Source organism: Streptomyces sp. NPDC002403, from assembly GCF_053593015.1.
In genome coordinates this window covers 1-91,416 of the sequence record NZ_JBSFBQ010000034.1, presented here as the reverse complement: position 1 = coordinate 91,416, position 91,416 = coordinate 1, and the positions used below count along the sequence as shown (strand labels likewise).

The window sequence follows — 91,416 nt, the reverse complement described above, 5'->3', positions numbered from 1 at the left end:
CTACCGCATCGAACTCGGCGAAATCCAGAACACCCTCACCCAGCACCCCGCCATCCACGAAGCCATCACCCTCACCCGCGAAGACACCCCCGGCGCCAAACGCCTCATCGCCTACCACCTCCCCCCCCCCCCCCCTCCCCTTTGTGTGTGGTTGCGGGCCTACCCCCAACCCCCCCTGTCCGGCGCCCCCGGCGCCCCACACCCCACCCCGGCCGGGGCCGGGCCCCCGGCCCCCCCACCGCTCCGTCGTCTCAGAACTTGTTGCGCGGGGTGATGCCCAGCGACATGCCGGACAGGCCGCGCTGACGGCCGCCCAGCTTGTCCGCGATGGTGCGCAGCGCCTTGCCGGCCGGGGAGTCCGGGTCGGACAGGACGACCGGCTTGCCCTCGTCGCCGCCCTCGCGCAGCCGTACGTCGATCGGGATGGAGCCGAGCACCGGCACCTCCGCGCCGGTCGTCCTCGTCAGGCCCTCGGCGACCTTCCGGCCACCGCCGGTGCCGAACACATCGACCATCTCGTCGCAGTGCGGGCAGGGCATGCCCGACATGTTCTCGACGACGCCGACGATCTTCTGGTGGGTCTGCACGGCGATCGAACCGGCCCGCTCGGCGACCTCGGCCGCCGCCTGCTGCGGGGTGGTGACGACCAGGATCTCGGCGTTCGGCACCAGCTGTGCCACCGAGATCGCGATGTCGCCGGTGCCCGGCGGCAGGTCGAGCAGGAGGACGTCGAGGTCGCCCCAGTACACATCGGCGAGGAACTGCTGGAGCGCGCGGTGGAGCATCGGCCCGCGCCACACCACCGGGGCGTTGCCAGGGGTGAACATGCCGATGGAGATGACCTTCACGCCGTGCGAGGACGGCGGCATGATCATGTTCTCGACCTGGGTCGGCTTGCCGTCCGCGCCGAGCATCCGCGGCACGCTGTGCCCGTAGATGTCCGCGTCCACGACACCGACCTTGAGGCCGTCGGCGGCCATCGCGGCCGCGAGGTTGACCGTCACGGACGACTTGCCGACGCCGCCCTTGCCCGACGCGACCGCGTAGACCCGGGTCAGCGAGCCGGGCTTGGCGAACGGCACCTCGCGCTCCGCCGTGCCGCCGCGCAGCGAGGAGGCGAGCTCCTTGCGCTGTTCGTCGCTCATCACGTCGAGCGTGACGTCGACCCGCGAGACGCCCTCTACACGGGCGACCGCGTCCGTGACGTTCTTGGTGATCGTCTCGCGCATGGGGCAGCCTGAGACCGTGAGATAGACCGTGACAGCGACCGCACCGTCAGCGCCGATCTCGACCGATTTCACCATGCCGAGTTCGGTGATCGGGCGGTGGATCTCCGGGTCGTTCACTGTCGCCAGTGCCTCAAGCACCGCGTCTTCCGTAGCCATACCTCGATAGTACGGGTGCGCCTCCCGTTGCTACGCGTGAGTAGCACCGTCAGCGGTCTTCGTCACTCTCGGCCGGGAGCAGGGGCTGCCGGTCGTCGAGGTCCTTCACGAGGTCCTCCAGTTCGGAGCGGATCCAGTCGCGGGTGGCGACCTCGCCGAGCCCCATCCGCAGCGAGGCGATCTCCCGCGTGAGGTACTCGGTGTCCGCGATGGAGCGCTCGTTCTGCTTGCGGTCCTGCTCGTGGGTGACCCGGTCGCGGTCGTCCTGCCGGTTCTGCGCGAGCAGGATCAGCGGAGCCGCGTACGAGGCCTGGAGCGACAGCATCAGCGTCAGGAAGATGAACGGGTACGGGTCGAACCGCAGGTCCGCGGGCGCGAAGACGTTCCACAGCAACCAGACGATGATGACCAGCGTCATCCAGACGATGAACCGTCCGGTGCCCAGGAAGCGGGCGATCCGCTCGGAGAGCCGGCCGAAGGCCTCGGGGTCGTAGTCGGGCAGCATCCGCCGCCGCGGGTCCTTCGGCTGGTCCAGCCGGGCGCGGGGCGGACGCGCGATGCCCGAGGCCCCCGCCGGCGCCGTCTTCGAGCGTTCCTCAGCGGCCACGGGCGACCTCCTCCTCGCCGTGGAAGTCCGTCTCCCGCCAGTCCTCGGGCAGCAGGTGGTCGAGGACGTCGTCGACCGTCACCGCGCCGAGCAGCGAGCCGCTCTCGTCCACCACGGGCACCGAGACCAGGTTGTAGGCGGCCAGATAGCTGGTCACGGCCGGCAGCGGGGTGTCCGGGGCGAGCGGGACGAGATCGCTGTCGACGATCGAGCTGACCAGCGCGTACGGCGGATCCCGCAGCAGCCGCTGGAAGTGCACGGTGCCCAGGTACTTGCCGGTCGGTGTCTCGTCGGGCGACCGGCACACGTACACCTGGGCGGCCAGCGCCGGGGAGAGGTCCGCCTGCCGGACCCGGGCGAGCGCGTCGGCGACCGTCGCGTCCGGCCGCAGGATGATCGGCTCGGTGGTCATCAGCCCGCCCGCGGTCCGCTCCTCGTACGACATGAGGCGCCGCACATCGGCCGCGTCGTCCGGCCGCATCAGCGCCAGCAGCCGCTCCTTGTCCTCCTCGGGCAGCTCGGACAGCAGGTCGGCCGCGTCGTCCGGGTCCATCGCCTCCAGGACATCGGCGGCGCGCTCCTCCTGGAGCTTGCCGATGATCTCCACCTGGTCGTCCTCGGGCAGCTCCTCCAGGACGTCGGCGAGCCGGTCGTCGTCGAGCGCGGCGGCGACCTCGGCCCGCCGCTTCGGCGAGAGGTGGTGCAGTGCGTTGGCCACATCGGTCGGGCGCAGCCGTTCGAACGTGGCGACCAAGGTCTCGGCGCCCTGCCCGACCTCCTCCAGCGAGAACCCGCTGACCGCCGACCACTCGACCGTCAGCGTCTCGCCCTTGCGGCGCAGCGCCCCGCCCTTGCCCTTGCGCACGAAGTACTTGTCGATCTCCCAGTCGCGGCGGGCCGGGAGCTGCTGGACGGAGACATCGAGGACGGTGACCTCCTCGCCGGTCTCCACGAGGCGGACCCGGCGGTCGAGGAACTCGCCGAGCACCAGGCGCTCGGTGGGCCGCTGTTCGAAGCGCCGCATGTTGACCACGCCGGTCGTGACGACCTGGCCGGACTCGATCCCGGTGACCCGGGTCATCGGGAGGAAGATCCGGCGGCGGCTGAGTACCTCGACGACGAGCCCGAGCAGCCGGGGCGGCCTGCCGCCGACCCGGAGCATCGCGACCAGATCGCGGACGCGGCCCACCTGGTCGCCGTTGGGGTCGAAGACCGGTACGCCGGCGAGATGGGAGACGAACACCCGGGGGGCGCCTGCCGCCATCCTGCGCCTCCTTCTTCCGTGTACGACTTCTCCGACTGGTCCGTTTGGCAGTCAATCAACCGTTATGACGGGATCAGGCTAGCCCGTACCGCTCCGGGTTGCCCCGGTGGAGCCGTCCGTACGGCTCCCTGCCGGAAGGCGTGAACGGCACAGGTACGCTGCCGTCTGCCACCCCCGCGATGCAGATGAGAGGCAGTGCGCCCGTGACCTCTTCCGTTCCGCCCGTCCGGGCCCGACGCCGGACCGCCCTCGCCGCCCTGCTCTGCGCGGGCCTGGCCGCAGCCCTCACGGCGTGCGGCGAGGACCCGGACGAGGGGACCAACGGCGTCGGCAAGCTGAACGCCATGGAGATCGAGAAGAAGGCACAGCGTGCGGCGGACGCCGCCGACACGGTGCGCCTCGCCGGGACGCTGGTCAGCAAGGGCGGCACGTACAAGCTCAACATGCGGCTGAACGAGAAGGGCGGCACCGGCTCCGTCGTCTCGAAGGACAGCACCTTCGAGCTGCTGCGGATCGACGACGAGCTCTATCTGAAGGCGGACTCCGGGTTCTGGAGCCACGAGGAGGAGCCCGGCGCGGACGGCGGGGCGGGCGGCGCTGCCGCGGACAAACTCCAGAACAAGTACGTGAAGGTGCCCCAGGACGACCCCACGTACAAGCAGCTGCGCGGCTTCACGGACAAGAAGACCCTGCTCGACGGGATGCTGACGCTGCACGGCACCCTGAACAAGGGGGACCGGCAGACGGTCGGCGAGACCCGGACCGTCCAGATCACGGGCGGCAAGGGCGAGGGCGGCACTCTCGACGTCTCGCTGGAGGGCACGGCGTACCCGCTGCGATTCGCGCGCGGCGGCGGCGGCGGGACCGTCACCCTGTCGGACTGGGGCAAGGACTTCGACCTGGAGGCCCCGACGCGCGGGGACACGGTCGACTACGGGAAGCAGCTGCCCAAGACGTCGTCCTGACCGCGGACCGCGTCGCCCCGGTCAGCTCTTGCGCCCCTGCTTGGAGCGTCCGAGCAGGCGCGGCAGCGCCGCGGGCACCGGCCCGCGCGTGGTCGCGGGCGTCGGCAGCGGCGCCGCGGCCAGGGAGCCGTCCGGCAGCCGGGTACGGAACTCGCCGGGCGTCAGCCGCAGCACCCGGCACTCGCGCGCCCAGCGCTCCGTCATCCGCTCGGCGTCCGGTGCGTTCAGCCGCTTGCCCTTGAGCTCGGCCACCGCGGCCTCCCACTGCTCGGAGTGCGGGGCGAGTTCCGTCACGGCGGCCGTCCAGGCGACCAGCCGGCCGCCCTTGTCCTTGCTGCGCACGGTCACCTCGGCGGCGGACCCGTCGGTGAGCCCGGCCGGGAGCGGCTGCTCGCCGGGGCCGTCCCCGACGAGATGCGCCGCACCCTCGTGCCATACGTGCCACAGCGCCCGCGCGGGCCCGGTGCCCCGCACCCAGATGAGGCCCGACTTCTTGGTGGCCTCCTCGACGAGGGCCCGGCCCAGCGGCACGTCAGCGGCAGCAGCAGTCATGCCCCGAACTCTATGGGACCGGCCGGGGGCGGTGCTTCAGAGCCAGCCGTTGCGCTTGAGGGTGCGGTGGATGGAGAAGCAGACCACCCCGATGACGCCCAGCACCATCGGATAGCCGTACCGCCAGCGCAGCTCCGGCATGTGGTCGAAGTTCATGCCGTAGACGCCGCAGATCATCGTCGGTACGGCGACGATGGCCGCCCAGGACGTGATCTTGCGCATGTCCTCGTTCTGCGCGACGGTCGCCTGGGCCAGGTTGGCCTGGAGGATCGAGTTCAGCAGTTCGTCGAAGCCGACGACCTCCTCGTGCACCCGTGCCAGGTGGTCGGCGACGTCCCGGAAGTACTTCTGGATGTCGGGGTCGATCAGCCGCATGGGCCGCTCGCTCAGCAGCTGCATCGGCCGCAGCAGCGGAGCCACCGCCCGCTTGAACTCCAGCACCTCGCGCTTCAGTTGGTAGATCCGGCCCGCTTCCGAGCCGCGCGAGCTGCCCTTGGCCGGGGTGGAGAAGACCTCGATCTCCACCTCGTCGATGTCGTCCTGGACGGCGCCGGCCACCGCGATGTAGCCGTCGACGACATGGTCGGCGATGGAGTGCAGGACCGCGGAGGGGCCCTTGGCGAGCAGCTCGGGGTCGTCCTGCAGCCGGTGCCGCAGCGCGCGCAGCGAGCCGTGGCCGCCGTGCCGCACGGTGATGACGAAGTCCCGGCCGGTGAAGCACATCACCTCGCCGGTCTCGACCACCTCGCTGGTGGCGGTGAGCTCGGTGTGCTCGACGTAGTGGATGGTCTTGAAGACGGTGAACAGCGTGTCGTCGTACCGCTCCAGCTTCGGCCGCTGGTGGGCGTGGACGGCGTCCTCGACGGCGAGCGGGTGCAGCCCGAACTCCCGGGCGATACCGGCGAATTCCTCCTCGGTCGGCTCGTGCAGGCCGATCCAGGCGAAGCCGCCCTCCTCGCGCACCTGGAGCATCGCCTCGTGCGGCGTGCGGCAGGTTCCGCTCTCCAGGCGCCGTCCGTCGCGGTAGACCGCGCAGTCGACGACCGCGCTGGAGGCGGAGGGGTCACGGGTGGTGTCGTAACTGTTGTGCAGGGCGTTGCTCTTGCGCAGGGACGGGCGCACGGCGGCGCGCAGGTCACGGATCATCGACATGGCTGGCTCCTTCACGGAGGGCCGTCGTCGGGCACGTGGAACAGCCCGGAATGAGGACGTGTGCTCACGTCCGCAAAGCGGGCGGCACCGCGGCGGCGCGATGACGGCGTTCGCTACAGACAGGCAAAAAAGGAGTGCTCTTCCGTCGTGCGCAAAGCCGTGGGCCTCGACCGGGAGGCTTCAGATCACCTGGAAAGGCGGAGTGCGGAAGAGCGGTTGGTACTGCACGATCGACTTCGATCCATTGCAGCCCCACCTCCTCCAGCCGGTCCCCCTTGAGGGATGACGTGTCGTCGGGGCTGAGAGCGACGCTTCTGCGTGCTGCCCCGACCAGCGGCCAAGACTATCAGCCGACTGACGGCCAATCCCTTACTTTGCCCGTTCCATACGCGACCTATGCTCGCTGGATGGGAGAAATTCTTGCTCTGGTCGAGGCCCGGCTGCTGACGGCCCTCGGTGAACCGGACGCGCGCGCGGCAGTGACGTTTCTCGGTACGGACCGGATCGAGGTGCTGCGCTTCGCCGACGGCGACGTGGTGCGCTACGCCACGCTCGGTATGTCGGCACAGCCGATGGCCGACCCGACCGCGGCCCTGGTGGACCCGGTGAAGGGCCCGCGTGCCGAACTGGTCCTCTCGGTTCGCGCCGGACGCGCCGACACCGACAAGGTGCTGCGCCCGCTCGCCGTGCTCGCCGCCTCCCCGCAGGTCGAGGGCGTGATCGTGGCGCCGGGTGCCTCGCTGGACGTCGGCGAACCGCTCTGGCCCGGGGCGCCGTTCAGCTCCGTGCTGGTCGCCGAGCCCGGGGGACTGGTGGAGGACCTGGAACTGGACGCGCCGATGGATCCGGTGCGGTTCCTGCCGTTGCTGCCGATGACGCACAACGAGGCCGCGTGGAAGCGGGTCAGGGGCGCGCAGGAGATCCAGGAGCGGTGGCTCTCGCACGGTACGGACCTGCGTGATCCGCTGCGCGGCTCCGTACCCCTGGACTGAGCCGTACGCCGGAGCGATCCGGCCGGGCATGCGGAAGCCCCGCCGCGCGGCCAGGAGGGAGAGCCGCGGGCGGGGCGGTGCGGGGGCGGGCGGAGGGGTCAGTCGGCGAAGACCGTGACGCCGTCCTCGGCGGCGTGCTTCGGCTCCAGCTCCACCGCCTCGTGGGTCAGCGCCGCACGCCGGATCCAGACGACGACCGCACCGGCCACGGCGGTGGCGGCCGCGACCACGAACGGGATGTGGATGTTGCTCCACTCCTCGATCTTCGGGGCGAGGTACGGGGCGGCGGCCGCGGCGAACCAGCGGACGAAGTTGTAGCCCGCGCTCGCCACCGGGCGCGGCGCGTCCGACACACCGAGCGCCAGCTCGGTGTAGACGGTGTTGTTCATGCCGATGAAGGCGCCGGAGACGATCGTGCAGACGATGGCGGCGGTGTGGTTGCCGTATCCCAGGATCAGCAGGTCGACGGCGAGCAGCACCAGCGAGGCGCCGAGCACCTTCAGCGAGCCGAAGCGCTCCTGGAGCCGCGGGGCGACGAGCACCGAGAAGACCGCGAGCAGCAGACCCCAGGCGAAGAACACCGCGCCCGACTTGTACGGCGTCATGTTCAGCACGAACGGGGTGAACGCCAGGATCGTGAAGAACGCGTAGTTGTAGAAGAACGCCGAGGCGGCGACCGAGGCCAGACCGCCGTGGCCGAGTGCCTTGACCGGGTCGAGCAGCGAGGTCTTCCGGGCGGGCCTGGGCTGTTCCTTCAGGAACGCGGTGATGCAGATGAAGCCGATCGCCATCAGCGCGGCCGTGCCGAAGAAGGGGTAGCGCCAGCTGGCGTCACCGAGCAGGGCGCCGACCAGGGGCCCGCACGCCATGCCGAGGCCGAGCGCCGACTCGTAGAGCAGGATCGCCGCGGAGCTGCCGCCGGCCGCGGCGCCGACGATCACGGCCAGCGCGGTCGACACGAAGAGCGCGTTGCCGAGTCCCCAGCCGGCCCGGAATCCGACGAGTTCGCCGACGGACGACGAGGTGCCGGAGAGCGCGGCGAAGACGACGACGAGCGCGAGGCCGGCCAGGAGCGTCTTGCGGCCACCGATCCGGCTGGACACGAAGCCGGTGACGAGCATCGCCACGGCGGTGATCAGGAAGTACGAGGTGAAGAGCAGGGACACCTGGCTCGGCGTCGCCTCCAGGCCCTTGGCGATGGACGGCAGAATCGGGTCCACCAGGCCGATTCCCATGAACGCGACAACAGAGGCGCCCGCCGTGGCCCAGACGGCCTTCGGCTGGCGCAGGATGCTGCCCGCGCCCTGATCGAACGGATCCTCTCCCTGCATGGGTCTTCTCGCTCTCCACTAGATCGTTGCGATATGCATAGAATAAGTTAGAGAAGCTAATGAGTGCAAGTTACATCTATCTCTGCAGGTGGGGGCCCCGCTGCGGACGGGTGATCTTGCTTGACGCGGCGACGGTCCTGGAGGACCGTTGGTCGCTATGAGGGGCGAACCCAGTTGCCCGAAGTGCGGAGGCCGGGTCAGAGCGCCCGGTCTGTTCGCCGACACCTGGCAGTGCGAGGTGCACGGCAGCGTGCAGCCGCTGCAGCCGGTGGTTCCGCCCAGCGTCGAAGCGCTGGGGGTGGTGGTGCGCCGGGCCGAGGTCCCGGTCTGGATGCCCTGGCCGTTGCCGGTCGGCTGGCTGTTCACCGGAGTGGCGAGCGCGGGCGACGACCGCAGCGGTGGCCGGGCCACCGCGGTCGCCTGTTCCGGCCCCGCTCCCGTCGGCGGCATCGGTGAGCTGCTGCTCGTCACCGAGGAACTCGGCGTCGGACTCGGCGCGCGCTACGCCGGGGTCGAAGGCCCCGACCCCGGCCCCTACCTGGACGTCGACGGTCCGCCGGACGTCAAGATGCTCGCCGCCGGCCGCCCCACCCCGCTGTGGAACGTCAAGGGCGTCCCCGAGGACCGGGCGGTCTTCGCGGGCGAGGCGCGCGGACTCTGGCTCTGGGCGATCGTCTGGCCTCAGCAGTCCGGACTGCTGATGTACGACGAGCTGGTGCTCGCCGATCTGCGCGAGGCCGGCGGCGAGATGGACCTCGTACCGTGCGGGGCGCTCACCCCGCGCCTGCTCGCCTGAGCCCGGAGCCGGCGGCACCCGGCCGGGCGCCGTTCGAATGCCGGTTATCCTGAGACGTCCCCTTTTCCGGCCCCGAGCACTGGAGTACGCGTCGTGCGCATCGACCTGCACACCCACTCCACCGCTTCGGACGGCACGGACACCCCCGCCGAGCTGGTGCGCAACGCCGCCGCCGCGGGCCTGGACGTCGTCGCGCTCACCGACCACGACACCGTGCGCGGTCACGCCGAGGCGGTCGCCGCCCTTCCCGAGGGGCTCACCCTCGTCACCGGCGCCGAGCTCTCCTGCCGGATCGACGGCGTGGGTCTGCACCTGCTGGCGTACCTCTTCGATCCCGACGAGCCCGAGCTGGCCCGCGAGCGCGAACTCGTGCGCGACGACCGGGTGCCGCGCGCCCGGACCATGGTGCGCAAGCTCCAGGACCTCGGGGTGCCCGTCGAGTGGGAGCGGGTCGCGAGGATCGCCGGGGACGGATCGGTCGGCAGGCCGCACGTCGCCACCGCGCTCGTCGAACTCGGCGTCGTCGAGACCGTCTCCGACGCCTTCACGCCCGAATGGCTCGCGGACGGCGGACGCGCCTACGCCGAGAAGCACGAACTCGACCCCTTCGACGCGATCCGGCTGGTCAAGGCCGCCGGCGGCGTCACGGTCTTCGCCCACCCGGCCGCCGTCAAGCGCGGCGAGGTGGTGCCCGAGTCCTCGATCGCGCGGCTCGCCGCCGCCGGCCTCGACGGCATCGAGGTCGACCACATGGACCACGACGAGCCGGCCAGGGCCAGGCTGCGCGGGCTCGCCCGCGACCTGGGGCTGCTGACCACCGGGTCCAGCGACTACCACGGCAGCCGCAAGACCGTCGGGCTCGGCGAGTACACCACCGACCCCGAGATCTACGGCGAGATCACCCGGCGCGCCACGGGAGCCTTCCCGGTGCCGGGAGCCGGCGGACCCCGCCCCGCGTAACGACGCATGCGAAGGGGCCGGACCGCGGCCCCGTACGCGTACCGCCCCTTCCACCCCCACGTTCCACTTCCGCGCACCCGGCCGCAGGGCCGCCGTCATGGCTTCGGGGTGCGCCCCTTCAGGCCGTTCCTCTCTTCTCGCAAGGCTCACTGTGTTCGACGTCGCTGTCTTCGGATCCCTTTTTCTCACGCTTTTTGTGATTATGGATCCCCCCGGGATCACCCCGATCTTCCTCGCGCTCACCGCGGGCCGCCCCGCCAGGATGCAGCGCAGGATGGCGCTCCAGGCGGTCGCCGTCGCTTTCGGTGTGATCGCCGTCTTCGGTCTGCTCGGCCAGCAGATCCTCGACTACCTGCATGTCTCCGTACCCGCCCTGATGATCGCGGGCGGACTGCTCCTGCTGCTGATCGCGCTCGACCTGCTGACCGGCAAGACCGACGAGCCGACCCAGACCAAGGACGTCAATGTGGCGCTCGTGCCGCTGGGCATGCCCCTGCTCGCCGGGCCCGGTGCGATCGTCTCGGTCATCCTGGCGGTGCAGCACGCCGACACCGTGGCCAGTCAGATCTCGGTCTGGTCGGCGATCCTCGCCATGCACATCGTGCTCTGGCTGACCATGCGTTACTCGTTGCTGATCATCCGGGTCATCAAGGACGGCGGTGTCGTCCTGGTGACCAGGCTGGCCGGAATGATGCTGTCCGCCATCGCCGTACAGCAGATCATCAACGGCGTCACCCAGGTCATCCAGAACTCCTGACGGCCCCTCCCGGCACCACAGCGCCCCCGTACGGACCTTCCGTACGGGGGCGCTTCGTCTTTGTGCGTCGTCGTGCGTTACGAAGCCGAGGTCTCGGCCGGGCGGATGTAGATGCGCTGGCCCATGGCTGCGGCCTGCTGCACGATCCGGTTGACGGAGGCGGCGTCCACGACGGTGCTGTCCACGGCGGTACCGTCGACATCGTCGAGTCGCATGATCTCGAAGCGCATAAGGCTTCCCTTCGTCTGATCCTCCTGCTGGAGAACTACATGGGAGGACGGATGATCCGTCCGCAAGGATGAGAGCACCGGACACCACTGTCCCGCGCTCCACGAGGGGTACAACGACTTGCCTCGGGCAAACATTCCCTACGCTAAGGAAATTTTTTGGATGTCTAAGTATCAGCAGGTCACCGAGCACGACCGGTCGACGAGGTCCACGACGAGGCCCGAATGAACGAGGCAGAGATCCGCGAGCGCCTGGACCGCACCAACGAGCTGCTCCAGCGCATGCTCGCCGAGGTGTCGAAGACCCCCTCGACCCACGCGATCTTCGTGGACGCGGGCTATGTGTACGCCGCAGCCGGACTGCTCGTCACCGGCACCGAGGACCGCCGCTCCTTCGACCTCGACGCGGAAGGGCTGATCGAGGCCTTCATCGACAAGGCCCGGACGATCTTCGCGGACAGCAGACTGCTGCGCGTGTACTGGTACGACGGAGCCAGGCGGCGCATCCACACCGCCGAGCAGCAGTCCATCGCCGAACTCCCCGACGTCAAGGTCAGACTCGGCAACCTCAACGCCAACAACCAACAGAAGGGCGTCGACTCACTCATCCGTACCGACCTCGAATCGCTCGCCCGGCACCGCGCCATCAGCGACGCCGCACTGGTCGGTGGCGACGAGGACCTGGTCTCCGCGGTGGAGGCGGCGCAGGGGTACGGGGCCCGGGTGCACCTGTGGGGCATCGAGGCGGGGGAGGGGCGCAACCAGGCCGAACCGCTGCTCTGGGAGGTCGACAGCCAGCGCACCTTCGACCTGGACTTCTGCCGCCCCTACGTCACCAGACGCCCCGTCACCACCTACGAGGACGACAGCCCCGCGCCCGCGCGCGAGGACGTCCGCTTCGTCGGCGCGCAGATCGCCGCCGCCTGGCTGGCCGCCCGGGGCCGCGAGTCCCTCGCCGACCTGCTGCCCGGACACCCCTACCTGCCGGGCTCGGTCGACCAGGACCTGCTGGTCGAGGCCGAACGGCTGCTCCAGCACTCGCTGCGCGGCCACGCGCATCTGCGACGGGCGCTGCGCGACGGCTTCTGGCAGCACCTCCAGTCGCAGTACTGAGCCCTCCCGGCCGTCGCCTACAGGCTGTCCCAGAACGCGGCGATCGCTGCCGCGGTCTGCTCCGGGCGGTCCGTGTTGGGCGAGTGCTCGGCGCCCGCGATCCGGGTGCGGTGCGCGCCGAGGCGCCGCGCCATCGTGTCGAGCAGCGGCACCGGCCAGGTGTCGTCGCGCTCGCCGGAGAGCACATGGACCGGCAGCCGTACGGCGGCGAGTTCGGCCACCCGGTCCGGCTCGGTCACCAGCTGGCGGCCGGTGGCGATCAGCTGCGCGGGCCGGTGGCGCAGCCAGCGGCGGCGCAGGGCCTCGCCGTCCGTCGCCGCCTCCTCCGGCGGGTCGAGGGCGCGCATCGCCTCCCACACCTCGGCCATGCTCAGCGTCGCGAGCGCGTCGCTGAGCACCTTCACCTTGAGCTGCTGGGCCTCGACGACCTCGGCGGGCCCGGAGGACATCAGCGTCAGCGAACGGAACGGCGAGGCGTCGAGCAGCACGGCGGCGCGGGCGATCTGCCCGCCGAGCGAGTGCCCCAGAAGATGCACGGTGCCTTCGCCGCCCGCTTCGAGGGCGGCCGCCTGGGCGAGCACGTCGAGGGCCAACTCGCCCTGTGCATAGCTCTCCTGACGGTCCGTCCCGTCGGTCTCGTACTGTCCGCGGCCGTCCACGGCGACGATCCGGTACCCGGCGACCGAGAGCGGTTCGAACAGCGCCATGAAGTCCTCCTTGCTGCCCATGTACCCGGGCAGCAGGAGGGCGGTGCCGTGCACGGCACCGGACGGCGAGGCGTCCAGCACGGCGAAGTCGCCGCGCGGCGTGCGCAGCTGACGGGCGTGGGCGCAGGGGGGCGGGGTGAAGGTGTGCGGCCGGCTCATGGGACGAGGTTATGCCGTGGCGGGCCGGACGGGCAGAAGCGAGGTGCCGGAACGCCGGACGGGCCCGAGGATGTCCTCGGGCCCGTCCGGCGGATCAGGCTTTCTGAGCGGCGACCGCTCAGCCCTCGGTCTTCGCGGCGGCCGCACGCGGTGCCCGGCGCCTGCGCGGCTTCGCCTCGCCCTCGGCGGCCGGGACCTCGGCCACGGCCTCCGTCTTCGGCTTGGCGGCCGCACGGGTGCGGCGGCGCGGCTTGGTCTCCGGGACGGGCTCGGAGATCGGGGCGATCTGGAAGTCGACCTCGTCCTCGGCCGGCTTGACGACGCGGGGGCGGCGACGCGGCTTGGTCACCGTCCTCGTCTCGGCCACCGGCTCGGAGATCGGCGCGATCTGGAAGTCGACCTCGTCCTCGGCCGGCTTGACCACGCGGGCGCGGCGGCGGCGCGGCTTGGTCTCGGCCACGGGCGCGTCCTCGACCGCGGTCCTGGCGGCCTTCGGTGCCACCTCGACCTCGACCACGGCCTCCACCGCGTTCATCACCGCCTCGGCCGCGGCGTCCGCGGCTCCGACCCGGGTGCGGCGACGGCGACGCGGCGTACGCGGCTCCGACGGGGCGTCGGCGTCCTCGGCCGCCGGGGCCGGCACGGCGGCGGTGGCGGGCGCCTCCTGGACGGCGGAGCCGCCCCGGGTGCGGCGACGCTGACGCGGCGTACGCGGCGCGCGCTCCTCGCGGACGGCCGGCGCCGGGGCGGACTTGCGGCCGCGGCCGCCCGTCTCGCCGAGGTCCTCGATCTCCTCGGCCCGCAGACCCGCACGGGTCCGCTCGGCCCGCGGCAGGACACCCTTGGTGCCGGCCGGGATGTCGAGCTCCTCGAAGAGGTGCGGCGAGGTGGAGTAGGTCTCGACCGGGTCGTTGAACTTCAGGTCGAGAGCCTTGTTGATCAGCTGCCAGCGCGGGATGTCGTCCCAGTCGACCAGCGTGATCGCGATGCCCTTGGCGCCCGCGCGGCCGGTTCGGCCGATGCGGTGGAGGTAGGTCTTCTCGTCCTCCGGCGACTGGTAGTTGATGACGTGGGTCACACCCTCGACATCGATACCGCGGGCCGCGACGTCGGTGCAGACGAGCACGTCCACCTTGCCGTTGCGGAAGGCGCGCAGCGCCTGCTCGCGGGCGCCCTGGCCGAGGTCGCCGTGGACCGCGCCGGAAGCGAAGCCGCGCTTCTCCAGCTGCTCGGCGATGTCGGCCGCCGTGCGCTTGGTGCGGCAGAAGATCATCGCGAGTCCGCGGCCGTTGGCCTGCAGGATGCGGGAGACCATCTCCGGCTTGTCCATCGAGTGGGCCCGGTAGACGTGCTGCGAGATGTTCGCGACGGTCGCGCCCTCGCCGTCGGGCGAGGTGGCGCGGATGTGCGTCGGCTGCGACATGTAGCGGCGCGCGAGACCGATGACGGCGCCCGGCATGGTCGCCGAGAACAGCATCGTCTGCCGCTTCGCCGGAAGCATCGTGATGATCCTCTCGACGTCGGGCAGGAAGCCCAGGTCGAGCATCTCGTCGGCCTCGTCGAGCACCAGCGCACGGACGTGCGAGAGGTCGAGCTTGCGCTGTCCGGCCAGGTCGAGCAGTCGGCCCGGGGTGCCGACGATCACGTCGACGCCCTTCTTCAGGGCCTCGACCTGCGGCTCGTACGCCCGGCCGCCGTAGATCGCGAGAACGCGGACGTTGCGCACCTTGCCGGCGGTGAGCAGGTCGTTGGTGACCTGCTGGCAGAGCTCACGGGTGGGGACGACGACGAGCGCCTGCGGCGCCTCGGTCAGCTCCTCGGGCTTCGCCCGGCCCGCCTCGACGTCCGCGGGGACGGTGACGCGCTCCAGCAGCGGCAGACCGAAACCGAGGGTCTTGCCGGTGCCGGTCTTGGCCTGGCCGATGACATCGGAGCCGGAGAGCGCGACGGGGAGCGTCATCTCCTGGATGGGGAACGGGGACACAATGCCGACGGCTTCAAGGGCCTCGGCCGTCTCGGGAAGAATCCCGAGTTCACGAAACGTAGTCAGGGTGCTGCCTCTTCTGTGAGACGCGGCCCGAGGCGAACGCTGGGGGTCGTACCGTGCCGGGGTTGGTCATCCGGCCGTGGATGGGCCGGGTGGCGCGGGACCACTGCCGTCGCTCGAGCGCTCGTGCCGCTGAGGGGGCCCCTCATCTGCGGTCGTACGTGTCGTACGCCCCGCGTGGAGGGCTGTCGGGTCGGAGCCGATCGGGCCACCGACCGGGCATCCTCATTCGTTTTCACCATTTTCACGCCACCGGTACATCCAAAATACTCAGTAGGCGCAATACCACTGTACCCCGGATTCGCGCATGTGTGTTGGGCGAATTCATCGGAACGGTGTGATGTCACTGACCGGCCAGGCCCTTCCGTCCCCCGCCGGGCGGGCTATTCTGCGCTCCATGGAGACGCCTGACAACGCCACTGAAACCCCTGAACCCACCGGAATCGCCGCCCAGGACTGGGCCACCGCGTCGGTGGAGCCGCAGTACCGGGCAGCGGTCGTGGACCTGCTGGGAGCACTCGCGTACGGGGAGCTGGCAGCTTTCGAGCGGCTCGCCGAGGACGCCAAACTCGCGCCGACGCTCGCGGACAAGGCGGAGCTGGCAAAGATGGCCTCCGCCGAATTCCATCACTTCGAGCGGCTCACCGACCGGCTGACCGCGATCGAGGTGGAGCCGACCGGTGCGATGGAGCCTTTCGCGAAGGCGCTCGACGACTTCCACCGCCAGACCGCGCCGTCGGACTGGCTGGAGGGCCTGGTCAAGGCATACGTCGGCGACTCGATCGCCAGTGACTTCTACCGCGAGGTCGCGGTCCGGCTCGACTCGGACACCCGCTCGCTGGTCCTCGCCGTGCTTGACGACACCGGGCACGGGAACTTCGCCGTGGAGAAGGTGCGCGCCGCGATCGAGGCCGACCCGCGCGTCGGCGGCCGGCTCGCGCTGTGGGCCCGCCGGCTGATGGGCGAGGCGCTCTCCCAGGCACAGCGCGTGGTGGCCGACCGCGACGCGCTGTCGACGATGCTCGTCGGCGGTGTGGCGGACGGCTTCGACCTGGCGGAGGTCGGGCGGATGTTCTCGCGGATCACCGAGGCGCACACCAAGCGCATGGCCGCGCTGGGACTGGCCGCGTAGCGGGCTCACCGGGGCCGGTCCGCCGGGCCGGCCTCAGGCCGCCGCTGATCGGCTCAGCGGACGGCTCCGGGGGCGCACCAGCAGCGAGAGCGTCACGGACCCGATCAGGGCCGCGCCGACCAGCGTGGCCACGACATGGCCCGGACCCAGCACCGAGTGCATGAGAAAGGCGCCGAACAGGGCTCCCAGGGCGCCGGTGGTGAAGACGGCACGGCGGGACGGGAGCCGGTGCGGCAGGGAGCGGAGAGCCGCCCAGGCGAGGACGAGTCCGAGCACGACGGAGCCGAGTGGTTCCAGGATCACAGAAGATCACCTCGCGAGTTGCGGGGCGGGTAGGGCCTGACCTGAATCGGTCATGAGCGGTACTACCCGCCGGTCGCGGAATGCAACCCTCCTCGGCACAGGGTTCGCACCGGAATCACCAGGAACGGCTACGGGCAGCGGCCCGGTGGAAAGTCCCACCGGGCCGCTGCCACGGTCACTGCTCGGAGCGTGCTGCCTACAGCGCGCCGAACCCCACACGACGCGTGCTGGGCTCGCCGATCTCCACGTAAGCGATCCGGTCGGCCGGCACCAGGACCTTGCGGCCCTTGTCGTCCGTGAGGCTGAGCAGCTGCGCCTTACCGCTGAGAGCCTCCGCGACGGTGCTCTCGACCTCTTCGGCGGAAAGCCCGCTCTCCAGAACGATCTCCCGGGGCGTGTGCTGCACCCCGATCTTGACCTCCACGGCTATGTCCCTCCGACGGTCAGTCCCTGCGCGGTGAGCCGCGCCGTACGCAGCACACATTAGCCCGCTGAGGGGTGCCGCCAGTGGTCGGCGGGCAACGCCCGCAGCGAACACGGACGGCGACCGCGCCGGATGGACCGGTCAGTGCTGATCGATGCCGTGCAGCGGGAAGCCCGCGATACCCCGCCAGGCCAGCGAGGTGAGCAGCTGGACCGCCGTGTCCCGCGGAATCGCGGACCGGCTGGAGAGCCAGTAGCGGGCGACCACCTGGGAGACACCGCCCAGGCCGACCGCGAGCAGCATGGACTCGTCCTTGGACAGTCCCGTGTCACCGGCGATGACGTCGGAGATCGCCTCCGCGCACTGCAGCGAAACCCGGTCGACACGCTCGCGCACCGCGGGCTCGTTGGTCAGGTCGGACTCGAAGACCAGCCGGAAGGCGCCGCCCTCGTCCTCGACGTACGCGAAGTACGCGTCCATCGTCGCGGCGACCCGGAGCTTGTTGTCGGTGGTCGAGGCCAGGGCCGTGCGGACCGCCTGGAGAAGCGACTCGCAGTGTTGGTCGAGAAGGGCCAGGTAGAGCTCCAGCTTTCCCGGGAAGTGCTGGTAGAGCACCGGCTTGCTGACCCCGGCCCGCTCGGCGATGTCGTCCATCGCGGCGGAGTGGTAGCCCTGCGCCACGAAGACTTCCTGCGCGGCGCCCAGCAACTGATTGCGTCGGGCGCGGCGAGGCAGGCGAGTGCCCCGCGGGCGCGCCGCCTCGGTCTGCTCGATGGCTGTCACGCCGCCTCCCAAATTTGTGATCGGACACAGCCTTTCCGTGCACGCTGCGCCGTACAGCCATCGTACTTTTGGGTAACCCGGGTGCGCGCGGCGCGGACGCAGAATTTCATGGACCGGACGGCTGCGGTAGCCACAGGTTGCTCGGCCGCCGGGACAAAGCAGTTTGTATCAGCGGTAATCGTCCTCATCCTGTGTCACGACGCGGGCCTGTTCCGCCGCGTCGGCCTCGTTGGCGCTGTCCCGGTCGATGTCCGTGAGCGGTTCGTCGTGCTCCTGCTGGAGATCGGCCCGCTGCTCGGCGGCGTCCGCCCGGGGCGTCTCCTCGTCCGGTTCGTCCGGCTGGATGTCCTCGAAGGTCTCCGGGTCGCTGGGGTCGACCGTCATGGTGACTCCCTTCCTTGCTTCGAGCGTAGGAGCTGCGCCCGCGGGCCGCTACGCGGTCTGTGACGGCGAACACATGAATCGAGGTGTGATCGTCTCGTAACATTGCCGCATGTCTTCGACCGAGCTGCCGGGAGTCCGTGCCGTCGCCGCCGCGGTGTCCCCGGCGGTCGGCGCCGTCCGGGTCGCGGAGGGGGAGGAGCTCCGCTCCGTCGCGCTGCCCGGGCTGACGCTGAGCGTCCGCTCCCGGCCGCCGGAGCGGACCGGGCTGCCGCCCGCTCTCTATGTGCACGGGCTCGGCGGCTCCTCGCAGAACTGGTCGGCGCTGATGCCGCTGCTTCAGGACGTGGTGGACGGCGAGGCGGTCGACCTGCCCGGCTTCGGCGACTCGCCGCCGCCGGACGACGGGAACTACTCGGTCACCGGGCACGCCCGCGCCGTGATCCGGTTCCTCGACGCCGAGGAGCGCGGGCCGGTGCACCTGTTCGGCAATTCGCTCGGCGGGGCCGTGGCCACCCGGGTCGCCGCGGTCCGCCCCGATCTGGTGCGCACCCTCACCCTCGTCTCGCCCGCGCTCCCCGAGATCCGGGTGCAGCGCTCGGCCGTGCCGACGGGGCTGCTCGCCGTGCCCGGAGTCGCGGGCCTGTTCGCCCGGATGACCAGGGACTGGTCCGCGGAGGACCGCACCCGCGGCGTGATGGCACTCTGTTACGGCGATCCGGGACGCGTCTCCGAGGCGGGCTTCCGTGAAGCGGTGGCCGAAACCGAGCGCCGGATGGGTCTGCCGTACTTCTGGGACGCGATGACGCGCTCGGCACGTGGCATTGTCGACGCGTACACGCTCGGCGGGCAGCACGGACTGTGGCGCCAGGCCGAGCGGGTGCTCGCACCGACCCAGCTCGTGTACGGCGGACGGGACCAGCTCGTCTCGTACCGGATGGCGCGCAAGGCGTCCGCGGCCTTCCGCGATTCACGGCTGCTGACCCTGCCCGACGCGGGGCACGTGGCGATGATGGAGTACCCGGAGGCGGTCGCCCAGGCCTTCCGGGAACTGCTCGACGAACGCGGCGGGAGCTGATCCGGGGCGTGGGACGACATAGTCGAAAGGGCCCCAAACCCTCGGGGCCCGAGATCGAGACCGCCACCGCGGACGCGGGCGGCGATCGCGCGGGCGCCCGGCCGGGCCCCGGCACCGGGCGGCGCCGCAGGCAGGCGGACGAACCGGCCGGATCCGACGGGCACACCTCCTTCCAGCAGGCCGGACACGTCCGCGGCGGCCACCCCGAACAGCACGAACCCGGCGGCGGCTGGGGAACGGGCCCGCAGCCGCGCCACCGGACGGCCCAGCCGCAGGCGGCGCCCCGGCAGCAGCAGCCCGGTACCCGGCCGCTGATACCGGGGCCGCGGCGCGAGTTCGTCGAGGCCTTCGACGCGCCGCCCGCACCGTCCGCACCGTCCGCGCCGCGCGGGCCCTCCGTCCCGTCGGCCCGCCCCGCCGACCCGCACGCCCCGGCCGACGGGCCGGACGAGCAGCCGTCCGGTGGCAGCGGCGACGGCCCTGCGCCGGGCAAGGACGGCAAGGGTGCCAGGGGCCGCACCTTCACCGGGATCGCGGCCGCCGCGGTGACCACGGTCCTCGCGGTGGTGGTGGCCGGGCAGGTCGCCCAGGACAACAGCGGCGGGAGCACCGCCGCGCAGCCCTCGGGCGTCGATCACCGGGGCCCCGACGGCGCCTCCCGCTCGGACGACCGCCCGACCCCCGAGCCGGTGCGGGCCGAGCCGCTCTCGTACGCCCAGAAGATGGCCAAGGCCTATCCGCTCGCCCCGAAGCTGAAGGCGTCCGGAAAGTTCGAGACGATTCCGGGGACGGCGAAGGCCCCGGGCCGCGGGCACAAGTACCGCTACCGGATCGATGTGGAGAAGGGGCTCGGTCTCGACACCGCGCTCTTCGCCAGGGCCGTCCAGGAGACGCTCAACGACGACCGCAGCTGGGCGCACGACGGGGCGATGACGTTCGAGCGGGTCTCCGCCGACGACCCCGATTTCGTGATCACCCTGGCCAGCCCCGGGACCACCGGCGATTGGTGCGCGAAGTCGGGTCTGGACACGACGGTGGACAACGTCAGCTGCGACTCCGCGGCGACCGAGCGCGTGATGATCAACGCCTACCGCTGGGCCCAGGGCTCGTCGACCTTCGGACCGGACAAACTCTTCGCCTACCGCCAGATGCTGATCAACCATGAGGTCGGTCACCGGCTGGGTCACAACCATGTGAGCTGCGGCACGCGCGGGGCCCTCGCCCCGGTGATGCAGCAGCAGACCAAGTCCCTGAACATCGACGGAATCAAGTGCAAACCCAACGCCTGGGTGTATCCGCCCAGTTGAGTCGGAACGGGGCGGGCCCACGGGTGTGACGGGCCCGCCCCTTCGGCATGCCGGACCCCGTGGCCGTTCGCGGAACCGGCGTATGCATGCCCACAGCGCGTCCACATAGTGAGATGGCCGTCTCAATTCGCGTTGACATCCCCTGGGCGGTGATCCATATTTCTCGGCATGTCACACGGCCCCGTCCTCCCCGATCGCGCAGTCATAGAGCTGGCGCTCATCGGTGTGACCGGGCACAGTGTCGCCGACATCGACTGTTGCTGACGCCTGCCCGAGCGCGCGTCCGCCCGCGGTCCGAGCCCTGAGGGGCCGGGGCCGCCACGCACGACCGCCGCGCCGGGCGTCTTCCGTCCGCAGGCGCGGCAGTCCGGTGTTTCCGGTCGACCTCTCCCACCGTCGACCGGCTGTGTGCACTCGCTCTCGTCGCTGCCCGCGCGGAAATGCTTCCGTCCCTTTTCCCCAGGCAGTACATCCGAGAGGTCATCTTCCGATGCGTCAACCGTCCGTCATATCGCGCCGCGTGGCAGCGGCCACCGCAGTACTCGTCGTGGCAGCGGGTGCCGCGGCCTGCGGGCCCGAGGACAACAAGGGCGGCGACAGCGGCTCCGGCGCGGCGGGCAAGCCGGCGAAGGGCGGCACGCTCACCGTCCTCAACAGCAAGCCGCAGGAGGACTTCGACCCCGCGCGGCTCTACACCTCCGGCGGCGGCAACGTCCCGTCCCTGGTCTTCCGCACGCTCACCACCCGCAACCGGGAGAACGGCGCCGCCGGCGCGAAGGTCGTCCCCGACCTCGCGACCGACCTGGGCACGCCCAGCAAGAACGCCACCGTGTGGACGTACACCCTCAAGGACGGCCTGAAGTACGAGGACGGCACCGCGATCACCAGTGCCGACATCAAGTACGGCATCGAGCGCTCCTTCGCCGCCGAACTCTCCGGCGGTGCGCCCTACCTGCGCGACTGGCTGATCGGCGGCGCGGACTACCAGGGCCCGTACAAGGACAAGAAGGGCCTCGACTCGATCGAGACGCCCGACGCGAAGACGATCGTCTTCCACCTCGACAAGCCGGAGGGCGAGTTCCCCTTCCTGGCCACGCAGACCCAGACCACCCCGGTGCCCGAGGCCAAGGACACCGGCACCAAGTACGAGGAGCACCCGGTCTCCTCGGGCCCGTACAGGGTCGTCAAGAACGAGGGTGACGGCGAGCGCCTGATCCTGGAGCGCAACCCGCACTGGTCGGCGGCGACCGACGAGGAGCGCAAGGCCTACCCCGACCGGATCGATGTGCGCTCCGGACTCGACTCCGCCGTCATCAACCAGCGGCTGTCCGCGTCGCAGGGCGCCGACGCCGCAGCCGTCACCACCGACACCAACCTGGGCCCGGCCGAGCTCGCCAAGGTCACCGGCGACAAGAAGCTCGCCGCCCGCGTCGGCACCGGACACTTCGGCTACACCAACTACATCGCCTTCAACCCGAAGGTGAAGCCGTTCGACAACCCGAAGGTGCGGCAGGCGATCTCGTACGCCGTCGACCGTTCCTCCGTGGTCAACGCGGCCGGCGGCTCCTCGCTCGCCGAGCCCGCCACCACCTTCCTGCCCGACCAGGCGGCCTTCGGCTACACGCCGTACGACCACTTCCCGGCCGGGAAGAACGGCGACCCGGCCAAGGCCAGGGAACTGCTGAAGGAGGCCGGCTACCCCAAGGGGCTGACCGTCACCCTCACGCACTCCAACGACAAGGACTTCGCCACCAGCCCGGAGATCGCCACCGCGCTCCAGGAGGCGCTGAAGAAGGCCGGAATCACCGTCAAGCTCCAGGGGCTGGAGTCCAACGACTACTCCGACACGGTCTACAACGTGAAGAGCGAGCCCGGCTTCTTCCTCGGTGGCTGGGGCGCCGACTGGCCGTCCGGCGGCCCGTTCTTCGCGCCGATCTTCGACGGGCGCCAGATCGTCAGGTCCGGCTACAACTTCAACTCCGGCCAGCTGAACGACCCCGCGGTCAACAAGGAGATCGACGAGATCAACAAGCTGACCGACCTGGACGCCGCGGCGAAGCGCTGGGGCGCGCTCGACAAGAAGGTCGGTGAGCAGGCACTGACCGTGCCGCTGTTCCACCCGGTCTACAAGCGCCTGTACGGCGAGGCCGTCAAGAACGTCGTGATCAGCGACTGGACCGGCGTGCTCGACATCTCGCAGGTCGCGGTCAAGTAGCCATGGCAGAAGCAATTCCGGCCGAGGAGGCGGGGGCCGTCCTGGCCCCCGCCTCCGGGGCCAGTCCGTTCTGGCGACGGCTGCGCGCCCGGCGCGCGGCCCTCGTGGCGGCGGCGATCGTCGCCCTGCTGGTCCTGGCCGCGCTCGCCGCACCGCTGCTCGCGGGCATCGAGGGCCAGGACCCCACCACGTACCACCCCGATCTCGTCGACTCCGCCACCGGCGGGGTGCCGGTCGGATCCTTCGGCGGGATCGGCGCCGAGCACTGGCTCGGCGTCGAACCGCTCACCGGGCGCGACCTGTTCGCCCGCGTCGTCTACGGGGCACGGGTCTCGCTCGGCGTCGCGCTGGCCGCCACCCTGCTCCAGGTGATCGTCGGCGTCTCCATCGGGCTCGCGGCCGGGCTCGGCAACCGCTTCGTCGACCAGGCGCTCAGCCGGGTCACCGACGTCGTGGTCGCGCTGCCCGTCATGGTGATCGCGCTCGGCGCGCTCGCCGTCGTACCCACGAGCTTCCCCCGCCCGGTCCTGATCGCCGTGATCATCGGCCTGGTCGGCTGGTCCGGGACCTCGAAGATCGTGCGTGCCCAGACGCTCTCGCTGAAATCGCGCGACCACGTCGCCGCCGCCCGGCTCAGCGGCTGGAGCTCCTGGCAGATCGCCAGGCGCGAACTGCTGCCCGCGCTGGCCGCGCCCGTCATCACCTACGCGGTGCTGCTCTTCCCGTCGAACATCGTCGTCGAGGCGGCCCTGTCCTTCCTCGGCGTGGGCATCAAGCCGCCCACGCCGTCCTGGGGACAGATGCTCAGCGACGCCGACACCTGGTACCAGGCGGCGCCCACCTATCTGCTGATCCCCGCGCTGCTGCTCTTCGTCACCGTGCTGGCGCTGACCGTCCTCGGCGAGGGCGTACGCACCGCGCTCGACCCGCGGGCCGAGTCCCGGCTGCGGATCGGCACCGGCCGGAAGAAGGAGGCCGACGCGTGAAGTGGTTCCTGCTCAGACGCCTCGGCGGGGCGGTCTTCGTGCTGCTCGCCCTCAGCGTCGTCGTCTACGCGGCCTTCTACGTCGCCCCCGGCAACGTCGCGCAGATCGCCTGCGGTCCGCGCTGCTCGCCCGCACAGGTGGCGCAGGTCAGCGAACAGCTGCACCTGGGCGACCCGTTGTACCTGCAGTACGCGCACTTCCTCCAGGGGCTCTTCACCGGCCGCGACTACTCGACCGGAACCGGGGTGCTGCACTGCCAGGCGCCCTGCCTGGGGCTCTCGTACCAGAGCGACCAGCAGGTCACCGAGCTGATCCTGGCCAAGCTCCCGGCCACCGCCTCGCTCGCCCTCGGCGCCTTCGTGCTGTGGATGCTGCTCGGGGTCGGCACCGGGCTGCTCTCGGTGTGGCGGCGCGGCCGGCTCACCGAGCGCGTCCTCACCTGGATCACCCTGGCGGGCATGGCGACACCGGTCTTCGTCATCGGTCTGCTGCTGATCATCGTCCTGGTCACGGCGCTCCAGATCCTGCCGTTCCCGGACTACGTACCGCTCACCGAGGACCCGGAGCAGTGGGCCTGGAACCTGCTGCTGCCCTGGATCTCGCTGGCGCTGGTGTCGGCGGCGCCGTACGCCCGGATGACCCGGGCCTCGATGCTGGAGACCCTGGCCGAGGACCATGTGCGCACCTTCAGGGCGTACGGGGTCGGCGAACGGGCGCTCGTGGGACGGCACGCGCTGCGCGGTGCGCTGGCGCCGGTGATCGCGCTCGGCGCACTGGACATCGGCTCGATGTTCGGCGGCGCCGTCCTCACCGAATCGCTCTTCGGGATTCCGGGGGTGGGCCGTGAACTCGTCGACGCCGTGAAGCACGTGGACCTTCCGGTGGTCGTCGGCCTGGTGCTCGTCACCGGATTCTTCGTCGTCCTCGCCAACGCCGTCGCCGACATCCTCCAGGCGATGGCCGACCGACGGGTGGTGCTGGCATGAGCCTGGTCGAAGTCTCGGATCTCTCGGTCTCGTTCGGCGAGGTACGGGCGGTGGACGGGCTGTCGTTCTCGCTGGAGGCCGGCGGCGCGCTCGGGGTGGTCGGCGAGTCCGGCTCCGGCAAGAGCGCCTCGGCGTACGCACTGCTCGGACTGCACCGGGGGACCGGTGCGAAGGTCGGCGGCGCGATCCGGGTCGCCGGGGTGGACGTGACGGCCGCGGACGACGCGGAACTCCGCGCCCTGCGCGGTGCGAAGGCCGCCATGGTCTTCCAGGACCCGCTGTCCTCGCTGGACCCGTACTACGCGGTGGGCGACCAGATCGCCGAGGTGTACCGGGTCCACAACCGGGCCTCCCGACGGGCGGCGCGGGCGCGGGCGGTGGAGGTGCTGGACCGGGTCGGGATCCCCGACGCGGTACGGCGCTCCCGGTCCAGGCCGCACGAGTTCTCCGGCGGGATGCGGCAGCGGGCGCTGATCGCGATGGCCCTGGCCTGCGAGCCCCAGCTGCTCATCGCCGACGAGCCGACGACCGCCCTGGACGTCACCGTCCAGGCTCAGATCCTGGACCTGCTGCACGATCTGCGCCGTGAGACGGGCATGGGGCTGCTGCTGGTCACGCACGACGTGGGCGTGGCGGCGGAGTCGGTCGACGAGGTGCTGGTCATGCAGTCGGGACGGGCGGTGGAACGGGGGCCGGTGGGCGAGGTGCTCGTGGCCCCGCGCGAGCCGTACACGAAGGCACTGCTGGCGGCGGTGCCCCGGGTGACGCAGTCGCGGACCTCCTCGGGCGCGAAGCCGATGGACGACACGGGCGCCCCGCTCGTCGAAGCCGTCGACGTCCGGCAGGTGTTCGGCCGGGGGAAGAGTGCGACGGCCGCCGTCGACGGGGTCTCCCTCACCGTGCGACGCGGCGAGACCCTCGGCATCGTCGGGGAGAGCGGCAGCGGCAAGACCACCCTCGGGCGGATGCTCGTGGGACTGCTGGAACCCACCTCGGGCCGGCTCACCCGTGACGCCCGGGTCCAGATGGTCTTCCAGGACCCGGTCTCCTCGCTCAACCCGCGCCGCTCGATCGGTGAGTCGGTCGCCGATCCGCTGCGAGCCTCCGGTCAGCGCGACGAGGCCGCGATCAGGGCACGGGTGCGGGATCTGCTGACCCGGGTCGGGCTCGCCCCGGAGAGCTACGACCGCTATCCGCACGAGTTCAGCGGCGGACAGCGCCAGCGCGTCGGGATCGCCCGCGCGCTGGCCGCCGAGCCGGAGCTGATCGTCTGCGACGAGGCCGTCTCCGCGCTCGATGTGACGACCCAGGCCCAGGTGACCGCCCTGCTCGCGGAGCTCCAGCGGGAACTGGGGCTCGCCCTGGTCTTCATCGCTCACGACCTCGCCGTCGTACGGCAGGTCAGCGACCGGGTCGCCGTCATGCGGCAGGGCCGGATCGTCGAGGAGGGCGAGGTGGACGAGGTGTACGGGAACCCCCGGGACCCGTACACCAAGCAGCTCCTGGCGGCCGTTCCCGCACTCGACCCGGCGCTGGCGACGGTGCGCCGCGCGGCCCGCAAGGAACTGGCCGCCGCCTGACCCTGCGTGGTCGGCCGCACCCATAGCGCGACAGAACGCCGTCGGAGCGGGAAAGTTACGACGGTTCACCCCTTTCGGTGGTGCGACGGACAACCGTCCGTCGCGCCACCGGCGTATCCGCTTACGGTCGTCCCGCTGTGAGCCGCCATTGCAACGGCGGCCGCCCACAAGGGAGATCGGGGGTGTGCTCGTGCGGATCGGACTCCTCACCGACGGTGGTTACCCGTATGCGACCGGTGAGTCCGGACTCTGGTGCGACCGTCTGGTGCGCGGGCTCGCGCAGCACGAGTTCGATCTCTTCGCGCTCAGCCGCTGCGCCGACCAGGAGGCGCGGGGCCGGCTCCCGGTGCAGGTCGGCCGGGTGCGGACGGCGCCGCTGTGGACGGCCGACGAGGACGTCCCGGGCGCCGGGGCCCCCAAGGGGCTGATGGCCCGGATGCTGACGGGAGGGGGCACCCGTTCGTACGGGCGGCGCGAACAGTGGCGCTTCGCGGCGCACTTCTCGGCTCTCGCGGCCTCGGTCTGCGCGGCGGGCGCGGGGAGCGGTGAGGGCGCGGGCGAACCGGGCGGCGAAGGGCGTACGTCCGTCGCGGACGCGCAGTTCACGGACGGCCTGTACGGACTCGCCGAACTGGCCCGCGAGCACGGCGGCCTCACCGCGGCCCTCCGCTCCGAGACCGCCGTGCGGCTGCTCGAAGCGGCCTGCCGCGCCCCGGGCGCCGGGCGTACCGTCCGGAGCGCCACGGTCCCCGACCTCCTCGCCTTCGCCCGGGAGCTCGACCGGGTGCTCCGCCCGCTCTCGCTCGACTGGTACGACGAGGAGGGCCTCGGCGCGGTCGATCTCTGTCATGCGACGTCCGGCGGGCCGGCCGCTCTGCCGGGACTGCTGGCCAAACGCTTCTTCGGGGTGCCGCTGCTGGTCACCGAGCACGGCGCGCAGCTGCGGGCCCACTACCTCGCGGCGACCGGCGCCCCGCTGAACGCGCCGGTGCGCGCCCTGCTCGCCCACTTCCACGGGCGGCTCGCCACCGAGGTGTACCGGCAGGCCGCGATCGTCTCCTCCGGCAACACCCATGTCCGCCGCTGGCAGGAAAGGTGCGGCGCCGAACGCGGCAAGCTGCGCACCGTCCACCCCGGCATGGAGTCCGGCCGCTTCACGGCGCTGGGGGAGAGCGGCGACAGCGGCCCCGACGACACCCTGGTCTGGGTCGGCCGGATCGAGCCGGCCAAGGACCTGATCGGACTGCTGCACGCCTTCGCGGAGGTACGGAAGGCCGAGCCGGACACCCGGCTGAGGATCATCGGGGCCCCGGGCCCCGAAGGCGCCACGTATCTCGCGCACTGCCGGGCCCTCGCCGCCCAGCTCTTCCCCGACGAGGCCACGGACGCCCATGCCGTCGGCGACAACCCGGTCTCCTTCGAGGAGATCGGCGGGGCCGAGGTGGCCGATCTGCCGGACGCCTACGCGGCGGGCGGGGTCGTCGTCCTGTCCAGCGTGGTCGAGGGCTTTCCGGCCGGGCTCGTCGAGGCGATGTTCTGCGGCCGGGCCACGGTGTCGACGGATGTCGGCGCGGTCGTCGAGGTCATCGGCGGCACCGGGCTCGTGGTGCCCCCGCGCAATCCCAGGGCGCTGGCCGACGCCTGTCTCGCGCTGCTGCGGGACCCCGAGCGACGCGCACGGCTCGGAGCGGCGGCGCGCGCCCGCGCGCTCGAACTCTTCACCGTCGAACAGAACCTCGCGGCATTTCGCGGCATCTACCTGGAACTGATCTCGCACGCCCCGGTGCGCAGGGAGGCCGAAGAGGTGGACGCCGACGGCGGACCGCGCCCGTTCGCCACCCCGCCGGAGGCGCACGTCCTCGGCCCGTGGACGGCCTCGGGTCCCGCCCCGGCGGCCACGGCCGACCGCAGACCCAGCTGGGCCGCCGGGCCCCGGGCCGTCTGCGCGGGAGCGCGGGGAGCGGGTGGCGGCGATGCGTGAACAGGGGCACGAGACGGCCGGGCCGGGGCGGGGCGGGCCGGGGCGGTCCGGGACGGCCGGCGGCGATCACGGAGGAATCACCATGGGCGGCCCGACCGAGGTGTCCGACGCACCCGCCACCCCGACGACCGGCGGAAGCTGGGACCCCCGCTCCCGGGCCCTGGTCTCCGAGACCCCCGGAACAAGCGAGCCCACCGGAACAAGCGAGCCCCCCGGAGCACACGCGACCTCCGGGACACATGAGACCTCCGGGGTGCATGAGCCCTCCGGGACGGACGGACAGTCAGGGACGGACGGACAGTCCGGGACGCACGAGCCGGCCGAGTCCGCCCCGGCCGCCGCGGCTTCCGAGCCCTCCCGCGCCCCCGAGATCGCGCGCCCCGCCGCGGCGCGCCGGCCCAGTGCCGCGCGCCGGGGCCCCGCCGACCCCGTGAAATCGCTGATGCACCGGCACCGCGAGCTGTGCGAGCGGGCCGTCGATCCGCTGGAGGTCGCCGCCGGGCTCGAAGCGCATGGCGTCACCGACCGCACCGCCGCCCGCTACCGGCACCGGGACGTCTTCTCGCTCGCCGAGGAGCTCTTCGCCCGGGTGCCCGGTGCGGCGGCGGACTCCGCGACAGGGCCCGACGCGCCGGAGCGTGACATCGCGACCCGCGCCGCCTGGTCGCTCCGCGCGCTGGTGCCGGGCGCCGCCTGCATCGCGACCGCCGGGGCACTCGGGCTCACCGAGGGAGCGCTCGACGGCCGGGCACGGATCGCGATCGCCCTCGCCGGAGGGCTTCTCGCGCTCATCGGGCTCGTGGTCGGCCTGCGCAGCGGCCCCCTGCACGCCGAAGGCCGCTCACCGGGCGCGGCCAAGGTCTACGGCTGCTGGCTCCTCGGCTACGTCCTGTACGGCGAACCGCTGCTCGACCAGGTGCTCAGCGGCGGCCCCGAAGGCCCCTGGGCGATCACCCCCGCACCGCTGCTGGGCCTGGCCCTCTCGCTCGCCCCGGCCACCTGGTGCGCCCACCTCTTCTCCGTACACGCCCATCGCAGACTCAACGGCAGCCGCGCACTGGAGGAGTTCGCCGCGGGGGTGCGCCCCCTGCTCCTCGGGGCCGTGGCGCTCTATTCGTGCGCCCTCGCCGGACTGCTGTACCTCGCGCATCTGGGGTACGGGAAGGGCGGAGCGTTCGTGGGGGCGGCCGCGCTCGGGGTGCTGCTCCTGCTCGCCCGGCTGCTGACCGTGCACGGGTTCCCCGGACTCGCCGCCGGAGGGCTGGCCGTCGCCTGCGCGGTCGAGGCCCTGGCACCCGCGCTGGTCCTGACCGGGCGGCTGCCCGGTCTGCACTTCCTCGCCCGCCCCGTGGACGCCCTCGTCATGGTGTCCGGCACCGGATCCGTACCCGCCCTCGCCTGCGGTGCCTCCGCCCTGGGACTGCTGGTGGCCGCCACCGTCGTCCTCTCCAGGGCATCCGCCCACACAACCGCCCGGCCGGGCGATGAAGGTCCGGCCGCCGCGTAACCACCACAGCCGTACTACTGCCATCGCACGCCCCGCGGAGCCGACGCCGCGGGTCATTGCCCGCAACTGCATCTCACTTCCTCAAGGAGACACCGGACATGACCCCCCAATCCCCTTCACCGGCAGCTCGCCGTCGGCGCCGAGGGGGCGCGCGATGAGGGTGCTGCTGCTCGGAGCCAACGGATTCCTCGGCCGGTTCGTGGCCGACCGCCTGCTCGCCGACCCCGCCGTGCACCTCACGGCGCTCGGCCGCGGCGACGACGCCGACGTACGGTTCGACCTCGCCAGCGGCAGCCCCGGCGCGCTGACCCGCTTCCTGGACGCCGTCCACCCCGGAGTCGTCGTCAACTGCGCGGGCGCCACCCGCGGCGGGGCCCGCGATCTCACCCGCCACAACACCGTCGCCGTCGCCACGGTCTGCGAGGCGATGCGGCGCAGCGGCTGCACGGCCCGGCTCGTCCAGGTCGGCTGCTCCTCGGAGTACGGGCCCTCGCAGCCCGGATCCTCCACCGCCGAGGACGCGATCCCGCGCCCCGGCGGCCCGTACGGCGTCAGCAAGCTCGCCGCCACCGAACTCGTCCTCGGCTCCGGCCTCGACGCGGTCGTGCTGCGGGTCTTCTCCCCGGTCGGCCCGGGCACCCCGGCCGGTTCCCCGCTCGGCAGGCTCGCCGAGGCGATGCGCCGGGCCATGCAGTCCGGCGACGGCGAACTGAAGCTCAGCGGCCTGGGCGTGCAGCGCGACTTCGTGGACGTACGCGACGTCGCGCGCGCCGTGCACGCCGCCTCGCTCTCCGCGGCCCAGGGCGTCGTCAACATCGGCACCGGGCGCGCCGTGCGGCTCCGGGACGCGGCCGCCGTCCTCGCCAGGGTCGCCGGATACGCGGGCGCGCTCCACGAGCTCGACGCGCCCCCGCCCCGGCTGCCCATCGGTGCCCCGCGCACCTCGACCGAGTCGGTCATCGAGCACCTCTCGGCGACCCCGTCCCCCTACCCGGACGGCTGCGGCGCCTGGCAGCAGGCCGACGTCCGCACCGCCCGGGACCGGCTCGGCTGGCGCCCCCGGATCAATCTGGAGGAGTCCCTCGCCGACATCTGGATGGAGGCGGCATGCCGTATCTGACCAGCATCGGCACGGCCCGCCGGACCAGCGGCGCCGAGCAGTTCGGCTTCGGCGTACCCGGCTGCGCGCACCCGCTGCTCGCACCGGCCGAATGGGCCGAGCTGGCCCGCCCCGGCACCCCGCTGCACTGGGCCGTCCTGAACATCGACAACGGCCCCGGCGCCCGGCCCGATCCGCACTGCCTCGAAGCCGCGGGCCGGCTCCGCAACGCGCGCGAGAGGGCCCTGCACGGCGACGATCCGCAGGACTCGGTACGGGCGGCGGGCGGGCGGCTGCTCGGCCATCTCGACCTGGCCTTCGGCAGCCGGTCCTTCGGGGAACTGATCGCCGACGCGCAGGCGTTCCTCGACTGGTACCGCGTCGACGGCTTCTATCTCGGCCGCTGCCCGGCCGAGCGGTCCCACCTCCCGGCGGTGCGCCGGCTCACCAGCACCCTCGCGACGCTCCTCGACCACGGCGACCGCCCGTACGGGGAGGGGAGCGGGCCGCTGGTGCTGGGCCTGGGCACCCACCCGTACCCCGGCTACGCCGAGGCCGCCGACCAGTTGGTCACCTTCAACGGGCCATGGACCGACTACCGCTGGTCGCAGGTGGCGGAGTGGACCGCTTCCTATCCGCCGGAGCGGTTCGCGCACTTCGTCCACGGCGTTCCGCGCACCCATCTCGACGAGGCCATGCGCATCGCCCGCTGGCAGGGCGCGGGCACGATCTTCTTCACGGACCGAGACGGCCAACACGGACAAACGGACCCATTCGCGGCGCTGCCCAGTTACTGGGACGAAATCGTCTCGCGGATCGGACCTGGTATCTCGGAATGAGAGGGGGCGTGGCAGTGTTACCGGAAGAACAACCGTACGTAGATGAAGTACGTAGAAACCGACCACCTGCATTGTTGAGGTTCCTGTGTCGCTGCCACCCCTGGTCGAGCCAGCTGCTGAGCTCACCGTCGACGAGGTCCGCAGGTACTCCCGCCACCTGATCATCCCGGATGTCGGGATGGACGGACAGAAGCGGCTGAAGAACGCGAAGGTGCTCTGTGTCGGTGCCGGCGGCCTCGGCTCGCCGGCCCTGATGTACCTGGCCGCGGCCGGTGTCGGCACGCTCGGCATCGTGGAATTCGACGAGGTCGACGAGTCGAACCTGCAACGCCAGATCATCCACAGCCAGGCCGACATCGGGCGCTCCAAGGCCGAGTCCGCCAAGGACTCGGTGCTGGGCATCAACCCGTACGTGAACGTGGTCCTTCACGAGGAGCGGCTCGAAGCCGACAACGTGATGGACATCTTCGCCCAGTACGACCTGATCGTGGACGGCACGGACAACTTCGCCACCCGCTATCTGGTCAACGACGCCGCCGTACTGCTGAACAAGCCGTACATCTGGGGCTCCATCTACCGGTTCGACGGTCAGGCGTCCGTCTTCTGGTCCGAGCACGGCCCCTGCTACCGCTGCCTCTACCCGGAGCCGCCCCCGCCGGGCATGGTCCCCTCCTGCGCCGAGGGCGGCGTGCTCGGGGTGCTCTGCGCGTCGATCGGTTCCATCCAGGTCAACGAGGCCATCAAGCTGCTCGCCGGCATCGGTGACCCGCTGGTCGGGCGGCTGATGATCTACGACGCCCTGGAGATGCAGTACCGCCAGGTCAAGATCCGCAAGGACCCCGACTGCGCGGTCTGCGGCGAGAACCCCACCGTCACCGAACTCATCGACTACGAGGCCTTCTGCGGCGTCGTGTCCGAGGAGGCCCAGGAGGCGGCGCTCGGCTCCACGATCACTCCCAAGCAGCTCAAGGAGTGGATCGACGCGGACGAGAAGATCGAGATCATCGACGTCCGTGAGCCGAACGAGTTCGAGATCGTCTCGATCCCGGGCGCGAAGCTGATCCCGAAGAACGAGTTCCTGATGGGCAACGCCCTCCAGGACCTCCCGCAGGACAAGCGCATCGTCCTGCACTGCAAGACGGGCGTCCGCAGCGCCGAGGTCCTCGCGGTCCTCAAGTCCGCGGGCTTCGCCGACGCGGTCCACGTGGGCGGCGGCGTGATCGGCTGGGTCAACCAGATCGAGCCCGAGAAGCCGGTGTACTGAGACATCCTTCGACACGGGGAAGGGGCCGGTCCGCACGGACCGGCCCCTTCCCCGTGTCCCGGGGCGCCCTACGAGCAGGTCTTGCCGTCGTCGGGGACCATCCCGTCGAGGAAGTACGCGTCCACGGTCGACGTCACGCAGGTGTTCCCGCCGTACGCGCCGTGTCCCTCGCCCTTGTTGGTGAGCAGGATGCCCACGCCCCTGCCCAGCTCGTCCGCCATCTTCCGGGCACCCTCGTACGGCGTCGCCGGGTCACCGGTCGTGCCCACGACCAGCACCGGACCGGCGCCCGGAGCGCTCGCCTCCGGGTGGTCGTGCTCACCCGGCACCGGCCACTGCGAGCACCAGCCCGCCGTGTCCCACGCCAGGAACGGGCCGAACACCGGGGACAGCTTCCGGAACTCCGGCAGCAGTGCCCTGGCCTCGTCCGCCGTCGGCCGGAGCTTGCTGTCCGCGCAGGAGATGGCGCGCTGCGAGTGGTTCTGGGTGTCGTAGTGCCCCTTCTCGTCACGGCCGTTGTACGAGTCGGCCAGCTGGAGCAGCATGGTGCCGGTGCCGCTCTTCTCGGCCTCGTCCAGCGCCTGCGTCAGGAACGGCCAGTTGCTCTTGGAGTAGAGCGGCGTGACGATGCCGGTGATGGCCAGCGACTCGTTGAGCTCGCGGCCCGAACGGGTCGGCAGCGGCTTCCTGTCGATCCGCTCCAGCAGCTTCGCGATCCGCTGCGTGCCCGCCTTCGGGTCCTGACCGCGGTCCTTGAGGTAGTTCTCCAGCGCCCGCTGGAAGCCGGTCGCCTGGTTGCGGGCGTGCCCGATGGTGTCCGCGGTCGGGTCGACGACGGCGTCCAGCACGGTCCGTCCCACGTTCGCCGGGAAGAGATGCGCGTAGGTGCCGCCGAGCTCGGTGCCGTACGAGATGCCGAAGTAGGTGAGCTTCTTGTCGCCGAGCACCTCGCGGATCAGGTCCATGTCCCGGGCGGCGTTCGTCGTACCGACGTACGGCAGGACCTTGCCGGAGCGGCGCTCGCAGCCGGCGCCGAAGTCGGCGCCGTCCTTCAGGAACGCCCTCTCCTCGGCCGCCGTGTCCGGGGTCATGTCGACCTTCCGGTAGGCGGTCTCCTGCTCCTTGTCGGTGCGGCAGCTCACCCCTTCGCTGCCCGCGACCCCGCGCGGGTCGAAGCCCACCAGGTCGTAGCGGGAGTTGAGGTTGGCGTACGAGCCCGCGGCACGGGGCAGTATCGAGACCCCCGAACCGCCGGGGCCGCCGAAGTCGAACAGCATCGAGCCGAGGCGCCGGCCGGTGTTCAAGGCCTTCTTGCGGATCAGCGCGATCCCGATCGTCTCGCCGTCCGGCTTCGCGTAGTCCAGCGGTACCCGGACCGTCGCGCAACGCCACGCGGAGCCGGGCGCGCTCTCGCCCGCGCGGGCCTCGCAGCCCTTCCAGTCCGGCCGCTGGGAGGTGAGGGCCGCGGGCAGCCGGGGTGTGCCCGGTTGCTTGCTTGGCGCGGTGGACGGCCCGTCGGCCGAGGACGCGGTATCGCGGTCCGCCCGGTCGTCCGGCTTGTCGTCCGTACCTCCGCCGCAGCCCGCGAGCAGCCCCGTCAGCAGAAGTGCGGCGCCGGCCAGAGCCCCGGCGCGTGCGTGTGCGACCACGTGTGCGTCCTCCCGATGTGCCTGTACTCAACGATGTACAGAAAGTCCGCCCATGCTAGGGGGTGCCCACGGACGACGCGCCGCTACTTGCAGACGGTTCCGGGCGCCGGGACCTTGCCGTCCAGCAGGTAGCCGCCCACGGCCTTCTGCACGCAGGCGTTGCCGCTGTTGTACGCGCCGTGCCCCTGGCCCTCGTACGTCATCATCATGCCGACCCCCTGGCCCAGCGCGTCGGCCATCGCCCTGGCGCCCTCGTACGGCGTCGCCGGGTCGCCGGTGTTGCCGACGACGAGGATGGGGGCCGCGCCCGGGGCGCTGACGTCCGGGTTCTTCCAGGCACCCGGCACCGGCCAGCCGGTGCAGCTGATCAGGGACCAGCCCAGATAGTCACCGAAGATCTTCGAGGCGGACCGGAACTCGGGGAGCTTGGCCTCGGTCTGGTCCGCGGTGAACCGCTGCTTGGAGTCGACGCAGTTGATGGCGGCGTTGGCGGCCATCGAGTTGTCGTACTGGCCGTTGTCGGAACGGCCGTTCAGCGAGTCGGCGAGGGCGAGGAGCAGCGCGCCGCTACCGCCGTCGGCCTCGTCGACGCCCTCCTCCAGCAGCGGCCAGGTCTGCCGGGAGTAGAGGGCTGCCGCGATACCGGTGATCGCCAGTGTCTGCGTCAGCCGGCGCGGGCCGATCCCCTCGACCGGCTGCTTCTCCAGCCTGTCGAGCAGACCGGAGATGCCCTGCTCGACCTCCTTCGAGTTGGTACCGGGAAGCTTGCAGGCCTCGCCCCGTTCGGCGCAGTCCTTGGTGAAGTTGTCCAGCGCGAGCTGGAAGCCCTTGGTCTGGCCGAGCGAGGCCTGCTCGGAGTCCTGCGTCGGGTCGACCACCGCGTCCAGCACCGACCTGCCGACATTCTTCGGGAACAGATGGGCGTAGACGCCGCCCAGTTCGGTGCCGTACGAGATGCCGAAGTAGTACAGCTTCTTGTCGCCGAGCACCTGGCGCATCAGATCCATGTCACGGGCGGCGTCGGTGGTGCCGACATAGGGGAGCTGCCTGCCGGAGTTCTTCTCGCAGGCCGCCGCGAAGGCCTTGGTGCTCTCGACGAGGGTGTTCACCTCCGCGGGGGTGTTCGGGGTGCCGTCGATCTCGCTGCGGGCGTCGAGCTGTTTGTCGGTCTCGCACTTCACACCGTCGCTGAGGCCCACGCCGCGGGGGTCGAAGCTGACCAGGTCGTAGCCGGCGCGGAGTTTGTCGTAGTCGGGGCCGAAGGCGGGCAGGGTCGCGACACCGGAGGCGCCGGGGCCGCCGAAGTTGAAGATGAGGGAGCCGATCCGCTTGTCCGGGTTCTTGGCCCTGGCCCGGATCAGTGCCAGCCGGATCGTCTCGCCCTCGGGCTTCGCGTAGTCGAGCGGCGCCCGCATGAACGAACACTCCCAGGGGGTGCCGCCGGGCAGCGGGGACGGCGCCTTTCCTTCGCCCTGTGCCGGGGCCGGGGCGGGGCAGGGCTTCCACGTCAGCTCCTGGGAGGAGAGGTCGCCGGAGGTGCCGCCCTCGGCGACGTTCGCCGCGAGAGGTGAGCTCTGCGGCCCGTCCGGGCCTTCCCCGTCGCCGCTCCGCGAGCAGGCGGTGATGGGCAGGAGCAAGGTGACGGCGGCGGTCAGGGCGGCGGCACGCAGAGCGGGGGAGGTCCTCATGGGCCCATGGTGCGGCGGGAAACCGGTCGCTGCACGGGACACCGGTCCAAGCGGGTGGCGGGCCGCCGCGCCGTCGCCCGACTGGACTCGCGGGCGGCCCCGCGCGGTGGCTGAGAGGGCGTCAGAGCTCGCCCTTGCGGGTCAGGTGGTTGAAGCAGAGCCAGCCGGGAAGCACCGGCAGCCACAGAGTCAGCAGACGGAACAGCAGTACGGCGGGTGCCGCGACCTCCTTCGGCAGGCCGACCGCGATCAGGCCGAGCGTCAGCGCGCCCTCGACCGCGCCCATTCCGCCCGGTGTGGGCGCCGCCGACCCCAGCGCGTTGCCCGCCAGGAAGACCACCGCGATGCTGGCGTAGCTGAGATGCGGCACGTCCGGACCGCTGAACGCGCGGACCGAGGCGTCCAGGCACATCACGAACATGCCGGTCAGCAGCAGCATCCCGCCGATGCCGGTCAGCAGCTTCTGCGGCCGCTGCACCACGTCGAGCATGCGCGGCACGACCCCGGCGAACAGCGAGCGCACCCGCGTCACCACGAACTTCCGCAGGAACGGGACCGCCGTCACCACCAGCACCAGCACGGCGACCGTCAGCAGTCCGGCGATCACCGTCCTGGACGGGGTGAGCGAGGACGGTGTCTTCTCGGTGCCGGTCAGATAGCCGAAGGCCGCCAGCAGCAGGATGTGGCAGCCGAGACCGAACAGCTGCGAGGCGCCGACGCTCGCCACGGCGAGCCCCGGACGGACCCCGGCCCGTTGCAGGAAGCGGGTGTTCAGCGCCACACCGCCGACCGCGGCCGGGGCGACGATCTTCACGAAGGACCCGGCGACCTGCGCCAGTACCGTCTTGCCGAACGGCACCCGCTCCGGCACGAAGCCCAGCAGGCTCATCGCCGCCGCCACGTAGCTGAGCGCGGAGAAGGCGACCGCGGCCGCCACCCAGCCCCACTCCGCCTGTTCGACGACCGCGCCGAAATCGGCCTGGGTGACCTGCGAGATGAGGAAGTACGCGGCGATCGCACCGGCGATGCAGCTGAGCAGGGTGCGGGCCTTGATGCGTTCGAGACGCACCGGTTCGACCGGTGCCTGCGGCCGGATCAGCAGCACCTGCTGCCGCATCTGGGAGAGCAGGTCCTCCTCACGGGCCCCGTCCAGGGCGTCGTCCAGGGCGCGCTTCTCGGCCTGCTTCTGGTTGCGCAGCGCCTTGCGGTCGGCCTTGCGGTCGCCGGCGGCCGCCCCGTGCTCGTGCGCCCTGGCCCGCTTGGCCGCGTCCGACGCCTCCAGCACCGCCTCGCGCTCCCGCTGCGAGCGCTCCCGGGCGAGCCGGCGCAGCGCCGCCCGGGTGGAGCGGCTCAGCGCGATCGGCTGGAGCAGCGGCAGACAGTCCGCGACCGCGTCGGGGCCGAGCACCTCCAGCGCACCGGCGACGGCACGCTCGGCGCCCACCCGCAGACCCGTCGTGGTCAGCAGCTGGGCGACGTCCATCCGCAGGACCAGATCACCGGCCGCGATCTCGCCGCCGCGCAGATCGGTGACGAACACCTTGCCGGAACGATCCACCAGGATGGCGTCGCCGGTGAGCCTGCGGTGCGCGATCCGCCGGGACTGGAGCGCCTTCACCTGACGCCACGAGCCGCGCAGCAGCTCGTCGGTGATCTCCGAGTCCTCCAGCGCGTCCAGCGAACGGCCGCCGATGTGCTCGTACACCAGCATCACGGCGTCGGGACCGAGCTCGGACGTGGCGATCAGCTTGGGCGCGTTGGCCCCGGCGGCGATCGCCGCGTAGGCGAGCAGCGCCTCCTGCTCCAGGGCCTGGCGCAGCGACTGGATGGAGCGGCGCTGGGTGATGCCGCGCAGGGTGAGCCTGCGCCACACCCGGTAGAAGAAGCCCTGGGCCTGCTGCTCGCGGTCGACGACCGTGACGTCGAGGGGCGGCCCGTCCTCCAGGGAGACCAGATAGCGGCGCCCCCGGTCGCTCTGGTCGCCCGAGTCCGGGGCGTCGTCGGCGCGCATCGCGCTGACCGGGTGGAAGCCGACATGGCGCAGACCGGCCATCAGGTGCTGACCGGTCGGCCGTACGTTCGGCGAGCCGACCGCGTACAGCGTGCCGTACGCGACGGTCCAGCCGATCAGCACGGTGAGGATGATCGAGAACGGGGTCGTGTAGCCGCCGACCAGCATGGCGAACGCGTCGAGCAGCAGCACCACCCACAGCACGACCCGCCAGCGCGGCCGTCTCGCCATGCCGACCGCCGTCATATAGGCGATCACCGGCGCGAGATAGCCGTGCACGGGATCGGTGAGCGCGTCACCGGGCTGCGGCTGGGTCAGGGCGTCCTGGATGGTGCCGGGCGCGGACTTGGCCACCCACAGGTCGGCGGCGAGCGTGACGCCGTGGGCCAGTACGGCGGCCAGCACCCCGTCGGCGATCCGCAGACCGTCGCGTTTGATCAGCCGCTCGATCGCGAAGGCGACCGGGACGAGCAGCACGGCGATGCTGGAGACCAGGCCCGCCATCTTGATCAGGATGTCGGGGGCCTGACCGGTGCCCTTGTTGATGTCCTGTTCGAGACCGGTGGTCGTGCCGTGGGCGAACGCGGCGATCGAGAACAGGACGACGATCGCCAGGACCCCGATGAGGAGCCGCATGAGGTCGGAGGGACGGTGCACCCGGGCGGGCAGCAGCGGCTCGTCCCCCGAGACGCGTTCTGCCTGCTCCTCCGCGGCGGTCGAGAGCGTCGAGCCGGCCAGATGTCCGGGGACCTCTTCCTGCCCGGCTCCGGGCTCTGCGGCGGGTGCGCGGGACGCGTCCGGCTGCGGCTCGGCGTCAGGGGCGTCCGCCGCCTTCGGTGGCTGCACGCCCTGCTCCTTCGTCGCCTCTGATTGGTCTTCGTGTTCTCGTATCACCGGTCACCGCCCGCACGATGGTGGCACGGCCCGGCGGCACGGCGGGGCATCAGGGTGCACCGCACGGACACGGGAAGCGCAAGATACGCCCCTCCGCCCCCGCCCGCAGGCCCTGTGACCGGACGCACACGGACCGGGCCGGGATGTCGGTGGCGTACGGCAGGATGGGGCGGATGAGCCAACACCGCACGAGCGGCGACGGGACGAGTGACGACCGCACGAGCCACGCACTGCCGGAGTACGCGGAGCGTGTGCTCGACGTCGCCGAGCTGATCCCGCCCGGCCGCGTGATGACGTACGGCGATGTCGCCGAGTGGCTGGGCGAGGGCGGTCCGCGCCAGGTCGGCCGGGTCATGTCGCTGTACGGGGCCGCGGTGCCGTGGTGGCGCGTGGTGCGCGCCGACGGGGCGCTGCTCCCGGGCCACGAGCTGCGGGCACTGGACCACTACCGCGCGGAGGGCACCCCGCTGCGCGGGGCGTCGCGCGCCGCGGAGGGCCACGTGCCGCGCCTCGACATGAAGCGGGCGCGGTGGGACGGCGTCACCGCGGACGGGGGCGCGGACCGGGACGAGGGCGGAGGTGCTCACAACTGACAGCTTCCGCCATCCGGCGGCACAGCGGGCGGCGCCGGGGCCGTACGACGTACCCGACTTACGGGAAGTGGCCCAGGACGCACGGGAAGTGACCAGGAGTGCACGGAAAGTGACCGGCGAACAGGTCTGTGGCATGTGACGCGACAGGACCGCGGCCGCGCGGAGTGACGGAAACCACGGCCGGGTGCGGGACCGGGCACGCGAGGGCGTCCGCGCACCGGAACGTGACGAGGCACGCAGCGCTCCCGTCCCGCACCGCGCTCCCGCTGGCGTAGCTTCGTTAGTTCGCGGCGCGCACCGCACCCTCATCATCAGTACACCCACCAGGACCGGCGATCCACGTGAGCTCCTCCTCCTTCACCCGGCACAGCCCGCACCGTCAGGCACGGCAGCGGGCCGCGGGCGCGTACCGTCTGGTGCGCACCCCGCCGGGCTCCGTGGACCCTCCTCTCCTGGACGCGGCGCAGCGCGCGGTGGTTGATCACCCCGGCGGCCCGCTCCTGGTGCTCGCCGGACCCGGCACCGGCAAGACGACCACGCTCGTCGAGGCGGTCGCCGCACGCATCGCACGGGGCGGCGACCCGGCCCGCGTCCTGGTGCTCACCTTCAGCCGCAAGGCCGCCGTGGAGCTGCGCGACCGGATGGCCGCCCGCCTCGGCGCCGCCCGCGGCCCGCAGGCCACCACCTTCCACTCCTTCTGCTACGCGCTGGTCCGCGCCCACCAGGACGCCGACCTGTTCGCCGAACCGGTGCGGCTGCTCTCCGGACCGGAGCAGGACGTCACCGTCCGCGAGCTGCTCGCTGGCCAGCTCGAACTGGAGCGGGACGGCTTCTCGCACATCCGGTGGCCCGACGAGCTGCGGGCCTGCCTGACCACACGTGGCTTCGCCGACGAGGTGCGCGCGGTGCTGGCCCGCAGCCGTGAGCTGGGCCTGGGGCCGGACGCGCTGGCCGCCTTCGCCGGCCGCACCGGCCGGCCGGACTGGGGCGCCGCCGCCGAGTTCCTCGCCGAGTACCTGGACGTGCTGGACGCGCAGGGGGTGCTGGACTACGCGGAGCTGGTGCACCGGGCGGTGCTGCTCGCGGAGCGCCCCGAGGTGTCGGCACTGCTGGCGGGGCAGTACGACGCGGTGTTCGTCGACGAGTACCAGGACACGGACCCGGCGCAGGTGCGGCTGCTGCACGCGCTGGCCGGCAACCGGGGGAGCGCCCCGGGCGCCGGGGGCGGCCGGGACCTGATCGCCTTCGGTGACCCGGACCAGTCGATCTACGCGTTCCGGGGCGCCGATGTGAACGGCATCCTCGACTTCCCGGAGACGTTCCGGCGGGCGGACGGCGCCCCGGCCCCGGTCGGCGTGCTCACCACCTCGCGGCGCTCCGGCGGACGGCTGCTGGACGCCACTCGGCTGCTCACCCGCCGGATGCCGCTGACCCGGCTGCCCTCGGCGAAGGTCCGCGCCCACCGGGAGCTCACCGCGGTCCGCGAGGGCGGCGGCGTGGAGGCGTACACCTACCCGACCGCGTCCACCGAGCTGGAGAACATCGCCGATCTGCTGCGCCGGGCGCATCTGGAGGACGGCGTCCCCTGGAACGAGATGGCGGTGCTGGTACGGGCCGGGGGCCGCACGATCCCCTCCCTGCGCCGGGCCCTGACGTCGGCGGGCGTCCCCCTGGAGGTCGACGGGGACGACCTCCCCCTGCGCCACGAACCGGCGGTGGCCCCGCTGCTGACCGCCCTGCGCGCGGTCGCCACGGCAGCCCTGCGCGGGAGTGCGCCGGGCGCGGAGAAGCCGGCGGAAGCGGCGGAGGAGGTGGCAGCGGAGACGGGCACGGGCACGGACGCTTCGGCAGCGGACGAGGACATGGGCACGGGCGCGGGGGCTTCCGCAGCGGACGGGGACGCCGACATGGGCGCGGGGACTTCCGTAGCCGACGAGGGCGCGGAGACGTCCTCCTGGCTGGACACCGAGACCGCCCTGACCCTGCTCGCCTCCCCCCTCGGTTCCATGGACGCGGCCGACCTGCGCCGCCTCGGCCGGGCCCTGCGCGACGAGGAGCGGGCCGCCGGGAACCGCGTACCGGCCCCCTCCGGCGAGCTGCTGGCCCGAGCGCTCGCCGAGCCCGAGCGGCTCGTGGCGCACGATCCGGCGTACGCCCGCGGCGCCCAGCGCCTCGGCGCACTCCTGCGCAAGGCCCGCGAGCTCCTCGAAGGCGGCGGCACCGCGGAGGAGGCCCTGTGGGCCCTGTGGTCCGGCACCCCCTGGCCGGGCCGACTGGAGCGCGCCGCACTGCGCGGCGGCGCGGGCGGCCGCAACGCCGACCGCGACCTCGACGCCGTGTGCGCCCTCTTCGACACCGCGGCCCGCGCCGAGGAACGCACCGGCGGGCGCGGCGCGCTCAACTTCCTGGAGGAGGTCGACGCCCAGGACATCGCCGCCGACACCCTCTCCAGGCGCGTGGTGCGCCCCGACGCCGTACGGCTGATGACCGCCCACCGCTCCAAGGGCCTGGAGTGGCACCTCGTCGTCGTCGCGGGGGTGCAGGAGGGGCTCTGGCCGGACCTGCGCCGCCGCGGCTCGCTGCTGGAGGCGGACCGGATCGGCCACGACGGCCTGGCCGAACCGCTCACCCCCGGCGCCCTCCTCGCCGAGGAGCGCCGGCTCTTCTACGTCGCGGCGACCCGCGCCCGCGAACGGCTCGTCGTCACCGCGGTGAAGGCGCCCGCCGACGACGGCGACCAGCCCTCCCGCTTCCTCACCGAACTGGGTGCCGAGCCGCGCGACGTCACCGGCCGGCCGCGCCGCCCCCTCGCCGTCGCCGCGCTGGTCGCCGAACTCCGCGCCACCACCGTCGACCCCGAAGCCTCCGACGCCCTGCGGGAGGAGGCCGCCCGCCGCCTCGCCCGGCTCGCCGCGCTCACCGACGACGAGGGCCAGCCGCTCGTACCCGCCGCCCACCCCTACCGCTGGTGGGGCCTGTACGAACCGACCCGCTCCGCCGTCCCGCTCCGCGACCGGGACCAGCCCGTGACCCTCTCCGGCAGCGCGCTCGACCAGCTCGCCAACACCTGCGCGCTCCAGTGGTTCCTCGGCCGCGAGGTGAAGGCGGACGCCCCGGCGACCGCGGCCCAGGGCTTCGGCAACGTCGTCCACGTACTCGCCGACGAGGTGGCTTCCGGACGTACCCCCGCCGATCTCGCCGTCCTGATGGAGCGGCTGGACTCGGTCTGGGACGGGCTCGTCTTCGACGCCCCCTGGAAGTCCCGGCAGGAGAAGGAGCAGGCGCGGGCCGCCCTCGAACGCTTTCTGCGCTGGCACGTCATGGACCGGGCCGGCCGCACCCCCGTCACGAGCGAGCACGACTTCGACGTGACGCTGGAGGCGGGGGAGTACGAGGTACGCATCCGCGGCTCCATGGACCGCGTCGAACAGGACGCCGAGGGCCGGGCCTATGTCGTCGACTTCAAGACCGGCAAGCAGTCCCCGACCAAGGACGAGGTGGCCCGCCACCCCCAGCTCGCCGTGTACCAGCTGGCCGTCCGGGAGGGCGCGGTCGACGAGGTCTTCGACGGCCGCCGCCCCGAGCCCGGCGGCGCCGAACTCGTACAGCTGCGCCAGGCCGCCGCCAAGAAGGAGGGCGGCGAAGCCCATCCCAAGGTGCAGGCGCAGGAACCCCTCGCCGGTGAATGGGTCCCCGAGCTGCTGGCCACCGCCGCGGGCCGGGTCCTGGACGAGCGCTTCACCCCCACGACCGGCCAGCACTGCACGCACTGCGCCTTCCGGGCCTCGTGCAGCGCCCGGCCGGAGGGCCGCCACGTCCTGGAGTGAGCGGGGCCGGACGTCCGGTGGGCCGCACGTTGTCGGTGCGTCCGGTTAGCCTCTCTGGGGTGTCCTCACGTATCACCGATCCCGAGCAGCTCAAGGAGCTCCTCGGGATCCCGTTCACCCCGGAGCAGACGGCCTGCATCACCGCGCCGCCCGCCCCGCAGGTGATCGTGGCCGGGGCCGGGTCCGGGAAGACCACGGTGATGGCGGCCCGCGTGGTGTGGCTGGTGGGCACCGGCCAGGTCGCCCCCGAGCAGGTCCTCGGGCTCACCTTCACCAACAAGGCGGCCGGTGAGCTCGCCGAGCGCGTCCGCAAGGCGCTGATCGCGGCCGGAGTCACCGATCCGGACGCCATCGACCCGGACAACCCCCCGGGCGAGCCCAGCATCTCCACGTACCACGCGTTCGCGGGCCGGCTCCTCACCGAGCACGGGCTGCGCATCGGACTCGAACCCACCACCCGCCTCCTCGCCGACGCCACCCGCTACCAGCTCGCCGCCCGCGTACTGCGCGAGGCCCCCGGCCCCTACCCGGCCCTGACCAGGTCCTTCCCCACCCTCGTCAGCGATCTGCTGGCCCTGGACGCCGAGCTCGCCGAACACCTCGTACGCCCCGAGCAGCTCGCCGAGCACGACACGGAGCTGCTCCGCACCCTGGAGACCGCCAGGCTCAGCAACGCCGAGCTGCGCAGGATCCCCGAGACGGCCGAGGCCCGCGGCGAACTGCTCCAGCTGACCCGGCGCTACCGCGAGGCCAAGAAGAGCCGGGACCTCCTCGACTTCGGCGACCAGATCGCCCTCTCCGCCGAGCTGGCCCTCACCCGTCCCGAGGTCGGCACGATCCTGCGCGAGGAGTTCCGGGTCGTGCTGCTCGACGAGTACCAGGACACCTCCGTCGCCCAGCGCCTGCTGCTCTCCGCCCTCTTCGGCAACGGTCCCGGCGGGACGACCGGGCACGCCGTCACCGCCGTCGGCGACCCCTGCCAGGCGATCTACGGCTGGCGCGGCGCGTCCGTCGCCAACCTCGACGACTTCCCGCTGCACTTCCCGTACGCCGACGGCACCCCCGCCACCCGCTACTCCCTCAGCGAGAACCGCCGCAGCGGCGGCCGGCTCCTGCACCTCGCCAACGGCCTCGCCGCACCGCTGCGCGCCATGCACGAAGGCGTCGAGGCACTGCGCCCCGCCCCCGGCGCCGAGCGCGACGGCATCGTCCGCTGCGCGCTGCTGCGCACCCATGGAGAGGAGATCGACTGGCTCGCCGACTCGATCGCCCATCTGGTGCGGACCGGCAAGGCACCCGGCGAGATCGCCGTCCTGTGCCGCACCGCGGGCGACTTCCCGGAGATCCAGGCCGCGCTGGTGGCCCGCGACATCCCGGTCGAGGTCGTCGGCCTGTCCGGGCTGCTGCATCTGCCCGAGGTCGCCGACCTCGTCGCGGTCTGCGAGGTGCTCCAGGACCCCGGCGCCAATGCCTCGCTGGTCCGGCTGCTCACCGGCCCCCGCTGGCGGATCGGCCCCCGAGACCTGGCCCTGCTCGGCCGCCGCGCCCGGTTCCTCGTCCACCGCGCGGCCCACGGCGACGACGACCACGACCCCGACCGCCGTCTCGCCGAGGCCGTCGAGGGCATCGACCCGGCCGAGGTGATCTCGCTCGCCGACGCGCTGGACACCTTCCTCGAATCGGGTGGCGAGCAGGACGACGGGCTGCCGTTCTCCACCGAGGCCCGCATCCGCTTCGCCCGCCTCGCCGCCGAGCTGCGCGACCTGCGCCGCTCGCTGGCCGACCCGCTGATGGACGTGCTGCACCGGGTCCTGGCCACCACCGGCCTGGAGGTCGAGCTCTCCGCGTCGCCACAGGCCCTGGCCGCCCGCCGCCGCGAGACCCTCGCCAACTTCCTCGACGTCGCGGCCCGCTTCGCCGCCGTCGAGGGCGAGGCCACCCTCCTCGCCTTCCTCGGCTTCCTGCGCACCGCCGTCCAGTACGAGAAGGGCCTGGACAACGCCCTGCCCGGCGGCGAGAACACCGTCAAGGTCCTCACCGCCCACAAGTCCAAGGGCCTGGAGTGGGATGTCGTCGCCGTGCCCGGCCTGGTCACCGGCCAGTTCCCCAGCGGCCAGTCCCGCGACACCTGGACCGCCCAGTCCAAGGTCCTCCCGCACGCCCTGCGCGGGGACAGGGCGACCCTCCCCGACGTGCACTCCTGGGACGCCAAGGGGCTCAAGGCGTTCAAGGAGGAGATGAAGGAGCACCAGCACACCGAGGAGCTCCGCCTGGGATACGTCACCTTCACCAGACCTCGCACCCTGCTGCTCGGCTCCGGCCACTGGTGGGGCCCGGCCCAGAAGAAGCCTCGCGGCCCCTCCGGCTTCCTGTACGCGCTGTACGAGCACTGCGCGGCCGGGCACGGCGAGATCGAGGTCTGGGCCGACGAACCGGCCGAGGACGAGGAGAACCCGGCGCTCGACACGGAGACCGCCGACCACGCGTGGCCGCTTCCGCTGGACGACACCGCGCTGACCCGCCGCCGGGCCGCCGCGGACACGGTCATGGCCCACCTGGAGGCCCTCGCCATGACGGGGGGTGTACCGGACGCGTACGGGGCCCTGCCCGGCGAGGCCCCGGATCCGGGCGACGGCGCGTACGACGACGCCCCGTTTCCCGACGACGAGGCGTATGCCGATGAGGCGTTCCCCGACGGCGCCGACGACTGGGACGCGCTGTCCACGGAGCCCCCTCCGGCGCCCGCTCCCGCGCCGCATGTCCCCGCGGCCCGTACCCCCGAGCCCGCCGCGGAGCACCGCCTCACCCCCGAGGAGACCCGCACCCTCGCCTCCTGGGACCGCGACCTCGACGCCCTCACCGGCGAGCTGCGCCGCGCCCGCGCCACCGTGCGCGATGTCCTCGTACCCGCCACGCTCTCCGCCACCCAGCTGCTGCGCCTCGCCGACGACCCCGAAGGCTTCGCCCAGGAGCTGGCCCGCCCGATGCCGCGTCCCCCGCAGCCGGCGGCCCGCCGGGGCACCCGCTTCCACGCCTGGGTGGAGTCCCGCTTCGAGGAGCTGCCGCTGCCCATGCTCGGCCCCGACGAGCTGCCCGGCGGTGACGAGAACGACGCCGAGATCGCCGACGAGCGCGACCTCGCCGCGCTCAAGGAGGCCTTCGAGCGCACCCCGTACGCCCGCCGCACCCCGTACCGGGTCGAGACGCCGTTCCAGATCACCCTGGCCGGCCGGGTGATCAGGGGCCGCATCGACGCGGTGTACCGCACCGGGGACACGTACGAGATCGTCGACTGGAAGACCACCCGCACCAACACCGCCGACCCCCTCCAGCTCGCGGTCTACCGACTGGCCTGGGCGGAACTGCACGACCTGCCGCTCACCGACGTCACCGCCACGTTCCTGTACGTGCGCACCGGCGAGACCGTCCACCCCACCCGCCTCCCGGGCCGGGCGGAACTGGAGCGGATCCTGCTGGACGAGCCACCGCCCGACGGCTAGGGCCTCTCGTTCGGATCATGCCGGGCCCGCTCCCCGATCCGGCCCGATCCAAGCGGAAGACCCTGGTCCCTGTCGATCAGCGGCCGGTCGCGGGCGGTCGTGAACAGCCGCTGCTGCGCGGCGAGCTTCTCGCGACGGGCGGCGGTGGCGCGGGGCTCCGGGGAGGGCCCCGCACCGCTGGCGGGAAGACCCCGGCGGGCGAGGCACTAGGCTCAAGGCCATGAGCGACACCCCGGACAGCGCCGTCCGTACGTACACCGAGCAGCACCGCACAGCCTTCCTGGACGACCTCGCCGCCTGGCTGCGCATCCCGTCCGTATCCGCCCAGCCGGATCACGACGGGGACGTACGGCGCAGCGCCGAGTGGCTGTCCGCCAAGCTCGAGGAGACCGGCTTCCCGGTCACCGAGATCTGGGAGACGCCCGGCGCCCCCGCGGTCTTCGCCCACTGGCCGTCCGACGACCCGGACGCCCCGACCGTCCTCGTCTACGGCCACCACGACGTGCAGCCCGCCGCCCGCGAGGACGGCTGGGACACCGACCCGTTCGAGCCGGTGATCCGCGACGGCCGCATGTACGGGCGGGGCGCCGCCGACGACAAGGGGCAGGTGTTCTTCCACACACTCGGCGTCCGGGCCCACCTCGCCGCCACCGGCCGCACCGCCCCCGCCGTCAACCTCAAGCTCCTGATCGAGGGTGAGGAGGAGTCCGGCTCGCCGAACTTCCGCGCCCTGGCCGAGGAGCGGGCCGACCGGCTCGCCGCCGACGCCGTGATCGTCTCCGACACCGGCATGTGGGACGAGTCGACCCCCACGGTCTGCACCGGCATGCGCGGCCTCGCCGAGTGCGAGATCGAGCTGTACGGCCCCGAGCAGGACATCCACTCCGGTTCCTTCGGCGGCGCGGTCCCCAACCCGGCCACCGCCGTCGCCCGGCTCGTCGCCGCGCTCCACGACGCGGACGGCCGGGTAGCGATCCCCGGCTTCTACGACGGTGTCGCCGAACTCACCGACACCGAGCGCGCCCTCTTCGCCGAGCTGCCCTTCGACGAGGCCACCTGGCTGCGCACCGCCAAGTCCCGCGCGGCATCGGGCGAGGCCGGATACTCCACGCTGGAACGCGTCTGGGCCCGCCCCACCGCCGAGGTCAACGGCATCGGCGGCGGCTACCAGGGCGCCGGAAGCAAGACGATCATCCCGTCCTCCGCCCTGGTGAAGATCAGCTTCCGGCTGGTCGCGGGGCAGGACCCCGACCACGTCCAGCAGGTGGTCCGGGCCTGGGCCGAGGCACAGGTCCCGGCCGGTGTCGGGCACCGCATCACCTTCGCCCCGGCCACCCGCCCCTGCCTGACCCCGCTGGACCACCCCGCCCTGCAGGCCGTCGCCCGCGCCATGGGACGGGCCTTCGGCAAGAAGATCCTCTTCACCCGCGAAGGGGGCTCGGGACCCGCCGCCGACCTCCAGGACGTGCTGGGCGCGCCCGTCCTCTTCCTGGGCATCTCCGTACCGTCCGACGGCTGGCACGCCCCCGACGAGAAGGTCGAGCTGGACCTTCTGTTCAAGGGCGTGGAGACGACCGCGCACCTCTGGGGCGAGCTGGCCGCCGCACTCCGCTGAATCCTCTGAACACCCGATCCATCCCGGGGGAGTAGGAAGCACCTGTGAGCACCTTCGACAACGCCACCGCAGACCGGCCCATCGGTCTCACCGCGCCCAGCGGCATCGACCGCGCCGCGCACCACCGCCTCGACGAGGCATGGCTGTCCGCCGCGTGGAGCCACCCGACCACCCGTGTGTTCGTCGTCTCCGGCGGCCAGGTGCTGATCGACGACACCGCCGACGGCGGTACGGAGATCGTCATGACCCCGGCCTTCGAGGCCCCGGTCACCGAGACCCACCGCTACTTCCTCGGCACCGACGAGGACGGCGTCAGCTACTTCGCGCTCCAGAAGGACTCCCTGCCCGGCCGCATGGACCAGCCGGCCCGTCCCGCCGGCCTGCGCGAGGCCGGTCTGCTGCTCGGCCCGCGCGACGCGGGCCTGATGGTGCACGCGGTGGCCCTGGAGAACTGGCAGCGCCTGCACCGCTTCTGCTCCCGCTGCGGCGAGCGCACGGTCATCGCGGCGGCCGGTCACATCCGCCGCTGCCCGGCCTGCGGCGCCGAGCACTACCCGCGCACCGACCCCGCGGTGATCATGCTGGTGACCGACGACCAGGACCGCGCCCTGCTGGGCCGCCAGGTGCACTGGCCCGAGGGCCGCTTCTCGACGCTCGCGGGCTTCGTCGAGCCGGGGGAGTCGATCGAGCAGTCCGTGGTGCGCGAGGTGTTCGAGGAGGCGGGGGTCACGGTCGGCGAGGTCGAGTACGTCGCCAGCCAGCCCTGGCCGTTCCCGTCGAGCCTGATGCTCGGCTTCATGGCCCGGGCCACCTCGTCCGAGATCAATGTGGACGGCGAGGAGATCGAGGAGGCCCGCTGGTTCTCCCGCGAGGACCTGAAGGCCGCCTTCGAGTCGGGCGAGATCCTGCCCCCGTACGGCATCTCGATCGCGGCGCGTCTGATCGAGCTCTGGTACGGCAAGCCGCTCCCGAAGCCGGGCACCGTCGGCTGACCCCGGGCCGGTACGTGTAGGCCCCCTCCGGTCGAGCACCGGAGGGGGCCTACACGTATGGCTGGAGAGGCGGGATCAGGCGGCGAGCGCCTGCTTCACCTGCGCCAGGGACGGGTTCGTCATGACGGCTTCGACGCCCGTGGAGCCGACCACCAGGACGGTGGGAACGGTCTGGTTGCCCCCGTTGGCCTTCTCGACGAAGGCCGCGGACTGCGGGTCCTGCTCGATGTTGATCTCGTTGTACGCGATGCCCTCGCGGTCCATCTGGCTCTTGAGCCGACGGCAGTAGCCGCACCACGTGGTGCTGTACATCGTCACAGTGCCCGACATGTCTTCGCGCTCCTTGGTCTCGTCAGTCTTCTCAGACTCGTCTGTCGTATCCGTCTCATCCGTCACCCGGAGAAGCTGGACCGTGCGTCACCGCACGGAAAGGGAACGTACGCGAGGCAACCACCATTCCCGCAGCCGGGCCGGGGCGGCCGGGGCGATGGCGGGATCAGCCGGGCGCACGGGTCCGTGATCGGCCGGGCCGTATGAGCGGGATCAGCCGGGCCGTATTAGTACGACGGATGCGCTTCGCCTGTGGACAACTTCCGCGCCCGCCTCTTTCGACCTGGCAGCATGGCGGGGTGACAGCAGCAACGCATTCCTCCCTTTTCCCGCAGGTCCCCGAGTCGGCCGACGCCGTGCTCGACGGCCTGGACCCCGAGCAGCGCGAGGTCGCCACGGCCCTGCATGGCCCGGTGTGTGTGCTGGCCGGAGCCGGTACGGGCAAGACGCGTGCGATCACCCATCGCATCGCGTACGGGGTGCGCGCCGGGATACTCCAGCCCACGAGTGTGCTCGCCGTCACGTTCACCAACCGGGCCGCCGGCGAGATGCGCGGACGGCTGCGCCAGCTCGGAGCCGGAGGCGTCCAGGCACGGACGTTCCACTCCGCCGCCCTGCGCCAGCTCCAGTACTTCTGGCCGAAAGCGGTCGGCGGTGACCTGCCCCGGCTGCTGGAACGCAAGGTCCAGCTGGTCGCCGAGGCCGCCGCCCGCTGCCGCATCCGGCTCGACCGCAACGAGCTGCGGGACGTCACCGGCGAGATCGAGTGGTCCAAGGTCACCCAGACCGTGCCCGCCGACTACCCGGCCGTGGTCGCGAAGACCCAGCGCGACGCCCCGCGCGACCCGGCCGAGATCTCCCAGATCTACGCGACGTACGAGGAGCTGAAGCGCGACCGCTCGGTGATCGACTTCGAGGACGTGCTGCTGCTCACCGTCGCCATCCTCCAGGACCGCCACGACATCGCCGACCACGTCCGCCGCCAGTACCAGCACTTCGTCGTCGACGAGTACCAGGACGTGAGCCCGCTCCAGCAGCGGCTGCTCGACCTCTGGCTCGGCGACCGGGACACCCTGTGCGTCGTCGGCGACGCGAGCCAGACGATCTACTCCTTCACCGGAGCCACCCCCGACCACCTGCTGAACTTCCGCACCCGCCACCCCAACGCGACGGTGGTCAAGCTGGTCCGGGACTACCGCTCCACCCCCCAGGTCGTCCATCTGGCCAACGGACTGCTCGGCCAGGCCCGCGGCCGCGCCGCCGAGCACCGGCTCGAACTGGTCTCGCAGCGCGAGCCCGGCCCCGAGCCCGTCTACGCCGAGTACGCCGACGAGCCCTCGGAGGCCGAGGGCACCGCCCGCCGGATCCGCGATCTGATCGCCGCCGGGGTACCGGCCGGCGAGATCGCCGTGCTCTACCGGATCAACTCGCAGTCCGAGGTCTACGAGCAGGCCCTGGCCGACGCGGGCGTGCCGTACCAGCTGCGTGGCGCGGAGCGCTTCTTCGAGCGGGCGGAGGTGCGGGAGGCAGGAGTCGCCCTGCGAGGCGCCGCCCGCGCCGGGGGCAACGACTCCCTGCTCGACGACGCGGAGGGGCTGCCCGCGGAGGTGCGCGCGGTGCTCTCCACCAAGGGGTGGACCTCGGAGCCGCCCGCGGGCTCCGGGGCGGTGCGCGACCGCTGGGAATCCCTGGCCGCCCTGGTGCGGCTCGCCGAGGACTTCGAACGGGCCAGGCCGGGCGCGACGCTCTCCGACCTGGTGGCGGAGCTCGACGAGCGGGCCGCCGCCCAGCACGCCCCCACGGTCCAGGGCGTCACCCTCGCCTCGCTCCACTCGGCGAAGGGCCTGGAGTGGGACGCCGTGTTCCTGGTCGGCCTGACCGAGGGCATGATGCCGATCACCTACGCCAAGACCGACGAGCAGATCGAGGAGGAGCGCCGTCTGCTGTATGTCGGTGTCACCCGGGCCCGCCTCCACCTCTCGCTGTCGTGGTCGCTCTCCCGCTCGCCCGGCGGCCGCGCCGGTCGGCGCCCCAGCCGCTTCCTCAGCGGGCTGCGCCCGGGCTCGGCGCCGGTCGGCGCACGCGGCGCGGGCGGTGGCGGCGGGATCGAGCGTGGCCCGGAGCCGGTCGCCAAGCGCGGACGCCGGGGCCCTGCCCGGTGCCGGGTCTGCGGCAAGACCCTCACCGACGCCGGCGAGATGAAGCTGATGCGCTGCGAGGACTGCCCCTCCGACATGGACGAGGCGCTGTACGAGCGGCTGCGCGACTGGCGGGCGGTCAGGGCGAAGGAGATCGGTCAGCCCGCCTACTGCGTGTTCACGGACAAGACGCTGATGGCGATCGCCGAGGCCGCACCGGGCAGCGCGGGCGAACTGGCGGTGATCTCCGGGGTCGGCGCGCGGAAGCTGGGCCGGTTCGGGACTGCGGTTCTGGCCATTTGTGCAGGTGAGACGGTGGAAGAGGTGCTCCGTGAGGCTGCTGACGAAGTGTGAGAAAAACTCGTCGAAAAAATAGTTTGCGCCTGCCCCAGTCATCACCATAGGTTCTTAACCACGGGAACAGCGACTTCTCTGAAGCCCTGGCCCTGTGCTGTACTTATCCGAATACGTAGGACCGGCCCGCCGGTCCGCCCGAGACGCCGAGAGGAGGCGATTGAAGTGATCAGCATCATCGAGACCAACAAAATGACCGATCTTTCGGTCGTCTCCGCCTGCTCGCTCGGCCTCTCCTGCTCTTCCGAGTCCTCGCTCCGTGGCACCGGTCTGTCCGGCATCTCCGTCGCCGGCCCGCTGTCTTCGGCGAGCCTCCCCGTGCGGGAGCGCAATGAGCGACCGGCTCAGGCACCGGCAGCAGCAGTAGCGAAGGGACAGGCCCAGGCCTATGCCTTTGCGGCCGTCGGTGCGGGAGCGGAATCCGGCGCCAAGAAGCAGACGATGCAGCACCACACGATGTGGGCCTTCCGTGGGCCTGAACCCTGGAGTGATCCAGCCTGATCCACCATCAGGCCGGCGCCTTCAGGGCCGCGGAACCCCACTCGGGATCCGCGGCCCTTTTGTTTTGTCCCAACGGACGAGACAGCACGAAGGAGCCTCGGGACAAGCAACACCCGGTACCAGCCGCCACCCGGCCAACAGGCCGGAACGACCAGACGAGGACACCACCCACCGTGCAACTCGAAGCGCACGCCCCGTCCGTACCGCCTTCCGACACGATCCCGCCGCCCGGCCTCACGGAGGACTCCACCTTGATCCCCCTCACCGCGCTCACCGCGCTCGACGACGCCATCGAGAACCTCGGCGTGCCCGTCCCGTGCCGCTCCTACGACCCGGAGGTCTTCTTCGCGGAGTCGCCCGCAGACGTCGAGTACGCCAAGTCCCTCTGCCGCACCTGCCCGCTCGTCGAGGCCTGCCTCGCCGGCGCCAAGGAGCGTCGCGAGCCGTGGGGCGTCTGGGGCGGTGAGCTCTTCATCCAGGGCGTCGTCGTCGCTCGCAAGCGGCCGCGTGGCCGTCCGCGCAAGAACCCGGTCGCGGCGTGATCGCCGGACTGGGGGTCGCGGCCCCCAAACCCATGAAGCGCATCGGCACCATCGACCGTCCCCACACCCACGATCCCCGAAATCAGGCAGAAATGTCCGTCCCCACCAACGAGCCCGTCGGCTCCGCAACACCGAACGTCACGATCATCGGCGCGAACGACTCGCGTCAGAACAGGACCCGCGAGATGCAACTCATCCCAGAAGCCTTGGCTCGTGCTCATATGCACGACCGCATGAGGGAGGCCGACACGCAACGGCAGGCCGTACGCCTGGCCAACGCGCGCCGGATGCAGCGCCGGGCCGAGCGCGCCTCGATGCGCGCCCGCCGAGCGCTGGCCATGGCGGTCATGCACTAGTCAGGCCGAACACCAGCAGCACCCGCTGCCGGGCAGCCGCTCTGCCCGGCAGCGATCAGTACCCATAGTCAGTACCCCTTCCGCGGGGCCGGCCCGAACGGGCCGGCCCCGCGGTCGTGCTGTGCGGTGATGCTTCGTGGCGGCATTGTGTGGTGCCGCGCGGCCCGGCGGAGACGGAGTTATCGTCACGAGGTGGACGAGGAGACACAGCGCCGGATTCAGCAACCCGCGCAGAGCGACGCCGCGGTCGTCACCTGCGCCCTGTGCGGTACCTCCGCCGACGGTGAGGCCGCACCGCCGACCTGGATCTGCTCCGTGGAGAACGGCAGACACCAGTACTTCTGCGAGGAGTGCGCCCGCACCCACATCAGGGCGATCGAGAGCCGCCTCGACTCCGCCTGGTGGTGACCGCGGCGGTGCACCGCCGGGCAGGGCGGGAACGCCGTCGGCCGTGACGCCCCGGCCTATGCCCCGGCGGGCGCGTCGCCCGCCAACTCCTTCACCACCGCGCCCTGCTCGTCCTCCGGCAGAAATCCCGGCAGCCAGGATTCGAGCTCGTCGCGCAGCCGCACCGTCGCACCCAGCTGGCACAGCACCCCGATCGTGCTCAGCGTCACCCGGTGTATCAGCAGATACGCGGGCGGCAGATTCAGCTGCTTGCCGAGCTGGTGGGCGGGGGAGCGGGGATCCGCGATCCGTGCCGCCTGATTGCGCATCCAGCTCCGGGTGAAGGTGAACTCCTCCACCTGCGCCGGTTCGATGATCGGCAGGAGGTAGTCGAGCACCGCATCCGGGTCGAGGTCGATCGAGTCCTTGACGAACCCCTCCTCGCGCAGCAGCTCGTACACCGCATCCGCCTCGCCCGCCAGCGTCAGCCGCAGGGAGTCCCCGATGGTCTGCGGCAGACCGCCCGGCAGCCGGTCCACCGTCCCGAAGTCCAGCACTCCGAGCCGCCACCGCCCGGCGTCGCCGGCCTCCTCGACGGGCGGCAGCAGCCGGAAGTTGCCCGGATGCGGGTCCGCGTGCAGCAGACCGGTGCGCGCGGGCCCCGAGAAGAGGAACCGCGCCAGCAACTGGCCGGCCCGGTCCCGCTGCTCCGGCGTGCCCTCCGCGATCACCTCGGCCAGCGGAACACCGTCCATCCACTCCGTCACCAGCACCTGGTCGGACTGGTGCACCACACCGGGGATCACCACATCCGGGTCGTCCGCGAACTCCTCGGCGTGATCCCGCTGCGACCGGGCCTCCTGCTCGTAGTCCAGCTCCTCCGAGACCCGGTCGCGCAGTTCCGTGATGAGCGGTTTGATGTCCATTCCGGGAACCAACGGGCCGAGCAGGCGGGCGAATCTGCTGAGCTGGGTCAGATCGGAGAGCAGCGCCTGACCGGCACCCGGATACTGCACCTTCACCGCGACGATCCGCCCGTCGTGCCACACCGCCCGGTGCACCTGACCGATGGAGGCTGCGGCCGACGGCCTGTCCTCGAATTCGAGGAACAACTCCCGCCAGTCCTCGCCGAGCCGCTCCTCCAGCACCGCGTGAACGGTGTCGCTGGGCATGGGGGGCGCGGCTTCCTGAAGTTTGGTGAGCGCCGCCCGGTACGGTCCGGCGACCTCCTCGGGCAGCGCGGACTCGAAGACGGACAGAGCCTGACCGAGCTTCATCGCCCCGCCCTTCAACTCGCCCAGGACCTTGAACAGCTGGTCCGCGGTGCGCTGCTGCACCTCCCGGGCGACCAACTCCGCCGATCTCCCGCCGATCCGCTTGCCCAGACCCCACGTCGCCCGGCCTGCGAAGCCCAGAGGCAGGGCGGCCAGCTTGGCGGTACGGGTGACCGCTTTCCGGGGTAGATCAGACATGAGCCCCTCCAAATCCCAGACTGCCGTACCGCGTGCGGCGGTTACCCGGCCATTGTGTCCTGCCTCGTGCCGGCCCCGGAGGAGCGCTCCCTCCCAGTCTGCCCAGCCGCTCCGCAAGAACATTCGAGGTGCGGTCCCATTGGCTCGGACCGCCAGTCCAACAGCGGCAGTGCGGCCTCCCAACGGGTCCCGGTGCTCGCGGGCAGTTCCCCGTCCAGGAAGGACAGGGCGTGGGCGGCCGCCAGCCCTGCCACCGCCGTCGCCAGCCCCAGGTCACAGGCCTGCACGGCAGTCCGCCGCCCGGACCGCCACTGGGACAGCATCCTCGTCCAGTCCTCGTCCCGGTCGGCACGCTCCAGGGCCAGGCACCCGGCGCAGGCCGTACCCCCGGGCAGGACCAGCGGCCCGACGATTCCCGTCGCCTCCATCACTCCGGCGTAGAGGTGGGGGGTCCCCGAGGCGACCCACGGTTCGGCCGACCGCGGGTCGGGGGCGTACACCGACAAGCCGTCGCGAGGGGCCACCACGATCAGCGACAGTCCCGGCTCGCCGGCGCCCGGAGAGCCCGCCGTCTCCGCCGCCCGGGGAGCCGCGCCCGCGGCCGATCTGCGCACCAACTGCCGGGCGGCGGTGTCCCTGCGCTCGCCGACGGCCGTCGGCGGAAGGCCGCCGGGCGAGACGTCCCACGGCTCGGTGTGCCCACCGTCCAGAACTTCCACCCGGCCCACCCCGGACCCGGACAGCACCGCCGCGACAGCCGCGCCGACCCGGCCGGCGCCCCGCACCTGGACCCGCATCGCCCGACGCGCCGCCAGCCGCCGCATCCCCCCGCCCGGTTCGGGATGGACGACGGAGAGCGACGCCAGGTCGGGGCGGTGCCGGTCCAGGGCACCGGGCCGGTTCCGCAACGCATCGGTTTCCGGTCCGCCGGCCCTGATGTCGTCGATCAGTCCCGCGTCCGCCAATCGGCTCACCAGGGTGTTCACTTGATGATCCGACAGGTCCAGCGTGCGGGCCTCCTCGCGCAGCAGTGGCAGGCCGCGTGTTCCGTCGAGCAGTTCCAGAAAACTGCCCGTGGCGATATCCAGCGGGCCGAACTTCACCGCATGGGCGTGAGTCGCCCCGAATTGCACGGTGCCTCCGCTGCGCCACGCGCGGCGCAGTGCGGGCTTCAACATCGGATGCACGGCTACCCCCGGTCTGTGTTCCTTGATCACTGCGTGCGGGCCGCGGCCCTGATCTCCGCGCGACCCGTTGTCAGAATGCAGCCGGGCGCCGAAGCGTGCAGAAAGTTATCCACAGGCATGGGTATTAGTCGTTCAAATGGTGCATGCCGTGGAGTGGATCGGGTGTGAACCCTCCCGGAGGCGGGACTTCCCGCGCTGATACCGGGTAACGTCGTGGCGTGCCCGCCGACCCGTCACCCGGATTCGCCGGGGAGACCCCCGTGCGCAGCGCCGGAACCCAGCAGCGCGGCGCGGTGGACCGTCCGCCCCGCGCCCCGGCGACGAGCGCGGTCGAGGTCCGCCGGAGCAACCGCCGCAGCAGAACGGTCTCCGCGTACCGGGAGGGCGACCGCACCATCGTGCTCATCCCGGCCCGGATGTCGGAGGCCGAGGAGCGGCGCTGGGTCGGCGTGATGCTCGACAAGCTCGCGGCACAGGAGAGCAAACGCGTCCTGGGCGACAGCGAACTCGCCGCGCGGGCCGAACGGTTGTCCGCCCAGTACTTCGGGGGCCGGGCCCGGCCGGCGTCGGTGCGATGGGTGACCAACCAGAACACCCGATGGGGATCCTGCACCCCGGCGGAGGGCAGCATCCGTCTGTCGCACAGGCTGCAGGGCATGCCCGAGTACGTCGTCGACTACGTACTGGTCCATGAGCTGGCGCACCTGCTCGTGCCCGGTCACGGTCCTCGCTTCTGGCGGCTGCTGGAGGCGTATCCCCGTACCGAGCGGGCCCGCGGATACCTGGAGGGCGTGGTGGCGGCCGACCGGCTGCCCCAGCTGCCCGCCGCCCGCGGTGAGTGACGTCCGCAGATTCTGTACCGGGTGTGTACCGACTTAGCTCGATGTCGGCGTTTGCGGTTAGCCTGACGCGACGCATTCACATTCGGGATGGGGGACGGTCGTTACGCATGGCCAGGGAATTCCAACGCGGCCACAAGGCCAAGATCAGTGATCTCACGGCGGGGACGGATCTGTACGTAGGCGTGCAGATCGCCGGTCCGGGACTGACCTTCGACATCAGCTGCTTCGGCCTCGACGCCAATGAGCAGCTCTCCGACGACCGGTATTTCATCTTCTTCAATCAGCCTAAATCGCCCGAGGAGTCCATTCAGCTTCTCGGCGCCCAGGCCGGCGACACCGAGTCGTTCCGCGTCACCCTGGACCGCATTCCGGCGAACATCCACAAGCTGTCCTTCACCGCGACGGTCGACGGCGTCGGGCAGATGTCCCAGATCGGTCCCGGATACATCAGGATCGTCGCAGGCGGCGAGGAAGTCGTCAGGTACGCCTTCAACGGTTCGGAGTTCACCACCGAACGTGCGGTGATGCTGGGCGACTTCTATCTGAAGGACGTCTGGCGGTTCGCCGCGGTCGGCCAGGGCTTCGACGGCGGCCTCGAAGCGCTGCTGAAGAACTTCGGCGGCGAGGTCGCCGAGGAGGAGCCCGCCGCACCCCAGCCGCAGGCCGCGGCCCCGTCGTTCGCCCCTCCCGCCGGCGCGCCCGCGCCCGCCCCGTCCTTCGGGGCCCCGGCCGCACCGCAGGCGCCTCAGGCCCCGCAGCCCGCCCCGTCCTTCGGCGCTCCGGCCGCCCCCGCCCCCGCCCCGGCCCCCACGCCGCAGCAGCAGCTGCACGCCGCGCCGACGATGGCCGCGCCGCTGGCGCCCCACGGCGGCATGGTGCCGCCGCCCGCCCCCGCCCCGGCCCCGTACGGACAGCCGGGCCAGCCGCCTCAGCCGCAGTTCGGCCAGGTCCCCGGCCAGGCGCCCCCGCCCGCCCCGTACGGCCAGCAGCCGCCCGGCCCGTACGGTCAGCAGACCCCGGCCCCCTACGGTCAGCAGCCTCCCGGCATGCAGCCGCCCGGTGTGCCCCAGGGCGTACCGCAGAGTGTGCCGCAGGCCGGTGCCGGTCTCCAGGCGGCGCTCCAGCCGTACAAGGAGACGGCCACCGGTCAGCGCTGGACCCCGCAGAACCAGCAGCTCATGCGGGTCGACCTCACCATGGGCGGCACGTCCGTGCTCGCCCGCCAGGGCAGCATGGTGATGTACCAGGGCAAGGTCGACTTCGGCTACAAGGGCGCCGGTTTCGCCGGCCGCATCGTCGGCAACGCCACCGGCCAGGAGATGCAGCTGATGCGCTGCAGCGGCCGCGGACAGGTCTTCCTCGCCGAGGACGGCTCACATCTGCACGCCATCGAGTTGCAGGGCGACGGCATCTGCGTCTCCGCGGAGAACGTCCTCGCCTTCGACGAGTCGTTGCAGTACGAGGTCCGCAGGATCGAGGGCCACGGCATCCCCGGCGGCGCCCTGTTCACCATGCAGTTCCAGGGCACCGGCACGGTCGTAGTCAAGACCCACGGCGTCCCCGTCGTCCTGCCCGTCACGCCGACCACCTTCGCCGACTGCAACGCCGTCGTCGCCTGGTCGGCCGCGTCCCAGGTGATCATCTCCAGCCAGGTCCGGCTGCGCCGCAACGCTTACCCGGGACACAGCGGGGAGACCGTGAACCTCCAGTTCCGGGGAGCCCCCGGCAACTTCATCGTCGTCCAGCCCTACGAGGTCTGAGGGAGCCCGTCATGAACCAGCAGCTCGCGGGCTACGCCCCGACCCCCGTCACGGCCCGTATGGAGAACCACGGCCGCACGATGCTCAAGGTCGCCATGGCCACCGGCCAGGACCTCTACGCACGTACCGGCTCGATGGTCGCGTACGAGGGCTTCATCCAGTACGAACCCAACCCGCCCGCCGTCCGGCAGATCGCCTCCCAGTGGATCACCGGCGAGGGCACACCGATCATGAAGTGCTCCGGCGACGGACTGCTCTACCTCGCCGACTACGGCGCCGATGTGGTCGTCATCAACCTCAACAACGACTCCCTCTCGGTCAACGGCACCAACGTCCTCGCCTTCGACGGTCATCTCACCTGGGGCGTGGAGCGGGTCAAGGGCCTCGCCAAGTTCGCGGGCCAGGGCCTGTGGAACGTCTGCATCTCGGGCACCGGCTGGGTCGCCATCACCTCGCGCGGCACACCGATCGTCGTCGACTGCGGACGCGGCGAGGACGAGACGTACGTCGACCCGGACGCGCTCGTGGCCTGGTCCCCGAACCTCAAGGTGAAGGGCAAGCGCAGCTTCAAGGCGTCCTCGCTCATCGGGCGGGGCAGCGGCGAGGCCTACCAGATGGCTTTCTCCGGCCAGGGCATCGTCGTCGTGCAGCCGAGCGAGGACAGTACGGACCGCCTGCGGGTCCGGAACTGACGGGGAGGAGAGACACACCATGCAGAGTCAGCTTTTCAGCTACACGGAACAGCAGTCCCAGGACCGGTACACCGTTCAGAACCCGCAGCTCCTGCGGGTCTCGCTGACCGGCCACGACGACGTCCTCGCCCGCAAGGGCGCCATGGTCGCGTACCAGGGCCTGATGGAGTTCGACGGCGAGTACCAGTCGCACGGGCAGCGCAGCGCCCGCGCGCACACCGGCGAGGGCCTCGAACTGATGCGCTGCTCCGGGCAGGGCACCGTCTTCTTCGCCAATCTGGCGCAGTACATCCATGTCGTGGACGTCGACCACGACGGCATCACCGTGGACAGCGCCTACGTCCTGGCGCTGGACTCCTCGCTGCACACCGAGGTCATCGCGGTGGACAGCCAGTACGGCATCTCGGGCACCGGGAAGTACCAGCTCAACATCTCCGGCACCGGCAAGGTCGCCCTGATGACCTCGGGCCAGCCGCTGATGATGCAGGTGACACCGGACAAGTACGTCAACGCCGACGCCGACGCGATCGTCGCCTGGTCCAGCTCGCTGCGGGTGCAGATGCAGGCCCAGACGCACTCCTCGGGCGTCTGGCGGCGGCGCGGGAACACCGGCGAGGGCTGGGAGCTCAGCTTCCTGGGCCAGGGCTTCGCCCTGGTCCAGCCGAGCGAGGTACTGCCCCCGCAGAACCACGACATCGGCCAGGGCGTCCGGGCCCAGTACGGCATGGGCCAGCACGGCGCCCACGGCCAGAACCAGAACAACTCCTGGAACTGAGCCACGGCGCACCAGTACGCAGAACATGGGTGAGGGGCGGTCTCCGCGGAGACCGCCCCTCACCCATGGCGCTCCTCTACCGGAGCTCCTCCAGCGCGGCGCGGGCGCGCTCCGTGAGCCGTACGACCGATGTATCGGCCACCGAGGCGACCTCGTCGTACGCGAACCAGCGCAGGTCCAGCGACTCGTCGCTGATCTGCTCCGTCGCACCCGAGGGCGCCAGTGCCACGTACTGCACATCCAGATGCCAGTGGCAGGGCGCGGGGATCGTGTGGCGGTCCAGCGTCACCGGGCCGCCCGCGAGCAGGGTCAGGCCGGTGACGCCGGACTCCTCGGTCGCTTCCCGCAGCGCCGCGGCGGCGAGCGAGGCATCCTGCGGCTCGCAGTGCCCGCCCATCTGCAGCCACATCCGCAGCTTGCGGTGGAGGGTGAGCAGGACCCGGCCGCGCTCGGGGTCGACGACCAGCGCGCTGGCCGTCAGGTGGCCCGCTTCGCAGGCCTTCCACATGCCGTCGGGATGCCGGGCCAGATGGTCGAGATAGACCTGCCGCAGCTCGTCCTGGCCCGGGTCCGCCGGGTTCTCGTACCCCTTCAGTACGAGAACGGCTTCGTCGTGAAGGCTCACCGGTCGGTGTCGCCCTTGCCGTCGTCCTCGCGGCCCCCGGCCTCCCCGGTGCCGGGCGAGTCCTTGCCGTCCGCCTCCGCGGCGGGCTTCTGCGGGCCCTTGGCCGCCTCGCCGAGCATCTTGTCCAGCTCGGAGAAGTCCAGCTGCTCGTGGTGCACGAAGCCGTCCGGATCGTCCAGGTCGTGGGCCGTCGGCAGCATGTCGGGGTGCTCCCACAGGGCGTCGCGCCCGTCGAGACCGCGCGCGTCGGTGAGGGACGCCCACAGGCGCGAGGCGTCGCGCAGCCGCCGGGGGCGCAGCTGGAGGCCGATGAGCGTGGCGAAGGTCTGCTCGGCCGGACCGCCGGAGGCGCGGCGCCTGCGCATCGTCTCGCGCAGCGCGTCCGCCGAGGTCAGACGGGACTTCGCGGCCTCGTGGACCACGGCGTCCACCCAGCCCTCGACCAGCGCGAGCGCGGTCTCCAGCCGGGCCAGGGCGGCCTTCTGCTCGGGCGTGTCCTCCGGCTGGAACATGCCCTGCTGAAGGGCGTCCTGGAGCTGCTCGGGCTGGGACGGGTCGAACTGACCGACCACGTCCTCCAGCTTGCTGGTGTCGACCTTGATGCCGCGCGCATACCCCTCGACGGCGCCGAACAGGTGTGAGCGCAGCCACGGGACATGGGCGAAGAGACGCTGGTGCGCGGCCTCGCGCAGCGCGAGATACAGCCGCACCTCGTCCTGCGGCACGCTGAGGTCCTTGCCGAACCGCTCCACGTTCAGCGGCAGCAGCGCGGCCTTGCCCGCGGGGCCCAGCGGCAGGCCGATGTCGGTCGAACCGACCACCTCGCCCGCCAGCACGCCGACGGCCTGCCCGATCTGCTGGCCGAACATCGCGCCGCCCATGGACCGCATCATGCCGATCAGCGGGCCGGCCATCGCCTGCATCTCCTCGGGCAGCACGTCGCCCATGGCGAGACCGACGCGCTCCGCCACCGGGTCGACCAGCTTCTGCCACGCCGGCAGGGAGGCCTCGACCCACTCCGCACGGCTCCACGCCACGGTGGAGACCGAACCGGAGGGCAGCGACGTCACGCCGTCCAGCCAGAGGTCGGCGAGACGCAGCGCCTCGTCGACCGCGGAACGCTCGGTCGGGCCCACGCTGGCGTCCTTCGTGCCGTCCGGCGTGCCCTGCGAGACCGTCTGGCGGGCGATCTGCTTGGCCATGTCCCAGTTCACGGGACCGCCCTCGTAGCTCAGCATCTGGCCGAGCTGCTGGAAGGCGGCGCCCAGGTCATTGGGGTTCATCGAGCCGAACATCGCCGCGAACGGGTTGTCCCCGCCCGCGCCGGGCCCGAAGCCGAACGGGTTCGCCGGCCCGCCCGAGCCCTGCCCACCTCCGGTGGGGTCCTTCTTCTTGCCCTCGTCGCCGTTGTCCGGCTCCTCCGGCGGAAGGCCGAATCCGAATGGGGTGTCACTCACGGGGTTTCCTCGGCTCGTAGGGCCGCCGGCTCGAACCGACGGCGACTGCCCGACATCACCATCCAGCGTAGACACCAAAAGCCCGCGCAGGGCCTCAGTGCTCCGCCGGCTCCCGGCCTGCGGCAGGATGGACGCCACCTGGTACGCACGCGTCATTCGGGTACGTACTGAAGACAACCGCTGGAGACGCCCGGTGAGTTCCCCAGATCCTCAGGTTCGCGCAGCGCGAAACCTGTCCGACCCCTCGACCGAGAACAAACCAGAAAAGAAACGCTCCCGGAGCCGTGGCCCCGTCGTAGCGGTCACCGGAGCCGCCGGCGGCGTGGGCGAGCTGCTCACCGCCCGCCTCGCGGCATCCGAGGAGATCAAGCAGGTCATCGCCATCGACGAACGCCGCGGAGAGGTCTCCGAGGCGACCTGGCACATCCTCGACGTCCGCGATCCCGCCATCGCGGAGAAGCTGCGCGGCGCAGATGTCGTGGTGCATCTCGCCCTCGATCTCGACCTGGAGACCGACCCCGCCGCCCGCACCGCGTACAACGTGCGCGGCACCCAGACCGTGCTGACGGCCGCCGCGGCCGTCGGCGTCCACCGGGTCGTGCTGTGCACTTCGGCGATGGTCTACGGGGCGCTGCCGGACAACGACATCCCGCTCGCCGAGGACGCCGAACTGCGCGCCACGGCCGAGGCCACCGGCGTCGGTGACCTCCTGGAGATCGAACGGCTGGGCCGCCGGGCGCCCCGTGCCCACCCCGGACTCAATGTGACCGTGGTCCGGCCCACCGTCCTGGTCGGTGGTACGGACACCGCGCTGACCCGCTACTTCGAGTCGCCGCGCCTCCTGGTCGTCGCCGGATCGCGTCCGACCTGGCAGTTCTGCCACGTCGACGACCTGGTCACGGCCCTGGAGTACGCCGCGCTCGAAAAGATCGACGGTGAGTTCGCGGTCGGCTGCGACGGCTGGCTGGAGCAGGAGGAGGTCGAGGAGCTCAGCGGCGTCCGCCGGATGGAGCTGCCCTCCGCCGTGGCCCTGGGCGCCGCCGCCCGGCTGCACCGGATCGGCCTCACCCCGTCCCCGGCGGGCGATCTGGCGTACACGATGCACCCCTGGGTGGTCAGCGTGAGCCGGCTGCACGACGTGGGGTGGCGCCCGGGGTGGACCAACGAGGAAGTGCTCGCCGCCCTCCTCGAAGAGGTCGAGGGCCGGCACACCGTCGCGGGACGCCGCCTCGGCCGCAAGGACGCCACCGCGGCGGGTGCCGCCGGTGCGACCGTGGCACTGCTCGGCACCGCCGCCCTGGTCCGCCGCGCCCGCAAGGCCCGCCGCCGTATCTGAGAGCCGCCCCGGACCTCCTCCCACGGACTTCTGTAGAAGGCTCCAAGGTCAGGGGCGGCCCGCCGGTGGAAAGAGCTATTCCGCGTCGTCGGTGCCGTACGGCACCATGGGCCCCATGGCACCCATCAACGACCACCCCGGCGAGCAGGCGGCGGGCGACCCCGTCCGGCTGCTGGAGATCCGCGACACCCCGCTGTCGGTCGACGAGATCTTCCGGGCCGTCGGGGACGACGCCGCGGGCGGCACGGCGCTCTTCGTCGGCACGGTGCGCAACCACGACGGCGGCCAGGACGTCGACGCTCTCGGGTACTCCTGCCACCCCTCGGCGCAGGAGGAGATGCGCCGGGTGGCCGAGAAGGTCGTCGCCGACTTCCCGGTCCGGGCACTGGCCGCGGTCCACCGGGTGGGTGACCTCCGAGTGGGCGACATCGCCGTGGTCGTCGCCGTCTCCTGCCCGCACCGCGCCGAGGCGTTCGCGGCCTGCCGCAAGCTCATCGACGACCTCAAGCACGAGGTCCCGATCTGGAAGCACCAGCGCTTCTCGGACGGCGCCGAGGAATGGGTCGGCGCCTGCTGAGCGCAAGTCGGCCAGGAGGCCGTTCGGCCCGATTTGCGTAACCCCACCCCTGCTGTGAGCGTTGATTCGCCAGACGGTTAATCTGCTGATCGGTCAGTTGCGGTCGCTCATGGGGTAGGGAGGTCGTAATGGCGGCACTTGCCTGGTTGCTGATTCCGCTTTTCGCTGCGCTCGGCGCTGCGATATGGGGAAGCTGGGCCACCCGTAATCGAACGACCGGCGATGTCACCGAACTCGCCGGCTATGCCAGGTTCCGTGAGGCGATGGAGAAGTCGGACTCCGGTTCCGATGTCGTCTGACGTTTCATCGCGCGTACGCAGTCGCCAATCCGGATCTCGGCTCCGGCCGCCGACGCCGTCCGGCCCGTCCCGCGCCCGGTTCCCCGCCCCGTACGGACCGGCCCCGACGGTGCACTGACAGGCCCTTCCCGTACTGTCGTTCCATGCCACGCCGCACCGCGACGATGCTCGCCTCCACCCTGATCCTCATCGCGCTGCTCTGCGCAGGCGTGCTCATCCCCGTGCCGTATGCGGAGATGTCCCCCGGCCCGACCGTGAACACCCTGGGCAAGGTCGGCGGCGAACCCGTCCTGCAGATTTCGGGGCACAAGACGTACCCGACGTCCGGCAACCTCAATATGACGACGGTCAGGGTCACCGGCGCCGACTACCGCATGAATCTCGTCGAGTCCGTCTACGGCTGGCTGGCCCACGACAGCGTGGTCGTGCCGCACGACACGCTCTACCCCGACGGCAAGACCGAGCAGGAGTCGACGCAGGAGAACGCCGAGGAGTTCAGCCAGTCCCAGGAGAGCGCCAAGGTCGCGGCGCTGACCGAACTGGGCATCCCGGTGACGTCGCGCGTCGTGGTCTCGACGGTCGTCAAGGGCAGCCCCGCCCAGGGCAAGCTGCACGCGGGCGACGTGATCAAGCAGGTCGACGGCACCCCCGTCAAGCAGCCCGAGGACGTCGCGAAGCTCGTCACCCGCCACGACCCCGGCGAGAAGGTCACGTTCACGGTCATCCCGGCCCGCACGGCCCAGGCCGCCGAGAAGGCCGGCAAGGAGCCCGAGGGCAGCCGGAAGATCGTCATCACCACGGCGAAGGCGCCCAAGGAGAACCGCGCGATCGTCGGCATCCAGGCCGGGACCGACCACACGTTCCCGTTCCGGATCGACATCAAGCTCGCCGACGTCGGCGGCCCCAGCGCCGGTCTGATGTTCTCGCTGGGCATCATCGACAAGCTGACGCCCGGCAAGCTCACGGGCGGCAAGTTCATCGCGGGTACCGGCACGATCGACGACAAGGGCAAGGTCGGTCCGATCGGCGGCATCAACATGAAGCTGGTCGGCGCGCGCAACGCCGGCGCCAGGTACTTCCTGACACCGGACGAGAACTGCAGGGCCGCCGCCTCCGACACCCCGAGCGGACTCACGCTGGTGAAGGTGAAGACGATCGACGACGCGAAGAAGTCGCTGGAGAAGATCCGGGTGGGGGACACGGCCGGGCTGCCGAGCTGCTCGGCAGGCTGACCGTGCCCCCGCGGGGGGACGCGGCGGGGTCAGGCCTCGAAGGTCGCGGTCAGCGCGTCGGCCAGCCCGGGCACCAGACCGGCGCCGGTGCGCACCTCGCTCGGGGTGTCCTTCGCGCGAAGCCGTACGGCCGACTCACGCGTACCGTCCCGCAGGACCGCCACGGTCATCCGCACCTCCTGGCGCTCCGGGTGCTTGGCGACCCACTTGGTCAGCTGCGCGTCGTCGAGCCCCTCGGGCACCGAGGCCTCGGCGGACGGCGGCAGCATCAGCCGCTCCACCGTCAGCGCGCACCCGATCACGGCGTCGGGCCAGGCGATCGTGGCGAGGAACTCGTCCAGGGCGGTCCCCGGCGGCAGCTCGTCCTGCTCGATGGGGGTCAGTGAGGCGGACGGGGAATCGGCGCTGTCCAGGCCGAGCTGGGCGGCGAGGCCGGGCTCCTGGACCCGGAGCTTGGCGGTGTCGACCAGGGCGAAGAGCCGGGCCGGCTGGTCCCAGCCGAGGCCGGAGATGTACTCGTCGATTTCGAGCACGGCGACGGTGAGCGGGCTCGCGGCCATCGGAGGGCCTGAGGGGGAAACGTTGGGCATGGGCAATATCCTGCCTCCTTCCGCCCCGGGAACGGGAACTAGGTAAAGCCTCAGTAAGTTGCATAGGTGGGCTCTACGATCGCTGGGCCCGCTTCACACGACCCGCGAACTTCGAGGTGCGCACGTTGGCTTTCCAGATGCCGGACCGCGGCGGAGGCCCGACCGGGCCACGGATCAGAGTCGGCCGCCCGTCCCGGCGTGCCCGTACCCTGCTCATGACACTGGGCGTCCTGGCGGTTCTCGCCATGGCGTTCGTCATGTTCGCCGGGTTCTGGACGGACTGGCTCTGGTACCGGTCGGTCGCGTATTCGTCCGTCTTCACCACCACCCTGTGGACCAAGATCGGCCTGTTCCTGGTCTTCGGCCTGCTGATGGCATTCGCCGTCGGACTGAACATCTGGCTCGCGCACCGGCTCCGGCCGCCGCTGAGCGCGATGTCTCTGGAACAGCAGAGCCTGGACCGCTACCGGATGAGCCTCGCCCCGTACAAGAAGTGGGTGCTGCTCGCGATCACCGCGCTCGTCGGGCTGATCGCCGGAGCATCCGCCTCCGGCCAGTGGCGTACCTGGCTGATGTATGTGAACGGCGTGGCGTTCGGGCAGAAGGACCCCCAGTTCCATCTGGACGTGTCCTTCTACGCCTTCGACCTGCCCTGGTACCGCTTCCTGCTGGGCTTCGGCTTCGCGGCCACGGTGCTCTCACTGATCGCCGCCGCGATGACGCACTATCTGTACGGCGGACTGCGCGTCACCAGCCCCGGCGCCCGGGCGACCGGCGCGGCCACCGGCCATCTGTCGGTGCTGCTCGGCGTCTTCGTCTCGCTGAAGGCCGTGGCGTACTGGCTCGACCGGTACGGCCTGGCCGTGAAGTCCAGCGACTTCAAGGCCACGGACAATTGGACGGGCCTGCGGTACGTCGACGCCAACGCCTATCTGCCGGCGAAGACCATTCTGTTCTGCATCGCCGCGATCTGCGCGGTGCTGTTCTTCGCGACGCTCTGGCGGCGCACCTGGCAGCTCCCGGTGATCGGCTTCGGCCTGATGGTGCTCTCGGCGATCCTGATCGGCGGGCTGTACCCCGCGATCGTGCAGAAGTTCCAGGTCCAGCCGAACGAGCAGGCCAAGGAAGCCCCGTTCATCCGGAAGAACATCGAAGCGACGCGTGACGCGTACGACATCGACAACGCTCAGGTCGACGACTACTCGGGCAAGAGCACGACGGACGACGACGCCAAGCTGCGCGCCAGCGCGAACGACGCCGCCAGCTACCGGGTGATGGACCCCAACGTAGTCTCCCCGGCCTTCCAGCAGCTCCAGCAGAAGAGGAACTACTACCAGTTCCCCAAGACGCTGGACGTCGACCGCTACAAGGACGCCGCCGGCAAGGACCAGGACACGGTCATCGGTCTGCGCGAGCTCAACCTCGACGGCATCCCCAAGCGCAACTGGATCAACGACCACTTCACCTACACCCACGGCTACGGCGCCATCGCGGCCAAGGGCACGACGACCGGCAAGAACCCGAAGGGTTCCCCGGACTTCACCGAGTCCGGTCTGCCGACGAGCGGCGAGTTCCCCAAGTACGAGCAGCGGATCTACTACGGCGAGAAGACCGAGCAGTACTCCATCGTCGGCGGGCCCCAGAAGGAGCTCGACTACGAGGAGGACGGCGAGAAGACCACCAGCTACCAGGGTGACAGCGGGGTCAGTCTCTCCAACGCCTTCAACCGCGCCGCGTACGCGGTGGCGTTCAGCGAGCCGCAGATCCTGTACTCGGGAGCCATCGGCGACGGTTCGCGGATCCTTTACAACCGCACGCCCAAGGAGCGCGTCGAGGCGGTCGCCCCGTGGCTGACCATCGACGGCGACGCCTACCCGGCAGTGGTGAACGGCCGCATCCAGTGGGTCGTCGACGCGTACACCACCACCAACGGCTACCCGTACGCCTCGCGCACGACGCTCGGTGACACCACGGCCGACTCGCTGACCACCAACCAGCGCGCGGTCGTCGCCCAGCAGAACCAGGTCAACTACATCCGCAACTCGGTGAAGGCCACCGTCGACGCGTACGACGGCAAGGTCAAGCTCTACGAGTGGGACACCGAGGACCCGGTCCTCAAGACCTGGCGCAAGGCGTTCCCGGGGACCGTGGAGCCCAGGGCGGACATCCCGCAGGAGCTCATGGACCACCTGCGGTACCCGCAGGACCTGTTCAAGGTGCAGCGCGAACTGCTCACCCGCTACCACGTCACCAACCCCGCGCAGTTCTACAGCGGCAGTGACGCGTGGCAGGTCCCGGACGACCCGACCAACAAGGAGTCCGGTGCCGTCCCGCCGTACTACCTGAGCATAAAGATGCCGGACCAGACGGCCCAGAAGTTCTCGCTGACGACGACGTTCACCCCGAAGGGGCGGCCCGACCTCGGGGCGTTCATGGCGGTGGACGCGGACGCGGCCAGCAAGGACTACGGCACGATAAGGCTGCTGAGAGTCACCACCACGGTGAAGGGTCCCGGTCAGGTACAGAGTGAGCTCAACGGCAACGACGACGTCGCCGAGTTCGTGAGAAACCTGAAGGGAACCGACTCCGACATCGAGTACGGCAACCTGCTGACCGTGCCGCTGGAGGGGGGCTTCCTCTACATCGAGCCGGTGTACACCCGCGGTGGCACGCAGAACTATCCGCTGCTGCGCAAGGTCGCCGCCTCGTACGGGTCGAAGACCGTCTTCGAGAACAGCCTCGGGGAGGCGCTCAACGCGGTCTTCGGGGTGACGGACACCGGCACCACCCCGCCGGAGACCACCAGACCCCCGGGCACCACGGAGCCGCCGGCCACCGGTGACGCGGCGCTGAAGAAGGCGATCGCGGACGCGCAGAAGGCCTACTCGGAGGGCGAAGCGGCCCTGAAGGAGCAGGACTGGACCGCCTACGGCAAGGCTCAGGCGGATCTGCAGGACGCCCTGCAGCGCGCGGCGGCCGCCCAGCCCAAGTCGGGCAGTGCGAACGGCGCGGGCGGTGCGAAGGACAGCGCGAAGGACGGTGCGAAGGCCACGGACAGCGCGACCGGCTCGGACGAGAAGGGCAAACCGGCCGGCACCGACACCAGCGGCTGAGTAACCCGGTAAAGGCTCACCCCCGCGTCGTGGTACGGTTTGCACACAACGACGCGGGGTGGAGCAGCTCGGTAGCTCGCTGGGCTCATAACCCAGAGGTCGCAGGTTCAAATCCTGTCCCCGCTACTGAAAGACGAAGGCCCGGATCCTTTCGAGGATCCGGGCCTTCGTCGTGCCGTGACGACTTTCTTGTGCAAGGTGCGTGAAGTGCGGTTCGCGGGGCACGAGTTGGCTCCGGACGTGTTTGACTTATCTCTCTGTGGGCATGTCGACAAAACGCTGAAGTGACCTCACTGGCCGCGATATACCGGATGTACGCGGGTTGCAGGTGGTGCGACGATGGTATTTATGGGGGACAGGGCAACTCTGTTGGAGACAGGGCGGTTTGTGCAACGTCGCGTTGATCGACCATATAATGCGACGAATGCGGCTTTTGGTGGTGCCGCTGCGGGGAACAACGAGACCACTGACACACCTGAGACACCCGATACACCTGAGATCATCAAGGCGACCGAGACTGCTGAGACTGCGGGGTGTGCCGCGACCGTCGAGAGCACGGAGTTCACAGAGAACACGGGAAGCGCTGGGGCCGATGGGAACACGGGGACCGCAGGGGCCACGGCGACTTCCGGGAGCGCCGAGAGCGAGGAGAGCGCCGAGAGCGAGGCGCGTCACCGTCGCGCCGCCGACGCCGGGGACACCGCATCGATGAGCGTCCTCGGTGCCCTGCTGCTGCGCCGGGGCGACCTGGACGGCGCGGAACCCTACCTGCGCGGGGCCACCGCGGACGGCGACCGGGCCGCGGCCAACAACCTGGGCGTCCTCCTCCACCAGCGCGGATACGTCGACGACGCGGCCGGCTGGTGGCGCATCGCCGCCGTCGCGGGCTCCGCCGCCGCCGCGCACGCCCTGGGCCGCCACTACCGCGAGCGCGGCGACGAGCCCGGTGCCGAGTACTGGCTGCGGCAGTCCGCCGAGCAGGGTCATGCGCTGGGTGCGTACGCCCTCGCCGACCTGCTGGAACACCGCAGCGACGTCGGCGCGGAGCGCTGGCTGCGGGCCGCCGCCGAGCAGGGGCACCGGGAAGCCGCGTACCGCCTCGCACGCATGCTGGACCGCAATGCCGGCGACGACCCGCACGACGCCTTCGGCCGCCCGGGGCTGGGTCCCGGGGCGGGCGAGCGGCCCGGGGCGTCCGGCCGTTCTGCGGTGCGCAGGGACGACGGCCCGGTGGCGGGCCCGGCGACCGGGCGCGTGGGCGAGGCCGAGCAGTGGTACCGGCAGGCCGCCGCGCGGGGCCACCGGCTCGCCGCCCTGCACCTCGGCGCCATCCTCGAACAGCGCGGCGAGCCCAAGGAGGCCGGCCGCTGGTACCTGATCTCCGCGAAGGCGGGCGAGGCGCGCGCCGCCTGCGCGCTCGGCTTCCTGCTGCGTGACGCGGGCGACGAGGAGAGCGCCGCCGTGTGGTGGCTGCGCGCCGCCCAGGACGGCGACGGCAACGCCGCCAACGCCCTGGGGGCGCTGCACGCGGCCAGGGGCGAGCAGCAGACCGCCGAGCGCTGGTACCGCGCCGCCATGGACGCGGGCGATGTCAACGGCGCCTACAACCTCGGCCTGCTCTGCGCGGCCCAGGACCGTACGCCGCAGGCCGAGCAGTGGTACCGCCGCGCCGCGTACGCGGGCCACCGCGAGGCCGCCAACGCGCTGGCCGTGCTCCTGCTCCAGGCGGACGACGCGACCGGCGCCGAGCCCTGGTTCTCCAAGGCGGCCGAGGCGGGCAGCGTCGACGCGGCCTTCAACCTCGGCATCCTGTACGCCGGGCGCGACGAGGACCGTGCGGCACTGGTCTGGTACGAGCGTGCCGCGGCGGCCGGCCACACCGAGGCCGCCCTCCAGGTCGGCATGGCCCTGCTCCACCGGGGCGAGGAGCAGGAGGCGGAGCGCCATCTGCGCTGCGCGGCGGGCGGCGGCAGCGCGGAGGCCGCATTCCGGCTGGCCGGGGTGCTGGACTCGCGGCAGCCGCCGCCCGGCCCGCCCGCGCTCGGTGAGCCGATGCCGGAGAAGACCGAGTGCGAGGAGTGGTACGAGCGGGCCGCCGAGCAGGGGCACCGCCGCGCCCAGGTGCGGGTCGGGATGCTCGCGGCAGCCCGGGGCGACGTGGACAGCGCCGCCCGCTGGTACCGCGAGGCCGCCGAGTCGGGCAGTCGCAACGGCGCCTTCAACCTCGGGCTGCTGCTCGCCCGCGAGGGCAGCGAGCGCGAGGCCGCGCTGTGGTGGAGCCGGGCCGCGAACGACGGGCACGGGCGGGCCGCCCTGCGCCTCGCCCTGCTGGCCGCCCGCCGCGGCGAACTCACCGAGGGGCAGCGCTGGTGTGCGCGGGCGGTCGAGCTGGGCCCGGCGGAGGTCGCGGAGCGGGCGGCCCGGCTGCGGGAGGCGCTGCACCAGGAACTGACCGCGTAGGGAAGAAACCGGCCGGGACGGGCGCCGGGGCGTCGTGCGAGCGGTGCCCCGATGCCCGTCCCCGCAGGGCGCCGGAATGGATTTGCGCTGGTCGGCAGCGGTGACGTACAGTTCTAATCACAACGACGCGGGGTGGAGCAGCTCGGTAGCTCGCTGGGCTCATAACCCAGAGGTCGCAGGTTCAAATCCTGTCCCCGCTACTGAAAACAGAAGGCCGGATCCTTTCAGAGGATCCGGCCTTCTGCATATGCGTCAGAGCTTGTGGCCCACCGCCTCCGAGTACATCGCCCGGTCGACGGCCTTCGCCTCCGGCACCGGGGCCCCCTTCGAGACACCCGAGTCGGCGTACGCCTCCTGCAGCCGGTCCGTCGTGCCCTTGCGTATTTCCCAGTCCATCCGCATCGACGGGGTCGACCGCAGCGTGGCCTCGTCGGTCTTCATCAGCTTCGCCAGCTCGGTGACGAAGCCGGCATCGGACTTGTAGTCGCCGGCGAAGTAGGTGTTCACGGTCCGGATGTAGGCGCGGAGGAAGGCGACACCCGCGTCGGGGTCCTTGTTCAGCAGCGTCGGGCCGAAGAGCAGGCCGCCGAGCGGTTCACCGACGGGCTGGCCCCCCAGGAACGCGTACCTCCTGTCGCCGTCCACCTTGCGCCAGATCGGGTCGAGCAGCCAGGCCGAGTCCACGCCGCCGTTCTGCAGTGCGGTCAGCACGTCCGCGGAACCGAGCTGCTGGAAGCTGATCCTGTCGAGGCCGCCGCCGTGCTTCTTCAGGGAGGTGTCCATCGGGTAGGCGATGACCGACCCCTTGCCGATCATGGTGCCCAGCTTCCGGCCCGCCATCTCGACGTGATCGGCGTTCTCGCCGTCCTTGAGACGCACCCACAGGCCGCTCTTCGAGGTGGGGTCGGGGGAGAAGTTCCCCGCGACCCACTTGATGTCGAAGCCGCCGTTGATGCCGTTCATCACGGCTGCCTCGGGAGCCGCCCACTGGGCGTCCACGTCGCCCTTGGCGAGCAGCGGCAGGGCGTCCGGGGTGGGCAGCACCTTCAGTTCGACGTCCAGCCCCTCCTTCGCGAACTCGCCCTTCGCCACCGCGACCTGGAGCGGAGCGACGTACTCCGCGCTCAGGGTGCCGGTGGCCACGGTGATCTTCCGTCTCTTCGCCAGGGGCTGGGCCGCCGGGGCGCCCTTGTCGCAGCGGGCCGCCTTCCGGTCGGGGGCGAGTTCGGCCGGATCGGTCCAGCTGCCGGCGCCACAGCCCGCGACGGGCCTGACGGTGCGCGGCGCGGTGGCGGCACCGTCGCCGCCGGAGTCGGGCCCGGCGCAGCCCGCCGCGCCGAGCAGGGATGCCGTGACGAGCACGACGATGCGGGTGAAGGGGGTGTGTGTACGCACAGTGCCTCCGTACGAAGAGCGTGGGGAGCCGTTCAGGACCGGCCGGGGCCGCGGTCGCGCGGGGCCCACGGCGTGAGCAGCCGCCCGGCGATCCGCACCACTTCGGAGAAGACGACACCGAGGACCGCCACACACACGATGCCGACGAACATCACGTCGTTCTGGAACAGCGCCCGGGAGTCGAAGATCAGATGGCCGAGACCGTCGGCCGCGGCGATCTGTTCGGAGGCGACGATGACGAGCACCGCCACTCCCGCCGCGATCCGTGCCCCGACCAGGACCGCGGGCAGCGACGCGGGCAGCAGCACATGGCGGAACATCTGCCAGGTCGAGGCGCCGAAGACCTGACCGGCATCACGGTGGCCGGCCGGGACGGCGAGCACGGCCGCCATCGTGGAGATCCAGACGAAGAAGAAGACGGTCGCGGCGACCAGGGCGATCTGCGGGCCCTCGCCGAGGCCGAACATATTGAGGAAGACGGGCAGCAGGGCCAGCTTCGGCACGACGTACAGGGCGTCGAGCAACGGCTCCAGCGCAGCCCGCACGAGGAAGAGCGAGCCCATCAGCAGGCCGAGCGCGTATCCCGCGACGGTGCCGATCGCATAGCCGCCGAGAACCCGCTTGAGCGTGGCCCATACGTCCGGCCACAGTTCACCGGCGCCCGCCCGGTCCCAGCCGTCCGCCAGGATGGTGGAGGGGGCGGGGTAGACCCGGGCGTCGATCCAGGACTGTGCGGCGGCCAGCTGCCAGAGCAGTACGAGGAGCAGCGGTACGGCGACGGCGAGTGCGATCTCCAGGGCGCGGCGCCTGCGGTGGGTGCGTACCGGATGCAGCTCCTGCGGGCCCGGTCGGCGGACCAGTACGCCCTCGTCGGGCTTCGTGGCGTTCACGGTGACGGTCATGCCGGGACCGCCTCCCGGTGCACCTCGCCACGGAGAAGCTCCCACAACTCGCTCTTCAGCGCGGTGAATTCGGGTGCGGACCGGACCGTTCCGGTGCGCGGCCGGCCGAACGGCGGGCGGCGCTCGGCGATGATCCGCCCCGGTCTGGCGGACATCACCAGCACCCTGTCCCCGAGCACGATCGCCTCTTCGAGGCTGTGGGTGATGAAGAGGGTGGTGGTACGGGTGGTCTGGGTGAGGTCGAGCAGCTCGTCCTGGAGGATGGTGCGCAGCTGGGCGTCGAGCGCCGCGAACGGCTCGTCCATCAGCAACATCTCGGGTTCGACGGCGAGGGCACGGGCGATCGCGACCCGTTGCCGCATCCCGCCGGAGAGGGTGGACGGATACGCCCCGGCGAAGTCGGAGAGGCCCATCCGGGCCAGCCAGTCGCGCGCCCTGGCGTCGGCCTCCTTGCGCGGTACGCGCTGGATGTCGAGGCCGAACCGGACATTGGCGAGCACGGTCTTCCAGTCGTAGATGCCGTAGTCCTGGAAGATCATCGCCGCCGGGCGGGACGCGCCCGTACGGATGGACAGCTCGCCGGAGCTGGGACGCAGCAGCCCGGCGGCGATCCTGAGCAGGGTGGACTTGCCGCAGCCGGACGGGCCGACGATGCAGGTGAACTCGCCCGCTGCGACGGAGAGGTCGAGCGGGCCGAGGGCGGGCAGGGCCTTGGCGCCGCGCCCGAACGAGCGGGTGAGCGCGTCGGCGCGGAGTTTGGGGCCGGTGGCTGCGGTGGCGGGTGGGCTCGGGTGCGGATCTCCCACGGGTCTCTCCTCGCGCGTATCGAGGTGCGGATCCGCCGCGGGGCGGACGTGATCGCCGCAGACGATATGACTACCCGTCAGATTCGGGAAGGGGGCGCGCGTGTGCCGGTGGCGGGGGGAGGCGCTGTCCGCCGAGGGGATCCGTACGGAAGGCCCCGGTGCGGATGATGTCCGCACCGGGGCCTTCTTCGTTCGTTCGGATCAGCTTGTCGCCGCGCAGGTGGGGCAGATACCCCGGTAGGTGACCTCGACGTCGGACACCGTGAAGCCGAAGCGTTCGTCGCTCGGCAGGTCCGCCATCGGGTCGCCGGCCGGGTGCACGTCGCGGATCGTGCCGCAGACCGCGCAGACGAGGTGGTGATGGGGGCGGTGCGCGTTCGGGTCGTACCGCTTGGCGCGGCGGTCCGTGGAGACCTCGATGACCTCGCCGAGCGACACCATCTCACCCAGCGTGTTGTAGACGGTGGCACGGGAGATCTCGGGCAGCTTGGCCACGGCCCGCGCGTGGACCTCGTCGGCCGTCAGATGCACATGGTCCCCGTCGAGGACCTCGGCCACGACGCGTCGCTGCGCAGTCATGCGCCAGCCGCGTCCGCGAAGTCGTTCCAACAGGTCACTCATGGAAACAAGCCTAACAGTGAAGGGACCAGGTCCCGAACGGGTGTGACTTTGGATGTTCACTTGACTTGGACTAAGTCCATTGTAGGATCGGCATCGGCATACGCCAAGGGACAGGCTGTGCAGGACAAGACGAATGTGCAGGAACGACGCAGGAGGCGCACGTGACGCAGGGACCGCTCACCACGGAGGCCGGCGCGCCGGTCGCCGACAACCAGAACAGCCAGACCGCGGGCGTCGGCGGTCCCGTCCTGGTGCAGGACCAGTCGCTGCTGGAGAAGCTCGCGCACTTCAACCGTGAGCGCATCCCGGAGCGCATCGTCCACGCCCGCGGCGCCGGCGCGTACGGCACGTTCACGCTGACCCGCGACGTCTCGCAGTGGACCCGGGCGAAGTTCCTCTCCGAGGTCGGCAAGCAGACCGAGACCTTCCTGCGCTTCTCGACCGTGGCCGGCAACCTCGGCTCGGCCGACGCGGTGCGCGACCCCCGCGGTTTCGCGCTGAAGTTCTACACCGAGGAGGGCAACTACGACCTCGTCGGCAACAACACCCCGGTGTTCTTCATCAAGGACGCCATCAAGTTCCCGGACTTCATCCACACCCAGAAGCGCGACCCGTACACCGGCTCGCAGGAGGCGGACAACGTCTGGGACTTCTGGGGTCTGTCGCCCGAGTCCACCCACCAGGTGACCTGGCTCTTCGGTGACCGGGGCATCCCGGCGACGCTGCGCCACATGAACGGCTACGGCTCGCACACCTACCAGTGGAGCAACGAGGCCGGCGAGGTCTTCTGGGTCAAGTACCACTTCAAGACCGACCAGGGCATCAAGAACCTCACCCAGGACGAGGCCAACAAGCTCGCCGGCGAGGACCCGGACAGCCACCAGCGCGATCTGCGCGAGGCGATCGAGGGCGGCGACTTCCCGTCCTGGACGGTGCAGGTCCAGATCATGCCGGCGGCCGAGGCGGCCACGTACCGCTTCAACCCGTTCGACCTCACCAAGGTGTGGCCGCACGCGGACTACCCGCCGATCGAGATCGGGAAGCTGGAGCTCAACCGCAACCCGGAGAACATCTTCGCCGAGGTCGAGCAGTCGATCTTCAGCCCCGCGCACTTCGTGCCGGGCATCGGCCCGTCGCCCGACAAGATGCTCCAGGGCCGCCTCTTCGCCTACGGTGACGCCCACCGCTACCGCGTCGGCATCAACGCCGACCACCTGCCGGTGAACCGTCCGCACGCCACCGAGGCGCGCACCAACAGCCGGGACGGCTACCTGTACGACGGCCGCCACAAGGGCGCGAAGAACTACGAGCCGAACAGCTTCGGCGGTCCGGCCCAGACCGACCGTCCGCTGTGGGAGGCCACCACCGTCTCCGGCGAGGTCGCCACGCACGTGGCCCCGAGCCACGCCGAGGACAACGACTTCGTGCAGGCCGGGAACCTCTACCGGCTCTACTCCGAGGACGAGAAGGCCCGGCTGATCGACAACCTCGCCGGGTTCATCGCCAAGGTGTCGCGCGACGACATCGCCGAGCGTGCGATCAACAACTTCCGCCAGGCGGACGGCGACTTCGGCAAGCGTCTGGAGGCCGCGGTCCAGGCCCTTCGCGGCTGACCCGGACGACTGTCGTCGGCGGTGGGCCGGTCTCCTCTCCGGGGGAGACCGGCCCACCGGTCGTTCACCGCGGGTTCAGCCGATGAGTTCCGCCTGGTGGCGGCGCCTGGCGGGCGCCCAGCAGCGCAGGATGTCACGGACGGAGACGATGCCCACGGGTCCGTGGTCGTCCAGCACGATCAGGTGGCGGAACCCGCCGTGTGTCATGGCCTCGGCGGCCTCGGCCAGGGTCCAGGTGGGCGCGGCGAACACCACGTCGGTGGTGGTATGGGTGGCGGCGGTCTCGACATCCGGATCCTGTCCGGAGCCGACCGCGTTGAGGATGTCGCGTTCGGTGAGGATGCCGAGCCCGCTGTTGTCGTTGTCGAGGACGACCGCGGCCCCGATATGGCGGACCGACATCAGCCGGGCGGCCTGGCGGAGCGTATGGGCGGGCCCGATGGTGAGGACCAGTGTGCTCATGGCGTCTCGGACGAGCATGAAGGGAGCCACCTCCTTGGTGAAAGGGCGCGTGAGCCGATTCACAAATTCACAAGCGGGGGGAACTCCCAGAGTTGCACCGATGTGCGGACGGGACAAGAGGGGTGAACCGCCCGAAGGGCGTGCGCCGGGGCGCGACGCCCTTCGGTGACGGGGTACGGCCGGGTGGGCCGGTTCAGCAACGCCGGTTCGGTAGCACTGGTTCGGCAGCGTCGGCTCAGTAGCGCTGGTTCAGATAACCGAGCAGCTCGTGGTGGAGCAGTCCGTTCGAGGCCGCGGCGTTGCCGCCGCCCGGACCGGAGACCCCGTCCAGGCTGGTGAACTGCCCGCCCGCCTCCTGGACGATGATCGCGTTGGCGGCCATGTCCCAGAGCGAGAGCTCCGGCTCCGCGCAGATGTCCACCGAACCCTCGGCGACCATCATGTACGGCCAGAAGTCGCCGTACCCGCGCGTGCGCCAGCAGGCCCTGGTCAGATCCAGGAACCCGTCGAGCCGGCCCTGCTCCTCCCAGCCGCTCAGCGAGGCGTACGCGAACGAGGAGTCCGCGATCCGCTCCACCTTCGAGACCTGCAGCCGGGTCGCGGAGGTCAGGCTGCGGCCGGAGAACGCGCCCGCCCCCTTCGCCGCCCACCAGCGCCGGTTCAGCGCGGGAGCCGAGACCACGCCGACCACCGGCTGGAAGCCGTCCTCGCCGGCCTCCATCAGCGAGATCAGCGTCGCCCAGACGGGGACGCCGCGAACATAGTTCTTGGTGCCGTCGATCGGGTCGACGACCCAGCGCCGGGGGCCGGTGCCCTCGATCCCGTATTCCTCGCCCAGAATCGCGTCGCGCGGGCGGGCCCGATGGAGGTGGCCGCGGATCAGCTCCTCGGCGGCCTTGTCGGCCTCGCTCACCGGCGTCATGTCCGGCTTGGTCTCGACCTTGAGGTCGAGCGCCTTGAACCGGTCCATCGTCGCCGCGTCGGCGGCGTCCGCCAGCACATGGGCAAGGCGCAGATCATCGTGGTAATCGGGCATGCCGTCACAGTATCGACCGAAGGTGAACGGAGCCATACGTCCCGGAGCCGCGCGGACCATTGACAGTCCCGGGGAGCGGGCCGACGCTGGGACGCGGAGCCCTCGGCGCGGGAGGCGACGATGCCCACAGCGCGGGAAGCACTGCTGGACGCCGCCCTCTCGGCGCTGGCGACCCTGCCCTGGACCTCGGTGCGCATGGTCGACGTGGCGCACGCCGCGGGCGTCTCCCGGCAGACCCTCTACAACGAGTTCGGCGGCAAGGAAGGCCTGGCCCGTGCCCTGGTCCGGGACGCCGCCGACCGCTATCTGACCGGTGTCGAGCAGGCCCTGGGGTCGGCCGGCGGCACGGAGGACAGACTGGCCGCCACCGCCGCCTGGACCGTCCGGGTCGTGCGCACGAACGCGCTGGTCAGGGCCTTGCTCACCGGATGCTGGAACGAACGGTTACCCCGCCCCGCGCACTGTACGACCGGGGGCGCGTGTCCGGTGCCCGGCCGGCGCTGCGCCGATCCGGGGCCGCCGACCCCCGCCGAGCTGCTCCGCCGGGCCGGTGAACGAGCGATGGCCGCCCTCGACGGGGAAGGCCTGCCGTGCGACCCGCAGGCCCTGGCCGTGACCTGTGAGATCGCGCTGCGGCTCGCCCTGAGCTACGCGCTGGTGCCCGCACCCGGGGCGGCGGGGGGAGAGGCGGCACCACTGGTCCGCCTCGTGGCGGGGCAGGACGCGGTCAGTGGGACGAGCCCGAGAGCTGGAGCCCGATCACCCCGATGATCACCAGGGAGATCGAGATCAGCTTGAGGGTGGAGACCACGTCGTCGAGGAAGACCATGCCGTAGATCGCGGTGCCCGCCGCGCCGATGCCGGTCCACACCGCGTAGGCGGGCCCCACGTCGAGCTTCTTCAGCGACATCGTCAGCAGACCGAAGGAGCCGAGCGCGAAGACGCAGAACGCGATGGTCGGCCAGAGCCGGGTGAAGCCGTGCGAGAGTTTCAGACAGACGGCGAAGCCGGTCTCCAGAAGTCCTGCGACCACGACCAGCAGCCACGCCATCGTCAGTGCCCTCCCACGTCGGTGACCGCCTTGCCACACTGGGTGTGATTATGCATTTACCTGCGGCGGTAGATCGCAAACGTTCCCCGGTCAGTCGCCTTCGCGCCGCTCCCGCGTGGACAGCAGCCGGTGCAGCGAGTCCAGCCGGGCCGGATCGGCATGGCCGTCCGCCACCCAGGCGACCAGGGCGCATTCCGGTTCATGGCTGTCGTGGGTGCAGCCGCGCGGGCACTCCTCGGTGCCGGGCTCCAGGTCGGGGAAGGCGTGGATGACCCGGGACGGGTCGATGTGGTTGAGCCCGAAGGAGCGGACACCGGGGGTGTCGATCACCCAGCCGCGGTAGTCCGGCAGCGGCAACGCCAGCGCCGAGGTGGTGGTGTGCCGGCCGCGGCCGGTGACCGCGTTGACCACTCCCGTCGTACGCCGCCTGTCCTTCGGCACCAGCGCGTTGACCAGCGTGGTCTTGCCGACGCCGGAGTGTCCGACGAAGGCGGTGACCCGGTCGTGCAGTTGTTCGCGGACGCGGTCGGCCGCGTCGCCGTTCTCCAGCTCCTCGCGGCTGGTCACGATGAACGGGACGCCCAGCGGGGTGTACGCCTCCAGCAGCTTGTCCGGGGAGGCCAGATCCGACTTGGTGAGGACCAGGAGCGGGGAGAGCCCGCCGTCGTACGCGGCGACCAGACAGCGGTCGATCATCCGCGGCCGGGGTTCCGGATCGGCCAGCGCGGTGACGATCGCCAGCTGGTCGGCGTTGGCGACGACCACCCGCTCGTACGGATCGTCGTCGTCCGCGGTCCGGCGCAGCACCGAGCGGCGCTCACCGATGCGGACGATGCGGGCGAGGGTGTCCTTGTCACCGGAGAGATCACCGACGAGGGAGACCGTGTCACCCACCACGGCGGCCTTGCGGCCCAGCTCACGGGCCTTCATCGCCATGACCGTGCGGCCGTCGACAAGACAGGTGAGGCGGCCCCGGTCGACGGTGAGGACCATGCCCTCCTCGGCGTCCTCGTGCTTCGGGCGGGTATGGGTGCGAGGCCGGTTGCCCTTCGGGTTGGGGCGGACCCGGATGTCGTCCTCGTCGGGGTTCTTGCCGTAGCGGCGCATGTCTCAGGCCCCGAGCATTCCGGTCCACATCTGCGGGAAGTCCGGCAGGGTCTTGGCGGTGGTCGCCACGTTCTCGATCTCCACTCCGGGGACGGCGAGGCCGATGATCGACCCCGCGGTGGCCATCCGGTGGTCGTCGTACGTATGGAAGGTACCGCCGTGCAGCGGCCGGGGCCGGATGCGGAGGCCGTCGGCGGTCTCGGTGACATCGCCGCCGAGCTCGTTGATCTCCTTGGTGAGTGCGGCCAGCCGGTCCGTCTCGTGCAGCCGCAGATGGGCGACACCGCTCAGGGTGGACGGGGAATCGGCCAGCGCCGCGACCGCCGCGATGCCCGGGGTCAGCTCGCCGACCTCGCCGAGGTCGACGTCGATGCCGTGGATACGGCCCGAACCGGTGAAGGTGAGGCCGCGCTCGGTCAGCTCGCAGCTGCCGCCCATCGCCGTGAAGATCTCCCGCAGCGCGTCGCCCGGCTGGGTGGTGCGCTCGGGCCAGTCGGGGATCGTGACCCGGCCGCCGGTGACCAGCGCGGCCGCGAGGAACGGCTGGGCGTTGGAGAGATCGGGCTCGATGGTCAGATCGCGGCCGAGCAGGGCGGAGTGGGTGACCCGCCAGACGTTCGGCTCGCCGCCCGTCTCCGGCTCGTCGACCTGGGCGCCGACCGCCCGCAGCATGTCGACGGTCATCCGGATGTGCGGCATGGAGGGGAGCCTGGCGCCGGTGTGGCGTACCTCCACCCCCTGGTTGAAGCGCGGCGCCGACAGCAGCAGCGCCGAGACGAACTGGGAGGACGAGGAGGCGTCGATCGCCACCGGGCCGCCGTCCAGCGCACCGCCGCCGTGCACCGTCATCGGCAGCGAGCCGCGCCCCTCGTCGTCGATCCGGGCGCCGAGCACCCGCAGCGCGTCGATCACACCGGTCAGCGGGCGCTCGTACGAACGCGGGTCGCCGTCGAAGCGGATCGGGCCGTCGGCGAGCGCGGCGACCGGCGGCAGGAAGCGCATGACCGTGCCCGCATTGCCGACGTCGACCGTGGTCGGGCCGTGCAGACCGGCCGGGATGACCCGCCAGGCCTCGCCGGAGCCGTCCGGGCCCACGCCCTCCTCGATGCCGACGCCCATCGCGCGCAGCGCCTCGGCCATCAGCAGGGTGTCGCGGGAACGCAGCGGGCGGCGCAGCCAGCCGGGCTCGGCTGCGAGCGCTGCCAGGACGAGCGCGCGGTTGGTGACGGACTTCGATCCGGGCACGGTGACCGTCGCGTCGACGGCCCCGGTCGCATGCGGGGCGGGCCAGAGAGCGGGGTGCACGGAGCTTTCGGTCATGGACCTCACTTTAGAGCGTCCGGCGAGCACGGCAGCTTTCGCGGGGCCCCGCCGCCACCGGCTCTCACATGCCGAGCAGCCAGCGCCCGCCCCCGATCAGCGAGCAGAGCGACACCGCGTGGAAGAGGAAGAGCCAGAGCGCGGCCGGTACGTCCGTCAGCCGCGACAGCTGGTCCGCGTCCGAGTCCGGCGCACCGCCGTACCGCCGCTTGGACTGGAGCTCGAAGGGCGGGCGCACGCCGCCGAGCAGCAGGAACCAGACCACGGTGTACGCGAACAGCGACTGCCAGGCGGGTGAGGCCAGCCAGGACACCAGCAGGAAGGCCGAACCGGTGAGGATCACCGTCAGTGCCCCGTACACATTGCGGATCATCACCAGCATCACCGCGAGCAGCGCGGTGGCCACCCACAGCAGCAGGGTGATCCTGCCGTCGACCAGCAGCCACGCGCCGCCCAGGCCCAGCAGCGGCGCGGCGGTGTAGCCGGCGGCCGCGGTGAGGATCATGCCGATCCCGGTCGGCCTGCCGCGGCTGACGGTCAGGCCGCTGGTGTCCGAGTGCAGCCGGATGCCGGACAGCCTGCGTCCGGTGAGCAGCGCGATCAGCCCGTGCCCGCCCTCGTGCGCGATGGTGATCGCGTTGCGGGACAGCCGCCATATCGGGTTCGGCACGACGGCGATCAGCGCGAGCGTGCCGGTCACCACCACGAGCCACTGCTCGGGGGCGGGCTGGGTACCGAACACGCGGTCCCACAGATTGCCCAGATCGGTGCTGTTCATGACGTGGGCGTCTCCTTGCGGTTCGGCTTGCGGTATCGGCGTCCGGTCGGCGTGCCGGTCGTGGCAGTCTGGCACTCATGTGCGGACGGTATGCAGCGAGTCGGCGGCCCGAGGACCTGACCGGACTCTTCCGGGTCGAGAAGTGGGAACCGGCCGAGGCCCTGGCGCCCGACTGGAACGTGGCGCCCACCAAGGAGGTCTACGCCGTACTGGAGCGTCCTGTGAAAGACGCAGACGACCCGCGTCCGGTTCGCCAGATGCGGGCGCTGAAATGGGGACTCGTACCGTCCTGGGCGAAGTCCCCGGAGGGCGCCGCGCGGATGATCAACGCCCGGGCGGAGACCGTCCACGAGAAGCCGTCCTTCCGCCGCCCCTTCGTCTCCCGGCGCTGCATCCTGCCCGCCGACGGCTACTACGAGTGGGTCACCGGCGCGGACGAACGGCAGTTGGAGGAGAAGGGGAAGAAGAAGCGCCCGCGCAAGCAGCCGTACTTCGTGACGCCCGCCGACGGATCGGTCTTCGCGATGGCCGGACTGTACGAGTTCTGGCGCGACCGGACGCTGCCGGACGACCACCCGATGGCCTGGTGGGTGACCTGCACGGTGATCACGACCGAGGCGGAGACCACCCCGCTCGCCGTCGCCCCCGCCGACGGCCCCGCCACGCTCGCCGACATCCACCCCCGGATGCCACTGATGCTGACCCCGGACCGCTGGGACGCCTGGCTCGACCCCTCGCGCACCGACGTCGAGGAGCTGAAGGGGCTGCTCGCACCGCCGCCGGGCGGGCTGATGCGGGCCTACCCGGTGGCCACGGCCGTCAGCAACGTCCGCAACAACGGCCCCGAACTGCTGGAAGAGCTGGCCGCGCCGGAGGTGGGCACACTCTTCTGAGCTCTCGGCGGGGAGGATGGGACACGTGAGCACTACGGATACGGGCCTGCGGCCCGAGGCGGAAACGGTCGAAACGGTCGGCACCGATGCCGGACCGGCCAGGATCAGCTGGTTCCCCGCGACGGGCAGGACGAAGCGCGGGAGCGCGCGATGGGTGCTGGCCCTCGGCCATGGCGCGGGCGGCGGTATCGAGGCCCGCGACCTCCAGGCCCTGGCCGCCGTGCTGCCCGCCCACGGGGTCACCGTGGCCCTGGTGGAGCAGCCGTGGCGGGTCGCCGGGAAGCGGCTCGCGCCCGCCCCGAAGACCCTGGACACCGGATGGCGGGGGCTGTGGCCCGCGCTCACCGCCGCCGGGGCGCCCGTCGTCGCGGGCGGGCGGAGCGCCGGGGCCCGGGTGGCCTGCCGGACCGCCGCGGAGCTCGGTGCCCACGCCGTCCTCGCGCTCGGCTTCCCGCTGCACCCGCCGGGCAGGCCGGAGAAGTCCCGCGAGGACGAGCTCCTCGGCACCGGCGTGCCCACGCTCGTCGTGCAGGGCGGCCACGACCCGTTCGGGCGACCCGCCGAATTCCCGCCGGGGGAGTACGAGATCGCCGAAGTGCCGTACGGCGACCACGGGTTCGCCGTGCCGAAGAAGGCCGGTCCGGGCCAGGACGAGGCGATGGGCATCCTGACCTCCGCCGTGACCGGCTGGCTGGCCGCCCTCGTGTGACGTACACCCCGGGAATGTTGCGCGGGGGGCCACTGTTGTCGGTGTCATCGGTACATCAACGTCGTACGTGGAGAGGGAGTCCGTCGCATGGGTTCGACCATCTGCCCGCGCCGCTCGAACGCCGCTGACCTGGAGTGGACGGTGCTGCATGCGGCCAGGACCACTCCCGAGCGGGGCGTGGGCGGACCGGAACGACAGCCCGTCTCGAAGCAAGGTCGACTATTCTCCGATTCGAGCGGGTCCGGTTTCGGCTCCGCCACAGCGTTGGAGGAGGTGGGTCCGGTCACTGGGACCGACACAGGGACCGACGACGGCCGTGCACAGGAGACGCCCGCCGAGCGCAACGCGCGCTTCGAGCGGGACGCGCTCGGTTACCTCGACCAGATGTACTCGGCCGCGCTGCGCATGACGCGCAACCCCGCGGACGCCGAGGACCTGGTCCAGGAGACGTATGCCAAGGCGTACGGCTCCTTCCACCAGTTCCGTGAGGGCACCAACCTCAAGGCGTGGATGTACCGCATCCTCACCAACACGTTCATCAACTCGTACCGCAAGAAGCAGCGCGAACCCCAGCGCAGCGCCGCCGAGGAGATCGAGGACTGGCAGCTGGCGCGTGCCGAGTCGCACATGTCGACCGGTCTGCGCTCCGCGGAGTCGCAGGCACTCGACCACCTGCCGGACTCCGACGTGAAGTCCGCTCTGCAGGCGATCCCCGAAGAGTTCCGCATCGCCGTGTATCTCGCCGATGTCGAGGGCTTTGCCTACAAGGAGATCGCGGACATCATGGGGACTCCCATCGGTACGGTGATGTCCCGACTGCACCGGGGCCGCCGCCAGCTGCGCGGCATGCTGGAGGACTACGCCCGTGAGCGCGGGCTCGTCCCGGCCGGTGCCGGAGAGTCGGACGATCGGAAAGGCTCGGGCTCATGAGCTGCGGAGAGCCGCACGAGACGGACTGCTCGGAAGTCCTCGATCATCTCTATGAGTTCCTCGACCATGAGATGCCCGACAGCGACTGCACCAAGTTCGAGGTGCACTTCGAGGAGTGCTCCCCGTGCCTGGAGAAGTACGGCCTGGAGCAGGCGGTCAAGAAGCTGGTGAAGCGCTGCTGCGGCCAGGACGACGTGCCCAGCGATCTGCGGTCCAAGGTCATGGGCCGGATCGATCTGATCCGCTCGGGGCAGGCCGTGCCCGAGCAGGACGTGACGGCCGCGGCGAGCGAGCAGCCGACCGCCGCCAAGGAGTGACACCCCGGCGGCCGGGCCGTACCGGCCGCCGCCGCAGAATCACCCGAATGTGCTAATCGGGCTCATTGAAGCTCGACCGCTCGCACAACTCGCTAGCGTGGCGCCTCCATTGACCATGGTGGAGGGCGGGCCGAGCGGGTGAGAGCCACACGCGGGGCGGCGCGCGCGTACATTCCGGCGGTCGCGGTGGGCGCCCTGTGCTGTGCGCTCCCCGCCCTGCGCAGCGGCGCGGGGACCCCGTGGGTCACCGTCGCACTGCTCACCGGCCTCTATCTGGTCTGTGAACTCCCGGGCCGCCGACCCTTCTTCGGCAGCTCCGTGCCGATCCGCGCCGGATCGTTCTTTCCGCTGCTGCTCGCCGCCGCCTTCCTGCTGCCGCCCGCCGCCGCGGCACTCGTGGCCGTGCCCGGCTCGCTGGCCGGCCGGGTGGAACAGCCGCCCGCCACCGCGCGGCGCGTCTGGCGGGCCGCGCAGCTCGCCGTCACGGTCTGGGCGGCCTCGTCCGTCCACGGAGCCCTCGGCGGCACCGCCACGCTCGGCGGCTCCGGCCGGCTCCCCGACCTGCCCCGCGCGGTCCTGCCCGCCTGCGCCGCCGCCCTGGCCTTCAGCCTCGTGCTGACCGCGCTGGACGGCTCCATCCTGGTCGCGGCCGAACGGCTGCCCCTGCGGCGGGCCTGGAGCGGGCTGCTGCCCCGCTCGCTCGCAGCGCACCTGGTGCACGGACTGGCCGGGCTGATGATGGCGGTCCTGTGGCGCGGCCCGTACGGCCCGCTCTCCGCGCTCATCGTCCTGCTGCCGATGTACATCTCCTGCTGGGTCTTCGCCCAGTACCACCGCGAGCACGCCGCCCACCGCGCCACCATCAGGGCCCTGGTGCAGGCCGTCGACATCAAGGACACGTACACCCGCGGGCACAGCGAACGGGTCGGGCGGGCCTCCGTCCTCATCGCCCGCGAACTGGGCATGGACCCCGGCCGCCTGGAGGTCGTCCGCTTCGCCGGCATCCTCCACGACGTCGGCAAGCTCGGCGTCCCCACCCGGGTGCTCCGCAAGGACGGGCCGCTCACACCGGAGGAGCGACAGGTGATCGAGCTGCATCCGGAGTACGGGCACGAGATCGTCCGCGGCATCGGCTTCCTCGGCGAGGCGAGGGCCGCGATCCTGCACCACCACGAACGGCTCGACGGCAGCGGCTACCCGTACGGGCTCAGCGGGCGCGAGATCCCTGAGTTCGCCAGGGTCGTCGCGGTGGCGGACGCCTTCGACGCGATGACCTCGACCCGGTCGTACCGGCGGGGGAGACCGGTGCCGGCCGCGCTGGAGGAGCTGAAGCGGTGCGCGGGCACGCAGTTCGACCCGCAGATGGTCCGGGCGCTGGCGCGCGGTCTCGAACGGCACGGCTGGTCGGCGGTGACGAGGTCCGTGACGGCGGACGAGCCGGGGGTCCCGGGGCCCCGGGGCGAGAGCGCGAAGGCCGGCCCGGGTCATCCGCGGCCGTCCGGCCGACTCGACCGCGTACCCCCTCCGAGCCCGTCGGCCGACGGGCTCGGCGCGGCGCCCGGTCCGCAGTCGGCCGCGGACCGCCGCGGATGACCCGGGCCGGGGCCGGGACACAGCCGCCCGCCGTCCTCACCATCCTCGCCGCCGCGGCCCTCCTCGCCGCCGCCGGGCTCGCCCACACCCTCTGGTACGGCCTCCACGACCCCGGCCACGCCCTCGCCTTCGGGGTGCTCATCGCGGTGGGCGAACTGGCCCGCTGGGGCGCGCTGCCCGGGGAGCGCGAGCCCGCACCGCTCGGAGCCGCCGGAGCGCTCGCGTACGCCCTGCTCGGCCGCAGCGGCGGCGGACCGACCTCGCACGGCGTCCTCCAGGTGATCGCCGTGCTCGTCGCGGCCCAGCTGGTCGCCTGTGTGCCCCATGTGGCACGCGGCGCCGGACCGGCACTCGACCGGGTGGCCCGCCGCATCCTTACCGTCGCCTTCGCCGCCGTCTGCTTCCAGCCCCTGTACAACAGCGGCCGCACCGGGAGCCGGTTCGGCGAGGGCCCGTCGTACGTGCTCGTGCTGCTCCTGATCCTCGTCCTGACCGCGCTGTGCGACGCCGTGCTCGCGGCCCTGCTGCTGCGCTCGCGCACCCGCCACCCCTACCCGCCGCTCCTGCGGGACGAGCTGCGCGGTCTCATCGGCATCGGGTCGGCGGTCTGCGCGACCGGGGTCGTGATGGCCCTCGGGGTGGCCGTCGCCGGGCTGTGGGCGCTGCCCGTCCTGTGCGTACCGCTGCTGCTGACCCAGGTGTCGTTCCGCCGGTTCGTCGCCGTGCGCACCACCTACCGGCAGACCATCGCCTCGCTCGCCAGGTCCACCGAGATCGCCGGGTACACCCCGCACGGGCACGCCCGCAGGGTCGCGGTGCTCTGCCGGGCCGTCGGCCGCGAGCTGGGGCTCTCCGGGAGCCGGCTGACCGTGCTGGAGCACGCCGCCCTGATGCACGACATCGGCCAGCTCTCGCTGGTCGACCCGGTCCCGGACGGGGCGACGGCCATCCTGCCCGCCGCCGAGCAGCGCCGCATCGCGCTGCTCGGCGGGGCCGTGGTCCGCCAGACCGGGGTGGACACCGAGATCGCCGTCGTCGTCGAACGGCAGGCCGACCCCTATCGCGAGCAGCCGTTGTCCGCCAGGATCGTCAGGGTCGTCAACGCATACGACGACCTGTGCGGGGAAAGTCTCATCGGGCCGCTGGGCGCACTGGAACAACTCAGGCTCGGGACCGCCCACGACTATCAGCCCGAAGTCGTGGAATCACTGGCCAGGGTCCTGGCCCGGGGCGCTCCGGCCCCGGTCCTGCCCGGGTAACCCATGGGTAATGAGCGGGCGTCCGGCCCGGCATGGTTGGATGCGAAGAAGAGCGGAAAACGAGGGTGTCCAGTCGGGACAGGCGGGAATCGTGAGGATCTTCGGGAAGGTACGGCATCGGCCCTCCGCCTCTTGGCGGCAGGCCACGGACCGCGCGTTCACGCTGATCGGCGACGGCCGGTACGAGGACGCGGGCGCGCTGCTGACACGTGCGGCGGACCTGGAACCCTGGCTCTCGGAGTCGTGGTTCAACCTGGCGCTGCTGCACAAGTTCCGGCATGACTGGGAACAGGCGAGAGCCGCCGGCCTGCGGGCCGTCGCGCTGCTCGACAAGGAATCCGGCGCTCCCGACTGGTGGAACGTCGGGATCGCCGCCACCGCGCTGCAGGACTGGCCGCTGGCCCGCCGGGCCTGGCAGGCGTACGGCCTGAAGGTGCCGGGCGCCGGCCAGCACACCTCGGCGGCCAACAGCGAGCCGGTCGGCATGGAGCTGGGCAGCGCCGCGGTACGGCTGTCGCCGGAGGGCGAGGCCGAGGTGGTCTGGGGTCGCAGGCTCGATCCGGCCCGGATGGAGGTGCTCTCCATTCCGCTGCCGTCGTCCGGCCGCCGCTGGGGCGAGGTCGTCCTGCACGACGGGGTGCCGCACGGCGAGCGGGTCACCGCGGCCGGGCCCTCGTACCCCGTCTTCGACGAGATCGAGCTGTGGGCGCCGTCCCCCGTGCCGACCTGGGTGGTGCTGCTCGAAGCAGCCACCGAGGCGGACCGGGACGCGCTGGAGCAGCTGGCCTCCGACGCCGGGTTCGCCGCGGAGGACTGGTCGTCCTCCGTGCGGCTGCTCTGCCGGGCCTGTTCGGAGAGCCGGATGGAGAGCGACGAGGGCGACGGCGAGCACCTCGACCCGCACGACCACAGCGAGCCGGGGCATCCGGGCCCGCTGGGCCACCGCACCTCCGGCGAGCTGTGGGTGCCCGAGCGGGAGTGCGGGATAGCGGCGCCGGCCGGGCTGGTGCGCGGTCTGCTGGACGGCTGGGTGGCGGACAGCCCGGACAGCCGCGAGTGGCGGGATCTCGAAGAAGTCTGCTGACCGGTGCCCGTAGGCTGTACGGGCACCGGTCGCGGTGCTCGGGTGCCCGGGCCCCGGAAGAGTGGACGGCCGGGTTTCAGGTAGGGCCGGGCTTCAGGCCCAGGGCCCGGTTTCAGGTTTGAGGAAGGCGTACGGCGGACATGGCGCAGCAGGAGACGGACGAGCAGATCAGCGTCGACGACGAGGGTTTCGTCGTGGACACCGAGGACTGCGAGGCGCGCGAGGCGGCGCATCGCGAGCGCGGCACCTCCCGTCCGATCACGGTCGTGGGCAACCCGGTGCTCCACAAGGAGTGCAAGGACGTCACCGAGTTCGACGACGAGCTGGCCCGGCTGATCGACGACATGTTCGCGAGCCAGCGGACGGCGGAGGGCGTGGGCCTGGCCGCCAACCAGATCGGTGTCGACCTCAAGGTCTTCGTCTACGACTGCCCGGACGACGAGGGCGTGCGGCACGTGGGCGCGGTCTGCAACCCGGTGCTGGAGGAGCTGGCGCCCGAGGACCGGATCCTGGACGACTCCAACGAGGGCTGCCTCTCGGTCCCGACGGCGTACGCCTCGCTGGCCCGTCCGGACTACGCGGTGGTCCGCGGACAGGACGCCAAGGGCAACCCGGTCAAGGTCCGGGGCAGCGGCTACTTCGCCCGCTGCCTCCAGCACGAGACGGACCACCTGTACGGCTACCTGTACATCGACCGGCTCTCGAAGCGGGACCGCAAGGACGCGCTGCGGCAGATGGCGGAGAACACGCCGCGCTACGAGGTCGTGCCGAACGCCTGAGCGCGCACCCGGCCCGAGACATCGCCGGTCAACAGCCTCTGCACAGCGTGCCGTTGGGTGTCGTAGTAGTGGATGCCGGGGGTGAGCC

The 91,416-nt window shown here is 71.5% G+C and carries 81 protein-coding genes and 2 tRNA genes; 51 read left to right on the top strand and 32 right to left on the bottom strand.

Translation table 11 applies throughout. The features are described 5' to 3' along the window. Positions 1–251: 251 nt before the first annotated feature. Genes ACWCPY_RS29865 through ACWCPY_RS29855 form a run of 3 tightly spaced genes read right to left on the bottom strand, consistent with a single transcriptional unit; the run spans position 252 to position 3,256 of the window. Positions 252–1,385: an Mrp/NBP35 family ATP-binding protein gene (locus ACWCPY_RS29865; RefSeq protein ID WP_451270108.1), complete on the bottom strand. Its 1,134-nt coding sequence runs from the start codon at positions 1,383–1,385 to the stop codon at positions 252–254. Between the two features lie 49 nt (positions 1,386–1,434). After that, positions 1,435–1,992 (bottom strand): DUF1003 domain-containing protein, encoded by a 558-nt coding sequence (locus ACWCPY_RS29860; protein ID WP_451270106.1) that lies wholly within the window; start codon positions 1,990–1,992, stop codon positions 1,435–1,437. Next, the gene (locus ACWCPY_RS29855) at positions 1,982–3,256 is read right to left on the bottom strand and encodes a magnesium transporter MgtE N-terminal domain-containing protein (protein WP_451270104.1); all 1,275 of its coding nucleotides are present in this window, start codon (positions 3,254–3,256) and stop codon (positions 1,982–1,984) included. Before ACWCPY_RS29855 ends, ACWCPY_RS29860 begins: the two co-directional genes overlap by 11 nt. 203 nt (positions 3,257–3,459) lie before the next feature. Between ACWCPY_RS29855 and ACWCPY_RS29850 the strand changes: the two genes are divergently transcribed. After that, a complete protein-coding gene (locus tag ACWCPY_RS29850; RefSeq protein ID WP_451270102.1) occupies positions 3,460–4,221 on the top strand; it encodes a hypothetical protein in 762 nt (253 codons plus the stop codon). A 21-nt stretch (positions 4,222–4,242) separates the two neighbouring features. Here ACWCPY_RS29850 and ACWCPY_RS29845 read toward each other — a convergent pair whose 3' ends face one another. Both ACWCPY_RS29845 and ACWCPY_RS29840 read right to left on the bottom strand, forming a co-directional pair. Then, positions 4,243–4,773, bottom strand: a complete 531-nt coding sequence (locus ACWCPY_RS29845) for a hypothetical protein (RefSeq protein ID WP_451270100.1) — start codon at positions 4,771–4,773, stop codon at positions 4,243–4,245. 36 nt (positions 4,774–4,809) lie between these two features. Continuing rightward, positions 4,810–5,925 carry a magnesium and cobalt transport protein CorA gene (locus ACWCPY_RS29840; RefSeq protein WP_329818017.1) on the bottom strand — a complete coding sequence of 372 codons (1,116 nt, stop codon included), beginning with the start codon at positions 5,923–5,925 and terminating at the stop codon, positions 4,810–4,812. Between the two features lie 407 nt (positions 5,926–6,332). Here ACWCPY_RS29840 and ACWCPY_RS29835 point away from each other — a divergent pair, with 407 nt between their 5' ends. Then, positions 6,333–6,917, top strand: a complete 585-nt coding sequence (locus ACWCPY_RS29835) for a suppressor of fused domain protein (RefSeq protein ID WP_451270098.1) — start codon at positions 6,333–6,335, stop codon at positions 6,915–6,917. Positions 6,918–7,015: 98 nt separating this feature from the next. Here ACWCPY_RS29835 and ACWCPY_RS29830 read toward each other — a convergent pair whose 3' ends face one another. Continuing rightward, positions 7,016–8,248, bottom strand: coding sequence for an MFS transporter (locus ACWCPY_RS29830; protein WP_451270096.1), 1,233 nt, complete (start codon positions 8,246–8,248; stop codon positions 7,016–7,018). Positions 8,249–8,405: 157 nt separating this feature from the next. On the opposite strand from ACWCPY_RS29830, the gene ACWCPY_RS29825 reads away from it, so the two are divergent. The 3 genes from ACWCPY_RS29825 (at position 8,406) to ACWCPY_RS29815 (ending at position 10,761) form a co-directional block, all read left to right on the top strand. Further along, positions 8,406–9,044, top strand: a complete 639-nt coding sequence (locus tag ACWCPY_RS29825; protein WP_451270094.1) for a DUF6758 family protein — start codon at positions 8,406–8,408, stop codon at positions 9,042–9,044. 93 nt (positions 9,045–9,137) lie between these two features. Further along, positions 9,138–10,004: a PHP domain-containing protein gene (locus ACWCPY_RS29820; protein WP_451270092.1), complete on the top strand. Its 867-nt coding sequence runs from the start codon at positions 9,138–9,140 to the stop codon at positions 10,002–10,004. Between the two features lie 151 nt (positions 10,005–10,155). Then, positions 10,156–10,761: a MarC family protein gene (locus ACWCPY_RS29815; RefSeq protein ID WP_329818012.1), complete on the top strand. Its 606-nt coding sequence runs from the start codon at positions 10,156–10,158 to the stop codon at positions 10,759–10,761. Between the two features lie 77 nt (positions 10,762–10,838). Here ACWCPY_RS29815 and ACWCPY_RS29810 read toward each other — a convergent pair whose 3' ends face one another. Then, positions 10,839–10,991, bottom strand: a complete 153-nt coding sequence (locus tag ACWCPY_RS29810) for a hypothetical protein (RefSeq protein WP_093549992.1) — start codon at positions 10,989–10,991, stop codon at positions 10,839–10,841. Positions 10,992–11,213: 222 nt separating this feature from the next. On the opposite strand from ACWCPY_RS29810, the gene ACWCPY_RS29805 reads away from it, so the two are divergent. Then, complete coding sequence (locus ACWCPY_RS29805; RefSeq protein WP_451270089.1) at positions 11,214–12,101, top strand: NYN domain-containing protein; 888 nt, start codon at positions 11,214–11,216, stop codon at positions 12,099–12,101. 17 nt (positions 12,102–12,118) lie between these two features. Here ACWCPY_RS29805 and ACWCPY_RS29800 read toward each other — a convergent pair whose 3' ends face one another. Both ACWCPY_RS29800 and ACWCPY_RS29795 read right to left on the bottom strand, forming a co-directional pair. After that, the gene (locus ACWCPY_RS29800) at positions 12,119–12,967 is read right to left on the bottom strand and encodes an alpha/beta fold hydrolase (RefSeq protein ID WP_451270087.1); all 849 of its coding nucleotides are present in this window, start codon (positions 12,965–12,967) and stop codon (positions 12,119–12,121) included. 118 nt (positions 12,968–13,085) lie between these two features. Further along, complete coding sequence (locus tag ACWCPY_RS29795; RefSeq protein WP_451270085.1) at positions 13,086–14,927, bottom strand: DEAD/DEAH box helicase; 1,842 nt, start codon at positions 14,925–14,927, stop codon at positions 13,086–13,088. Positions 14,928–15,411: 484 nt separating this feature from the next. On the opposite strand from ACWCPY_RS29795, the gene ACWCPY_RS29790 reads away from it, so the two are divergent. After that, the gene (locus ACWCPY_RS29790) at positions 15,412–16,146 is read left to right on the top strand and encodes a ferritin-like fold-containing protein (RefSeq protein ID WP_266414635.1); all 735 of its coding nucleotides are present in this window, start codon (positions 15,412–15,414) and stop codon (positions 16,144–16,146) included. Positions 16,147–16,179: 33 nt separating this feature from the next. Here the strand turns inward: ACWCPY_RS29790 and ACWCPY_RS29785 are convergent, their stop codons facing one another. From ACWCPY_RS29785 to ACWCPY_RS29770, 4 genes are all read right to left on the bottom strand, one after another. After that, a complete protein-coding gene (locus ACWCPY_RS29785) occupies positions 16,180–16,449 on the bottom strand; it encodes a hypothetical protein (protein WP_451270083.1) in 270 nt (89 codons plus the stop codon). 196 nt (positions 16,450–16,645) lie between these two features. After that, a complete protein-coding gene (locus ACWCPY_RS29780; RefSeq protein WP_451270081.1) occupies positions 16,646–16,873 on the bottom strand; it encodes a DUF3107 domain-containing protein in 228 nt (75 codons plus the stop codon). A gap of 141 nt (positions 16,874–17,014) precedes the next feature. Continuing rightward, positions 17,015–17,656 (bottom strand): TetR/AcrR family transcriptional regulator, encoded by a 642-nt coding sequence (locus ACWCPY_RS29775; RefSeq protein ID WP_018105511.1) that lies wholly within the window; start codon positions 17,654–17,656, stop codon positions 17,015–17,017. Between the two features lie 168 nt (positions 17,657–17,824). Then, the gene (locus tag ACWCPY_RS29770; RefSeq protein WP_451270079.1) at positions 17,825–18,040 is read right to left on the bottom strand and encodes a hypothetical protein; all 216 of its coding nucleotides are present in this window, start codon (positions 18,038–18,040) and stop codon (positions 17,825–17,827) included. 109 nt (positions 18,041–18,149) lie between these two features. Between ACWCPY_RS29770 and ACWCPY_RS29765 the strand changes: the two genes are divergently transcribed. The 12 genes from ACWCPY_RS29765 to moeZ all read left to right on the top strand — a co-directional run bounded on the left by ACWCPY_RS29765 (position 18,150) and on the right by moeZ (position 32,879). Further along, positions 18,150–19,115 (top strand): alpha/beta fold hydrolase, encoded by a 966-nt coding sequence (locus ACWCPY_RS29765; RefSeq protein WP_451270077.1) that lies wholly within the window; start codon positions 18,150–18,152, stop codon positions 19,113–19,115. An 8-nt stretch (positions 19,116–19,123) separates the two neighbouring features. Further along, positions 19,124–20,422 carry a DUF3152 domain-containing protein gene (locus tag ACWCPY_RS29760; protein ID WP_451270075.1) on the top strand — a complete coding sequence of 433 codons (1,299 nt, stop codon included), beginning with the start codon at positions 19,124–19,126 and terminating at the stop codon, positions 20,420–20,422. 168 nt (positions 20,423–20,590) lie between these two features. Next, the gene (locus tag ACWCPY_RS29755) at positions 20,591–20,686 is read left to right on the top strand and encodes an Ms4533A family Cys-rich leader peptide (RefSeq protein ID WP_323138501.1); all 96 of its coding nucleotides are present in this window, start codon (positions 20,591–20,593) and stop codon (positions 20,684–20,686) included. Positions 20,687–20,912: 226 nt separating this feature from the next. Then, positions 20,913–22,637, top strand: a complete 1,725-nt coding sequence (locus ACWCPY_RS29750; RefSeq protein WP_451270073.1) for an ABC transporter substrate-binding protein — start codon at positions 20,913–20,915, stop codon at positions 22,635–22,637. A gap of 2 nt (positions 22,638–22,639) precedes the next feature. Beyond that, on the top strand, positions 22,640–23,623 hold the full coding sequence (locus ACWCPY_RS29745; protein WP_451270072.1) for an ABC transporter permease: 984 nt from the start codon (positions 22,640–22,642) through the stop codon (positions 23,621–23,623). Continuing rightward, positions 23,620–24,609 (top strand): ABC transporter permease, encoded by a 990-nt coding sequence (locus ACWCPY_RS29740; protein ID WP_451270070.1) that lies wholly within the window; start codon positions 23,620–23,622, stop codon positions 24,607–24,609. Before ACWCPY_RS29745 ends, ACWCPY_RS29740 begins: the two co-directional genes overlap by 4 nt. Beyond that, on the top strand, positions 24,606–26,189 hold the full coding sequence (locus ACWCPY_RS29735; protein WP_451270068.1) for a dipeptide ABC transporter ATP-binding protein: 1,584 nt from the start codon (positions 24,606–24,608) through the stop codon (positions 26,187–26,189). Before ACWCPY_RS29740 ends, ACWCPY_RS29735 begins: the two co-directional genes overlap by 4 nt. Positions 26,190–26,379: 190 nt before the next feature. Beyond that, complete coding sequence (locus ACWCPY_RS29730; RefSeq protein WP_451270114.1) at positions 26,380–28,170, top strand: glycosyltransferase; 1,791 nt, start codon at positions 26,380–26,382, stop codon at positions 28,168–28,170. 82 nt (positions 28,171–28,252) lie between these two features. Next, the gene (locus ACWCPY_RS29725; protein WP_451270066.1) at positions 28,253–29,677 is read left to right on the top strand and encodes a hypothetical protein; all 1,425 of its coding nucleotides are present in this window, start codon (positions 28,253–28,255) and stop codon (positions 29,675–29,677) included. 154 nt (positions 29,678–29,831) lie between these two features. Next, the gene (locus tag ACWCPY_RS29720) at positions 29,832–30,797 is read left to right on the top strand and encodes an NAD-dependent epimerase/dehydratase family protein (protein ID WP_072483872.1); all 966 of its coding nucleotides are present in this window, start codon (positions 29,832–29,834) and stop codon (positions 30,795–30,797) included. Then, positions 30,785–31,615: a spherulation-specific family 4 protein gene (locus ACWCPY_RS29715; RefSeq protein ID WP_451270063.1), complete on the top strand. Its 831-nt coding sequence runs from the start codon at positions 30,785–30,787 to the stop codon at positions 31,613–31,615. The genes ACWCPY_RS29720 and ACWCPY_RS29715 overlap by 13 nt, the downstream gene beginning before the upstream one ends. A gap of 85 nt (positions 31,616–31,700) precedes the next feature. After that, the gene (gene moeZ / locus ACWCPY_RS29710; protein ID WP_093549960.1) at positions 31,701–32,879 is read left to right on the top strand and encodes an adenylyltransferase/sulfurtransferase MoeZ; all 1,179 of its coding nucleotides are present in this window, start codon (positions 31,701–31,703) and stop codon (positions 32,877–32,879) included. A gap of 68 nt (positions 32,880–32,947) precedes the next feature. Here moeZ and ACWCPY_RS29705 read toward each other — a convergent pair whose 3' ends face one another. From ACWCPY_RS29705 to ACWCPY_RS29695, 3 genes are all read right to left on the bottom strand, one after another. After that, complete coding sequence (locus tag ACWCPY_RS29705) at positions 32,948–34,528, bottom strand: alpha/beta hydrolase (RefSeq protein ID WP_451270061.1); 1,581 nt, start codon at positions 34,526–34,528, stop codon at positions 32,948–32,950. A gap of 83 nt (positions 34,529–34,611) precedes the next feature. Beyond that, a complete protein-coding gene (locus ACWCPY_RS29700; RefSeq protein ID WP_451270059.1) occupies positions 34,612–36,216 on the bottom strand; it encodes an alpha/beta hydrolase in 1,605 nt (534 codons plus the stop codon). A 121-nt stretch (positions 36,217–36,337) separates the two neighbouring features. Beyond that, positions 36,338–39,073 (bottom strand): lysylphosphatidylglycerol synthase domain-containing protein, encoded by a 2,736-nt coding sequence (locus ACWCPY_RS29695; RefSeq protein ID WP_451270057.1) that lies wholly within the window; start codon positions 39,071–39,073, stop codon positions 36,338–36,340. 221 nt (positions 39,074–39,294) lie between these two features. Here ACWCPY_RS29695 and ACWCPY_RS29690 point away from each other — a divergent pair, with 221 nt between their 5' ends. The 5 genes from ACWCPY_RS29690 (at position 39,295) to nudC (ending at position 49,648) form a co-directional block, all read left to right on the top strand. Next, a complete protein-coding gene (locus ACWCPY_RS29690; protein ID WP_451270055.1) occupies positions 39,295–39,714 on the top strand; it encodes an MGMT family protein in 420 nt (139 codons plus the stop codon). A gap of 341 nt (positions 39,715–40,055) precedes the next feature. Continuing rightward, on the top strand, positions 40,056–43,541 hold the full coding sequence (locus ACWCPY_RS29685) for an ATP-dependent helicase (RefSeq protein ID WP_451270053.1): 3,486 nt from the start codon (positions 40,056–40,058) through the stop codon (positions 43,539–43,541). A 59-nt stretch (positions 43,542–43,600) separates the two neighbouring features. Next, positions 43,601–47,041, top strand: coding sequence for a UvrD-helicase domain-containing protein (locus ACWCPY_RS29680; RefSeq protein WP_451270051.1), 3,441 nt, complete (start codon positions 43,601–43,603; stop codon positions 47,039–47,041). Between the two features lie 220 nt (positions 47,042–47,261). Next, a complete protein-coding gene (locus ACWCPY_RS29675; RefSeq protein ID WP_451270049.1) occupies positions 47,262–48,656 on the top strand; it encodes a dipeptidase in 1,395 nt (464 codons plus the stop codon). A gap of 44 nt (positions 48,657–48,700) precedes the next feature. After that, on the top strand, positions 48,701–49,648 hold the full coding sequence (gene nudC, locus ACWCPY_RS29670; RefSeq protein ID WP_329815897.1) for an NAD(+) diphosphatase: 948 nt from the start codon (positions 48,701–48,703) through the stop codon (positions 49,646–49,648). Between the two features lie 75 nt (positions 49,649–49,723). Here nudC and ACWCPY_RS29665 read toward each other — a convergent pair whose 3' ends face one another. Continuing rightward, entirely contained in the window at positions 49,724–49,978 is a 255-nt protein-coding gene (locus tag ACWCPY_RS29665; protein WP_451270047.1) for a mycoredoxin, read from the bottom strand. Positions 49,979–50,217: 239 nt separating this feature from the next. Here ACWCPY_RS29665 and ACWCPY_RS29660 point away from each other — a divergent pair, with 239 nt between their 5' ends. The 5 genes from ACWCPY_RS29660 to ACWCPY_RS29640 all read left to right on the top strand — a co-directional run bounded on the left by ACWCPY_RS29660 (position 50,218) and on the right by ACWCPY_RS29640 (position 54,277). After that, positions 50,218–52,470, top strand: coding sequence for an ATP-dependent DNA helicase UvrD2 (locus ACWCPY_RS29660; RefSeq protein WP_451270045.1), 2,253 nt, complete (start codon positions 50,218–50,220; stop codon positions 52,468–52,470). Positions 52,471–52,635: 165 nt separating this feature from the next. Then, entirely contained in the window at positions 52,636–52,971 is a 336-nt protein-coding gene (locus tag ACWCPY_RS29655) for a hypothetical protein (protein WP_451270043.1), read from the top strand. 173 nt (positions 52,972–53,144) lie between these two features. After that, entirely contained in the window at positions 53,145–53,513 is a 369-nt protein-coding gene (locus ACWCPY_RS29650; RefSeq protein WP_093549938.1) for a WhiB family transcriptional regulator, read from the top strand. A gap of 32 nt (positions 53,514–53,545) precedes the next feature. After that, entirely contained in the window at positions 53,546–53,869 is a 324-nt protein-coding gene (locus ACWCPY_RS29645; protein WP_451270112.1) for a hypothetical protein, read from the top strand. Between the two features lie 192 nt (positions 53,870–54,061). After that, a complete protein-coding gene (locus tag ACWCPY_RS29640; RefSeq protein WP_451270041.1) occupies positions 54,062–54,277 on the top strand; it encodes a hypothetical protein in 216 nt (71 codons plus the stop codon). Between the two features lie 56 nt (positions 54,278–54,333). Here ACWCPY_RS29640 and ACWCPY_RS29635 read toward each other — a convergent pair whose 3' ends face one another. Further along, on the bottom strand, positions 54,334–55,728 hold the full coding sequence (locus ACWCPY_RS29635; RefSeq protein ID WP_451270039.1) for an ABC1 kinase family protein: 1,395 nt from the start codon (positions 55,726–55,728) through the stop codon (positions 54,334–54,336). Positions 55,729–55,769: 41 nt separating this feature from the next. Next, positions 55,770–56,915 (bottom strand): ThiF family adenylyltransferase, encoded by a 1,146-nt coding sequence (locus tag ACWCPY_RS29630; RefSeq protein WP_451270037.1) that lies wholly within the window; start codon positions 56,913–56,915, stop codon positions 55,770–55,772. A gap of 218 nt (positions 56,916–57,133) precedes the next feature. On the opposite strand from ACWCPY_RS29630, the gene ACWCPY_RS29625 reads away from it, so the two are divergent. The 4 genes from ACWCPY_RS29625 to ACWCPY_RS29610 all read left to right on the top strand — a co-directional run bounded on the left by ACWCPY_RS29625 (position 57,134) and on the right by ACWCPY_RS29610 (position 60,984). Next, on the top strand, positions 57,134–57,757 hold the full coding sequence (locus ACWCPY_RS29625; RefSeq protein WP_451270035.1) for a M48 metallopeptidase family protein: 624 nt from the start codon (positions 57,134–57,136) through the stop codon (positions 57,755–57,757). Positions 57,758–57,864: 107 nt separating this feature from the next. After that, a complete protein-coding gene (locus ACWCPY_RS29620; protein WP_451270033.1) occupies positions 57,865–59,517 on the top strand; it encodes a TerD family protein in 1,653 nt (550 codons plus the stop codon). A gap of 11 nt (positions 59,518–59,528) precedes the next feature. Further along, entirely contained in the window at positions 59,529–60,209 is a 681-nt protein-coding gene (locus ACWCPY_RS29615) for an AIM24 family protein (RefSeq protein ID WP_329815906.1), read from the top strand. A 19-nt stretch (positions 60,210–60,228) separates the two neighbouring features. Then, the gene (locus tag ACWCPY_RS29610) at positions 60,229–60,984 is read left to right on the top strand and encodes an AIM24 family protein (RefSeq protein ID WP_451270031.1); all 756 of its coding nucleotides are present in this window, start codon (positions 60,229–60,231) and stop codon (positions 60,982–60,984) included. A 76-nt stretch (positions 60,985–61,060) separates the two neighbouring features. Here ACWCPY_RS29610 and ACWCPY_RS29605 read toward each other — a convergent pair whose 3' ends face one another. Then, entirely contained in the window at positions 61,061–61,609 is a 549-nt protein-coding gene (locus ACWCPY_RS29605) for an NUDIX hydrolase (protein ID WP_451270029.1), read from the bottom strand. Then, positions 61,606–63,066 (bottom strand): zinc-dependent metalloprotease, encoded by a 1,461-nt coding sequence (locus ACWCPY_RS29600; protein WP_451270027.1) that lies wholly within the window; start codon positions 63,064–63,066, stop codon positions 61,606–61,608. Before ACWCPY_RS29600 ends, ACWCPY_RS29605 begins: the two co-directional genes overlap by 4 nt. Before the next feature lie 193 nt (positions 63,067–63,259). Here ACWCPY_RS29600 and ACWCPY_RS29595 point away from each other — a divergent pair, with 193 nt between their 5' ends. From ACWCPY_RS29595 to ACWCPY_RS29580, 4 genes are all read left to right on the top strand, one after another. Then, a complete protein-coding gene (locus ACWCPY_RS29595; protein WP_451270025.1) occupies positions 63,260–64,402 on the top strand; it encodes an SDR family oxidoreductase in 1,143 nt (380 codons plus the stop codon). A gap of 115 nt (positions 64,403–64,517) precedes the next feature. Further along, positions 64,518–64,979 (top strand): molybdenum cofactor biosynthesis protein MoaE, encoded by a 462-nt coding sequence (locus tag ACWCPY_RS29590; protein WP_451270023.1) that lies wholly within the window; start codon positions 64,518–64,520, stop codon positions 64,977–64,979. A gap of 128 nt (positions 64,980–65,107) precedes the next feature. After that, complete coding sequence (locus ACWCPY_RS29585; protein ID WP_329815912.1) at positions 65,108–65,278, top strand: hypothetical protein; 171 nt, start codon at positions 65,108–65,110, stop codon at positions 65,276–65,278. Positions 65,279–65,421: 143 nt separating this feature from the next. Beyond that, positions 65,422–66,510: a YlbL family protein gene (locus ACWCPY_RS29580; RefSeq protein ID WP_451270021.1), complete on the top strand. Its 1,089-nt coding sequence runs from the start codon at positions 65,422–65,424 to the stop codon at positions 66,508–66,510. Positions 66,511–66,539: 29 nt separating this feature from the next. Here the strand turns inward: ACWCPY_RS29580 and ACWCPY_RS29575 are convergent, their stop codons facing one another. Continuing rightward, positions 66,540–67,100 (bottom strand): PPA1309 family protein, encoded by a 561-nt coding sequence (locus tag ACWCPY_RS29575; protein WP_451270019.1) that lies wholly within the window; start codon positions 67,098–67,100, stop codon positions 66,540–66,542. A gap of 137 nt (positions 67,101–67,237) precedes the next feature. Here ACWCPY_RS29575 and ACWCPY_RS29570 point away from each other — a divergent pair, with 137 nt between their 5' ends. The 4 genes from ACWCPY_RS29570 to ACWCPY_RS29555 all read left to right on the top strand — a co-directional run bounded on the left by ACWCPY_RS29570 (position 67,238) and on the right by ACWCPY_RS29555 (position 72,873). Continuing rightward, the gene (locus ACWCPY_RS29570) at positions 67,238–70,213 is read left to right on the top strand and encodes a UPF0182 family membrane protein (protein ID WP_451270110.1); all 2,976 of its coding nucleotides are present in this window, start codon (positions 67,238–67,240) and stop codon (positions 70,211–70,213) included. Positions 70,214–70,265: 52 nt separating this feature from the next. After that, positions 70,266–70,339 (top strand) — tRNA-Met (locus tag ACWCPY_RS29565). A 213-nt stretch (positions 70,340–70,552) separates the two neighbouring features. Continuing rightward, positions 70,553–72,673, top strand: coding sequence for a tetratricopeptide repeat protein (locus ACWCPY_RS29560; protein WP_451270017.1), 2,121 nt, complete (start codon positions 70,553–70,555; stop codon positions 72,671–72,673). A 126-nt stretch (positions 72,674–72,799) separates the two neighbouring features. After that, positions 72,800–72,873, top strand: a tRNA-Met gene (locus ACWCPY_RS29555). Between the two features lie 52 nt (positions 72,874–72,925). On the opposite strand, the gene ACWCPY_RS29550 is transcribed toward ACWCPY_RS29555, so the two are convergent. From ACWCPY_RS29550 to ACWCPY_RS29535, 4 genes are all read right to left on the bottom strand, one after another. After that, positions 72,926–74,068 (bottom strand): ABC transporter substrate-binding protein, encoded by a 1,143-nt coding sequence (locus ACWCPY_RS29550; protein ID WP_451270015.1) that lies wholly within the window; start codon positions 74,066–74,068, stop codon positions 72,926–72,928. Positions 74,069–74,100: 32 nt separating this feature from the next. Next, entirely contained in the window at positions 74,101–74,970 is an 870-nt protein-coding gene (locus ACWCPY_RS29545; protein ID WP_451270013.1) for an ABC transporter permease, read from the bottom strand. Continuing rightward, entirely contained in the window at positions 74,967–75,776 is an 810-nt protein-coding gene (locus ACWCPY_RS29540) for an ABC transporter ATP-binding protein (RefSeq protein ID WP_451270011.1), read from the bottom strand. Before ACWCPY_RS29540 ends, ACWCPY_RS29545 begins: the two co-directional genes overlap by 4 nt. Positions 75,777–75,977: 201 nt before the next feature. Further along, entirely contained in the window at positions 75,978–76,397 is a 420-nt protein-coding gene (locus ACWCPY_RS29535) for a Fur family transcriptional regulator (RefSeq protein ID WP_451270009.1), read from the bottom strand. A 161-nt stretch (positions 76,398–76,558) separates the two neighbouring features. On the opposite strand from ACWCPY_RS29535, the gene ACWCPY_RS29530 reads away from it, so the two are divergent. Beyond that, on the top strand, positions 76,559–78,010 hold the full coding sequence (locus ACWCPY_RS29530; protein ID WP_451270007.1) for a catalase: 1,452 nt from the start codon (positions 76,559–76,561) through the stop codon (positions 78,008–78,010). A gap of 75 nt (positions 78,011–78,085) precedes the next feature. On the opposite strand, the gene ACWCPY_RS29525 is transcribed toward ACWCPY_RS29530, so the two are convergent. Both ACWCPY_RS29525 and hisN read right to left on the bottom strand, forming a co-directional pair. Continuing rightward, the gene (locus ACWCPY_RS29525; RefSeq protein WP_451270005.1) at positions 78,086–78,490 is read right to left on the bottom strand and encodes a CBS domain-containing protein; all 405 of its coding nucleotides are present in this window, start codon (positions 78,488–78,490) and stop codon (positions 78,086–78,088) included. Between the two features lie 217 nt (positions 78,491–78,707). Then, the gene (gene hisN / locus ACWCPY_RS29520; protein ID WP_451270003.1) at positions 78,708–79,508 is read right to left on the bottom strand and encodes a histidinol-phosphatase; all 801 of its coding nucleotides are present in this window, start codon (positions 79,506–79,508) and stop codon (positions 78,708–78,710) included. Between the two features lie 120 nt (positions 79,509–79,628). Between hisN and ACWCPY_RS29515 the strand changes: the two genes are divergently transcribed. After that, on the top strand, positions 79,629–80,279 hold the full coding sequence (locus tag ACWCPY_RS29515) for a TetR/AcrR family transcriptional regulator (RefSeq protein ID WP_451270001.1): 651 nt from the start codon (positions 79,629–79,631) through the stop codon (positions 80,277–80,279). Here the strand turns inward: ACWCPY_RS29515 and ACWCPY_RS29510 are convergent. From ACWCPY_RS29510 to ACWCPY_RS29495, 4 genes are all read right to left on the bottom strand, one after another. Further along, positions 80,236–80,559, bottom strand: coding sequence for a DMT family transporter (locus tag ACWCPY_RS29510; RefSeq protein WP_072483837.1), 324 nt, complete (start codon positions 80,557–80,559; stop codon positions 80,236–80,238). The genes ACWCPY_RS29515 and ACWCPY_RS29510 overlap by 44 nt on opposite strands. A 90-nt stretch (positions 80,560–80,649) precedes the next feature. Then, positions 80,650–81,666 (bottom strand): ribosome small subunit-dependent GTPase A, encoded by a 1,017-nt coding sequence (gene rsgA / locus ACWCPY_RS29505; protein WP_451269999.1) that lies wholly within the window; start codon positions 81,664–81,666, stop codon positions 80,650–80,652. A gap of 3 nt (positions 81,667–81,669) precedes the next feature. Further along, positions 81,670–82,986, bottom strand: a complete 1,317-nt coding sequence (aroA, locus tag ACWCPY_RS29500; RefSeq protein WP_451269997.1) for a 3-phosphoshikimate 1-carboxyvinyltransferase — start codon at positions 82,984–82,986, stop codon at positions 81,670–81,672. Between the two features lie 64 nt (positions 82,987–83,050). Continuing rightward, positions 83,051–83,764, bottom strand: coding sequence for a M50 family metallopeptidase (locus tag ACWCPY_RS29495; RefSeq protein ID WP_451269995.1), 714 nt, complete (start codon positions 83,762–83,764; stop codon positions 83,051–83,053). 77 nt (positions 83,765–83,841) lie between these two features. Between ACWCPY_RS29495 and ACWCPY_RS29490 the strand changes: the two genes are divergently transcribed. From ACWCPY_RS29490 to def, 8 genes are all read left to right on the top strand, one after another. Next, on the top strand, positions 83,842–84,657 hold the full coding sequence (locus ACWCPY_RS29490; RefSeq protein ID WP_451269993.1) for an SOS response-associated peptidase: 816 nt from the start codon (positions 83,842–83,844) through the stop codon (positions 84,655–84,657). Positions 84,658–84,673: 16 nt separating this feature from the next. Next, the gene (locus ACWCPY_RS29485) at positions 84,674–85,366 is read left to right on the top strand and encodes an alpha/beta hydrolase family protein (RefSeq protein WP_451269991.1); all 693 of its coding nucleotides are present in this window, start codon (positions 84,674–84,676) and stop codon (positions 85,364–85,366) included. Between the two features lie 273 nt (positions 85,367–85,639). Continuing rightward, positions 85,640–86,296: a sigma-70 family RNA polymerase sigma factor gene (locus tag ACWCPY_RS29480; protein WP_189542902.1), complete on the top strand. Its 657-nt coding sequence runs from the start codon at positions 85,640–85,642 to the stop codon at positions 86,294–86,296. Beyond that, entirely contained in the window at positions 86,293–86,613 is a 321-nt protein-coding gene (rsrA, locus tag ACWCPY_RS29475; RefSeq protein WP_072483830.1) for a mycothiol system anti-sigma-R factor, read from the top strand. The genes ACWCPY_RS29480 and rsrA overlap by 4 nt, the downstream gene beginning before the upstream one ends. A gap of 138 nt (positions 86,614–86,751) precedes the next feature. Then, a complete protein-coding gene (locus tag ACWCPY_RS29470; protein WP_451269989.1) occupies positions 86,752–88,206 on the top strand; it encodes an HD-GYP domain-containing protein in 1,455 nt (484 codons plus the stop codon). Continuing rightward, the gene (locus ACWCPY_RS29465; protein ID WP_451269987.1) at positions 88,203–89,465 is read left to right on the top strand and encodes an HD-GYP domain-containing protein; all 1,263 of its coding nucleotides are present in this window, start codon (positions 88,203–88,205) and stop codon (positions 89,463–89,465) included. Before ACWCPY_RS29470 ends, ACWCPY_RS29465 begins: the two co-directional genes overlap by 4 nt. Before the next feature lie 91 nt (positions 89,466–89,556). Then, positions 89,557–90,549 carry a tetratricopeptide repeat protein gene (locus ACWCPY_RS29460; protein ID WP_329815930.1) on the top strand — a complete coding sequence of 331 codons (993 nt, stop codon included), beginning with the start codon at positions 89,557–89,559 and terminating at the stop codon, positions 90,547–90,549. A 140-nt stretch (positions 90,550–90,689) separates the two neighbouring features. After that, positions 90,690–91,328 (top strand): peptide deformylase, encoded by a 639-nt coding sequence (def, locus tag ACWCPY_RS29455; RefSeq protein ID WP_451269984.1) that lies wholly within the window; start codon positions 90,690–90,692, stop codon positions 91,326–91,328. The last annotated feature ends 88 nt before the right edge of the window (positions 91,329–91,416 follow it).

Coding starts and splice junctions, on each gene's coding strand:
- ACWCPY_RS29865 (WP_451270108.1), bottom strand. CDS start 1,385: ATGGCTACGGAAGACGCGGTGCTTGAGGCACTGGCGACAGTGAACGAC.
- ACWCPY_RS29855 (WP_451270104.1), bottom strand. CDS start 3,256: ATGGCGGCAGGCGCCCCCCGGGTGTTCGTCTCCCATCTCGCCGGCGTA.
- ACWCPY_RS29845 (WP_451270100.1), bottom strand. CDS start 4,773: ATGACTGCTGCTGCCGCTGACGTGCCGCTGGGCCGGGCCCTCGTCGAG.
- ACWCPY_RS29840 (WP_329818017.1), bottom strand. CDS start 5,925: ATGTCGATGATCCGTGACCTGCGCGCCGCCGTGCGCCCGTCCCTGCGC.
- ACWCPY_RS29835 (WP_451270098.1), top strand. CDS start 6,333: ATGGGAGAAATTCTTGCTCTGGTCGAGGCCCGGCTGCTGACGGCCCTC.
- ACWCPY_RS29830 (WP_451270096.1), bottom strand. CDS start 8,248: ATGCAGGGAGAGGATCCGTTCGATCAGGGCGCGGGCAGCATCCTGCGC.
- ACWCPY_RS29825 (WP_451270094.1), top strand. CDS start 8,406: ATGAGGGGCGAACCCAGTTGCCCGAAGTGCGGAGGCCGGGTCAGAGCG.
- ACWCPY_RS29810 (WP_093549992.1), bottom strand. CDS start 10,991: ATGCGCTTCGAGATCATGCGACTCGACGATGTCGACGGTACCGCCGTG.
- ACWCPY_RS29805 (WP_451270089.1), top strand. CDS start 11,214: ATGAACGAGGCAGAGATCCGCGAGCGCCTGGACCGCACCAACGAGCTG.
- ACWCPY_RS29800 (WP_451270087.1), bottom strand. CDS start 12,967: ATGAGCCGGCCGCACACCTTCACCCCGCCCCCCTGCGCCCACGCCCGT.
- ACWCPY_RS29795 (WP_451270085.1), bottom strand. CDS start 14,927: ATGACGCTCCCCGTCGCGCTCTCCGGCTCCGATGTCATCGGCCAGGCC.
- ACWCPY_RS29790 (WP_266414635.1), top strand. CDS start 15,412: ATGGAGACGCCTGACAACGCCACTGAAACCCCTGAACCCACCGGAATC.
- ACWCPY_RS29770 (WP_451270079.1), bottom strand. CDS start 18,040: ATGACGGTCGACCCCAGCGACCCGGAGACCTTCGAGGACATCCAGCCG.
- ACWCPY_RS29765 (WP_451270077.1), top strand. CDS start 18,150: ATGTCTTCGACCGAGCTGCCGGGAGTCCGTGCCGTCGCCGCCGCGGTG.
- ACWCPY_RS29755 (WP_323138501.1), top strand. CDS start 20,591: ATGTCACACGGCCCCGTCCTCCCCGATCGCGCAGTCATAGAGCTGGCG.
- ACWCPY_RS29750 (WP_451270073.1), top strand. CDS start 20,913: ATGCGTCAACCGTCCGTCATATCGCGCCGCGTGGCAGCGGCCACCGCA.
- ACWCPY_RS29745 (WP_451270072.1), top strand. CDS start 22,640: ATGGCAGAAGCAATTCCGGCCGAGGAGGCGGGGGCCGTCCTGGCCCCC.
- ACWCPY_RS29735 (WP_451270068.1), top strand. CDS start 24,606: ATGAGCCTGGTCGAAGTCTCGGATCTCTCGGTCTCGTTCGGCGAGGTA.
- ACWCPY_RS29725 (WP_451270066.1), top strand. CDS start 28,253: ATGGGCGGCCCGACCGAGGTGTCCGACGCACCCGCCACCCCGACGACC.
- ACWCPY_RS29720 (WP_072483872.1), top strand. CDS start 29,832: ATGAGGGTGCTGCTGCTCGGAGCCAACGGATTCCTCGGCCGGTTCGTG.
- ACWCPY_RS29715 (WP_451270063.1), top strand. CDS start 30,785: ATGCCGTATCTGACCAGCATCGGCACGGCCCGCCGGACCAGCGGCGCC.
- ACWCPY_RS29700 (WP_451270059.1), bottom strand. CDS start 36,216: ATGAGGACCTCCCCCGCTCTGCGTGCCGCCGCCCTGACCGCCGCCGTC.
- ACWCPY_RS29690 (WP_451270055.1), top strand. CDS start 39,295: ATGAGCCAACACCGCACGAGCGGCGACGGGACGAGTGACGACCGCACG.
- ACWCPY_RS29675 (WP_451270049.1), top strand. CDS start 47,262: ATGAGCGACACCCCGGACAGCGCCGTCCGTACGTACACCGAGCAGCAC.
- ACWCPY_RS29665 (WP_451270047.1), bottom strand. CDS start 49,978: ATGTCGGGCACTGTGACGATGTACAGCACCACGTGGTGCGGCTACTGC.
- ACWCPY_RS29660 (WP_451270045.1), top strand. CDS start 50,218: ATGCGCTTCGCCTGTGGACAACTTCCGCGCCCGCCTCTTTCGACCTGG.
- ACWCPY_RS29645 (WP_451270112.1), top strand. CDS start 53,546: ATGAAGCGCATCGGCACCATCGACCGTCCCCACACCCACGATCCCCGA.
- ACWCPY_RS29635 (WP_451270039.1), bottom strand. CDS start 55,728: ATGTCTGATCTACCCCGGAAAGCGGTCACCCGTACCGCCAAGCTGGCC.
- ACWCPY_RS29620 (WP_451270033.1), top strand. CDS start 57,865: ATGGCCAGGGAATTCCAACGCGGCCACAAGGCCAAGATCAGTGATCTC.
- ACWCPY_RS29615 (WP_329815906.1), top strand. CDS start 59,529: ATGAACCAGCAGCTCGCGGGCTACGCCCCGACCCCCGTCACGGCCCGT.
- ACWCPY_RS29610 (WP_451270031.1), top strand. CDS start 60,229: ATGCAGAGTCAGCTTTTCAGCTACACGGAACAGCAGTCCCAGGACCGG.
- ACWCPY_RS29590 (WP_451270023.1), top strand. CDS start 64,518: ATGGCACCCATCAACGACCACCCCGGCGAGCAGGCGGCGGGCGACCCC.
- ACWCPY_RS29585 (WP_329815912.1), top strand. CDS start 65,108: ATGGCGGCACTTGCCTGGTTGCTGATTCCGCTTTTCGCTGCGCTCGGC.
- ACWCPY_RS29580 (WP_451270021.1), top strand. CDS start 65,422: ATGCCACGCCGCACCGCGACGATGCTCGCCTCCACCCTGATCCTCATC.
- ACWCPY_RS29575 (WP_451270019.1), bottom strand. CDS start 67,100: ATGCCCAACGTTTCCCCCTCAGGCCCTCCGATGGCCGCGAGCCCGCTC.
- ACWCPY_RS29570 (WP_451270110.1), top strand. CDS start 67,238: ATGCCGGACCGCGGCGGAGGCCCGACCGGGCCACGGATCAGAGTCGGC.
- ACWCPY_RS29560 (WP_451270017.1), top strand. CDS start 70,553: ATGGTATTTATGGGGGACAGGGCAACTCTGTTGGAGACAGGGCGGTTT.
- ACWCPY_RS29545 (WP_451270013.1), bottom strand. CDS start 74,970: ATGACCGTCACCGTGAACGCCACGAAGCCCGACGAGGGCGTACTGGTC.
- ACWCPY_RS29535 (WP_451270009.1), bottom strand. CDS start 76,397: ATGAGTGACCTGTTGGAACGACTTCGCGGACGCGGCTGGCGCATGACT.
- ACWCPY_RS29525 (WP_451270005.1), bottom strand. CDS start 78,490: ATGCTCGTCCGAGACGCCATGAGCACACTGGTCCTCACCATCGGGCCC.
- hisN (WP_451270003.1), bottom strand. CDS start 79,508: ATGCCCGATTACCACGATGATCTGCGCCTTGCCCATGTGCTGGCGGAC.
- ACWCPY_RS29515 (WP_451270001.1), top strand. CDS start 79,629: ATGCCCACAGCGCGGGAAGCACTGCTGGACGCCGCCCTCTCGGCGCTG.
- ACWCPY_RS29510 (WP_072483837.1), bottom strand. CDS start 80,559: ATGGCGTGGCTGCTGGTCGTGGTCGCAGGACTTCTGGAGACCGGCTTC.
- rsgA (WP_451269999.1), bottom strand. CDS start 81,666: ATGCGCCGCTACGGCAAGAACCCCGACGAGGACGACATCCGGGTCCGC.
- aroA (WP_451269997.1), bottom strand. CDS start 82,986: ATGACCGAAAGCTCCGTGCACCCCGCTCTCTGGCCCGCCCCGCATGCG.
- ACWCPY_RS29495 (WP_451269995.1), bottom strand. CDS start 83,764: ATGAACAGCACCGATCTGGGCAATCTGTGGGACCGCGTGTTCGGTACC.
- ACWCPY_RS29490 (WP_451269993.1), top strand. CDS start 83,842: ATGTGCGGACGGTATGCAGCGAGTCGGCGGCCCGAGGACCTGACCGGA.
- ACWCPY_RS29485 (WP_451269991.1), top strand. CDS start 84,674: ATGGGACACGTGAGCACTACGGATACGGGCCTGCGGCCCGAGGCGGAA.
- rsrA (WP_072483830.1), top strand. CDS start 86,293: ATGAGCTGCGGAGAGCCGCACGAGACGGACTGCTCGGAAGTCCTCGAT.
- ACWCPY_RS29465 (WP_451269987.1), top strand. CDS start 88,203: ATGACCCGGGCCGGGGCCGGGACACAGCCGCCCGCCGTCCTCACCATC.
- def (WP_451269984.1), top strand. CDS start 90,690: ATGGCGCAGCAGGAGACGGACGAGCAGATCAGCGTCGACGACGAGGGT.